The following is a 115,343-nucleotide window of genomic DNA, read 5'->3' on the forward strand; positions in this document are numbered from 1 at the left end:
GTGTGGGCCGTCAGAGGCTCGATTTCGCAATGACCTGCAGGCTCATGTGCTCCAGCAGTTTGTTCATGTGAATGAACTGCGCGAAGCGTTTGTCCTGAGTCTGGCCGTGGTAGAAGCGGTAGTAGATCTGCTGCACGATGCCGGCCAGGCGGAACAGGCCGTAGGTGTAGTAGAAATCGAAATTGTCGATGCGGATACCCGAGCGTTCGGCGTAGTAATCGACGAACTCGCGGCGGGTCAGCATGCCCGGGGCGTGGCTCGGCTGGCGGCGCATCAGTTGCACGGGCGCTGGGTCATCTGCCTGAATCCAATACGCGAGGGTATTGCCCAGGTCCATCAGCGGATCGCCGAGGGTAGTCAGTTCCCAGTCGAGCACGCCGATGATCTGCATCGGGTTGTCCGGGTCGAGGATCACGTTGTCGAAGCGATAGTCGTTGTGGACGATGCTCGACGTCGGGTGATCGGCCGGCATCTTCTCGTTGAGCCAGGCTTTGACCTTTTCCCAGTGCGGTGCGTCCGGTGTCAGGGCTTTTTCGTAGCGCTCGCTCCAGCCTTTGATCTGACGGGCGACATAGCCTTCAGGCTTGCCCAGGTCGCCGAGGCCGCAGGCGTTGTAGTCGACTCGGTGCAGTTCGACGAAACGGTCGATGAAGCTTTTGCACAGCGCTTCGGTTTTCGCTGCATCGAGGCCCAGTTCCGGCGGCAGATCGGAGCGCAGGATGATGCCTTTGACCCGTTCCATCACGTAGAACTCGGCACCGATCACCGATTCGTCGGTGCAGTGCACGTAGGCTTTCGGGCAGTAGGGGAAACCGTCGCGCAGTTGATTGAGGATGCGGAATTCGCGGCCCATGTCGTGGGCGGATTTGGCTTTGTGGCCGAACGGCGGCCGGCGCAGCACGAATTCCTGCTGCGGGTATTCCAGAAGGTAAGTCAGGTTCGACGCACCGCCGGGAAACTGGCTGATCTGCGGCGTGCCGGTCAGCCCCGGAATGTGCTTCTTCAAGTATGGATCGATCAGGCTGGCATCGAGTTCTTCGCCAGAGCGGATCCGGGTGGACTGGTCAGTAAGCGCCATGCTTATCCCTTCTGCTTATTTTGGTAGCAAGACATCATTGGCTAATCTAATGGCGCACTCGGACGGCCACAAGCGCGCAGCGGTCTTATAGCTTAGCGTGTTGCAGGATAATCAGCGTTTCGAATAGGTAAGGCAGCAGGGCGCTGCCGGCTCTTTTCAGTGCACGCGCTGGTTGTTGAGCCTTGGGGGCAGGGCGATCGGCGTTAGCACCGGTTGCCCGGAGAAAAACGCCACGAGGTTTTTGCCGACCAGTTCCACCGTGCCTTGGGTGGCTTCGGGTGACAGGCCGGCAACGTGTGGCGTGAGAATCACGTTGTTCAGGACTTTCAGCGCATCCGGCACCTGCGGTTCGTGATCGAACACATCCAGCGCAGCCCCGGCAATTCGCCGTTGCTCAAGTGCGCTGATCAGCTCGGCGGTGGCGATCACACTGGCCCGGGCGATATTGACGATGAAACCTTTTGGTCCCAGAGCATCGAGCACCGGGCGAGTCACCAGATGCTGGGTGCCTATTCCGCCCGGTGTGGCGACGATCAAAAAGTCCGAGGCGCGTGCCAGTTCGGTCGGCGTGGAACAGAACGCATAGGGGACATCACTGCGCAGCTGACGGTTGTGATAACTGATGTCCATATCGAAACCGAGGTGGGCACGCTTGGCAATCGCCATGCCCACCGCGCCCAGGCCAAGAATCCCCAGGCGTTTATTGGCCAGCGACGGGCGCATGATCTTCGGCCATTCACCCCGGCGCACCGCGGCGTCGCAGCGTGGAATATCGCGCACCAGTGCCAGCAGCATCGCCATCGCATGATCGGCCACCGACGAGGCGTTGACCCCGGCGCCGTTGGTCACGGTGATCCCGCGGTCGCTGGCAGCCTGCAGGTCGACGTGTTCGTAACCGGCGCCGATCACGGTGATGATTTTCAACGCTGGCAGGGCGTCGATTTCCTCAGCGCTCAGGCCCAGCGGACCTCGGGTCAGCACCGCGTCGATCCGTGCGCCGTGGGTGGCGATGGCTTGCGTGCGTTCGGCAGGGGTTGGTGCGAGGATCAGATGAAAGCCCTGATGCTCGAGAATCGGCAAATAGTCATTGATGGTTTCAACCAGTACCAGAACGGTGGCGGGCATTGCGCGGCTCCTGTGATCAGTGGCGGTGTGGTCGCGAAAGTCGTGTCAGAGTGCTGATTCCAGAGCGGTTTGGCAATGATGGCCGCAGCCCCGCTTCAGCCAGTGTAGGAGCTGAAACGGGGAGCGCGCGGGCGCTTCGTCAGAAGCTCACGTCGGCACTGTTGATCAGCCGTGCGAATGCCCCGCCGAGGGTGGCGTTGTGGTGCTCGATGATGGCTTGGGCGGGCAGTGCCGGTGTGTCCATGCAAGTGTGCGCGTCGGCCACCAGCAGCGGTTTGAACCCAAGATCGGCAGCGGCGCGGCAGGTGGTGTCGATGCAGAACTGCGTCTTCATGCCGACCAGGTACAGATCTTCGACGTTTCGACTTTTAAGCTGCTGCGCCAGATCGGTGTCATGGAAGGCGTTGGGCCGGGACTTGTCAAACACATGGTCGGACTCGGCATCCAGTTCGAGTTCTGGCAGCAATTGCCAGAAGGGGCTGCCGGCAGCAATCGGCGAGCCTGCCGGGCCGGTGTGGCGTACGGCGTAGATCGGCACGTGCTGCCGGCGTGCCTGACGGATCAGTTGCCGGATGTTGGCGAGCACACGTTCGCCGTCGTGGGGTTTTTCCGGTCCATGAAACAGACCGACCTGCATATCGATGATCAACAGTGCTGCGGACATGGTGTTTCTCCTTGAGGGCTGCAAGTGCCGCACGGACGGGAGAAACAACAAGGCCCCGTCCATTGCTGGCGGGGCCTTGGGTTCACTGCGCTGGATTCACCTCAGGCAGCAACACCACGACCCGCCGATGGCGGTCGTGGTGGTACGGGTGAGGTGCAGCGGGCGAGGGTTCATGCCGCCGATCATGCTGGCGGCGGCGAAGGGCTGTCAACTGGCGTATTGAGCGAGGGGTATGGGCGAAGACTCCGTGGGGCAGGGGACTCGTCTCACGCCAGATTATGTCGGGAAAATTGAAAGTAGGGAGTGATGATCTCGCCGTTGATTTTGTAAGAGGCTGCCTACTATTTGCGGGGAATTTGCCTACGAAATTGGCAGATGCTTCTGCTAGCGGAATGGTGATGAACGCGAAATCATGTGGGCACAAAGCAGCCCGGCCAGGGACTGCCAGCAGCCAAGGAAGGCGAATGCTCAAGAACAATCTTGAAAATCTGGAACTCGACAGGCTGGAGAATGAGTCAAGAAAGCTTGTTGCCGAAAGGAAAAAGCTATTGGCGGAGGAAAAAAAGTTTAATAGAGAGACAAATTTGTATCCACTTGCAGTAATAGCTGGGGTGGTGACAGCAATCACCGCAGTAGCAGGCGTTTTCTTCAAGTTTTGATTGTTCGCGTTCCGCAACTGTCAGATCCATGCCAAAAAAGGAAAATCCACATGAGTACCTATGACCGCAAAGCCAGAATGGAAGAACTGGAACGTGAGCACGAAGAGTGGGAGGAAAGAATGCGTATTAAAAACAAGGGCGATATGTACCCAATCTGGGGAATGCTAGCGTTCGGCCTGTTTTGCATGTCACTCGGATTCATGTTGGCTCGATCGATCTGATCAAGCCTTGTCGTTCGCATTGGCGCTGAAACTTGCCTGAAAACGACATCTGACGTACCTGGAGCCGACAGCCATTTTCCCGAAAACGACAACCCGCTGATCTGCTCCGCACAACCATTCCTCAGCTAAGTCTTTGCTTCTGCTCATTTATCGCGGAGAATCGCGCCCCTGTTTCGGCCGGAGCATGTCTGTCGGTTTTTTCCGACGCGTCCTGACCGAGTGGCAAGTGACCGGAATGCGGAGATCCGACCGGATGAATGATCAGGCCAATAGCGTCGACGCACGCTATGAAGCGGCAGCACCAGCTGAACTGTCGAGCTGGAATCGCCATGACACCACGTGGATGTTGGGACTGTTCGGGACGGCCATTGGCGCCGGCACCCTGTTTTTGCCGATCAACGCCGGTCTGGGTGGCTTCTGGCCGCTGGTGATCCTCGCGTTGCTGGCCTTCCCGATGACATTCTTCGCTCACCGAGGCCTGACCCGCTTCGTGCTCTCCGGTCGCGAAGGCGCCGACATCACTGACGTGGTGGAGCAGCATTTCGGCATCAAGGCCGGTGCGCTGATCACCCTGCTGTACTTCTTCGCCATCTTCCCGATCCTGCTGATCTACAGCGTCGGCCTGACCAACACGGTTGCCAGCTTCCTCGAACACCAACTGCACATCACGCCGCCACCGCGCGCGCTGCTGTCGTTCGTGCTGATCCTCGGCCTGCTGGCCGTGGTGCGTTGCGGCGAAACGGCGATCGTCAAGGCGATGAGCCTGATGGTTTATCCGTTCATCGTCGCGCTGCTGTTCCTTGCGGTGTACCTGATTCCGCACTGGAACGGCGGCATTCTCACCACCGCCTCGCAAGTGCCGGCGCCATCGGCGCTGTTGCATACGTTGTGGCTGGCGATTCCGGTAATGGTGTTCTCGTTCAACCACTCGCCGATCATCTCGGCGTTCGCGGTGGATCAGAAGCGTCGTTACGGTGCCAATGCGGAGCAGCGCAGCTCGCAGATCCTCTGCCGCGCCCACCTGCTGATGGTGGTGATGGTGCTGTTCTTCGTCTTCAGTTGCGTGCTGACCCTGTCGCCAGAGCAACTGGCGGAAGCCAAGGCGCAGAACCTGTCGATCCTGTCGTACCTGGCCAACCACTTCAGCAACCCGGCCATCGCCTTTGCGGCGCCGTTGATTGCCTTCGTGGCGATTTCCAAGTCGTTCCTCGGCCACTACATCGGTGCCAGCGAAGGCCTCAAGGGCCTGATCGTCAAGAGCGGCAAGCGTCCGGGCGCCAAGGCGCTGGATCGCATTGTCGCGGCGTTCATGCTGGTGGTGTGCTGGATCGTTGCGACCCTGAACCCGAGCATTCTCGGGATGATTGAGGCCGTCGGCGGTCCGGTGATCGCGGCGATCCTGTTCCTGATGCCGATGTACGCGATTCGTAAAGTACCGGCGATGGCGCGCTATCGCGGCCAGGCGTCGAACGTGTTCGTAACCGTGGTCGGTCTGGTGGCCATTTCGGCGGTGATTTATTCGCTGACGGCGTAAGCCAAAGCGCCAAAGACTCGGTGACAGTGGCCGCTGTGCGTAATGCGCACAGCGGCTTTTTTTCGTCTGGAGACAGTTGGATTGTCGAGCGCGCCCAACTGTTCTTCCAGCGAGGGCATAGGACGGGCAAACGGCTGATTCTGGCGCGGCTCAAGCATGATGCACTGGCGGTGCAGCAGGCCCTCAAGCCCGCGCCTACAGGTCTCCAGGCATAAAAAAACGCCGCGCATCTCACGATGGGCGGCGTTTTCTAGTGCTTTGTAACCTTAGGCTTGAACGACCGGAATCTTGGCGTTCGCAGCCGCTTCACGGAACTCGGCGATCTGGTCGAAGGACAGGTAGCGGTAAACATCGGCCGCCATGCTGTCGATCTTGCCAGCGTATTCCATGTACTCCTCGACGGTCGGCAGGCGACCTAGGATCGAAGCCACGGACGCCAGCTCGGCCGAGGCCAGGTAGACGTTCGCGCCGTCGCCCAGACGGTTCGGGAAGTTACGGGTCGACGTCGAGACCACGGTGCTGTTTGGCTCAACGCGTGCCTGGTTACCCATGCACAGCGAGCAGCCTGGCATTTCCATGCGTGCGCCGGCCTTGCCGTAGATGCCGTAGTAGCCTTCTTCGGTCAGTTGGTGAGCGTCCATCTTGGTCGGCGGCGACAGCCACAGACGGGTTGGCAGCTGACCCTTGACCTGATCCAGCAGCTTGCCGGCAGCGCGGAAGTGACCGATGTTGGTCATGCACGAACCGATGAACACTTCGTCGATCTTCTCGCCAGCAACGCTGGACAGCAGACGGGCGTCGTCCGGATCGTTCGGCGCGCACAGTACAGGCTCGCTGATGTCGGCCAGATCGATTTCGATGACTTCGGCGTATTCGGCGTCGGCATCGGCTTCCATCAGCTCAGGGTTGGCGATCCAGGCTTCCATCGCTTGAGCACGACGTTCCAGGGTACGCGCATCGCCGTAGCCTTCGCCGATCATCCAGCGCAGCAGGGTGATGTTGGACTGCAGGTACTCGGTGATCGACTCTTTCGACAGCTTGATGGTGCAACCGGCAGCCGAACGTTCGGCCGAGGCGTCGGACAGCTCGAACGCCTGCTCCAGGGTCAGACCTTCCAGGCCTTCGATCTCCAGGATGCGGCCGGAGAAGGCGTTTTTCTTGCCTTTCTTCTCGACGGTCAGCAGACCGTTCTGGATGGCGAAGTAAGGAATGGCATGAACCAGGTCACGCAGGGTGATGCCAGGTTTCATTTTGCCTTTGAAGCGCACCAGGATCGATTCCGGCATGTCCAGCGGCATGACGCCGGTGGCAGCGGCGAATGCGACCAGACCGGAACCGGCCGGGAACGAGATGCCCATCGGGAAACGGGTGTGCGAGTCACCACCGGTACCCACGGTGTCCGGCAACAGCATGCGGTTCAGCCACGAGTGGATGATGCCGTCGCCCGGACGCAGGGAAACGCCGCCGCGGGTCATGATGAAGTCAGGCAGGGTGTGGTGGGTGGTCACGTCGATCGGCTTCGGATACGCCGCGGTGTGGCAGAAGGACTGCATCACCAGGTCAGCGGAGAAGCCCAGGCACGCCAGGTCTTTCAGTTCGTCACGGGTCATCGGACCGGTGGTGTCCTGAGAACCTACGGTGGTCATCTTCGGTTCGCAGTAGGTGCCAGGACGAACGCCTTGGCCTTCTGCCAGACCGCACGCCTTGCCGACCATTTTCTGCGCCAGGGTGAAGCCCTTGGTGCTTTCAGCCGGTGCTTCCGGCTTCTTGAACAGGTCGAACGCAGGCAGACCCAGTTCGGCGCGCGCCTTCTCGGTCAGGCCACGGCCGATGATCAGCGGAATACGACCGCCGGCACGGACTTCGTCCAGCAGCACAGGGGTCTTCATTTCGAAGGTGGTGATGACTTCGTCGGTACCGTGCTTGCAGACTTTGCCAGCGTGCGGGTACAGGTCGATCACGTCGCCCATGTTCATGTTCGATACGTCGAACTCGATTGGCAGGGCGCCGGCATCTTCCATGGTGTTGTAGAAGATCGGAGCGATTTTGCTGCCGAAGCAGAAACCGCCAGCGCGCTTGTTCGGCACGTAAGGGATGTCGTCGCCGAAGAACCACAGCACCGAGTTGGTTGCCGATTTACGCGAGGAACCGGTACCGACCACGTCACCGACGTAGGCGATCGGGAAGCCTTGACCGCGCATTTCTTCGATCTGCTTCATCGGGCCGGTCTTGCCTTGCTCGTCCGGAACGATGCCGTCACGGGCCATCTTCAGCATGGCCAGGGCGTGCAGCGGGATATCAGGACGCGACCAGGCGTCTGGCGCAGGGGACAGGTCGTCGGTGTTGGTTTCGCCGGTGACCTTGAATACGCGCAGGCTGATCTTGTCGGCCAGGACAGGACGCTTCTTGAACCACTCGCCGTCAGCCCAGGATTGCAGCACGGCTTTGGCGTGAACGTTGCCGTTCTTGGCTTTTTCAGCCACGTCGTGGAAAGCATCGAACATCAGCAGGGTGTGCTTGAGTTCTTCGGCAGCCACTGGCGCCAGTTCGGCGTTGTCCAGCAGTTCAACCAGGGTCACGATGTTGTAGCCGCCCTGCATGGTGCCGAGCAGTTCTACAGCGCGTTTCTTGTCCAGCAGAGGGGAGGAGACTTCGCCTTTGGCCAGGGCCGACAGGAAACCGGCTTTGACGTAAGCGGCTTCGTCCACTCCTGGTGGTACGCGATTGGTGATCAGGTCAACGAGGAAAGCTTCTTCGCCAGCCGGAGGATTCTTCAGCAGCTCGACCAGGCCTGCAGTTTGTTCGGCGTTAAGCGGCTGGGGAACGATACCCAGGGCTGCACGCTCTTCGATATGTTTGCGGTAGGCTTCAAGCACAGTTATTACCCTCATCAGTGGTCCCAAATGGGTGTCCGGGACGCTCATCCCGAAATTGCCGTACTCATGCACCGCACGACGTTGTGAGTCGTTTGGCCAGAATTACCGGCAATTCCTTACAGAAGCTGCTTTCAAAGTTTTACGCCTGCAGAACGGGGAGCTGATGAGGGTTGGCGTTGGGCTTTTCCCCGCTGGAAAAACCCTTCGCCAACACCGCTCTGAAGGAACGACTGTGCTCGTGACGCTTTGAAAACAGCTTCTAACGGACATTGGCGCCTTAAAAGGCTGGCTGATTCTACGGCAAAAAAAATTTAAAGGTAAGTCGCGCTCTATTGGACTTTGGTGGCGTTGTGCACGGGCAGGGTAAACCGCGAGCCAGCGCTTGCCCCTGACGTTTGAGGGGTGATCAATGCCCGACAAAGGGCTAACATGCCGGCCTGTTCCGCGTTTCAGTGTTTTGCCAATTTATGCCCAATCAGACCATCAAGACCCCCTGCGTCGGCCTCTGCTCCACTGTTTACGGAGATCTGGTGTGCCGTGGCTGCAAGCGTTTCCACCATGAAGTGATCCACTGGAATGGTTACGGCGAGGAGGAAAAGCGTGCAGTGTGGTTGCGTCTGGAGCAATTGCTGTCACAAGTGATGGCGAGCAAAGTCGAGATCTTCGATCCGGCGCGCCTGCGCCAACAGCTGGAACAGCGCAAGATTCGCTTCGTGCCGCATCAGTCGGAATATTGCTGGGCCTATCAGCTGATTGCGCGCGGGGCGCGGGTGATCATTAATCTGGAAGCCTACGGAATGGTGTTGCTGCCGGAGTTCCGCGACTGGAACCTGCCGGAGTTGCGCGATGCCATTGATCGGGAATTCTTCCTGCTGTCGGAAGCGCATTATCAGCGCTATATCGCCCCGGGCTTCCTCAAGGACGCCTTTGGCGCCTGAAGATCAAAAGCTTCGCGAGCAAGCCCGCTCCCACAGGAGATTGCATTCCAAATGTGGGAGCGAGCCAGCTCGCGAAGGCGCCGGTTCAGGCACCGTAATCCTCAGTGCTTCACCGCCAACTCCACCAGATGATCTTCAATCTCCTCCGGCTTGAGCACCAGCACGTCGCTTTCCAGGGCATCCAGCACCACTTCGGCGGTATTGCCGATCAGTGCGCCTGACAACCCGGTGCGCGCCACAGTGCCGATCACCGTCACCGCCGCCTGCAGCTTGTGCGCCATGAATGGGATCAGCACGTCGGCCGGGCCTTCCTCGATGTGCAGATGCGCGTCATCGACATCGAATTCCGCCTGAAACGCCCGGCATTGCTCCCGATAACGTGCTTCGATGGTTTCGCTGAGCTGTAAGGTCGGATCGGCTGCCGAGAGCATCGGCGACGGATGCGCGCTGATCACATGCAGATGCGCCTTGGCCAGGCTGGCGATGTCGTACCCGTGATCGATGATTGTGGTGTGCAGATGCCGGTGTTCACCATCGGCATTGCCCACGTCGACAGCCGCGAGAATCACCCGGTCTTTCCACGGCGTGGCGGTTTTCACCAGCAACACCGGAGTCGGGCAGTGCCGCAGCAGTTTCCAGTCCGCCGGGGTCAGCAAAGCCTTTTTCAGCGCACTGTCGGGATAGTGCTGTTTGATCACCAGCCCGCAGCCTTCGGCCTGCTGCACATCGATGATGGTTTCGTGCAGGCTCTCGTTCCACGCCTGCTCGGTGGTCACGCTGTAGCCGTCGGCGATCAGCGCGGCTTTGAGCACGCCAAGCATGCCGGCGTGGTCGTGCTTCTTGTCGCACACCAGCAGGTGCAGATGGGCCTGGGTCACGCCGGCGATCAACTTGGCGCGCTTGAGCGCCAGGCTTTCCGAATGTTCGGGTTCGATGACCACCAGAATGCTGCGAATGGCTTGCATGAGCGGAGTCTCCAGCAAAGAAAAGGCACGGCGTTGCACAACTATAGTTGCTGCTCATCGGGACGCGACTTGATGCATATCAACGCCTGCGACTGGTGGTCTGCGGGCAGGCCGGTATAATCGGCGCCCTTCGCGCCAATACCTTTACCGTGAGCCCCATGATCCTTCCCGAAATCCACGAATTCCTTGGCTGCCGCACGCCCGACGCCTGGGTCCAGGCGGCACTGGCCGATCAGGAAACCCTGCTGATCGACCACAAGAACTGCGAGTTCAAGGCCGCCAGCACCGCGCTGAGCCTGATTGCCAAGTACCATTCCCACGTCGACCTGATCAACATGATGTCGCGCCTGGCCCGGGAAGAGCTGGTGCACCACGAACAAGTCATGCGCATCATGAAACGCCGCAAGATCGAGCTGCGCCAGCTGCATGCCGGGCGCTACGCCTCGGGTCTGCGCAAAGTGGTGCGCAGCCATGAGCCGGTGAAGCTGGTGGATACGCTGGTCGTAGGCGCATTTATCGAGGCGCGCAGTTGCGAGCGTTTCGAAGCGCTGGTGCCGCATCTGGACGAAGAACTCGGCAAGTTCTATTTCGGCCTGCTGAAAAGCGAGGCGCGGCACTTCCAGGGGTATCTGAAACTGGCTTACCAGTACGGCGACGCGAAGGACATCACTCAGGTGATCGACAAGGTGCGTGCTGCCGAGCAGGTGCTGATCGAGTCGCCGGATGAAGAGTTCCGCTTCCACAGTGGTGTGCCGGTCGCGGCCTGAAGATCAAAAGATCGCAGCCTTCGGCAGCTCCTACATTGGGAATGCGTTTCCCTGTAGGAGCTGCCGCAGGCTGCGATCTTTACTCTTGATTGTTAAAAACTCTTAAGAGTATGAAATATCACCGAAAACCGGCCCCTGTAGCCGGTTTTTGCTGCCCGAAACAACGCCTCGCCAGCGATTGCCGCCATACTGTCGCCCACTTCACATATGGGTTGGCAGACGGTCGTTATGGATAACCTGGGTTTTGGCAAAGTCCTGCTGGTCGAAGACGATGAGCGTCTGGCCACGTTGATTGCGCACTTTCTCGAACAGCATGGCTACGAGGTGCGCGCGGTGCATCGCGGTGATCTGGCAGTGGCCGCGTTTCTCGAGTTCCAGCCCAAAGTGGTGGTGCTCGATCTGATGTTGCCGGGGCAGAGCGGGCTGCACGTGTGTCGGGAAATTCGCAGCGTGTCGGACACGCCGATTGTCATCCTCACCGCCAAGGAAGACGACCTCGACCATATTCTCGGCCTGGAATCCGGCGCCGACGACTACGTGATCAAACCGATCAAACCGCCGGTATTGCTCGCTCGGCTACGCGCCTTGCAGCGGCGGCAAATGCCGGAAGCCGGCGTGGTCAGTGCGCTGGAGTTCGGGCGCTTGAGCATTGATCGCAGCTGTCGCGAAGTGCGTCTGGCCGGCGAGATCATCGAAATGACCACCATGGAATTCGAGCTGCTGTGGTTGCTGGCCAGCGCCGCGGGCAAGACCCTGTCGCGCGATGACATTCTCAACCGCATGCGCAGTATCGCCTTCGACGGGCTCAATCGCAGCGTCGACGTGTACATCAGCAAGTTGCGCAACAAACTCAAGGACAATCCCCGCGAACCGGTGTGTATCAAGACCGTGTGGGGCAAGGGGTATCTGTTCAATCCGTTCGCGTGGGAGCTGTAGATGCTGCGGTTATTCCTCGGGCTGTTTCTGGTGATGACGGTGGGCCTGGTCCTGGCCCTGCAAACCGTCGAACACACCTTCAACGCGTTGCTCGACAACCAGATGCAGGCCTACAACCGTGAGGCGGTGCGCGGGCAAGCGTGGTCACTGGTCGAGCACATGCGCGATCAACAAGGCGCGGCGCGCGAGCAGCAACTGGAGACGTTGCGCCCGCACTACGGTTTGTCGCTGAAACTGGTCGAGGCCGACCAACTGGGGCTCAGTCCTGAGGAAAAATCCGAATTGGCGCAGAACCTGTTGGTGATCCGCGACAACTACACCCAGTTCATCAGCAACATCGACGGTGGCTCGCAACTGCTCAGCATCAAGTTGCCGCCGGAGCCGAGCCTGATGCCGTTCTACATCGCAGTGGCTTACGCGATGCTCGCGGTGCTGATCGGCATTGTGCTGTTCTTCTGGGTGCGCCCGCACTGGCGCGATCTGGAAAAACTGCGCCTGGCCGCCGAGCGTTTTGGTGACAACGATTTGTCGGTGCGCATTCAACTGTCAAAACGCTCGAACATCCGCGATCTGGCGGAACACTTCAACCTGATGGCGGCGCGCATCGAGAGCCTGATCGCCAATCAGCGCGAACTGACCAATGCCGTGTCCCACGAGTTGCGCACGCCGATTGCGCGGCTGTCGTTCGAGCTCGATCAGCTCAAGCAACAGCCGGACGCCAGTCAGAACCGCGAACTGATCGCCGATATGTACGCCGACCTTGGCGAGTTGGAAGAAATGGTCTCCGAACTGCTGACCTACGCCAGCCTCGAACGCGGTGCGACGGTGATCAAGCGTGAAAACATTCAGGCCGCCAACTGGCTCGACAGCGTGGTCGGCAGCGTGGCGCTGGAGGCGGAAGCGGCGGGGGTGCAGTTGCTGATTGGTGACTGTCGGCTCGACACCGTGCGCATCGAGCCACGGTTCATGGCGCGCGCAGTGATCAATCTGCTGCGCAACGCCATTCGTTATGCCGAGCAGCGGGTCGAGGTGACGCTGGTGCGCAGCGGCGATTATTACGAAGTGCGGGTCAACGACGACGGCCCGGGTGTGCCGGTGGAAGGCCGGGAGAAAATTTTCGAACCGTTCTCGCGGCTGGATGCCAGTCGCGACCGTCGCACCGGTGGCTTCGGCCTGGGGCTGGCGTTGGTGCGGCGGGTGTCGCAGTCCCATGGCGGACAGGTCGAGGTCGGGGAGTCGATTTGGGGGGGGGCGTCGTTTCGCATGACCTGGGCGCATCTGGACTGATTTGTGTAGACAGGTTGGGCCCTATCGCGAGCAGGCTCACTCCTACATTTGGAATGCATTTCCTTGTAGGAGTGAGCCTGCTCGCGACAGGGCCATCAATCACAACACAACCCCCTGCTCATTTGACCAACCCCAACCGCTCATGCCACTGCGCAATCGATTCCTCGGGATACACCGCAAACTGCTTGTCCTTGGGCTTGGCATTCACCTCAACCCACGGCGCCTTCGACCCCAGCATCAAATGCGTATGCTCCGGCGGCACCGGCAGCGGCGTATCAATGGCCGAGGCGAACGGATGAATCAGCTCCGGCCACTCCGGGCTGAACAACCACAAGCCGCTGCCGCACTGTGAGCAGAAATGCCGCTCGGCGGTGCTGCGATGGGCACGTTTGTCACCTTCTTCCTTCATCCTGGCGTGGTAGATGCTGATGTGTTTACGCCCCTGAACCTTGAGGCTGGCCGCATCGCCACCGAGGTTGATCGCGTAACCGCCACCGCCTTGGGTCTTGCGGCAGATCGAGCAATAGCAGCGTTGATAAGGGTAGGGATGGGCGCTGGTCAGGCTGAAAGTGACGGCGCCGCAGTGGCAGGAGCCTTCGAGGTGCATGAGGGGCCTCCGGTTGGCTGAAGTGGTGCGGTTGAGCCTAGAAGATTTGTGGTGGTCATGTTGACGCCTTCGCGAGCAAGTCCGCTCCCACAGGGGGACGCATTTCAAAATGTGGGAGCGGGCTTGCTCGCGAAGAACGATAACGCGCTCTAGACCTTGGCAACGCGCCACAGGTACCAAGCTGCCACCGTCCGATACGGACTCCACGCCAGGCCAATCTCGATCATCTGCCTGCGCGTCGGCTGTACCTCCAGCCCCTTCAAGCGCCGATAGCCCTCGCGCACGCCAAAATCATCCGCCGGCAGAATATCCATGCGCTCGAGGCTGTAGATCAGCAGCATCTCCACGGTCCAGCGGCCAACCCCGCGCAGGCTGACCAGGCGTTCGATCAGCGCTTCATCGTCCATCGCCAGCGCGGTAGAGTAATCCGGCACCACGCCGTCCAGCGTTGCCCGGGCGATGCCCTGAATGGTCGCAATCTTGCCCGCCGAAAAACCGCAGCCGCGCAGTTGATCGAAGTCACTCGCGAGAATCTGTTCCGGCCGGGGAAACGTCTGCCCCGGAAACAGCGCCACCAGACGCCCGACAATTGCATCCCCGGCCTTGGCGTGCAGTTGCTGATAGGCAATCGCCCGCACCAGCGATTCGTAAGGGTCACGCGCCGGGTGCGGTTGATGCAGGCAGGGGCCGACGGCTGCAACGTGGCGCTGCCAGTCCTCGTCGAGCGTGGCCAGAAACTCGCTGGCCGCCTGATAACGATCCGGCATGCTATTTCAGCAGCCCGTTGACTTCGCCGTAGGTCAGCGCCTTCAGGTCGTGGGTGTCGAGCTTGCCGCTGGCGAGGAAGCTTTTCACCAGCGAGCCCATCGCGCCGTAGAGGAACTCGGCGATCCCGGACCCGGCGCTCAAGCGCCGCACGCCCAAAGCTTGCAGCTCGGTCGGCGAGGGCAGGCAGGCGAAGCCGAGCACGTTCACCGGCAGTGACGTGCCCTTGCAGATTGCCTCGATTTCATAAGCGGCGGTCACGCCAGCGGCAAACAAGCCATCGGCCCCCGCCACCTGATACAACGTCGAACGGCGCAGGGTTTCGGCGACGCGATCCTCGGCCGGTACCAGGCCCTTGAGGTAGACGTCAGTGCGTGCGTTGATGAACAGCTTCACACCACGCTTCTGAGCGATCTGCCGTGCTACTTCGATCTTGCGCGCCAACAGCTCCGGGGCGCCGCTGCCGTCCTCGATATTGATCCCGACCGCACCGGCGGCGAGCACCGCATCGACCACTTCGGCCACACGGCCAAGGTCATCGGAATAACCCGCCTCGATGTCCACGCTCAGCGGCACCTGGATCACCCGCGTGATGGATTCCACGGTTGAAATCAGCCGTTCGAGGGGCAGGGTGTTGCCGTCTGGATAGCCATGCGCCCAAGCGACTGCCGCGCTGCTGGTGGCGACCGCTTGCCCACCCGCGTGCTCGACCAGCCGCGCGCCGGTGGCGTCGGCGACGTTGGTCAGGATCAGCAGACCTTCCTGGTGTAACTGGTGAAACCGAGTGTCGAGCGCGTTCATCGAAATCCCTTCTTGTGAGTGCTGCAAAGCGTCAGAAAGCCAATGGTTGCGTGAGCTGCACCGCAGCGTTTTCCAGCCTCAGCAGAAACGCCTTGCGCGGCTGTCCACCACCATAGCCGGTCAACGAACCATCCGCACCGATCACCCGATGGCACGGAACCACGATCGACAGCCGATTGTGCCCATTGGCCAAGCCTACCGCGCGACTGGCGCCGGGTTTGCCCAGGCGTGTGGCGATGGCGCCGTAGGTGCTGGTCTGGCCATAGGGAATTTGCAGCAGTTGCTCCCAGACTTGCCGGTCGAACCCGCTGCCGGGCAGATGCAGCGGGACCCTGAATGCACTGCGCGTCCCGGCAAAATATTCGTTGAGTTGTTCTTCGATCTGCCGCAAATGCGCGTTGTGTCCCGGTGCGACCACGTAGCCATGACGGGTTTGCAGCTCTTCGACTTCGCGGGTCAGCGCCGGGCGATCGAGAAACTCCAGCAACACCAGTCCGCGACGTTCGGCCATGGCGATCATCGGCCCCAGCGGCGTGGTCAGGCGGGTGAACAGCAGCGGTTCACTGTTCGCCGCGCGGCCCGGGGTGATGTGGAACGACTTCTGGAATGCATCGCGAAAACCGCTGAGCGATTCGTAGCCGGAATCGAACGCCGCATGGTCAATCGAGGTGCCTTGGCGGATGCCGCCCAGCGCCATGCCGAGTCGACGGGTGCGCAGCCACGCATGGAAGGTCATGCCGAAATGCTGCTTGAACCAGCGCCGCAGCTTCAGCGGTTCGATGCCTTCGGCCAGCAACTGGGCGTCGCTCCAGCGCATTTCCGGGTCGGCATCGACGGCGGTCAGCAGGCGCTGCACCCAGTCGGGGGCGATGGCTGCGGCGTCCAGCGGTTTGCAGCGCAGGCAGGCGCGATAACCGGCGCTCAAGCACTCATCGGCGTGGGCGAAGAATTCGACATTTTCCGGTTTCGGCTTGCGCGCCGTGCAACTGGGGCGGCAGAAGATCCCGGTGGTTTTCACGGCCGTGAAGAACACCCCCTCGTAGGCGGTGTCGCGCTCGAGCATGGCGCGAACCATCTCGGCGTGGGGCGGCAGCAGTGCGGTTTGTATGTTCATGGGCAGAGCTTAAATCCAGGATTTCGATGGCTCCACCGAAAAATCGACAGTGAATTTTTTCGATTCTGCACCACAATCAGCGGATCGCCGATTCGCTGGAGCCAACCATGCCGCCGTTCATCATTCAACACATCGATCACATCGTTCTGCGTGTCGCCGATCTGCAACGCAGTATTGATTTCTACCGCCAGGTCTTCGGCGCCGAGGTGGTCAGGCACAACGAACCATTGGGTCTGGTGCACCTGCGCGCCGGCACCTCGATGATCGACCTCGTCGACTTGCAAGGCGAACTTGGCAAAAAGGGTGGCGGGGCGGCCGGTACCGAGCGGCGTAACGTCGATCACTTCTGCCTGCGCATCGAGCCGTTCGATGAACCGGCGCTGACCGAGCACTTGCAGGCGCACGGTCTGACCGTGGAAAAAGCCGCCCGACGCTTCGGCGCCGAGGGCTACGGCATGTCGTTGTATTGCTTCGACCCGGACGGCAATCAGGTCGAACTCAAAGGCCCGTCCGAGGCCTAGGCATCACGCGCGTTTCGCCAGCAACAACACCGAAGCCGCCGCCGACAACAGCCCTGCGCAGCATCGGTTGAAGAACCGTTTGCCGCGCGGCTCGGCGAACCAGCGGCGCATGTGCAGGCCCATCCAGGCATAGGCGCCGATGGCAATCCATTCCAGCAGCAGAAACAGCGCGCCGAGCACGGCGAATTGCGCCGGCACCGGGCGGCTCGGATCAACGAATTGCGGCAGAAACGCGGTGAACAGGAGGATTGCTTTCGGATTGCCCGCCGCCACCAGAAACTCCTGCCGCGCCAGCCGCCAGAACCCCACCGACGCTCCGGCCATCTGCTGCTCGGCCTCGGGATTGGCCCGCCACAGTTGCCAGGCCAGGTACAGCAGGTACGCCGCGCCGATGATCTTGATCGTATGGAACAGCCATTCCGAGTTCTGCAAAACCACCGACAATCCGGCACCCGCGAGGGCGATCATTGCGGCGAACGCGATAATCCGTCCGATGCCGGCGGCGCAGGCCCGACGATAGCCGTAGCGGGTGGCATTACTGACCGACAGCAGGTTGTTCGGGCCGGGGGCCATGTTCAGGGCGAAACAGGCCGGGAGAAACAGCGAGAGCGTGGCGAGATCCATGGGCTTGGGCTCCGGAAACGATGGTGCTTTTTTATCACAGGCTGCGGGCGCCTTGACCCGTACAGTCACGCAGTGCTGTCGCGGTACAGCATCAGCAGTCCGTCCATCGAGTCGAACTTTTCCGGTTGGCCGAAACTCTCAAAGGTCTGAAGGCGATGGTTTCGTCAGAAAAAACTGTGTGCCAAGTCAGAAAAAAGGCGTTTGCGTGTAATATCCGTCCCACGTTGCAAACACCCTGCCGGCCCCGAAGCGGCCCCACCAAGAGCGATCTACATGCAAGCAAAGGCCCGTGAAGTTTATGTGCCACCGGTGCTGCAAGATCTGCGAGCCGGCACTGCCGAACTGCACATCGCACTGGAAAAACGTCTTCCTTTTTTCTCCGATACCCTCGATTCCAAGGCTTTTTTGCGGCTGATGCAGGCCTACTACGGCTTTTATCGGCCGATGGAAAGCGCATTGCTCGACAGTGGCGTGATCCCGGTCGATTTCGATCTTGCGCCACGTCTCAAGGCGCCGACCCTGTTCAATGATCTGAGGGCCCAGGGCCTGTCGGTCGAGGCTATCGCCCGTTTGCCGCTGTGTCAGGCGCTGCCCGTGATCGACTCCAGCGCTGCCTGCCTGGGGGTGATGTACGTGCTGGAAGGGGCAACCCTCGGCGGGCAGATCCTGCGTCGCGAAATCGCCTCGCGGTTGAGCCTGAACGCCGATAACGGTGCGGCCTTCCTCGATATTTATGGCGCCGCCACCGGCCGCCGCTGGCGCGATTTCATTGAATACCTGGGCAGTCGATCGCTGGATGCGAGCGAACGTGAAGCCGTGGTTGCGGCGGCCCGAACCACATTCAGTTGTTTCGAGCGCTGGCTCGAGAGCCGGGAGGTACTGGCATGAACCCGCAAGACCAAGAAGCCTTTGAAGAACTGCTGGCCAACTGCGCCGACGAGCCGATCCGCTTTCCCGGCGCGATCCAGCCTCATGGCCTGTTGCTGACCCTGAGCGAGCCGGCGCTGGAAATCATTCAGATCAGCGCCAACGTCGAGACCCTGCTGGCACGCCCGGCGCAGGAACTGATCGGCCAGCCGCTGCACCAATTGCTGGGTGAGACGCATGCGGCGGCCGTGCGTGAGGCGTTGCAACAACCGGTATTTGCCGATGCCGGACCGCTGCACTTTCGCCTCAACGGCACCGCGTTCGAAGGGTTGCTGCACCGTCATCAAGGCGTGTTGATTCTGGAACTGGAAATCCACGTCGAAAATTTCCAGCCGCGTAACGTCGCCGGCAACCAGACCCATCTGGGGCGCATGCTTCAGCGACTGCAAGCGGCAACTTCGCTGCAGGCGCTGTACGACATCAGCGTCAAGGAAATCCAGGCGATGACCGGTTACGACCGGGTGCTGATCTACCGCTTCGAGGAGGAGGGCCACGGTCAGGTGATCGCCGAGGCGTCCGATCCGTCGATGGAAGTGTTCAACGGCCTGTTTTTCCCGGCCTCGGACATCCCCGAGCAGGCGCGCGAGCTGTACCGCACCAACTGGCTGCGAATCATCCCGAATGCCGATTACCAGCCGGTGCCGCTGGTGCCCAAGCTGCGCCCGGACACTCAGACCCCACTGGACCTGAGTTTCGCCACCCTGCGCAGCGTTTCGCCGATTCACTGCCAGTACATGAAGAACATGGGCGTGCTGTCGTCGATGAGCATTTCGCTGCTCAAGGGCGACAAACTCTGGGGCCTGATCAGCTGCGGCAACCGCCAGCCGTTGCATGTGCCGCATGAACTGCGCAGCGCCTGCCAGACCATCGGTCAGGTGCTGTCGCTGCAGATCAGCGCGATGGAGGCGCTGGAGATCAGCCGCCAGCGCGAAGAGAAAGTCGAGGCGCTGGCGCTGCTCAATCAGGCGATGATCGACTCCCCGCAAAATGTCTTCGATGGTCTGGCGCAGCAGCCGCAAGTGCTGATGGCGCTGGCCGGGGCCGGGGGCATTGCGATCATCGAAGACAAGCAGTTGCACCGTTATGGCAACTGCCCGGAGCCGGAAGACATTCGCGCCCTGCACAAGTGGTTGCAGGAAACCGGTGAGCCGGTGTTCGCCAGCCATCATCTGGCGAGCGTTTATCCGCCAGCCGCGCAGTTTCAGCAAGTGGCCAGCGGCGTGCTTGCCATGAGCCTGCCCAAACCGGTGGACAACGGGGTGATGTGGTTCCGTCCCGAGGTCAAGGAAAACATCAACTGGAGCGGCGACCCGCGCAAGCCGCTGGATCTGGAAAACTCCGACGCCGGCCTGCGTCTGCGCCCGCGTACTTCGTTCGAAATCTGGAAAGTCGAGATGGCCGGGATCTCCACCAAATGGAGTCACGGTGATCTGTTTGCGGCCAATGACTTGCGCCGTTCGGCACTGGAAAACGACCTGGCGCGTCAGGTACGCCGCGAGCAGGAGGCAGTGCGCGCCCGTGATGAATTGGTAGCGGTGGTTTCCCACGACCTGCGCAACCCGATGACGGTGATTTCCATGCTCTGCGGCATGATGCAGAAGACCTTCAGTTCCGACGGCCCGCACACCTCGCGGCGCATCTCCACGGCCATCGACACCATGCAGCAGGCAGCCGGGCGGATGAACACGCTGCTCGAAGACTTGCTCGACACCTCGAAGATCGACGCCGGGCGTTACACCATCGCCCCGCAGACCCTGGATGTCGGGCAGATGTTCGAGGAGACCCAGTCGCTGCTCGGGCCACTGGCGATGGACAAGGACATCAGCATCTCGTTCCAGGCCGATCCCGACCTGAAAATCCATGCCGACCCGGAGCGCCTGTTTCAGGTGCTGTCGAACCTGATCGGCAACGCGATCAAGTTCACCCCGCGCAAAGGCTCGGTGGGCGTGTTGGCGAAGTTTGACGGCAAGGAAATCGTGTTCACCGTGCGCGATACCGGCGAAGGCATTCCCAAGGAAAACCTGGCGCGGGTGTTTGACCGCTACTGGACGGTGAAGGAGGGCAACCCGACCGGAACCGGACTTGGCTTGTACATCACGCAGGGAATTGTTGAAGCCCACGGCGGGCGGATCGAGGCCAGCAGTGAGCCGGGTGAGGGCACTGAGTTTCGGTTTACCGTGCCGGCGATGCTCTCCGGGGAATGAAGAAATCCGTGCCACGTTAAACGGGGCACGGATTTTGGGTGGTTAGCCCAGATCGCTCAACGACATGAACACGTGTTTCGGCATCGGTACAAATCGATTGTTGCGCAGTTGGCTGATCGCATACACCGCGCTGGCGGTACGACCATTGCCGTCGCCGAAGCCTTGAAAACCGGCGATGGCCGCCAGCAAGTGTTTGTCGACATGCTCATGGGCGGCATCGAGCGTCTTCAGATGTTGTTCCAGCGAAGCATAACCGCTGATGCTGCCACCATATTTTGTTGGCTGTCCTACCTCGCGCACAGACTCCGCCAGTTTAGGCACCAGTCGAGCGTGGATCTCTTTGACCACGTTCGCATCGGTGAGCGATTTATTGTTGCTCGTATACTCGCGCAGGATCGCGACAATGTGCTCCAGTTCGTTGTCGGAGGACGAACCCTTGACCATCCAGGCTCCGGCTCTCTGTATATTGTCGGTGAAACCCTGCGGGTTGAACGCCGTTTCGGGCATCACGTCGCTGTAGGGTGGCTTGCCCAGATCCAGCTTCAAGACGCTTTGCTGATGATTCTTCAGATAGATGACTTTCCTGGATTCAAGCTCGGCCATTGATCCAAGTATTTCCGAATAGTCACCAGCTTTTGTCGTGAACTTTGTGCCGTTGAACCGGGGGCCTCTGCTTTTGGTGAAGCTGATCAGTACGTCGTTCGCCGCGGCATGACCTATTAACGATTCCAGTTGCTGGAATCCCTTTGAGGACTGAGTCGCTTCCCTCGTTGCAGCGTTGAACAGATGCTGCAGTTCTGTCGCATTGCCGCCCTTGGGGATGGAAACAACGTCCTGGCTCAGGCGTGTGACGAGCTGTTCGACTGTTTCGAGTGCATCATCCTTGAACAATGCCCGGGCATGCGCCAGCGTCGGCAACGTCATGCGAATCTCCGCTGCAACCCCGGTCTTGCTCAGGGCCTTGACCAGGTCGTACGAGCCGCTGCTGGTACTGCTCAGCGCTCGAAGTTGTCCGGCTCCGGCCCGGATGACGGTATGGCCGAAATGGCTGAGTTTCATCACGCCTTTGCCGACCAGTCTGGCACCACCGTAAACCAGCTTCGGAACGCCATCGAGCGGATTGAACACCGACAGCGCAACGCTTGCGCCGACCTTGCTCAGGCTTAACAGTCTTGTACTGCTGCCCAGCGCCTTGCTGAACGGCCCCAGCGCTCCGGCAAAGACGAAGAGGATCGCGGTAAGGTCCATCACACAGCTGAATATGGCACCGCTACGGAGATCCGGGTCACTGGAGGACAGGCCTCTGATGCACTGGCGGAACGGGATGACGATGTCGAGAATGGTTTCGGTGACGTTGTCCCAGTCATCATGTTTTTTCTCCAGGGCAGGTCTGTCGTAACTGATTGCATAAAACTGATCGTAATGGGTCGGGGGATTATGTTCGGCAATGATTTCGCCGATCTTGTTGAAACGTTCCGAGTTGAAACTGTGCATAGGGCTACGCGTAAGGGGTAGCGCGTCGTCAGGTTCATCGAATTCGGCAAAGCGTTCGAGAATGATGCCCGGCCTGTCTCGCAGCTCCTCGCTCAAGGGGGGCTGGCCTTCGAAGTAGGCGGTTTTCTTGATTCGCGCATGAAGATACGTCAGCGACTTGAAGTCTTTGTCGCCGTTCGGTCCCTCGGTAAACCATCCGATCTCATCGAGTGTCTGGCCGCGGATGTAGGCTTCAGCAAGAGCCGGATTATTGCGGCAAATGCCTTGCAGGGGGAATATTTCAAAACAGTAGAACTGCAATCCATACTTGCAAAACAGTATGTTGCCGAAGCGCGCTATTTTACGTGGATCAAACGGCACAAAGCTGCTGTTTATCGGGGTTTGTATGGAGAAGTCCCGAACGCTGAATATGGCCACCTTGCCAAATTCAAGTGCCATCCGTTCTTCCAGTGACAATCGTGAAAGTGTCAGGCGCACAGTGGTATTGATGGCCGTTTTGTATTGCTTGAAGTGTTCTTTTACTTTTGCCTTGTAAATGTCGTTGATTGGCTCGAGTGTCAGCAGATCCGGATACGCCTTGTAGATACTTGTGCCGGATTGCCTGTCATAGCCCTTTTTGAACAGCAAGTTGCGGGTCATATAAACATCAAGTACGGAATGATAATTGCGTTTGTATCCGTATTCGACCGGCAACGCTATTTGCATCATCGGGTCGCAACCAACGTCGTACAGCTCGGCCTTCGCCAGCTTGCGCCGGCTGACCGGTGGGGTGGCAATCGTTGTCAGTGCGGCGTTGATCGCCTCGATGTGGGCGTTGTATTGGGTGGCTGCTTGCTTGAACAGCTCCTGGGTTGGCAGGTCATTGGCATTCTCAGGTTCCAGGCCATTCAGCATCGACCAGTCCATGATGCCTTGCAGGTTCGCCCAGTCATGCAGGGTCTGCTGTTGCGCACTGGTGGGCAAGATCGCGCCCAATTCAAGCAGCTTGTCATAGGACATCTGACTGGACAGGCCAGGCGCGATGCTCTCGGCCAGACTTACCGATTTGCGCAAAATTACCCAGCCTGGCGTGCCGATCTGTAGCGTCGTGGGTGTCCTGACCAGGAATTCGGGCGCAAGTCCGGCGAGGATCAGTTCCAGCGTCATGGGAACTGCATATTCCTTGATACGTCGGCGTCCGAGTGCCTGTTCCAGTGCCAGGTTGACCTCATGGGAGGTAGCCTGCACGTAACCTGGGTTATAGATATTTTGCTCGATGAAATTCTGGTTCTTGTCATCGCGACCCAACGACAAATCCAGCATGACCGCTGCGACCAGCAGGCGACTGCGCTGCGCTGTGCTCAGCACAGTCGCATTGGCCATGGACGGTCCATTCAACGCTTCAAGGCAGGACTGGACGAAAGCTCTGGCTTCTTCGGTCTCGATCAGCAATGCCCAGGCGCGACGCGGGTATTCACGCAGGGCTGTCGGCGTCTCTTTCTTGAGCAGTGCGCCCGCCAGATAATTGATCAGCGGTTCCGCGCGCGGCTCGCCCTTGTCCATCAACTTATGGATGACCTGGTAGATAGCCGATTGCTGATCTTCGTCGATGCACAGCTCTGTTGCGCCGGTTTCGCTCGATATCCCCCAGTAGTTGCCATGCGTCGGTGGCAGCGGCAACGTCAGTTCGAGCCAGGCAATCAGGTTTTGCAACTGGTCTGCGGTCTCGGGCAGGTTCAGTTGCTGGAACTGCAGCCAGTTGAGCAAGGGCAGACGGTCGCTTGAAGACACGATGCCACCTGTCATGACTGCACTGCTGGCCAGCAGTTGCAGGTCGGCTTTCAACGAATCAATCTCGTGGACCTGCTGGGTGATATCAATGCGCTCGATAAACGTCCCGACAGTTGTTTCGATTTCATGGACTTGAAAGATTTCGCCCTTTTTATTGACCAGTGTCCAGTTGTCATCATTGATTTCCAACGTATCGACGATTGCAACGAATTGTGGCTGACGTACCAGTTGGCGCAGGACGATGTGTGCCGAAAAATGCGCTTGATTGAATAGACTTCCCTCAAGAGTCGATATGCACAGTTGTTTATTATTAACACGGTTGGTGAGGTAGGCATAGTTGTCGCTGGTCTTGGCCTTTTCCCACTTTTCGAGCATGGCTCTGATTGTCTGCGCAATAGCACGTCGCTCAAGTTCCTCACTTGATAGAGGTGCCGGGGTAAAAAGATTGGTTAAAGTCGTCATTGGGTGTCAGTCCATCCATGGCTATATAGGTGGGTCAATAAACGGGTATAGCGAAGTTTTGTTTTCGCATGGCGACTATATCGGCGCAGTCAGGGTTTGTTCTGCAGTATTGGTTTCAATGTATGTTTCCTGTCGGTCGATACGAGGGCAATTTTGTTCAATACAGGAGGCTATGCCTTAGTTAGCCTGAGTCTCTTTGTCCCCAATCTGCGGCAGGTGCTTAATGAGTCTGATTGTGTCGATGGCGACGTTTGCGCTGGTGGCGTCCATAACCCCTGGGCCGGTGAATATAGTGGCGCTGAGTTCCGGTGCGCAGTTCGGCTTTCGGGCCAGTCAGCGGCACGTGGCGGGAGCGACGCTGGGGTTTGTGTTGTTGCTGGTACTGATGGGCCTGGGCCTGCATGAAGTCCTGAAACTGTGGCCATTCCTGACCCGGGTCGTGCAATTGGCCGGGGTGGCGTTTCTGTTGTTCATGGCCTGGAAACTGGCTGCCGATGACGGCCAGTTGCACGCCGACGAGGCGGGGCGGGCGCCGTCGATGTTGTACGGCGCGGTGATGCAATGGCTCAACCCGAAAGCCTGGCTGGCGTGTGTGGCAGGGATGGGCGCGTTTGTCGCCGATGGCGAGGCGCGGCTGGTCTGGCAGTTCGCCGCGGTGTATCTGGTGATCTGTTATCTGTCGGTCGGTTGCTGGGTCTATGCCGGGACGTTTCTGCGTGGGTATCTGGGCAATCCGAAGGGGATGCGCTTGTTCAACCGGTTGATGGCCTTGTTGCTGGCGGCGAGCGCGGGTTATCTGCTGTTGCCGTGAGCCCGGCGCCAGGATCAGCCGCGATATTGGCCGGGTGTCGCCGCCAGATGCTGTTTGAACGCCCGTTGAAAATGCGCCTGATCGGCAAACCCTGCTTCCAGTGCGACATCGGCAATCAACTGGCCGCTACGCAGGCGTTCGCGGGCGAACTGGATGCGCTGATTGATCACAAACGCATGCGGCGTCATGCCGTAATGCTGCTTGAACGCTCGGATCAGATACGACGGTGACAACTGCGCCGCCGTGCAGATTTCCTCCAGGCTGAGCAGGTCAGTGCAGTGTTCGCGGATGAAGTCGGCGGCGCGTTCGAGTTTGCAATTCGGTTCGCGCAGCGCCGGTTCAACCGGGTTCAGGCGCCACTGCAGATCGCTGAAAAACTCTACCGCTGCGCTGTGTTTGCGCAGTATGTCCTGCTGCTCATCGACCAGTGTGGCGTAAAGCCCTTGCAGGTCACGAAACAGTCGCGGGTCATCCAGATGAGTAGTGGAAAACCGCCGAAACTCAAGCTCCGCACTGAACCCCAGTTGATGCTGCAGATCCGTCAGCCACGGCGTCTCCACATACAACATCAGGTACGACCACGGCTGATCATCGATCGGATTGCAGGCATGCACGTCTCCTGGATTCATCAGCACCACCGTTCCGTCGGCGACTTCGAACCGCGATTGCTCATGCACATAAATGCTGCGCCCCGCCGTGATCGCGCCGATCGAAAAATGCGCATGGGAATGGCGCGAGTAGCAGACCTCACGGCCATCGGCGATGGCCCGCGCTTCGATGAAGGGCAGGGCATCGTCGCGCCAGAAGCGTGGGGCTTTTTCAGGATTTTTGGCGGCAGCGTGTTTCATCGTTATGGTTCCCGGCAGGCCAGAACCGCAGTGTATTAGCTCTGGCCGGCAAAGGCCCGCTCCAGTTCGGCGATGTCGAGTTTTTTCATCTTGAGCATGGCCTGCATCGCCCGTTGCGACTTGCTGGTGTCGGGATCCAGCATCATGTGAATGAACGCCACCGGCACGATCTGCCACGACACCCCGAACTTGTCCTTGAGCCAGCCGCATTGCTGGGCCTCGACCGGGCCGCCGGCCGACAGGTTGCCCCAGAAGTGATCGACCTCTTCCTGATTCTGGCAATTGACCTGAAACGAAATGGCTTCACTGAACTTGAACATCGGCCCGCCGTTGAGGCCGGTGAAGGTCTGGCCGTCGAGTTCGAAACTGACAGTCATTACCGCGCCTTCCGGCTTGCCGTGAAATTCCTGGCCGACCTTGCTGTAGTGGGTCAGGCCGGTGATTTTCGAGTGATCGAAGATCGAGCAGTAGAACTTCGCCGCCGCTTCGGCCTGATCGTCGAACCACAGGCACGGCGTGAGTTTTTGAAAGCGTTGCATGGCAGTCATCCTCGGCAGGTTAGACACGCAGGATTTACAGCGTAGTCAGTCCTTGGTCGAAGGGCGGTGCCGTAGATCGACAAGTGCGTCGCTTGCTCACAAACCCTGTAGGAGTGAGCCTGCTCGCGATGGCGTAGGGTCAGGCAACGCCTATGCAAGCTGCGACGACGCCATCGCGAGCAGGCTCACTCCTACAAGGAGCGCCGCTCGGCAATCATCAACAGCGACTGTGGCACCGGGCTTTGCGGATGCTGCGGCTCCTGCAAGCCGAGAATGTGAAACCCGGCCATGTCCAGCGCGTTGCACCAGCTCGACAGCGTGCGGAAATACCACGGCATCGGCTGCCACTGGCCTTTGAACCCGGCAAAGGATTCTTCTCGCCAGCCGTCCTGATAATCGCCGGCCGCTACGGCCCACGGATGCAGGGTCTGAATGATCATGGCGCCGCCGGGAACCAGTAACTCATGCATTGCGGCGAGCAATGGAATGATGTCCTGATGCAGCAGCGAGAAGTTGGCGCAGATCAAATCGTAATCACGACCGATGTCGACTTCGGCCTCGACCAGCGTCTGGTAACTGGCGACATGCACATTGGCTGAACCGACCGCGCGTGCCGCCTCGATCAACGTCGCATCGCCATCGACGCCTGCTACATCGATACCGCGATCCGCCAGCGCCCGCAACAACCAGCCTTCGCCGCAACCCAGATCCAGCACGCGTCCCGGTTGGCGGCCCATGATCGCCAGCAGGATCGCCTGATCGGTGACCTGCTGACGGCTTTCGATGGCACCGCTGCGGATCACTTCGATCCAGGCATCAGCGTTGGCGTGCCAGCTCTGTAACAAGATGGATTCGGGGGAGGGCATGGCGCTGTCTCCGGCAAAGGCAGAATGTGGGCGTTGGCTTGTACGACTGCTATGGTCAAAGGCTGAACAGAGTCTGGCAGAGGATAGACACCATGAGCCCATTAACTGGCGGCTGCCTGTGCGGCGATGTGCGTTTCGAAGCATCAGGCGAACCTTACCGCGTCGGGATCTGCCACTGTCTCGATTGCCGCAAACACCACGGCGCGTTGTTTCATGCCTCGGCGATATTTCCCGAGAATGCGCTGACCGTCAGTGGCAAGACCGGCGAGTATCAAGGGCGGGTGTTCTGTCCGCGCTGTGGGTCGCCGGTACTGGCACGTTCGGGGGATGAAATTGAAGTCAATGTCGGCTCGCTGGACGCGCCGAACCAGTTCAAGCCGACTTATGAGCTGTGGACTATCCGTCGCGAAGCCTGGTTACCGGCGCTGCCATTGGCCCACCACTACGAACGTGATCGCGAAGGCACGGGGCGCACCGAGGAATAGCAAAAAGTCCGGGCAATACCGAGTCCCCTGGTGGGAGCGGGCTTGCTCGCGAAAGCGGTGGTTCAGCCAACTCGATATCGACAGGCCGATTGCCTTCGCGAGCAAGCCCGCTCCCACAGGATTTGTGTTGGATGGATAGAAGTGTGCACGCCACCGACTATGGTGGGAGCGGGCTTGCTCGCGAAAGCGGTGGTTCAGCCAACCCGATGTCGACAGACCGATTGCCTTCGCGAGCAAGCCCGCTCCCATAGGATTTGTGTTGGATAGATAGAAGTGTGTACACCACCGACCTTGGTGGGAGTTGGCTTGCTCGCGAAAGCGGTGGTTCAGCCAACCCGATATCGACAGACCGATTGCCTTCGCGAGCAAGCCCGCTCCCACAGGATTTGTGTTGGATGGATAGAAGTGTGCACGCCACCGACTATGGTGGGAGCGGGCTTGCTCGCGAAAGCGGTGGTTCAGCCAACTCCATATCGACAGGCCGATTGCCTTCGCGAGCAAGCCCGCTCCCACAGGATTTGTGTTGGATAGATAGAAGTGTGTACACCACCGACCTTGGTGGGAGCGGGCTTGCTCGCGAAAGCGGTTGTTCAGTCAACCTGATATCGACAGACAGAAAGCCTTCGCGAGCATGCCCGTTCCTACAGGGGAGTCAGCTGACTTCGGTTATCTCAACCGCGAATAAACGCCAGCAGATCCGCATTGATCGTCTCCGCCTCAGTCGTCGGCATCCCGTGCGGAAACCCCGGATACGACTTCAACGTGCCATTTGGCAGCAGTTTCGCCGACAAAGGCCCAGAGTTTGCGTACGGCACGATCTGATCATCCTCGCCGTGCATCACCAGCACCGGCACGGTGACCTTCTTCAGGTCTTCAGTGAAATCGGTCTGCGAGAACGCGACGATCCCGTCGTAATGCGCCTTGGCCCCGCCGATCATGCCCTGACGCCACCAGTTGCTGATGATCCCTTCCGAAGGCGTGGCCCCCGGGCGGTTGTAACCGTAGAACGGGCCAGTGGGAATGTCGCGGTAGAACTGCGCACGATTGGCCGCCAGTTGCGCCTGAAAATCGTCGAACACCGATTTCGGCAAACCACCCGGATTGCTCTCGGTCTTGACCATCAACGGTGGCACCGCGCTGATCAACACGCCTTTGGCGACGTTGTCCTGACCATGCCGGGCGATGTAGTGGATGACCTCGCCGCCGCCGGTGGAGTGGCCGACATGCACCACGTTCTTCAACCCCAGGTGCTGAACTACCGCCAGCACATCGTCGGCGTAATGGTCCATGTCGTGGCCGTCCCAGACCTGGCTCGACCGTCCGTGCCCGCGACGGTCATGGGCAATCACCCGAAAGCCCTGGGCCAGAAAGAACAGCATCTGCGCATCCCAGTCATCCGAGCTGAGCGGCCAGCCGTGGTGGAAGTGGATCACCGGGGCGTCCTTCGGCCCCCAGTCCTTGTAGAAAATATCGACGCCGTCTTTGGTGGTGACAAATCCCATGTTCGCGACTCCTGACCAAGGTGATGGGTTACCGCGCTCGTCGCAGAACGGTCGTGAGGGTTCGGATGAGCGCCGTTATCAGCCAGAGGATTAAAGTCGACATTTTGGCGTTGAGGCATGACCGGTGGTCGCCACGTCTGGCTTCACGCGCAAATTAGGCTTTGCTGAAAGGGATAAGCCAAGGCGCGCACAGGCTTTGCTGGCCGTAGCGACGCCCCTTCAGAACACCGTGAGTCTGAGGACAATCCCCGATGCTGACCTTGAATATCAATGGCAAGGATCAGGAACTCGATGTGCCGGCCGACATGCCGTTGCTCTGGGTCCTGCGAGATGTGGCGCACCTGACTGGTACCAAATTCGGCTGTGGCATGGCCCAGTGTGGCGCCTGCACCGTACACGTCGATGGCGCGCCGCTGCGTGCTTGTATCACGCCCGCCACCGCCGTGGCCCACGGCCAGAAAATCCTCACCATAGAAGGACTGTCCACCGACGGCTCGCACCCGGTGCAGCAGGCCTGGGCCGAACTCGACGTGGTGCAGTGTGGTTACTGCCAGTCCGGGCAGATCATGTCTGCCGCCGCGCTGCTGGCGAAAATCCCCAAGCCCACCGACAGCGATATCGATCAGGCGCTCTCCGGCAATATTTGCCGCTGCGGCACCTATCCGCGAATCCGCGCGGCGGTCAAGCGCGCGTCCGAAATCGGCTGATGCATGTTGGGAGAAGGCTGATGAACAGTCCTGTATCGCGTCGCGGATTTCTCAAGGGCAGTGCCGTGTTGGGTGGCGGTCTGGTGGTGGCATTTGCCGTCCCCGCTGCCCATCGTTTTGCTCTGGCAGCGGAGAATGAAGGCAAGGTCTTCGCGCCGAATGCATTTTTGCGCATTGGTGCCGACAACAGCGTGACGGTGTTGCTCGGGCACTCGGAAATGGGCCAGGGCATCTGGACCGGTCTGACCATGCTGATCGCCGAAGAGCTGGACGCCGACTGGTCGAAGATCCGCGTCGAACACTCGCCGGCCTCGGCCGCCAACTACGGCATGCCCGCATTCGGCGGGATGCAGATTACCGGCGGCTCGACCTCGACCTGGATGGAATTCGACCGTTACCGGCTCGCCGGGGCCACGGCGCGGCAGATGCTGGTGGAAGCGGCGGCCAAGCGCTTTAACGTCGCTGCGTCGACGATTCGCACCGAGTCGGGCGTAGTGATCGCCGGCGATAAACGCGCGACGTACGGCGAACTGGCGGACGCCGCCGGGCAACTGCCAGTGCCGGATCCGAAGTCGATCACCTTCAAGGAGGCCAAGGACTGGAAGGTCATCGGCAAACCAACCAAACGCCTCGATACCCCGGAGAAAATCACCGGCCGCGCCAGGTTCGGCATGGACGTGCAGTTCGAGGGCTTGATGACCGCGATGGTTGCCCGTGCACCGGTGTTCGGCGCCACGGTCAAATCCTTCGAGGGCGCCGAGGCACTGGCGGTGCCCGGTGTGCACAAAGTGGTACAGGTGCCGACCGGTGTGGCGGTGATTGCCGACCATTACTGGGCGGCGAAACTTGGTCGCGATGCGCTGAAGGTCGATTGGGATCTCGGGCCGCACGCTGACCTGAGCAGCCAGGGCCTGCTCGACAGTTTCCGCAAACTGGCGGCGGCACCGGGCACTTCCGCCAGCCAGGCTGGGGATGCGCAGGGCAACTTCGACAAGGCGGCGAAGAAAATCGATGTCGAATACAGCGTGCCGTATCTGGCGCACGCACCGATGGAACCGCTGAACTGTACGGTGAAGATCAGCGCGCAAAAGTGCGAGATCTGGACCGGCACGCAATTCCAGACCCTGGACCAGATGGTCGCCGGCAAGATCACCGGGCTCAAACCGGAGCAGGTGGAGATTCACACCGAGTTTCTCGGTGGCGGTTTCGGGCGCCGGGCCAATCCGACCTCGGACTTCGTCGCCGAAGCGGTGCAAGTGGCGAAAGCCGCCGGGATGCCGGTGAAAACCGTGTGGTCGCGCGAGGATGACATTCGCGGCGGTTATTACCGCTCGATGTTCCTGCATCAGGCGCGCATCGGCCTCGACGGGCAGGGCATGCCGCTGAGCTGGCAGCATGTGCTGGTCGGCCAGTCGATCATGGCCGGCACCATGCTCGAACAGACCATGGTCAAGAACGGCATCGATTCGACTTCGGTCGAAGGCGTGGCCGACAGCCCGTATATCAAGGGCCTGGCCCATCAGCAGGTCGAGCTGCATTCGCCGCAGACCGGGATCAATGTGCTGTGGCTGCGTTCGGTGGGGCACAGCCACACCGCGTTCGTCATGGAGTCGCTGATCGATGAGATGGCCACGGCTGCGGGCAAGGACCCGGTCGAATATCGACGCACCTTGCTCAAGGACCATGCGCGGCATCTCGGCGTGCTGAATCTGGCGGTGGAGAAGGCCAACTGGAAAGCGCCATTGCCGGACGGACATGCGTTGGGTGTGGCGGTGCACGAGTCGTTCGGCAGTTATGTGGCGCAGGTGGCCGAGGTCTCTCAGGACAATCTGGCGATCCGCGTGCACCGCGTGGTGTGTGCGGTGGACTGCGGGATCGCGGTCAACCCGCAGAGCATCGCGGCGCAGATGGAATCGTGCATCACTTTTGGCCTGGGCATGGCGCTGCACAGCAAGCTGACGGTCAAGGACGGCGCGGTGGTGCAGTCCAATTATCACGATTACCAGGTGCTGCGGCTCAACGAGATGCCGCTGGTCGAAGTGCATATCGTGCCCAGCAGCGACAAGCCCGGCGGCATCGGCGAGGCCGGGGTTCCGCCCACCGCGCCGGCGGTGGCCAACGCGGTGTATGCGCTGACCGGGCAACGCTTGCGTGAACTGCCGCTGCAACTGTCGGGGGTGTGAGATGAAACGACATCTGCTGTTGGGCACGATGATGTTGCTGGGGCTGGGCGGCTACGCCTCGGACCTGTTTGCCGATGATCAGGAGGCGCTCAAGGCGTTCGGCACGGTGCAGAAAGTGTTCCAGAGCCCGCGCTGCCAGAACTGCCACATTCCCGGTGATTCGCCGCTGCAATTCGATGCCGGCATTCCACACGCGATGAATGTGGTGCGGGGCATGGACGGCAAGGGCGCTGCCGGTTTGCCTTGCGCCACCTGCCATGGCGAGAGCAATCCGCCTGAAAGTTATGGCGCGCATGCACCTCCGGGAGCGCCGCACTGGAGCTTGCCGCCGGCGGCGCACAAGATGGCCTGGATCGGCCTGCCACCGGACAAGTTGTGCGCGATGATCAAGGACCGTTCGAGCAACGGCGACCGTGATTTTGCCGCACTGATCAAACATGTCAGCGACGACAAACTGGTGTTGTGGGGCTGGAATCCCGGGGCAGGGCGCGCACCGGTGCCGGTGCCGCATGACATTTTTGTGGCCCAGTTCAAGCTTTGGGCCGATGCCGGTGGGCCGTGCCCGGTAGCCGGGAGTTGACGATGTGACCCTGCGCAAAATCAGGCTACTCTACGGCCACTGACCTCGATGGAGTGCGTGATGCTGGCCCCGAGTAAACCCGCCAATGAAGCTGTGCGAATCCAGGCGTTGCACGCACTGAACGTCCTGGATTCTGCGCCCGAAGAACGCTTCGACCGATTAACCCGTCTGGCCAAACGCCTGTTCAACGTGCCGATTGCGCTGGTCACCCTGGTGGACAAGGATCGGCAATGGTTCAAGTCGTGCGTCGGCCTCGACGTCAACGAAACCCCGCGTGATGTGTCGTTCTGTGGGCACGCGATTCTTCAGGACGAATTGCTGCTGGTGCCCGATGCCAAGCAGGACAAACGCTTTCATGACAATCCGCTGGTCACCGGTGAGCCAAAGATTCGTTTCTACGCGGGCTACCCGCTGACCGTGCCCAACGGCAACAAAATGGGCACGTTGTGTCTGATCGACACCAAGCCGCGCGAACTCGACGACGAGGAGCGTGCCCTGTTGCGCGATCTGGCCGGTATGGCCGAGCAGGAGTTGATGGCGGTGCAGATGGCGAACATGGACGAGCTGACGCTGCTGTCCAACCGCCGTGGCTTCAAGGCCCTCGCTCAGCATGCGCTGGATGCCTGCAAGCACCGGGACAAACCGGCGACACTGCTGTTTTTCGACCTCAATGACTTCAAACACATCAATGATCACTACGGCCATGCCGAAGGCGACAGTGCGCTGAAGACCTTCGCCGATGTGCTGCGCATTGCCTTTCGCGAGAGCGACGTGATCGGGCGCCTGGGTGGCGATGAGTTCGTGGCGCTGCTGACCGGCTCCTGTCACGTCGAAACCACGGCGATCATGGCCCGGCTCAAGGAGATCCTCGACGAGCGCAACGCCACGTTGCAGCGCGGTTATGACATCCGCTTCAGCGTCGGCCAGATTGCCTACGATCCGCAGCGCCACGACAGCGTCGATCGGCTGCTGGCGGATGCCGACGAGGCGATGTATGCGCACAAGCAGGCATTGAAGCGGCGCTGATTCGGGCCTCATCGCTGGCAAGCCAGCTCCCACAGATTTAGCGGCTGCCCACGAAATCCAGGCACATCGCAGAACCTTGTAGGAGTGAGCCTGCTCGCGAAAGCGTCCGGTCAGGCTATATCCATGTTGAATGTGCCGGCCTCTTCGTGAGCAAGCCCACTCCCACAGATTTAGCGGCTGCCCACAAAATCCAGGTACACCGCAGAACCCTGTGGGAGCGGGCTTGCTCGCGAAAGCGTCCGCTCAGGCGATATCCATGTCGAATGTGCCGGCCTCTTCGTGAGCAAGCTCACTCCCACAGGTTTATCGGCTGCTCACAAAATCCAGGTACACCGCAGAACCCTGTGGGAGCGGGCTTGCTCGCGAAAGCGTCCGGTCAGGCGATATCCATGTTGAATGTGCCAGCCTCTTCGTGAGCAAGCCCACTCCCACAGGTTTATCGGCTGCCCACAAAATCCAGATACACCGCAAAACAGTGTGGAAGCGAGCTTGCTCGCGAAAGCGTATGCTCAGGCAATATCCATGTTGAATGTGCCGGCCTCTTCGTGAGCAAGCCCACTCCCACAGGTTTGTCGGCTGCCCACAAAATTCAGGCATATCGTAAAAACATTGTGGGAGCGGGCTTGCTCGCGAAAACGTCCGGTCAGGCGATATCCATGTCGAATGTGCCGGCCTCTTCGTGAGCAAGCCCACTCCCACAGGTTTATCGGGTGCTCACAAAATCCAGGTACACCGCAGAACCCTGTGGGAGCGGGCTTGCTCGCGAAAGCGTCCGCTCAGGCGATATCCATGTCGAATGTGCCGGCCTCTTCGTGAGCAAGCCCACTCCCACAGGTTTGTCGGCTGCCCACAAAATTCAGGCATATCGTAAAAACATTGTGGGAGCGGGCTTGCTCGCGAAAGCGTCCGGTCAGGCTATATCCATGTCGAATGTGCCAGCCTCTTCGTGAGCAAGCTCACTCCCACAGGTTTATCCGCTGTTCACGAAATTCAGGCTCACTCCTACAGGGGGATTTGGGTTGTTGAAGACATTGCAGGCACAAAAAAACCCGCCGATTGGCGGGTTTTTTATCGGCTATCGAAGATTACTCTTCGATGTTGCCCATGGCGGTGGTGTTGAAGCCGCCGTCCACGTACATGATTTCACCGCTGATGCCCGACGCCAGGTCGGAGCACAGGAAGGCGCCGGCGTTGCCGACTTCTTCGATGGTGACGTTGCGGCGCAGTGGGGTTTGCGCTTCGTTGGCGGCCAGCATCTTGCGGAAGTTCTTGATGCCGGAGGCTGCCAGGGTACGGATCGGACCAGCCGATACGCAGTTGACGCGGGTGCCGTCCGGGCCCAGGGAGCCGGCCAGGTAACGTACGCCAGCTTCCAGCGAAGCTTTGGCCATGCCCATCACGTTGTAGTTCGGCATGGTGCGCTCGGCGCCCAGGTACGACAGAGTCAGCAGGCTGCCGTTGCGGCCTTTCATCATTTCGCGGCCAGCCTTGGCCAGGGCCACGAAGCTGTAGGCGCTGATGTCGTGAGCGATGCGGAAACCTTCACGGGTGGTGGCTTCGGTGAAGTCGCCGTCCAGTTGGTCGCCCGGGGCGAAGCCGACGGAGTGCACGATGCAGTCCAGGCCGTCCCACTTCTTGCTCAGTTCTTCGAAGACCTTGGCGATTTCTTCATCGCTGGCCACGTCGCACGGGAAGCACAGCTCAGGGCTCGAACCCCAGCCTTGAGCGAATTCCTCAACACGACCTTTCAGTTTGTCGTTCTGATAAGTGAAGGCAAGCTCAGCGCCCTCGCGATGCATGGCGGCAGCGATGCCGGATGCGATGGACAGCTTGCTGGCGACACCGACGATCAGTACGCGCTTACCGGCGAGAAAACCCATGTGTTGCTCCTCTTTCAGGTTATTGCGCAGTGGCTGGTGCCAAAAAAGCGGCTTCCAGCAACTGCTGTGTATACGGATGTTTGGGGGCGGCAAAAATATCTTGCGCAGCTCCCTGTTCGACCACTTGGCCATGCTTGACCACCATCAGCTGGTGGCTCAGCGCTTTGACGACAGCCAGGTCATGGCTGATGAACAAATACGTCAGGTTGTACTTGGCTTGCAGTGAACGCAACAGCTCCACCACTTGCCGCTGCACCGTGCGGTCGAGCGCGGAAGTCGGCTCGTCCAGCAGGATCAGCGCCGGTTTCAGCACCAAAGCCCGGGCAATGGCGATACGTTGCCGTTGCCCACCGGAAAATTCGTGGGGGTAGCGGTGCCGGGTTTCCGGGTCCAGACCTACCTCCTTCAATGCCGCAATAATCGCCGCTTCCTGCTCGGCCGCGGTGCCCATCTTGTGAATCCGCAGGCCTTCGCCAACGATGTCGCTCACGCACATCCGCGGGCTCAGGCTGCCGAAAGGGTCCTGAAACACCACCTGCATCTCCCGACGCAACGGGCGAATCTCGTTCTGCGTCAGGCAGTCTAGCTGCTTGCCCTCAAAGCGAATGGCGCCTTTGCTGCCGATCAGCCGCAAAATCGCCAGACCCAGCGTGGATTTGCCGGAACCGCTTTCCCCCACGATCCCCAGGGTCTGACCCTGAGGCAGGCTGAAATTGATGCCGTCCACTGCCTTGACGTAATCCACCGTGCGCTTGAGCAGGCCTTTCTTGATCGGGAACCAGACTTTTAGGTTCTCGACTTCGAGCAACGGCGCCCCGATTTTATTGGTCGCCGGGCCCCCGCTGGGCTCCGCACCGAGCAATTCCCGAGTGTACGGATGCTGCGGCGAACGGAACAGCTCTGCGCACGATGCCTGTTCGACGATGCAACCGCGCTGCATGACACATACGCGATGCGCAATTCTTCGCACCAGGTTCAAATCGTGACTGATCAGTAGCAGCGACATGCCCAATCGAGCCTGAAGTTCCTTGAGCAAATCGAGGATTTTCAGCTGAACGGTCACGTCCAGTGCGGTGGTCGGCTCGTCGGCGATCAGCAACTCCGGCTCGTTGGCCAACGCCATGGCGATCATCACGCGCTGGCGCTGGCCGCCGGACAATTCGTGGGGCAAGGCCTTGAGGCGCTTGTGCGGCTCGGGGATGCCGACCATCTCCAGCAGCTCCAGGGTGCGTCTGGTCGCGACTTTGCCGCTCAGGCCCTTGTGGATGCCGAGGATCTCGTTGATCTGTTTTTCAATCGAGTGCAGCGGGTTGAGCGAGGTCATCGGCTCCTGAAAGATCATCGCGATGCGGTTGCCACGGATGTGGCGGATGGTCTTTTCGCTCAGGTCCAGCAGATTCTGCCCGGCATAGTTGATGCTGCCGGCCGGATGGCGGGCCAGCGGGTAGGGCAGCAGGCGCAGGATCGAGTGCGCGGTCACCGATTTGCCCGAGCCGGATTCGCCAACCAGCGCCAGGGTTTCGCCGCGTTTGATGTCGAAGCTCACGCCTTCGACCACCCGGTGCCGCCGCTCGTTGAGGCCGAACTCGACGGCGAGGTCGCGCACTTCGATCAGATTGTCCTGATTCATTTCACTTCCTCGGGTCGAAGGCATCGCGAGCGGACTCGCCGATAAACACCAGCAAACTCAACATCAACGCCAGCACGGCAAACGCGCTCATGCCCAGCCACGGTGCCTGCAGGTTGGATTTGCCCTGAGCGACCAGCTCACCCAGCGACGGGCTGCCTGCGGGCAGGCCGAAGCCGAGGAAATCCAGCGCAGTCAGGGTACCGATGGCGCCGGTGAGGATGAACGGCATGAAGGTCATGGTCGAGACCATCGCGTTGGGCAGGATGTGGCGGAACATGATTGCGCCGTTCTGCATGCCCAGCGCCCGCGCGGCGCGCACGTATTCGAGGTTACGGCCACGCAGGAATTCGGCGCGCACCACGTCGACCAGGCTCATCCACGAAAACAGCAGCATGATCCCCAGCAGCCACCAGAAATTCGGCTGGACGAAACTGGCAAGAATGATCAGCAGGTACAGCACCGGTAGCCCCGACCAGATCTCCAGAAAACGCTGCCCGGCCAGATCGACCCAGCCGCCATAGAAGCCCTGCAGCGCGCCGGCAATCACGCCGATGATCGAACTCAACACGGTCAGGGTCAGGGCAAACAGCACCGAAATGCGGAAGCCGTAGATCACCCGTGCCAGCACATCGCGGCCCTGATCGTCGGTGCCCAGCAGGTTGTCCGCCGAAGGCGGGGCCGGGGCCGGGACTTTCAGGTCGTAGTTGATGCTCTGGTAGCTGTAGGGAATCGGCGCCCACAACACCCACGCATCCTTGGCCTTGAGCAGTTCGCGGATGTACGGGCTCTTGTAGTTGGCTTCCAGCGGGAATTCGCCGCCGAAGGTGGTTTCCGGGTAGCGCTTGATCGCCGGGAAATACCAGTTGTTGTCGTAATGCACCACCAATGGCTTGTCGTTGGCGATCAGCTCGGCACCGAGGCTCAGGCCGAACAGGATCAGAAACAGCCACAGCGACCACCAGCCACGCTTGTTGGCCTTGAACAGTTCGAACCGGCGGCGGTTGAGAGGGGACAGATTCATCTCAATGCTCCCGGCTGGCGAAGTCGATGCGCGGATCGACCAGGGTGTAAGTGAGGTCGCCGATCAGTTTCACCACCAGACCGAGCAGGGTGAAGATGAACAGAGTGCCGAACACCACCGGGTAATCGCGATTGATCGCCGCTTCGAAACTCATCAGGCCCAGACCGTCGAGGGAGAAAATCACTTCCACCAGCAACGAGCCGGTGAAGAAAATGCCGATGAACGCCGACGGGAACCCGGCAATCACCAGCAGCATGGCGTTGCGGAACACGTGGCCGTAGAGCACGCGGTTGCGCGTCAGGCCCTTGGCCTTGGCGGTGACCACGTACTGCTTGTTGATCTCGTCGAGGAAGCTGTTTTTGGTCAGCAGGGTCATGGTCGCGAAGTTGCCGATCACCAGCGCGGTCACCGGCAGCGCCAGGTGCCAGAAGTAGTCGAGAATTTTGCCGCCCAGGCTCAATTCATCAAAGTTGTTCGAGGTCAGGCCGCGCAGCGGGAACCAGTCCAGATAACTGCCGCCGGCAAACACCACGATCAGCAGAATCGCAAAGAGGAACGCCGGAATCGCGTAGCCGATGATGATCGCGGAGCTGGTCCAGACGTCGAAGTGGCTGCCGTGCCGTGTGGCCTTGGCGATCCCCAGCGGGATCGACACCAGGTACATGATCAGCGTGCTCCACAGCCCGAGCGAGATCGACACCGGCATCTTTTCCTTGATCAGGTCGATGACCTTGGCATCGCGGAAGAAGCTGTCGCCGAAATCCAGCTGCGCGTAGTTCTTGACCATGATCCACAGGCGTTCCGGGGCCGATTTGTCGAACCCGTACATGTGCTCGATTTCCTTGATCAGCGCCGGGTCCAGGCCTTGCGCGCCACGATACGCGGAGCCGGCCACCGAGACCTCGGCACCGCCACCGGCGATGCGGCTGGTGGCGCCTTCGAAGCCTTCGAGCTTGGCGATCATCTGTTCCACCGGACCGCCGGGCGCGGCCTGGATGATCACGAAGTTGATCAGCAGAATGCCGAACAGGGTCGGGATGATCAGCAGCAGTCGCCGAAAGATATACGCCAGCATCTGATTACTCCGTGCCCACAGGGTCGGCTTGCAGTTTGGTTTCGACTTCTATGGCGGGTTTCGCGTCAGGCTTGACCCACCAGGTGTTAATCCCGATGTCGTATTTGGGCGAGACTTTCGGGTGACCGATGTGGTTCCAGTAAGCCACGCGCCAGGTCTTGATATGCCAGTTGGGAACCACGTAGTAACCCCATTGCAGCACTCGATCCAGCGCCCGGGCATGCGCCACCAGGCTGCTGCGTGAATCGGCGTTGATCAGGTTCTCTACCAGTTGATCAACGATCGGATCCTTCAGGCCCATGGTGTTGCGGCTGCTCGGTTTGTCGGCGGCGGCGCTCATCCAGAATTCGCGCTGCTCGTTGCCCGGCGAGTTGGATTGCGGGAAGCTGCCGACCATCATGTCGAAGTCCCGCGAGCGCACGCGGTTGATGTACTGCGAAACGTCGACGCGGCGGATCACCAGGTCGATGCCGAGGTCAGCCAGATTGCGTTTGAACGGCAGCAGCACGCGTTCGAATTCGGTCTGTGCCAGGAGGAACTCGATGACCACCGGTTTGCCGTTGGCGTCGACCATTTTGTCGTCGACGATCTTCCAGCCAGCCTCCTGCAACAGTTGATAGGCCTCGCGCTGCTGGGCGCGGATCATGCCGCTGGCGTCGGTCTTCGGGTTCTCGAAGGCCTCGCTGAACACCTGCGCCGGCAGTTTGCTGCGAAACGGTTCGAGGATCGCCCGTTGCTCGGCGTCGGGCAGGCCGGTGGCGGCCATTTCCGAGTTCTCGAAATAGCTGCGGGTGCGGAAGTAGGCACCGTTGAACAGCTGTTTGTTGGTCCACTCGAAATCAAACAGCAGGCCGAGCGCCTGACGCACCCGCACATCCTGAAACACCGGGCGGCGCAGGTTGAAAACGAAGCCCTGCATGCCGGTCGGGTTGCTGTTGGCGATCTGTTCCTTGATCAGCCGGCCTTCGGTCACGGCCGGGATGTTGTAAGCGTTGGCCCAGTTCTTCGCGGTCATTTCCAGCCAGTAATCGAACTGGCCGGCCTTCAGCGCTTCGACGGCGACGGTGTTGTCGCGGTAGTAATCGGTGGTCATCACATCGAAGTTGTAGAACCCGCGATTGACCGGCAGATCCTTGCCCCAGTAATCCTTGACCCGCTCATAGCGCACCGAGCGCCCGGCCTTCACTTCGGCGACCTTATAAGGGCCGCTGCCCAGCGGAATTTCCAGATTGCCCTTGGTGAAATCGCGATTGGCCCACCAGTGTTTCGGCAGCACCGGGAGCTGACCGAGGATCAGCGGCAACTCGCGATTGTTGGTGTGCTTGAACTTGAACAGCACCTTGAGCGGGTCTTCGGCGATGACTTCGGCAACATCGCTGTAGTAACCGCGAAACAGCGGCGAGCCGTCCTTGGTCAGGGTCTGGAAGCTGAACACCACGTCTTCGGCGCGCACCGGATGGCCATCGTGAAAACGCGCTTCCGGGCGCAGGTAGAAACGCACCCAGCTGTTGTCCGGGGCCTTCTCGATCTTGGCGGCGATCAGGCCGTACTCGGTGAACGGCTCGTCGAGGCTGTGCTTGGTCAGGGTGTCGTAGATCTGCCCAACGTCATCGGCCGGCACGCCTTTGCTGATGAACGGGTTGAGGCTGTCGAAGCCGCCGAATCCAGCCTGGCGGAAGATCCCGCCCTTGGGCGCGTCGGGGTTCACGTAATCGAACTGCTTGAAGTCCGCCGGGTATTTCGGCGGCTCGTTGTACAGGGTCACGGCATGTTGCGGGGCGGCAATCGCCAGCCCGGCGAACAGCAGACCGCTGGCCTGCACGAGCAGGGCGCGGATGGGCATCATTTATTGTTCTCCGAAGATTTCAGCCACCACGCGCTCAGGCCCAGGGTGTAGGGCGGTGTGGTGACGAAAGCCAACCGGTTGCGGTAGGCCAGTCGGTGATAATTGAGGTACCAGTTGGGAATGCTGTAGTGCTGCCAGAGCAGCACGCGGTCGAGCGCCTTGCCGGCGGCGACCTGTTCGTCGCGGGTTTGCGCGGCGAGCAATTGTTCGAGCAGGTGATCGACCACCGGGTTGGCGATGCCGGCGTAATTCTTGCTGCCCTTGACCCCGACCTGACTGGAATGGAAGTACTGCCATTGCTCCAGGCCCGGGCTGAGGGTCTGGTTGAGTGTCATCAGGATCATGTCGAAATCGAACTGGTCCAGGCGCTGTTTGTACTGGGCGCGATCCACCGTGCGCAGGCGCGCGTCGATGCCGATGCTGTTGAGGTTCTCGATGTACGGCTGGAGGATCCGCTCCAGGTTCGGATTGACCAGCAGCAGTTCGAAACCCAGCGGCTGACCCTTGGCGTTTTGCAGGCGCTGGCCGTTGAGCTTCCAGCCGGCCTCGGCGAGCAGGGCCAGGGCCTTGCGCATGGTTTCCCGGGGGATGCCGCGGCCGTCGGTCTGCGGCAGGCTGAACGGTTCGGTAAACAGCTTCGCGGGTAACTGATCTTTATACGGCTTGAGCATCAGCCATTCATGCCCGACCGGCAGGCCGCTGGCGCTGAATTCGCTGTTGGGGTAGTAGCTGGTGGTGCGTTTGTAGGCATTGCTGAACAGCGCGCGGTTGGTCCACTCGAAGTCGAACATCAAGCCCAGCGCTTCGCGCACCTTGACGTCGCTGAAGGTCGCGCGCCGGGTGTTCATGAACAGGCCCTGGCTCTGGGTCGGGATCTGGTGCGGGATCTGCGCCTTGATCACCTCGCCACGGCGCACCGCCGGGAAGTTGTAGCCGTTGGCCCAGTTCTTTGCCTGATGCTCGATGTAAATGTCGAATTCGCCGGCCTTGAAGGCTTCGAACGCCACGTCGCTGTCGCGGTAGAACTCGACTTCCATGCGATCGAAGTTGTACTTGCCGCGATTGACCGGCAGATCCTTGCCCCAGTAATCCTTGACCCGCTCGAAAATCAGCTGCCGCCCCGGCGTCACTGAGGTGATGCGGTACGGGCCGCTGCCCAGCGGTGGCTCGAAGGTGGTGGCCTTGAAGTCGCGATCCTTCCAGTAATGCTGCGGCAGCACCGGCAATTCACCGAGGCGCAGAATCAACAGCGGATTGCCCGAGCGCTTCATTACGAAACGGATGCGCTGCGGGTTGAGGATGTCGACCCGCGACACTTCTTGCAGGGCGGTGCGGTACAGCGGGTGGCCGTCCTTGAGCAGCAAGCGATAGGAGAACGCCACGTCGTAGGCGGTGATCTGAGTGCCGTCGTGGAAACGCGCTTCCGGGCGCAGATTGAACACCACCCAGCTGCGATCTTCGCTGTATTCCACCGATTGCGCGATCAGGCCATAACTGGACGCCGGTTCGTCACCGGATGGCGAATACTGACCGGTGCCGACCATCAGTGGCTCGTTCAGCTCGTTGATGCCGTACTGCAGGAAATTCGGTGTCGTGACCGGGCTGGAGCCCTTGAAGGTGTACGGGTTGACCGTATCGAAGGTGCCGAACGCCATCACCCGCAACGTACCGCCCTTGGGCGCTTGCGGGTTGACCCAGTCGAAGTGGGTAAATCTGGCCGGGTACTTGAGCGTGCCGAACTGCGCATAACCGTGACTTTCGGTAATCGTCGCGCTTGCGGGTGAGCTCAAGGCCAGGCTGATCAGGAGCAGGAGGAGGGGACGCTTCAAGTCAGATCCGATCCAGGCGGCTTGGGCTTTGTGGGCCGTACAGTAACAGCTTGTCTGGACAGGAAAAAGACAGAGGTTAATGTGGGGTTAATCGGCAAGGCCAAGAGCCCCTCACCCTAACCCTCTCCCGGAGGGAGAGGGGACTGACCGAGGTGTTTATGAGAAGTACGCCGACCTGAAATATCGAGTTGAACTCAGGTTTGAAAAAGCCCCCAATCTGCTCCCTTTCCCCGTCGCCCCCTTGGGGGAGAGGGTTGGGGTGAGGGGGAGAAAATTTGAGGGCATCAACAAAATCAAGCCAGGCGCCAGGCGAAAAAAAGCCCCTGAAAATTCAGGGGCTCTTCTGTCAGTGTGGCTGGTAAACCGTGAGCATCTGCCCAGGCTTGAGGGCCTTGCCGGCACCCGGGTTCCAGCGCTTGAGATGCTGCATCTCGACGTTGAAACGCTTGGCCACCACATACAATGTGTCGCCACGCTTGACCTTGTACTGGGTCTGCTGCTGGCTGTCGGCCTTGCCTTTGGTCTTGCTGTTGGCGGCAATCACCGTGTTGACCCGGCCACTGCTGCGCGCCGGGGCGCGCTTGGTGGTGTCCTGCATCACCAGAGTCTGGCCGACCTTGAGGTTCTTGCCGGTCAGCTTGTTCCAGCGCTGCAGATCCTTGACTTCGACCTTGTTGGCCTTGGCGATGGAACCGAGATTGTCGCCGCGTTTGACCCGGTAAGCGCGCTTGAGCTTCGCCACTTCAGTCGGGTCGGCACCGTCGAATACCGGCTTCAGCGAACGCGGGCTGATCAGCTCTTCAGGCCGCATGGTCTGCAGGCTGGCGGTCAGCAATTGCGCCTTGGACGTCGGCACCAGCAGATGCTGGGGGCCGTCGATGGTGGTGCGCTGCTTGAAGGCCGGGTTGAGCTGGAACAGCTCGTCTTCGTCGATGTTGGCCACCGCCGCAACCTTGGACAGGTCCATGCGCTGGTTGATTTCGACGACCTGGAAATACGGTTCGTTGGCGATCGGGTTGAGGTTCACCCCGTAGGCCTCCGGGGCCAGCACCACTTGCGACAAGGCCAGCAGTTTCGGCACGTAAGCCTGGGTTTCCGCCGGCAACGACGACAGGTTCCAGTAGTCGGTCGGCAGGCCCAGCTTCTCGTTCCGCTCGATGGCGCGGCTGACCGTGCCTTCACCGGCGTTGTAGGCCGCCAGGGCCAGCAGCCAGTCACCGTTGAACATGTCGTGCAGACGAGTCAGGTAGTCCATCGCGGCGGTGGTCGAGGCGGTAATGTCGCGACGGCCATCATAAAAGCGGGTCTGGCGCAGGTTGTAGTAACGACCGGTGGAAGGAATGAATTGCCACAGGCCCGAAGCGTCGGCCCGGGAATAGGCCATCGGGTTGTAGGCGCTCTCGATGACTGGCAGCAGGGCCAGCTCCAGCGGCATGTTGCGCTCTTCGAGACGCTCGACGATGTAATGAATGTAGAGACTGCCGCGTTCGCCGGCGTTCTCCAGAAATGACGGGTTACTGGCGAACCACAGGCGCTGCTGCTCGATGCGCGGGTTGACGCCCAGGCTGTCCTGTAGCTGAAAACCACCGCGCATGCGCTCCCAGATGTCCTGAGGCACTTGCGGGCTGGGCTTTTCAGTCAGCCAGATCGGCTTCTGCTTGGCTCGCGCAGCAATGTTCGGCGTATGGGTCGCTTCAGGCTGCGGAGCATGGCTGGAGCAGCCCGCCAGCGTGGCGGACACAGCCACCGCGATGGCTTGAGCCAGGCGGGTCAATGCGTCTGAATTGACGGACTTACGTATGGATGACGACATTGGCTGGAAGTAAGTTCCGGGCAAAAATGTCGGGCGATTCTAGAAAGCGCACCCCCTGCGGTCAACCATTCAGAATTTTTGTACCAGGTGACAAGTCACTTAGAACGTATCTTTCCATGCCCGCAGAGCCGCAAAAACCTCACTCGGCGCCCGGTTTTGAGCGCCTGCCCGTTCGTCCACTTTTTGTGTAACTAATGTTTCAGCGGTGCGCAAAAACGGATTGGTGAGCTTTTCCAGGGCCAGGGTCGAGGGCAGGGTCATCACGCCTTTTTCCCGTTGCCCGGTAACTTTTTCCAGACGGGCGGCAATGTCCGGGTTGCTCGGTTCGACCGCCGCAGCAAACTTCAGATTGCTCAGGGTGTATTCATGGGTGCAATACACCAGCGTATCCTCGGGCAAGGCAGCGAGACGGCCGAGCGAGTGGTGCATCTGCTCCGGCGTGCCTTCGAACAGGCGTCCGCAACCGGCGGCGAACAGGGTGTCGCCGCAAAACAGCAGGCCGTGGTGGTAATAGGCGATGTGGCCGAGGGTGTGACCGGGCACCGCATAGACATCGAAGTCCCAGCCGAGCACGCTGACCGTGTCGTTGTCCTTGAGCGCCACGTCGCGCCCCGGGATGTTTTCGCTGGCCGGGCCGTAGACTTTGGCGCCGGTTGCCGCTTTCAGACGTTCGACGCCGCCGACATGGTCATGGTGGTGATGGGTGATCAGAATGTCGCTCAGCACCCAGCCCTCGTGTGCCGCCAGCCAGGCCTGGACCGGCGCGGCATCGCCCGGGTCGACCACAGCGCAACGCTGGGTGCGGTGATCCTGTAACAACCAGATGTAGTTGTCGGTGAACGCGGGCAGGGCACTGATCTGTATCATCGTCGGAATTCGCCAAGCGGAAAACATTGGCGCATCTTAGAGCTTCTAGCGGCGTTGGAGAATGACATGACCGATAAAGCGTTCGCTCAGGCCGATCCCGACTGGCTGGCGTTGATCGGCGCGGCCCGTGAGTGGCTGGCCGGCCCGCTCGGGCAATTTCTGCTGGATGAAGAACGGCGCATGCTCGAAGACGAGTTGGGGCGGTTCTTCGGCGGCTATCTGGTGCATTACGGGCCGTCGGCCCAGACCCCGCCGTCGGCGCCGCAGGTACAGCGCAACGTGCGGCTCGGCGCGCCGTTGCCGGGTGTCGAGATCGTCTGCGAGGAACAGGCCTGGCCGTTGAGCGAGCACGCCGCCGACGTGGTGGTGTTGCAGCACGGTCTGGATTTCTGTCTGTCGCCCCACGGTTTGCTGCGTGAAGCGGCGAGCAGCGTGCGCCCCGGCGGGCATCTGCTGATCATCGGCATCAACCCCTGGAGCACCTGGGGCTTGCGCCACGTTTTCGCTCATGACGCGTTGCGCCAGGCACGCTGCATCTCGCCGTCGCGGGTCGCCGACTGGCTCAATCTGCTGGGGTTTGCGCTGGAGAAACGCCGCTTCGGGTGCTATCGTCCGCCGCTCGCGTCGCCCAAGTGGCAGGCCCGACTGGCCGGCTGGGAACGCAAGGCCGGCGACTGGCAACTGTCGGGCGGTGGCTTCTATTTACTGGTCGCGCGCAAGATCGTGGTTGGCCTGCGTCCGGTGCGTCAGGAACGCCGCGAGCCGATGGGCAAGCTGATTCCGCTGCCGATGGCCAAGGTCAACCGCCGTCGTATCGAACCGTAAACCTTCTTTTTATAGTGGCCGGACTTGCTCCGGCCGCGGCCATCGTCGATCCGCGATTGACGGGGCCAGGCATTTTTCTGGATAGAGTGGAATGAGCGAAAGCGTCGATAGCGTAGAACTGTTCACCGACGGCGCCTGCAAGGGCAACCCCGGCCCGGGCGGCTGGGGCGCCTTGCTGGTGTGCAAGGGCGTCGAAAAGGAACTGTGGGGCGGCGAAGCCAATACCACCAACAACCGCATGGAACTGCTCGGCGCCATCCGTGGCCTCGAAGCCTTGAAGCGGCCCTGCGAAGTGCTGCTGGTGACCGACTCGCAATACGTGATGAAGGGCATCAACGAGTGGATGGCCAACTGGAAAAAACGCGGCTGGAAGACGGCGGCGAAAGAACCGGTGAAAAACGCTGACCTGTGGAAAGAACTGGATGAGCAGGTCAATCGCCACAAGGTCACCTGGAAGTGGGTGCGCGGGCACATTGGTCATCACGGTAACGAACGGGCTGACCAATTGGCCAACCGTGGGGTGGATGAGGTTCGCGGGTACAAGCAGAGCTGAGTCCCGCCGTTGCACCGAGTCGTGGCCTTCGCGAGCAAGCCCGCTCCCACACTGGATCTCCTGTGTACATCAGCACTGTGCCCACCGCAGATCAATTGTGGGAGCGGGCTTGCTCGCGAATGGAGCGACTCGGTCTACCTGAAACACCCCCACCGAGCGTGTTAACATCGCCGCTTTTGCACGATTGACCCCGTTGAGAATTGAACACTGATGGCCACCAGATCCGTTGTACTCGATACCGAAACCACCGGCATGCCGGTGACCGATGGTCACCGGATCATTGAAATCGGCTGTGTCGAACTGATCGGTCGGCGCCTGACAGGCCGGCACTTTCACGTCTACCTGCAACCGGATCGCGAGAGTGACGAAGGCGCGATCGGCGTTCACGGCATCACCAACGAATTCCTCGTCGGCAAACCGCGTTTCGCCGAAGTCGCCGACGAGTTCTTCGAGTTCATCAACGGCGCGCAGCTGATCATCCATAACGCGGCGTTCGACGTTGGCTTCATCAACAACGAATTCGCCTTGATGGGTCAGCACGATCGCGCTGACATCACCCAACATTGCACCATTCTCGACACCCTGATGATGGCCCGGGAACGTCACCCGGGGCAGCGCAACAGCCTCGACGCCTTGTGCAAACGTTATGGCGTCGACAACTCCGGCCGTGAACTGCACGGCGCCTTGCTCGACTCGGAGATTCTCGCCGACGTCTACCTGACCATGACCGGTGGCCAGACCAGTCTGTCGCTGGCCGGCAACGCTTCCGACGGCAATGGCACGGGCGAGGGCGCGGACAACTCCGCCACCGAAATCCGTCGTCTGCCGGCGAGTCGTCAGCCTGCGCGGATCATTCGGGCGACGGAAGAGGAACTGGCGGCGCATATGGCGCGGCTGGAGATCATTGCCAAGTCGGCGGGCGGGCCGGCGTTGTGGACGCAGATTGCCGAGGCTGATGCTCAAGCTTGATCCCCTCTGTGGCGAGGGAGCTTGCTCCCGCTTGGCTGCGAAGCAGTCATAAAACCTGAATGCACATTGATGCTGAACGAATACCGGGGGCCGCTTCGCGCCCCAGCGGGAGCAAGCTCCCTCGCCACAAAAGCCGAGTCAGGCTGAATGAAGCCAACTGGCCACCCTCGCCACTTTCGCTGCAACCCTCTACCCTGAGTGCATTGGCAGACTTTGATCCGCCGCCTCGGGACACTGAGCCTCATGTACAAAGATTTGAAGTTTCCGGTGTTGATCGTCCACCGCGACATCAAGGCCGACACGGTCGCCGGTGACCGTATCCGTGGCATTGCCCGGGAGTTGGAGCAGGAAGGTTTCAATATCGTTTCGGCCATCGACTACAACGAAGGGCGGTTGGTGGCTTCCACCCATCATGGTCTGGCGTGCATGCTGATCGCGGCCGAAGACGCCAGCACCAATTCGCACCTGCTGCAGAACATGGCCGAACTGATCGGTCTGGCGCGGGTGCGCGCGCCGGATCTGCCGATCTTCGCCCTGGGCGAACAGGTCACCCTGGAAAACGCCCCCGCCGATGCCATGGCCGAGCTCAATCAACTGCGCGGCATTCTCTACCTGTTCGAAGACACCGTGCCGTTTCTCGCCCGGCAAGTGGCGCGGGCGGCACGCAAATATCTGGACGGTCTGCTGCCGCCGTTTTTCAAGGCGCTGGTGCAGCACACCGCCGATTCCAACTATTCCTGGCACACCCCCGGGCATGGCGGAGGCGTGGCTTATCACAAGAGTCCGGTGGGGCAGGCGTTTCACCAGTTCTTTGGCGAAAACACCCTGCGTTCGGATTTGTCGGTATCGGTGCCGGAACTCGGTTCGCTGCTCGATCACACCGGCCCGCTGGCTGAGGCCGAAGAACGCGCGGCGCGCAACTTCGGTGCCGATCACACGTTTTTCGTGATCAATGGCACCTCGACTGCCAACAAGATCGTCTGGCACTCGATGGTCGGCCGTGATGATCTGGTGCTGGTTGATCGCAACTGCCACAAGTCGGTGTTGCACGCGATCATCATGACCGGCGCGATCCCGCTGTACCTGTGCCCGGAACGCAATGAACTGGGGATTATCGGCCCGATTCCGTTGAGCGAATTCAGTCGCGAATCGATTCAGGCGAAGATCGACGCCAGCCCGCTGACCAAGGGCCGTGCGCCGAAAGTCAAACTGGCGGTGGTGACCAATTCGACCTACGACGGCCTCTGCTACAACGCCGAGCTGATCAAGCAGAGCCTGGGTAATAGCGTCGAAGTGCTGCATTTCGACGAGGCGTGGTACGCCTACGCAGCGTTTCACGAGTTCTTCGCCGGGCGCTATGGCATGGCCACCTCGCGCACAGCAGACAGCCCGCTGGTGTTCACCACTCATTCCACGCACAAGCTGCTCGCCGCGTTCAGCCAGGCCTCGATGATTCATGTGCAGGACGGCGGTGCGCGGCAGCTGGACCGTGACCGTTTCAACGAAGCGTTCATGATGCACATCTCGACTTCGCCGCAGTACAGCATCATCGCTTCGCTGGATGTAGCCTCGGCCATGATGGAAGGCCCGGCCGGGCGTTCGCTGTTGCAGGAAACCTTCGATGAGGCGCTGAGTTTTCGCCGGGCGCTGGCCAATCTGCGCCAGCACATTGCGGCGGATGACTGGTGGTTCTCGATCTGGCAGCCGCCCGGCGTCGAAGGCATCGACCGGGTGCAGACCGAAGACTGGCTGCTGCAACCGGACGCCGACTGGCATGGTTTCGGTGAAGTCAGCGACGACTATGTGCTGCTCGACCCGATCAAAGTGACCCTGGTCATGCCCGGATTGAATGCCGGTGGCGCGCTGAGCGAGAAGGGCATCCCGGCGGCGGTGGTCAGCAAGTTCCTCTGGGAGCGCGGGCTGGTGGTGGAGAAGACCGGGCTGTATTCGTTCCTGGTGCTGTTCTCGATGGGCATCACCAAAGGGAAGTGGAGCACGCTGCTCACCGAATTGCTGGAATTCAAGCGCAGTTACGATGCCAACGTCAGTCTCGCGACCTGCCTGCCGTGCGTGGCGCAGCAAGACACCGCGCGCTATCGCGGCATGGGCTTGCGCGATTTGTGCGATCAACTGCACGCATGCTACCGCAGCAACGCCACGGCCAAACACCTGAAGCGCATGTACACGGTGCTGCCGGAAATCGCCATGAAGCCGGCCCACGCCTATGATCATCTGGTGCGCGGCGAGGTGGAGGCGGTGCCGATCGATGAGCTGGAAGGGCGGATTGCGGCGGTGATGCTGGTGCCGTATCCACCGGGAATTCCATTGATCATGCCCGGCGAGCGCTTTACCGAGGCAACCCGCTCGATCATCGACTACCTGAAGTTTGCCCGTACGTTCGATAGCAGCTTCCCCGGTTTTGTCGCTGATGTGCATGGACTGCAACATGAAGATGAAGGCAATGGACGGCAGTACACCGTCGATTGCGTCAAGGAATGAGGACTTTTCCGAGTATGCAACCGGTCATGAATCCGAAATACCCAGGGTTGTCGGTGCGCGTCGCCGACGATGGTTTTGCGGCGTACATCTGGGGCAGCGACTTCAGTTTCGAGGTGGCCGCGTACGGTGCGGCCGTCATTGGTCAACCGGTCGAGCGCTGGGCGGTGACGCCGATCGTGCCGTATCGCAAGTGCTACGGCATCGATCCTGAAGAGTTCAGCAGCTATCGCGATGCCGCCGACAGCGCGATTTTCATGGCGTATCTGGATGACGAGCCGGTCGGCCATCTGGTGATCAGTACCAACTGGAACGGCTTTGCTCACATTGATGAGCTGGCGGTGCACGCACCGGCGCGCCGGCATGGTGTGGCCAAGGCGCTGCTGGATGTCGCGCAGTTCTGGAGTCGCAAGAAAAAACTGCCGGGGATCATGCTCGAAACCCAGAACAACAACCTCGGCGCCTGCCGTTTGTATGAGCGTTGTGGCTACGAGATTGGCGGTATCGACCATTTGCGTTATCGCGGGATTGATCCGAACACTGCGGAAATTGCGCTGTTCTGGTACCGGCTGTTCGATAACCCGCTGGAAAACCCGCTCAGCTCGCCAGCATCGCCTCGGCTTGTTCCGTGACGATCGTCAGCAGGGTCTGAATCGCGGCCGGCATGGCGCTGTGTCGGTAGGTCAGCGCATACAGGCTGATCGGCACCGCCGGTGACAACGGGCAGACATCCAGCCCGCTCGTCCGCGCGCCGAGAGCGGTGAACGGGTCGACGATGGCCAGGCCTTCGCCGGCCTCGACCATGCTGCGCATCATCTGATGGGTTTGTACTCGGGTCTGGATGCTCGGTGCCGGGCGCAGGGCCTGGAGTTTGTTCTCCAGCGCCGGGCTCAACGGGTCGTGGCCTTCGAGGCCGACCATCGCCTGGCCAGCGAGATCCTGCAGGGAAATGTATTTTTGCTTCGGCTGCAGCCAGCCGTGGGGCGCAAGCAGTTGAAGCTTGCCGTGGGCCAGCGGTTGCGCGTGGATGTCGGGGTGTTCCGGATCGTGCAGGCTCAGGCCCAGATCGCTTTCGCGCAGCAGCAGGCTGCGGACGATGTCGCAGGTCGGAGAGCTGAGCAAGCGGCAGGGCGCATCGGGCAAGCGTCGGCGCAGCAGCGCGATACTTTGCGGCAACAGCTGTTGCGCCAGCGGCGGGGTGCCGATGATGCGCAGGGGCGGGGCGAGGTATTGCTTGAGGCTGCTGGCCAGACGCTGCACCGGCTCCAGCGCCTGATAGACGTGAGCGATTTCCACCTGCAACGCCCGCGCTTCAGGCGTCGATTGCAGCCGACCGCGTACGCTGGCGAACAGCATGAACCCCAACGCGCTCTCGGCTTCGCGCAAACGCTCTTCGACCTCGGTCACCGGGAGCTGCAGCCATTCGGCGGCGGTGCCCAGGTGACCGGTCTGCAAGAGCGCCTGAATCACTTCGATATGACGTAAACGCATGCGTGAAGTCCATGTTCAGCAGGTGGGGTCAGTGGCTGAATCCTACCCCAAGTCTGCGCACATGACTTCTGCTCATAACGGCCAGTTATGAAGCGATGGTTGTCTCAGGCTCGCGGGTCAGGGTGATACCTGACTGAACCAGGAGAAACTCGGTGTCGCTGACTTTGTTGACGCGATCGCCAATGGCCAGTTTGTAAATCGGCTCCGAGCCAGTGGAACCGTCTGCCGACGGGGTGGATTCCTGGAACTCATGCACGGAATAAACGCGGCCTTCCGCATCTCTTGCATGGAACTGACCGACGAGTACTGCTGCCATCTGCTTAGAACCTCTGGAGATAAAACGCTTGATTTGCGGCTTGGTAGACCGTCATCAAGCCCTGTAAGTTTTCCTACAGGAAAAAAATAATCAGCGCGAAGGAATTTCCCTTGCTCGCTGGTGAAACTGTCATCGAATCATCTATAACTACTGGCTCTTCCCACGGACAGTCGAGAGTCTTCCAATGAGCAATGTCTACAACGTCGCTGTAGTCGTCGGCAGCCTGCGCAAAGCATCGATCAACCGCAAAGTCGCGCTGGCGCTGGCCGAGCTGGCACCGGCGAACCTCAAACTGAAGATTGTCGAGATTGGCGACCTGCCACTCTATAACGAGGACATCGACGGCGATTCACCGCCGGCAGCCTACAGCACTTTCCGCCAGGAAGTCGGTTCTTCCGACGCGGTGCTGTTCGTCACCCCGGAATATAACCGCTCGGTGCCGGCGCCTTTGAAGAATGCGATTGACGTGGGTTCACGGCCGTATGGCAAAGCCGTCTGGAGCGGCAAACCGGGTGCGGTGATCAGCGTGTCGCCGGGGGCGATTGGCGGTTTTGGCGCCAACCAGCATTTGCGCCAGTCCTTCGTGTTTCTCGATGTGCCGTGCATGCAGCAGCCGGAAGCGTATCTGGGGGGCGCGGGTTCGGCGTTTGACGAGGCGGGCAAGTTGAACGAGTCGGTCAAACCGTTCCTGCAGAATTTCATCAATGCGTACGGGAAATTTGTGGAACAACACAAAAAATAATCTGGTCAGAGCTGCGATAAAACAGAGATCCTGTGGGAGCGGGCTTGCTCGCGAAAGCGGTGTGTCAGACACAAAGTTGTCATCTGACACACCGCTTTCGCGAGCAAGCCCGCTCCCACGTTTGGATCTCCACTCATTGAATAATTGAAGGCTGTCGCGAATGCTCGCTGCGTCACTGATCTTCCTGCTGACCATCACCCTTGTCATCTGGCAACCCAAAGGCCTCGGGGTCGGCTGGAGCGCGACGCTCGGCGCGGTGCTGGCGCTGATCTTCGGCGTTGTGAACCTGAGCGATATTCCGCTGGTGTGGCAGATCATCTGGAATGCCACCGGCACCTTCGTCGCACTGATCATCATCAGTCTGTTGCTCGACGAAGCCGGGTTCTTCGCCTGGGCCGCGCTGCATGTGGCGCGCTGGGGGCGGGGCAGTGGGCGCAAGCTGTTTGCCTTCATGGTGCTGCTTGGCGCGCTGGTGTCGGCGCTGTTCGCCAATGACGGCGCGGCGCTGATTCTCACGCCAATCGTGATTTCGATGCTGCTGGCGCTGCGCTTTTCCCCGGCGGCGACCTTGGCGTTCGTCATGGGTGCCGGTTTTATTGCCGATACCGCGAGCCTGCCGCTGGTGGTGTCGAACCTGGTCAACATCGTCTCGGCGGACTTCTTCCACATCGGCTTCAACCGCTACGCGGCGGTGATGGTGCCGGTCAACTTCGTCAGCGTGGCCGCGACGCTCGGCGTGCTGATGTGGTTTTTCCGCCGCGACATTCCCAAGGCTTACGACCCCGAACAGCTCGAACAGCCGCACACGGCGATCCACGACAAGGCCACGTTCTATGCCGGTTGGGTGGTGCTGGTGATTTTGTTGATCGGCTGCTTCTTCCTCGAACAGATGGGCATCCCGATCAGCGCGATCTCGGCGGTCTGCGCGGCGCTGCTGCTGGGGATCGCCGCCCGAGGCCACAAGATTTCCACGCGCAAGGTGCTGAAAGAAGCGCCGTGGCAGATCGTGATTTTCTCGCTGGGCATGTATCTGGTGGTGTATGGCCTGCGCAATGCCGGGCTGACCGAGTATCTCGCTGGCTGGCTGGATGTGTTCGCCGGGTACGGCGTATGGGGCGCGGCGCTGGGTACCGGGGTGCTGACCGCGCTGTTGTCATCGATCATGAACAACTTGCCGACGGTGCTGATCGGCTTGTTGTCGATCGATGCCAGTCAGGCCAGCGGTGTGGTCAAGGAAGCGATGATCTACGCCAACGTGATCGGCAGCGACCTGGGGCCGAAAATCACCCCGATCGGCAGTCTGGCGACGTTGCTCTGGCTGCATGTGCTGGCGCGCAAGAATATCCGGATTGGCTGGGGCTATTACTTCAAGGTCGGGATTGTGCTGACGGTGCCGGTGTTGTTGATTACTTTGGCGGCTTTGGCGTTGCGGTTATCCATCTAGACCGTGTTGACCCCTTCGCGAGCAAGCCCGCTCCCACAGGGGGATCGCATTCCAATGTCTACATTTGGAATGCAGCTCAAAATGTGGGAGCGGGCTTGCTCGCGAAAGGGCCGGTCCAGGCACTGCAGAAACTCAGGCCTGCCCCGGCACATTCGGCCAAAGATCCGCCACCAGAAACAACCGCTCCGCCTCTTCCCATTCGCCCCGGGCATTCTCGGTCAGGCGCACCATCAATTGCGCCGGGGCCATCGGTTCCAGAGCGTCCAGCCACATCTGCAGGTGTTCAGCGCTCCAGGTCTGATCCGCGGGGTAGTGCGCCGGCGCCAGCCAGGCATGCCGGGGCAGGGGTTGCCAGCGGCCCGCCGGGCGCTGGGCGACAAATGCCGACCAGTCCTTCTGATGCAGCCAGCTGCCACGCAGGTGCTGCGGATGCGCGCCTTTCGGCGGTTCGGCCTGACCGGGCCACGGGTACAGCAGATATCCGCCCAGCCACAGCTGCGCACTGAACACCTCGATATCCAGCTTCGCCAGTACCTCACGGCTTTCCGGGCGCGCCGAGATCGGCAGTTGGTGTTCGGCCAGATGCGCCAGTTTGCGGTCCAGTCGATCATGACAACCCGGCCCCAGCCATTGCGCCGGGTCGTGGCCGTCGCCCTCCTGCGGGCCGAGATAGAGCTTGATCGCCAGTTCCAGGTGATGCACGCCGTCGCGGTCGCGCAGCAGCATGTCCAGTTCACCGAGGGTGTGGCCTTCGCGGCGGATCGGCAGGTTGGCGGCAATCAGCTCGATGCCCGGCGCATGCTGCACGGCAAACTGCCACAACCGTTCGTAATACAGGCCCAGCCGCCGCGTGCGCGCCTGCGACAGCCAATGCAACAAGCCATAACTGTCGCGATCGAGTTGCCGCAGCCAGTGCTCCAGGCGCTGCGGATCACTGACCCAGTCGCTGCCGGCCAGCGGATGGCGCTGCGGCCACGGCGTTGCGGCCAGCATCGGCGGGGCGAGAATCACCCACGCCAGGTCACGCACTTCCGGATGGCGTAATTGGTGTGGCAACTGGAGCAGGTCGGGAAACAGGATCATCTTGCGAGCATAGCCTTAAACACGCGCGCACCCTTGAGGCTGAAAGGATTTTGTCTATGGCGGGCTTTCGCCCATAATCGTGTTTTTCGCGTTTTCGATTGTCCGCAGAGGTCCCATGGAGCAATTTCGTAATATCGGCATCATCGGTCGCCTGGGCAGTTCCCAGGTGCTGGATACCGTCCGCCGACTGAAACGCTTTCTGCTCGATCGTCACCTGCACGTGATCCTCGAAGACACCATCGCCGAAGTCCTGCCGGGCCACGGCCTGCAAACCTCGTCACGCAAGATGCTCGGCGAAGTCTGCGACATGGTCATCGTCGTCGGCGGTGACGGCAGCCTGCTCGGCGCCGCGCGGGCGCTGGCCAAGCACAATATTCCGGTGCTGGGGATCAACCGTGGCAGCCTCGGTTTCCTCACCGACATTCGTCCCGATGAGCTGGAAGTCGAAGTGGCCAAGGTGCTCGACGGCCACTATCTGGTGGAAAATCGCTTCCTGCTGCAAGCCGAAGTTCGCCGCCATGCCGAGGCCATCGGCCAGGGCGATGCGTTGAACGACGTGGTGCTGCACCCGGGCAAATCGACGCGGATGATCGAGTTCGAGCTGTACATCGACGGCCAGTTCGTCTGCAGCCAGAAGGCCGACGGCCTGATCGTCGCCACGCCGACCGGTTCCACTGCGTACGCGCTGTCCGCCGGTGGCCCGATCATGCATCCCAAGCTCGACGCCATTGTGATCGTGCCGATGTACCCCCATATGTTGTCGAGCCGGCCAATTGTGGTCGATGGCAACAGTGAGCTGAAAATCGTCGTGTCGAAAAACATGCAGATTTACCCGCAGGTCTCTTGCGACGGGCAGAACCACTTCACCTGCGCGCCGGGCGACACCATCACCGTCAGCAAGAAAGCCCAGAAGCTGCGGCTGATTCACCCGCTCGACCACAACTACTACGAAGTCTGCCGGACCAAGCTCGGCTGGGGCAGCAAGTTGGGTGGTGGAGGCGACTGATGCTCGATCCCGCGCGCAGTTATGACTTGATTGGTGACGTGCACGGATGCGCCCTGACCCTCGAACACTTGCTTGACCGACTCGGTTATCACAAGCAGGGCGGGGTCTGGCGGCATCCATCGCGCATGGCCGTGTTCGTCGGCGACATCATCGACCGTGGCCCGCGAATCCGAGAGGCGCTGCACATCGTCCACGACATGGCCGAAGCCGGGCAGGCGTTGTGCATCATGGGCAACCACGAATTCAACGCACTGGGCTGGAGCACGCCGGCGCTGCCCGGCAGCGGCAAGCAGTTCGTCCGTGAGCACACGCCGCGCCACGCGCGCCTGCTGCAGGAAACCCTGACCCAGTTCGAAGACCATCCGGGCGACTGGCATGATTTCCTCAACTGGTTCTACGAGCTGCCGCTGGTGGTTGATGCCGGGCGCTTCCGTGTGGTGCACGCCTGTTGGGATGCCAGCCTGATTGAACCGTTGCGCGGGCTGTTTCCCGATGCGCGTATCGACGAGCACTTTCTCCAGGCCTCGGCCGTGCCCGGCAGCTTCGCCTGCACCGTGTTCGACCGCTTGCTGCGCGGCACCGACATGCGCCTGCCGGATGGTCTGACCATGACCAGCGGCGACGGTCTGGTGCGTTCGTTCTTCCGCACCAAATTCTGGGAAGACGACCCGAAAACCTACGGCGACATCGTCTTCCAGCCGGATGCACTGCCGGAGCCGGTGGCGCAGAAGCCGCTGACCTCCAGCGAAAAAAACAATCTGCTGCGCTACGGCATTGACGAGCCCTTGCTGTTCGTCGGCCACTACTGGCGCAGCGGCAAACCGGCGCCGATCCGCCCGAACCTCGCGTGTCTCGATTACAGCGCGGTGCTCTACGGCAAACTGGTGGCCTATCGTCTGGATCAGGAAACACGCCTCGATCCGCATAAATTTGTCTGGGTCGATGTCGAGCGGCCGGAGGTGCTGCAATGAGTGCGGTAGCGGTATTGCGTCTGCCGTTGGCAGTGGATCTGAGCGGTTTCGTCCAACTGCTGCAACGGATGCAGGTGCCGCATCGGGTCAGTGAAGAGGCGGGCGAGCAGGTGTTGTGGGCGCCAGCGGAAATCAGCGAGGACGTGCGTACGCTGTACGAGCGCTTCCCGGCGGGTGACCCCGATCAGCAACTGGACCTCCCGGCGGCGCCGGCCTTCAAGCGCCCGAGCTTCGCCGAACAACTCAAACACGCCAAGGCCACCGGGTTGATCCTGCTGCTGAGCCTGCTGGTCGGCGGCCTGACCTATCTGGGCGACAACCTCGAAACTGTCCGTTGGCTGACCTTCCTCGACTTCCGCGTGGTCGGCGAGTACATCCAGTTCACGCCGCTGGTCGACAGTCTGGCGGCGGGGCAATGGTGGCGCCTGTTCACGCCGATGCTGCTGCACTTCGGCATCCTGCACCTGGCCATGAACGGCATGTGGTACTGGGAGCTGGGGCGGCGCATCGAGTCACGTCAGGGCAGCATCAACCTGCTCGGGCTGACCCTGCTGTTCAGCCTGGTGTCGAACTACGCGCAGTTCGCCTGGAGCGGCCCGAGCCTGTTCGGCGGCCTGTCCGGCGTGCTCTACGGCTTGCTCGGCCACTGCTGGATTTTCCAGTTGCTGGCGCCAAACCCGGCGTATCGCCTGCCGCGCGGCGTGCTGGTGATGATGCTGGTGTGGCTGGTGATTTGCATGTCCGGACTGGTCTCGATGATCGGTTTCGGCCAGATCGCCAACGCCGCGCACGTCAGCGGGTTACTCATCGGATGCTTCACCGGTTTGTTGGGCGGTTTGTATAACCGCCGTAAACTGGCCGCCTGAAATTTTAAGTGAATAAAGAGCACGGAGACCCTGATGTCCTCTTTTAACGACATGATCAAAAACATCACCCCGGACATTTACGAGAGCCTGAAACTGGCTGTGGAAATCGGCAAGTGGTCCGACGGCGGCAAACTCACCGCCGAACAGCGCGAGCTGTCGCTGCAGGCGATGATCGCCTGGGAAATCCAGAACCTGCCTGAAGACCAGCGCACCGGTTACATGGGCCCGCAGGAATGTGCGTCGAAGTCGATCGAAGTGCCGAACATCCTGTTCAAATCGGATGCCATCCATTGATCGAGATTGGCCGCGGTGCAATCAGCAAAATGTCGGCGCGCCTGGACGGGCCGAATGTGCAATACGCGTTTCGTCTGGATGACGTCGAGGTGCCGGTCAACCCCATGATCGGCACCACGGTGCGTCTGGAGTACCTGGGGGCGATTCATTGCACCCATTGCGGGCGCAAGACCAAAACCAGTTTCAGCCAGGGTTACTGCTACCCGTGCATGACCAAACTGGCGCAGTGCGATCTTTGCATCATGAGTCCGGAGCGCTGCCACTTCGAGGCCGGCACCTGCCGCGACCCGGTATGGGGCCAGCAGTTCTGCATGACCGATCACGTGGTGTATCTGGCCAACTCGTCGGGGATCAAGGTCGGTATCACCCGCGCCACGCAATTGCCGACCCGCTGGCTCGATCAGGGCGCAAGTCAGGCGCTGCCGATCATGCGCGTATCGACGCGCCAGCAGTCGGGCTTCGTCGAAGACCTGTTCCGCAGCCAGGTGGCCGACAAGACCAACTGGCGCGCGTTGCTCAAGGGCGATGCGGCGGCGGTGGATCTGGCCCAGGTGCGCGACCAGTTGTTCGAAAGCTGCGCTGAGGGCTTGCAAGGCCTGCAACAGCGATTCGGCCTACAAGCAATTCAGACGATTGCCGATGTAGAACCGCTCGAAATCCGCTATCCGGTCGAGCAATACCCGGCCAAAATCGTCAGCTTCAACCTGGACAAGAACCCGATTGCCGAAGGCACGCTGCTGGGGATCAAGGGTCAGTACCTGATTTTCGACACCGGCGTGATCAACATTCGTAAATACACGGCCTATCAGCTCGCCGTGCATCAATAAGGATTCCAGCATGCGCACCGAACAACCGAAGATGATTTACCTGAAGGACTATCAGGCGCCCGAGTACCTGATCGACGAGACGCACCTGACCTTCGAGCTGTTCGAGGACCACAGCCTGGTCCACGCGCAACTGGTGATGCGCCGCAACCCGGAGCGTGGCCCGGGCCTGCCGCCACTGGTACTCGACGGCCAGCAGCTGGAGTTGCTGTCGGTGACCCTGGCCGACCAGGAACTGAGCGCCAGTGATTACCAACTGAGCGAAAACACCCTGACCCTGCAGCCGGCCAGCGCCAGTTTCACGGTCGACACCAGTGTCAGGATTCACCCGGAAACCAACACTGCGCTGGAAGGCCTGTACAAGTCCGGCACGATGTTCTGCACCCAGTGCGAGGCCGAAGGCTTCCGCAAGATCACCTATTACCTCGACCGCCCGGACGTGATGAGCAAGTTCACTACCACGGTGGTTGCCGAGCAGCACAGCTATCCGGTGCTGCTGTCCAACGGCAACCCGATTGCCTCCGGCCCGGGTGAAGACGGCCGGCACTGGGCGACCTGGGAAGACCCGTTCATGAAACCGGCGTACCTTTTCGCGCTGGTGGCCGGTGATTTGTGGTGTGTCGAAGACACCTTCACCACCATGACCAATCGTAATGTCGCGCTGCGCATCTACGTCGAGCCGGAAAACATCGACAAGTGCCAGCACGCGATGAACAGCCTGAAGAAGTCGATGCGCTGGGACGAAGAGGTCTACGGTCGCGAGTACGATCTGGACATCTTCATGATCGTCGCCGTCAACGACTTCAACATGGGGGCGATGGAGAACAAGGGCCTCAACATCTTCAACTCCAGCGCCGTGCTGGCCCGCGCCGAAACCGCCACCGACGCCGCGCACCAGCGGGTCGAGGCGATCGTCGCCCACGAATACTTCCACAACTGGTCGGGCAACCGCGTGACCTGCCGCGACTGGTTCCAGCTGTCGCTCAAGGAAGGCTTCACCGTGTTCCGCGACGCCGGTTTCTCCTCGGACATGAACTCGGCCACGGTCAAGCGCATTCAGGACGTGGCGTACCTGCGTACCCACCAGTTCGCCGAAGATGCAGGCCCGATGGCCCATGCGGTGCGCCCGGACAGCTTCATCGAGATCTCCAACTTCTACACCCTGACCGTGTACGAAAAAGGCTCGGAAGTGGTCGGCATGATCCACACCCTGCTGGGCGCCGAAGGTTTCCGCAAGGGCAGTGACCTGTACTTCGAACGCCACGATGGTCAGGCCGTGACCTGCGACGATTTCGTCAAGGCCATGGAAGACGCCAACGGTGTCGACCTGACCCAGTTCAAGCGCTGGTACAGCCAGGCCGGCACGCCGCGTCTGGCGGTCAGCGAGTCCTACGATGCCGCGGCGAAAACCTACAGCCTGACCTTCCGCCAGAGCTGCCCGGAAACTCCGGACAAAGTGGAAAAACTGCCGTTCGTGATCCCGGTCGAACTCGGTCTGCTCGACAGCAAAGGCAACGAGATTGCCCTGCGTCTGGCCGGTGAAGCGTCGGCGCAAGGCACAACCCGCGTGATCTCGGTGACCGAGGCTGAGCAGACCTTTACCTTCGTCGACATCGCTGAACAGCCGCTGCCATCGTTGCTGCGTGGTTTCTCGGCACCGGTGAAACTGAGCTTCCCGTACAACCGCGACCAGTTGATGTTCCTGATGCAGCACGACAGCGACGGCTTCAACCGCTGGGACGCCGGTCAGCAACTGTCGGTGCAGGTCCTGCAAGAACTGATCGCGCAGCAGCAGAAGGGCGAGAGCCTGATGCTTGATCCGCGTCTGATCTCGGCGCTGAAAACCGTGCTGTCCGACGATTCGCTGGATCAGGCCATGGTCGCCGAAATGCTTTCGCTGCCGAGCGAAGCGTATCTGACCGAAATCAGCGAAGTGGCGGATGTCGAGGCGATCCACAACGCCCGCGAATTCGCTCGCAAGCAACTGACGGACAACCTGTTCGAAGCGCTGTGGCTGCGTTATCAGGCCAACCGTGATCTGTCGAAGCAGACGCCATACGTGGCCGAGGCTGAGCACTTTGCCCGTCGCGCGCTGCAGAACATTGCGCTGTCGTACCTGATGCTCAGCGGCAAGCCGGAAGTGCTGGCCGCTACGCAGGAACAGTTCGAAAACAGCGACAACATGACCGAGCGCCTGACCGCGTTGGCGGTGCTGGTCAACTCGCCGTTCGAAGAACAAAAGGCCAAAGCGCTGGCGACTTTCGCCGAGCACTTCAAGGACAATCCGCTGGTCATGGATCAGTGGTTCAGCGTGCAGGCCGGCAGCACTTTGCCGGGCGGTCTGGCGCGGGTGAAGGCGTTGATGCAGCACCCGGCGTTCAATATCAAGAACCCGAACAAGGTGCGTGCGCTGGTCGGTGCGTTTGCCGGGCAGAACCTGATCAATTTCCACGCCGCCGACGGTTCGGGCTACCGCTTCCTCGCGGATCTGGTGATCGAGCTGAACGGCTTCAACCCGCAGATCGCTTCGCGGCAACTGGCGCCGCTGACCCGCTGGCGTAAATACGACAGCGCCCGTCAGGCGTTGATGAAAGGGGAGCTTGAGCGGATTCTGGCTTCCGGTCAGCTGTCCAGCGATGTGTACGAAGTGGTCAGCAAAAGCCTGGCGTAACGCGCAACGAAATGTGGGAGCGGGCTTGCTCGCGAAAGCGGTGTGTCAGACACGGAGATGTCGACTGGTATACCGCATTCGCGAGCAAGCCCGCTCCCACAGGTTTTTGCGTTTTCTGTTATTTCAGGTCAAACCGATCCAGCTCCATCACTTTGGCCCACGCCGCCACGAAGTCTTTGACGAACTGATCTTTCGCATCAGCACTCGCATACACCTCGGCCAGCGCGCGCAGTATCGCGTTGGAACCGAATACCAGATCAACCCGCGTCGCCGTCCACTTCACGCTACCGGTCTTGCGGTCGCGTCCTTCGAACTCGTCCGCCGCTGCTGACGTCGGTTTCCACTCCACGCCCATGTCCAGCAGGTTGGTGAAGAAGTCGTTGCTCAGCGTTTCAGTGCGCGAGGTGAACACGCCATGTCGGCTTTCCCCGACGTTGGCCCCCAATACCCGCAGACCACCGACCAGCACGGTCATTTCCGGAGCGGAGAGGGTGAGCAATTGTGCCTTGTCGATCAGCAGTGATTCGGCGGAGACCGTGTATTTGCCCTTGCTGTAGTTACGGAAACCATCGGCAATCGGTTCGAGGAAACCAAACGACTCGACGTCGGTTTGCTCCTGAGTCGCGTCGGTTCGACCTGGATTGAACGGCACCGACACCGAGTGCCCGGCGTTTTTCGCCGCTTGCTCGACCCCGGCGTTACCCGCCAGCACGATCAGATCCGCCAGCGAGACTTTCTTGCCGGATGATCCGGCGTTGAACTCGTTCTGAATGCCCTCAAGGGTCTTCAGCACCTTGTCCAGTTGCTCCGGCTGGTTGGCCTGCCAGAATTTCTGCGGGGCCAGACGCAGACGTCCGCCGTTGGCGCCGCCACGTTTGTCGGAACCACGGAAGGTCGACGCGGCAGCCCAGGCGGTGGAAACCAGTTGTGACACCGACAGGCCGGAAGCCAGCACTTTGCTTTTCAGCGCCGCCACATCGTTGCTGTCGATCAGTGGGTGAGTGGCCTCAGGAATCGGGTCTTGCCACAGCAGTTCTTCGTTGGGCAGTTCCGGGCCGAGGTAGCGCGACAGCGGGCCCATGTCGCGGTGGATCAGCTTGTACCAGGCGCGGGCAAAGGCGTCTGCCAGTTGATCCGGGTTGGCCAGGAAGCGGCGGGCGATAGGCTCGTAGATCGGGTCGAAGCGTAGCGCCAGGTCGGAGGTGAGCATGGTCGGCGAGAGTTTTTTACTTGGATCGTGCGCATGGGGAACGGTGCCAGCCCCCGCGCCGTTCTTCGGTTTCCACTGGTGCGCACCGGCCGGGCTTTTGAACAGTTCCCACTCGAAGCCGAACAGGTTTTCCAGGTAGTTGTTGCTCCATTGGGTCGGGGTGGTGGTCCAGGTGACTTCGAGGCCACTGGTGATGGTGTCGGCGCCTTTGCCGGTGCCGAATGCGTTGCGCCAGCCGAGGCCTTGTTCTTCCAGGCCAGCCGCTTCCGGCTCAGGCCCGACATTGTCCGCCGGGCCGGCGCCGTGGGTCTTGCCGAAGGCGTGACCGCCAGCGATCAGGGCCACGGTTTCTTCGTCGTTCATGGCCATGCGGCCGAAGGTTTCGCGGATATCGCGGCCCGAAGCTACTGGGTCCGGATTGCCCTCTGGGCCTTCCGGGTTCACATAAATCAGGCCCATTTGCACCGCGGCGAGCGGATTTTCCAGATTACGTTCGCCCTGATCGGTGCGGCTTTGCTCTTTGCCGTGCAAGTCCGGTTCGGCCACCAGCGTACCGTCACCGGGCTCCTGCATGGCCGATTTGTCTTTGCCGTAGCGACTGTCGCCGCCGAGCCATTCGCGTTCCGAACCCCAGTAGACGTCTTCGTCCGGCTCCCAGACATCGGGACGTCCACCGGAGAAGCCGAAGGTCTTGAAGCCCATCGACTCCAGCGCGACGTTGCCGGTGAGCACGATCAGGTCGGCCCAGGAAATATTGCGGCCGTATTTCTGTTTGATCGGCCACAGCAGTCGCCGCGCTTTGTCGAGGCTGACGTTGTCCGGCCAGCTGTTGAGCGGAGCGAAACGCTGTTGCCCGGAACCGGCGCCACCACGGCCATCGGCGGTGCGATAGGTGCCGGCGCTGTGCCAGGCCATGCGGATGAACAGCGGGCCGTAGTGGCCGAAGTCGGCCGGCCACCAGTCCTGGGAGTCGGTCATCAGCGCACGCAGGTCTTGTTTCAGGGCCTGGAAGTCCAGGCTCTGGAAGGCTTTGGCGTAGTCGAAGTCCTTGCCCAGCGGATCGGACTTGGGCGAGTGCTGGCTGAGGATCTTCAGGTTCAGTTGATTCGGCCACCAGTCACGGTTCGTCGTACCACCACCGGCGGCGTGGTTGAACGGGCATTTCGATTCGTTTGCCATGTTCGGATCCTTATCAGGTCTTGTGCGGCCGGCTCGTGCCGACTTCGGACTAGTAAGGCTAGACCCGACTTGGGCAACCAGCTAATAGGCCGACTATTGGAGGCTGATAGGCAAATTCTTGAACTAATGATGCTATGGAATGAGTTGAAGGTTTTTTAGCTCGAAATCGACTAAATGACTGTCATTTCTGACAGTGCGCGGAGGAATTAATAAAAATATATTGGCTGCATGTTAAGGGCCTGATGAATCACAAACCTTTGTTGGCAATCGAGTCGGGAGTGTATTTGCATGAAAAATTCAATTAAACCAGAAGAGCAAATTCTTAAGCTGATTCATGAAGGTCGCGGTAAATATAAAGGCACGTTTAAAGCTAACGTTGATAACGTAGAGTTCATGTTCGCGGATACGAACGTGGTGTTTCACAGGGCAGGAGAGGAATATTACATTGTTGGGGCTGATAGAGATAATAAAAACTCCGTAGCCTTCTGTGTTCCATGGGCTATAAAAGAAGGCCCTCACGAGGTGAAGTGGTACAAAGGTGGTCTGGTTTGGAGCGTTAGTAAGGGCGGCGATTTTCACGAGATTCAACAAGGGGTGGCAACTGTGACGTTCTTACAAAGCGGCGAATATAAATACGGTGTTAAAGGTGAAATCGATTTTAGTTTGCCTCGAGTAGGGAAAATAACAGGTAAATTTGAAATTACGCTTCGTGAGTAAACGTAAAGGGACGGATCCAACCAATCCGTCCCTTCCCTGATTTCAACTCGATTGCACAGTCTCATCATCCGGCAATGCATCCAGCGGATCTTCCTGCCCCGGCAATTCAGTAATCACACTGAAATCCGTGACCTCGACCGCGCCCAATCCATAACCCAGCAAATGAAACGAGAAAGCCTTGCGCTGCTGCGGGTTGTCGAAGCTGAAATCCATCTGCAGCGGCTGATCCGCCGTGGCGACCATCTCGGTCGGCAGGCCCAGTTGCACGTCCTGTTCGAACTCCTTGGCCTTGAGCTGAATGTACGCCGCCTGCTGCGGATCCACCGAGCGCACGGTCAGGCGCACGCGGGTGTGCGAGCCCTTGGGCATTTCCAGGTATTGCGCACCGATCAGGTTATCGGCCCAGTCATCCTTGATCTGTGCCTGTAGCGGGATGACGTTGTTGCTGCCGAACTGGTAACGCTGATTGAGCGGGGTGCGCAGCAGCGACAGGTCCAGCGCCATGGCCCGCGCGGCAATCTGCCGGGCCTGCTGGCTGCTTTCATTGCCCTTGAAGGTGGCGCGGTCGGCAATGAAACCGGGGCTTTCGTAGTAACGGCAACGGCGCGGCATGTCGCACTCGGAGAAGATCCCCTGGCCATTGTGGTAGCGCAGTTTGCCGTTGGTGTAGGACATGATTTCACGCCCGCCGTCATAGTCGCGGAACAGCGAACGGCCGCTCAGCGCCGACGGCACCGGCAGATCGAAATAATCAAGGATCGATGCGCTCAGATCGACGTGACCGTAGACCCCGGCATTCAGTCGCGGCAGTTGCTCGTGTTCCGGGGCCAGGGTCAGGTTGAAGCCCCAGGACGATGCCAGACGCACGCCATCGATGCCGTGGGATTCGTCCGAAGTAATCACCACCAGCGTGTCTTTGAGCACGCCCTGGCGTTCGAGGCCGCTGAGGAACTGCTCCAGCGCATCGTCCAGATAACCGACGGCCGCCTGTTTCGGCGTCTCGTAGCGCGCCAGATAGTCTTCCGGTGCGGAGTAGGGCTGGTGCGTGCCGACAGTCAGCAGGGTGAGCATCCACGGTTGCTTCTGCTTCTTCAGTTGGCCGACGTAATTCAGCGCGCCTTCGAAGAACGCCTTGTCATCCTTGCCCCACGGGAACTCCAGATAGTTGGCGTTGCTGAACCATTCCAGACCATGGGTTGCATCGAAGCCGATGTGCGGCATGATCTTGTCTTTGGCCATGAAGCGCAGACCGGCGCCTTGCAGGTAATGAGTGCTGAAGCCGTTCTGCCGCAGCTGCGCCGGCAGGCAGGCCTGATTGCGCTCCTGCTGGGTGAGCATTTCCACGCCTTTGGGCGTGCCGTTGTTGAGCTTGTCGTAATCGCCACAGAGCATGGCGTACAGGCCGCGAATGGTCTGGTGCGTATGCAGCACGTAATCCGGGGTGTTCATGCCGCGCTCGGCCCAGCGGCTGAGATTGGGCATCAGGTCTTCCTGATAGCGGCTGCCGATGGCCTCGCGATTGGCGCGGATGTACGCGCCGGGAATGCCTTCCAGGGCGATGATCAGCACATTGCGCGCCTGTCCGGGTGCGGCCAGTAGCTTGTGGCCATTGAGATCCAGATCGGTCAGCCCGGCCATCTGTGGCGCGGGCTCTTCGACGTCACCGTCCAGCCATTCCTCGGCCTGCAACTGCAGATCGGCCACTTGAGCGGCGAGCAACTGATGCGGCAGATTGTACAGGCGCCACGGGTCTTCATCGTTCGGCCAAAGGTTTTGCACGCCCCAGTGCGCGGCGAACAGCAGCACCGGTGCGGCCCACATGGCGCGGGGCAGGGCAGCAGGGGATTGCGTGCGATTGGCGAAGCGCGTCAGCAACCAGAGCAGCAGCGCCAGCAACAGGGTGGCGCCCAACGCCGGGTGGGCGATACCGCCACCGGTGGAGTTCTCCACGAATTGCGGATCAATCAGGTAATGCAGGTCGGATGGGTTCGGCAACCGGCCGACAGCGCTGACCAGCTCGGCCGTCGCCACCGCCAGCAACCCCCAGAACAGCAGCAACGGCAACGCCAGCCACCACGCACGGCGATGCAGCAACAGCACCAGCAAACTACCAATCGCCAGGTCGGACAAATAGCCCAGCGACGACGACCAGCCCAATGCCGCGCGCAGGCACACCGGTACGATCAGCACCAGCAGAATCAGGGAAAACAGGCGGGCATGCGGCTGCCGCAACCAACGCAAAAGAACGCTCACAAACAAAGACCTTCCAGCCATCAAACCGTCATAAAAGTGTGCGCGATGATACCAAGGGTGGGCTGTCTGATCGCCCTTTTAAACTCCCGGCTGATCCGCTCTCGCAAGCGCGGCGCAGGGCTTGAGGCCGCGACTGGCGTTGGTGTCAGCCCGCTAGCGGCTGACGTCCAGCTTGTAACCGGTGGCAGATTTATTGTTTCAGGCTGTTTAAACCGGCGCACGATGGCAAACGCGGGCGTGCTATCGATATTCGATAACGGTATTTAATTTCTGTTTTTTATAGCGATAGAGTTCGGCCTTTCAGCCAATCCACCCTGCTGCGAGGTTGCCATGGCCACACTGTTCAAACGTTCTGCGCTGACTCTGTTGGCCGCATCTCTGACAGGCAGTCTGCTGCTCAGCGGCGGCGCCCAGGCCGAAGGCAAGATCAGCATTGCCCAGCAATTCGGCATCGGTTATCTGATTCTCGATGTGATCCGTGATCAGCAGTTGATCGAAAAACACGGCAAGGCGCAGGGACTGGAGATCAAGGTCGACTGGAACAGCATCTCCGGCGCCACCGCCATGAACGAAGCACTGCTGACCGGCGCACTGGACGTGGTCTCCGCCGGGGTGCCGCCGATGCTCACCGTGTGGGATCGCACCCGTGGCAAACAGAACGTCAAGGCCATTGCCTCGCTCGGCTCGATGCCCAATTACCTGCTGACCAACAACCCCAACATCAAGACCCTGAAGGATTTCAGCGACAAGGATCGCATCGCCGTACCCGCAGCGGGCGTGGGTTTCCAGTCGCGGACCCTGCAGATCGAAACGGCCAAGGAATTCGGCAATGATCAATACAAGAAGTTTGACGACATCTCGGTCAGCCTGCCGCACCCGGATGCCACGGCGGCGCTGATTGCCGGCGGTTCGGAAATCAACTCGCACTTCTCCAGCCCGCCGTTTCAGTATCAGGCGCTGCAAAATCCCAACGTGCACAAGGTGCTCAGTTCTTACGACGTGCTCGGCGGCCAGGCCACGTTCAACGTGCTCTACACCACGGAAAAATTCCACGACGAAAATCCCAGGACCTACAAGGCGTTCTACGACGCGTTGGCCGAAGCGGAAAAAATCATCAAGGCCGACAAACCCGCCGCCGCCCAGGCGTACATCCGCGTCGAACAGTCCAAGCTGCCGCTGGCGCTGGTCGAGCAAATCGTCAGCGATCCGGAAATCGACTTCACAGTGGTGCCGCAGCGCACGTTTATCTATGCCGAGAAATTGCAGGAACTGGGCGTGCTGAAGAACAAGGCCGGCAGCTGGAAGGATTACTTTTTTGAAGAGGCGCATGGTGGCGCGGGGAGCTGATAACGGCTCGCCAAATAGCGCAAACTCAAGGGGCGGCGTAATGACGGTTCGTTAGTATCGAGCCTATTGGCCCGCAAGCGCGGCTGACATGCGCGAAAAAAAGGGGCGACCTGATCATCAATCAGGCCGCCCCTTTTTATTGCCGCCAAGTCAGATCAATGCATCTTGCTGTGATCGTGGCCTTCCATGTGCGTCAGCGCACGGACTTCGGCTTTGACTTCGACGGTTTCTTTCTCGCCCTTGGCGTTTTCCACGGTCAAGGTCAGCGGCACGCTTTCGCCTTCCTTAAGCTGGCCGGTCAGGCCCATCAGCATTACGTGGTAGCCGTTCGGGTCGAAGGTGACGGCTTTGCCGGCCGGCAGGTCGACCGACTTGACCGGGCCCATGCTCATCACGTCGTTCTTCATGCTCATTTCGTGGATCTGCACATCTTTGGCCACCGGCGAGGCAACGCTCAGCAGTTTGCTGTCGCTGTCAGCAGTGACGGTCATGAACGCGCCGCTGGCCGATTGGGTCGGCACGGTCGCACGCACCCAGGCGTCGTCCACTTTGGTCTGAGCCGAGGCTTGAAACGCCAGGCCCAGCAGCGACAGAGCGCAAACGGCGCGTTTGATGTTGTTCAAAACGGGGTGCATCAGCAGACCTCCATAACGGTGAGCAAATCTTCCGTGCACTCTTGTGCCGAAAGCGATACAGACAGACCCATGCGCAGCTGGCCGCGCGAGTCATAGACGTAACTGGTGGACGTGTGGGAAATCGTATAGGTGTCGCCGGCCGGCACCTTCTCGAAGAACACGTCGAATTCCTTGGCGGTGGCCTGGGTTTCTTCCAGCGTGCCGTACAGCGCGACGAAGCTCGGATCGAAAGCTTTGACGTAGGCGTCGAGGATCTGCGGCGTGTCGCGTTCCGGGTCGAGGGTGATGAAGATCACCTGCAGACGGTCGCCGTCCTTGCCCATCAGCTTCTTGATTTGCGCAGCGCGGGCGAGGGTGGTCGGGCACACCGCCGGGCATTGGGTGAAGCCGAAGAAGATCATCGGCATCATCCCGCGAAAGCTCGACAGCGTCATGGTTTCGCCGTCGGTGTTCTTCAGCTTGAAGGTGCGCCCGAGGATCTTGTCACTCAGGTCCTTGCCGTACTTGTACGACAGTTGGCCACGGGTGTCGCAGCCGGCGAGCAGGCCCAGGCCCAGCACGCCCATTCCCGCAAGCACCTTGCGGCGAGTCAACAAAGCCGTCATCTAATACCGCCTTTTGCAGCCCGTCAGTCGGCAGGACTGGCGGGGGGTTAACCGTAAAAGCGGCGCATGATACCAAACTGACGGCAGACGCCGGCCACGGATCGCCGCGCGGCGTCGGATCGGGCGACAAAAGGTGTAAGAAAAAGTGACGAGGGGCTACTGAACCCGGGCCTCATCGGCCCGCCAGCCGCCGCCCAGCGCGGCGTACAGGTTGACCTCGGCGACCAGTTGCGCGAGACGATCAGTGATCAGCCCCTGCTGTGAACTGAACAGCGAACGCTGTGCATCGAGAAACACCAGGCTGCTGTCGACACCGTTCTGATACCGGTGCTGCGCCAGGTTGTAGTAGTCCTGGGTCGCCTGTACCAGATCGCGTTGCGCCTGCAATTGCTGCTGATAAGTGCTGCGCGCTGCCAGGCCGTCGGCGACTTCCTGAAACGCGGTTTGAATCGATTTCTCGTATTCGGCGACCGCGACGTCTTTCTGCAATTTCGAATAATCCAGGCTCGCGCGCAGGCTGCCGGCGTTGAAAATCGGCAGGTTGATTTGCGGCTGGAACGTCCACGCGCCCGAGCCGCCGCTGAACAGTCCGGACAGATCGCGGCTGGAGGTGCCGGCGCTGGTGGTCAGGCTGACACTGGGGAAAAACGCCGCGCGCGCTGCACCGATATTGGCATTGGCCGCTTTCAGTTTGTACTCGGCCTGCAGAATGTCCGGCCGCCGTTGCAGCAGATCCGACGGCAACCCGGCCGGCAATTGCTGGACCAGATCGCTGGCCAGTGGTTGCGCCGGCAGTTGCTCCGGGACTGGTGCGCCGATCAGCAGCGTCAGGCTGTTCAGATCCTGCGCCACCTGGCGTTTGTATCGCGCCAGATTGGCCCGCGAACTGTCCACGCTGGTTTGCGCCTGCGCCTGCTCCAGCGCTGAAGACTTACCGGCGTCGCGGTTGCGCGTGGTCAGGCGCAGGCTTTGCTCATCGGCGGCCAGGGTCTGGCGCGTCAGTTCGAGCAACTCCTGATCGGCGCGCCAGGTCAGGTAGGCGTTGGCGACGTTGGCCACCAGACTGAGCTCGGCACTGCGCCGCGCCTGTTCGGTCGCCAGCCAGGTTTGCAGCGCCTGCTCGCTGAGGCTGCGCACTCGGCCGAAAAAATCCAGTTCATAGGCGCTGACGCCCAGATTCACCGCATAGGTCGAATTGATCAGCGCCTTGCTGCGAGTCACGCTGGGCGGCATGCGCTGGCGCGACCCGCTGGCATTGGCCGACACCGCCGGCAGCAGATCGGCGCGCTGGATCCGGTATTGCGCCTGAAACGCCTCGACGTTCAGCGCTGCCACTCGCAGGTCGCGATTGTTCACCAGCGCACTTTCGATCAACTGTTGCAAGGCCGGATCGTTGAACAGCGTGCGCCAGTCTTCAGTGCGCGCTGCGGCGGGTGTCGGTGTCGGACCAACCGCGCCTTGCGGGTACTGCGCAGCGCTCGGTGAAGCAGGGCGCTGGTAGTCGGGAATCAACGAACAACCGGTCAACAGCACGGCAAGGGACAACAGGGAAATGCGCAGCATCGAACGCTCTCATGCAGAAAAAACACGTGCCGGGGACTGCGTCCCCACACCACCATCGAACACCGTTGAACCACGGCCGCGCGGTTACGCCCCGGCCATCCAGCGCGCCAGACCATGCCGTCCGCTGACCCCCAGTTTGGCGGTCGCACGCTTGAGGTAGGTCTCGACCGAACTGCTCTTGACCCGCAGCTTCTCGGCGAGTTGCGGCACGGTGCCGCCGGTCAACAAACCGAGGCAGACTTCTTTCTCCCGCGCCGACAGCACAATGCCGCCCAGCGCCAGACGCTCGTCGAACACCTGCTGCAACGGCGCCTGTTCCAGGTCGGCCAACGGCAGACGCGGTTGTTTGGCGATGATCTGCCGGCTGAGTTGCGCGTGGCGCTCGATCAGCGGCAGCAGGGTGTCGGACAGGCTTTTGAGAAACGACAGCTCCGGCAGGGAAAACACCCGGTGCGTGTGCGGTCGATAGAACGAGATGACACAACGCCGGTTGGAAGTGCGCGACACCAGATTGCACTGGTGCACGCTGTGCTGCGGATGGCGGGGCTGCAGCGAGGCTTTGAGTTGAATCAGCAGGGAGTCATTCATCTCGATCATCTTCTGCAACAGCGGATGATCGTCCGGGCGCGGCAACGAGTCCGGCGGCGGGAAGGTCTGCGGCAGGCCCGCGCTGCCCAGCGCCTTGATCTCGACCACGCTGGCCTGGCGCTCGTCCAGCGTCCATTCGCTGAGATCGACGCGATTGACCGGCACCAGAGTGTCGACCAACTGAAACAGGTTGCTGGCGAAATGATCGTCGCCGGTGCTGGCAATCAGTTCACCCAGTTGCCAGTAGAAATGCGGGTTTTCCATGTTGCGAATGCTGCCGGTCAGATTCATATCCTTGTCATCCCTGGTTCCGAGTCATCACCGAGTCGTCCGCTGTTTATGCAAAAGCCGCCCACGCAATCGTCTCTCCTTGAAACTGATCTGGGGCGGGATTTAAGCCTATGGATTTGTCCTACGTCTGTAGGGGAAAACAGGGACACAAAGTGCCATCATTTCTGAAAGTTGGCGCCGGGCTTCTGACGCCGTTTGGTACAGATGTCGCGCATTGCGTGACTGTTTGGTCACGGCAAGACCCTGAAAACCGGGGCTATTGCGTTTTTGTGAGGTCATCACGCAGGTCGATGGCAGCGCTGGTGTGTGGCATTTTTCCTACAAAGTTTTCAGTCTTTCCTCTCCGAACTTTTAGATGGTTCCCGCCCAATCAGGGTCAACAAGCGCTGACAGGCGTGCACCGGGGGCGGGGTTGTCCGGGTTTTACGTGTCATGTCGGCATCGGGGCCGATGCTTGAATAGGCGCAAAATCACCTGAGAAGGATCTTATGCCGCCTATTTCTGCCCCTGCGGTGGCCACGCCGTCCGCATCGCTCCAGACGTATCCGCTGACCGCTGCGCAGCTGGATATCTGGCTGGATCAGCTGAGTCGCGGTGATTCGCCGCTGTACAACATCGGCGGCTACCTGGACCTCAGCGGCCCGCTGGATCCGGCACGGATGCAGGCTGCGCTGCAAGCGCTGGTGGCCCGGCATGACGCGCTGCGCACGGTTCTGCTGCCAGGCGCCGGGGCTGATGGCTTGCCGTTGCAGCAGTTCGCCCGGTCAGTAGCGGTGCCGATGCCGATCAACGATGTGTCGACGCACAGCGACCCGGAATCGGCGGCGCGGGCATTGGTGCAGGCACGCATCGATCAACCCTTCGTGCTGGACGGCGGCTGCCTGTTCCGCTTTCTGTTGATCCGCCTTGATGAGCAGCGACATTGGTTGTCCGTGCAGGCTCACCACTTGATCGTCGATGGCTGGGGCTTCGGCGAGATGTTCAAGTCGCTGGACGAGATCTACAACGCGCTGGCGAGCGGCCAACCGGCACCGGTCGCGGCGCCGTCGTACATCGACTTCATCGAGGACAATGCGCGCTATCACGCGTCGCCGCGTTATGCGCAGGATCGCGCCTACTGGCTGGACAAGTACCAACACTTGCCCGAGCCGCTGTTACTTCCACGGTATCAGCAGAGCCTGGTCGGCCAAACCGTGCAGACGCAGGTCTACGCGCAGCCTTTGCCGGCGCTGCTGCACGAGCGCATGCAGCAGGTGGCCCGGGCGTTCGGCGCCTCGGCATTCCATGTGCTGCTGGCGGCGCTGCATGTCTACTTCAGCCGCACTGAGCAACGGGACGAATGGGTGGTTGGATTGCCGATTCTCAACCGCTCCGGCGCGCGCTTCAAATCCACCCTCGGGCTGTTCGCCCAGGTCAGTGCGGTGCGCATGGGCTTCGGTCGCCAATGCACGTTCGCCGAACTGATCACGGCGATTCGTGATGAGTTGCGCCAGGACTTTCGCCATCAGCGCTACCCGGTGAGTGAGATGAATCGTGCCTTGGGTTTGCTGCGCGAGGAGCGCTCGCAGCTGTTCGAGGTCACGGTGTCCTACGAGCAGGGCACTCACGATTATCGCTACGGCGAGGCGTCGGGACGGATCATCAAGGCTTCGAACGTCGAAGAGGCCACACCGCTGGCGGTGCATTTGCTGAGCAATCTGGCCAATGACGACGCGCGACTGTACCTGATCTACAGCGAGGCGTATTTCAATGCCGATGAAGTCAAGGCATTGACCGAGCGCTGGTTGCTGATTCTGGAGCAGGGGCTGGAAGCGGTGAATCTGGCGGTGGCGGATTTCGACCTGAGCACGCCGGAAGAAACCGCGCTGCTGCAGCAGTGGAATGCCACGCGGGTGGACTACCCGGCTCCGACGACCATTCAGCAGCGTATCGAAGCGCAGGCGACGCTACGGCCGCAGGCGCTGGCGGCGGTGGATCAAGGGCAAGGCCTGACCTATGCCGAACTCAATCAACGCGCCAATGCGCTCGCTCATCATCTGCTCGATCTCGGGGTGCGCGCGGATGACCGGGTGGCGATCGTCGCCCGACGCGGCCTCGACACACTGGTCGGGCTGTTGGCGATCCTCAAGGCCGGGGCCGCTTATGTGCCGCTGGATCCGGCGCATCCGGCCGAGCGCCTGAGCTATCTGCTGGAGGACAGCGCGCCAATCGCGGTGCTGACCCAGCGTGCGCTGCGCGGGCATTTGCCGGCGCTGGCGGTGCCGGTGATCGAGCTGGATCAGCCGAGCTGGCCCGCCGCCCATGTCGGCGCGCCGAAGGTGTCGGGGCTGACCCCGGCCAACCTCGCTTATGTGATTTACACCTCCGGTTCGACCGGCCTGCCCAAGGGGGTGATGGTCGAGCACCGCACCTTGTGCAATCTGGTCGATTGGCACGCTGATGTCTTCGACCTGCATGCCGGCAGCCAAACCTCAAGCCTGGCCGGTTTCGGTTTCGATGCGATGGCCTGGGAAGTCTGGCCGGCGCTGTGCGTGGGCGCGACCCTGCACCTGGCGCCGGTCAGCGAGGGCAGCGAAGACATCGATGCGCTGCTCGACTGGTGGCATACGCAGCCGCTGGACGTGAGCTTTTTGCCGACGCCGATCGCCGAATACGCGTTCAGCCGCCAGCTCGATCACCCGACATTGCGCACGCTGCTGATCGGTGGCGATCGCCTGCGCCAGTTCCCGCGTCAGCCATCGTTCGAAGTGATCAACAACTACGGGCCGACCGAAGCCACGGTGGTGGCGACCTCGGGGCGCATCAGCGCCGGGCAGGCGCTGCACATCGGCAAACCGGTGAGCAACGCCACGGTGTATCTGCTCGACGAGCAGCAGCAACCGGTGCCGCTTGGCGTGACGGGCGAGTTGTACGCCGGCGGGGCCGGGGTAGCCCGTGGTTACCTGAACCGCGCCGACCTGAGCGCCGAACGCTTCCTGCGCGACCCGTTCAGCGCTGAGCCGGGCGCGCGCATGTATCGCACCGGCGACCTTGCACGCTGGCGCGCCGACGGCAATCTGGAGTATCTGGGGCGCAACGACGATCAGGTGAAAATCCGTGGCATCCGGATTGAGCCGGGCGAGATCGAGAGCGCACTCGCCAGCCATTCGGCGGTGCGCGAAGCGGTGGTGCTGGTGCGCGACGGGCAATTGCTGGCGTGGTTCACCGAGCAGGCGCCGCTGGACATCAATGAGCTGCACGCGCAGCTGAAAACTCGCCTGAGCAGTGCCATGCTGCCGAGCGCCTACGTGCGTCTTCCGGCGCTGCCGCTGACCGCCAACGGCAAGGTCGATCGCAAGGCACTGCCGGCGCCCGGGCCGGAAGATTTGATCCGCCGCGAATACGAGGCGCCGCAGGGTGAGGTCGAAATTGCCCTGGCGCAGATCTGGGCCGAAGTCCTGCAAGTCGAACGGGTCGGGCGTCATGACCATTTCTTCGAACTCGGCGGGCATTCGTTGCTGGCGGTGATCTTGATCGAACGCATGCGTCAGCTCGATCTGAGCAGCGACGTGCGCGTGCTGTTCAGTCAGCCGACTCTGGCGGCGCTGGCGGCTTCCGTCGGCAGCGGTCGGGAAATCGAAGTGCCGGCCAACCGCATCGCCGCCGATTGCACCTGCATCACGCCAGAGATGTTGCCGCTGGTACAACTGCAGCAGGCGGACATCGAGCGAATCGTCGCCACGGTGCCGGGCGGGGCGGCCAACGTGCAGGACATCTATCCGTTGGCACCCCTGCAGGAAGGCATTCTCTACCACCACATCACCGCTGAGCAGGGCGATCCGTATCTGCTGCAATCGCAACTGGCGTTCGACAGTCTTGAACGCGTCGAGGCTTTCGCTGCGGCACTGCGCGAGGTCATGGCGCGCCACGACATTCTGCGCACGTCGGTGCTCTGGGAGGGCCTGAGCACCCCGGTGCAGGTGGTGTGGCGCGAGGCGATTCTGCCGGTGCAGGAGGTCGAACTGGACCCGGCTAACGGCCCGATCATCGACCAGTTGCACGCGCACTTCAACGCCCGGCGTTATCGCCTCGACGTCAGCCAGGCGCCGCTGATGCGCCTGGTGTATGCCCGTGATCCGGCGCTGGATCGGGTGGTTGGGATTTTGCTGTTCCATCATCTGGCCATGGATCACATCGCTCTGGAAGTGATGCGCGGCGAGATGCAGGCCAGCCTGTCCGGGCAAGCTGTTGAACTGGCGCCGCCGGTGCCGTATCGCAATTATGTGGCGCAGACGCGGCTGGGCGTCAGCGAGCAGGAACACGAGGCGTTTTTCCGCGCGCAACTGGCGGACATTGACGAGCCGACCCTGCCATTCGGGCTGCAGGAAGTGCAGGGCGACGGGCGCGGCATCGACGAAGCGCAGCAGGCGCTGCCGGCTGACGTCTATCAGCGCCTGCGCACCCAGGCACGACAGGCCGGGGTCAGTGTGGCGAGCCTGATTCATCTGGCGTGGGCGCGGGTGCTGGCAGCGACTTCGGGCCAGCAGCGCGTAGTGTTCGGCACTGTGCTGATGGGGCGTATGCAAGGCGGCGAGGGCGCCGACCGGGCCTTGGGCGTGTTCATCAACAGCTTGCCGTTGCGCATCGATGTCGACGCCGGGGTGCTCGACGCGGTGCGCGCCACCCATGCGCGGCTGACCGCGCTGCTCGGGCATGAGCACGCGTCGCTGGCATTGGCTCAGCGCTGCAGCGGCGTCGCCTCGCCGTCACCGTTATTCAGCGCACTGCTCAACTACCGCCACAGCGATGAGTCCGAACTGCTGGAGCCGTCCAGCCAAGCCTGGCAGGGCATCGAGACCCTGGCCAACGAGGAACGCACCAACTATCCGCTGACCATGAGCGTGGATGATTTTGGCAACGGCTTGCGCCTCACCGGCCGGACCGTGGTGCAGATCGGCGCGCAACGGATTTGCGGTTACATGCAAGCGGCGTTGAGCGGCCTGGTGCAGGCGTTGGAGCAGACCCCGCAACAGCCGTTGCACCGTTTGCCGATCCTGCAAGACGAGGAGTTGCAACGCTTGCTGATCACGTTCAACGCCACCGACGTCGATTGTCCGCTGGAGCAGCCGTTGCACAGGTTGTTCGAAGCACAGGTGCGGCGTAAACCGGACGCCATCGCGCTGCAATCCGAGCAGGGAAACCTGACTTACCTTGAGCTCAATCAGCGCGCCAATCGCCTGGCCCATCATCTGCGTGAACTCGGCGTGCAGCCGGACTCGCGGGTGGCGATCTGCGTCGAGCGCGGGCTGGATCTGATCGTTGGTTTGCTCGGCATCCTCAAGGCTGGCGGCGCCTATGTGCCGCTGGATCCGGACTATCCGCTGGAGCGCCTGAACTACATGTTGCAGGACAGCGCGCCGGTCGCACTGCTGGTGCATGGCGCCACGCGGCAATTGCTGGGCGAGCCGGGTGTGACGCTGATCGATCTGGATCACGGCAGTTGGGAGCAGCAGCCGTCAGGCAATCCGCAGGTGCCTGGCCTTAATGCTTCGAACCTCGCTTACATGATCTACACCTCGGGCTCCACCGGGCTGCCCAAAGGCGTGATGATCGAGCATCGCAGCGCCTGCAACATGGTGCATTGGGGTTCGCAGCTCAGTCAGCCGACCGAACACGGTGCGTTGCTGCAAAAAGCGCCGTTCAGCTTCGACAGTTCGGTGTGGGAGATCTTCTGGCCGCTGTGCTCCGGGATGCGTCTGGTACTGGCACGACCGGACGGCAATCGCGATTCGGCGTATGTGGTGCAGACCATTCGCGAGCATCAGGTCACCGTAGTCAAGTTTGTCCCGGCGCTGTTGCAGCAGTTCATCGAGCAGGACGGTGTCGAGCAGTGCACCAGCCTGACCGATGTGCTCAACGGCGGTGGTGAACTCAGCGCAGCGCTGGCCCGCCAAGTGCGTGATCGCCTGCCGTGGGTGCGTTTGCACAATGTTTACGGCCCGACTGAAACCACGGTGGACAGCACCGGCTGGACGCTGGAACCGCACATGCCGGTGCCGGACAACGTGGTGCCAATCGGTACAGCCTTGAGCAATACACGGCTTTACGTGCTTGATGCGTATGGTCAACCGGTGCCGCAAGGCGTCAGCGGTGAGTTGCACATCGGCGGCGTCGGCGTGGCGCGTGGTTATCACGGACTGCCGGAGATGCAGGCCGAGCGCTTCATCGACAGCCCGTTTGTTGCGGGTGATCGCCTGTACCGCACCGGGGATCTGGCGCGCTACAACAACCACGGGGAACTTGAATTCCTCGGCCGCAACGACTTCCAGATCAAGCTGCGGGGCTTGCGTCTGGAGCCGGGAGAAATCGAGGCGCGGTTGATCGAACATCCGGCGATTCGCCAAGCGGTGGTGATGGTGCGCGATGAGCGTCTGGTGGCCTGGTACAGCTTGCGCGCCGGCATCGACGCGCCATCGCTGGAAACCTTGCGCAGCCATGTGCTGGAGCGTCTGCCGGAGTACATGGTGCCGGGCGCGTTCGTATTGCTCGACGCGTTGCCGCTGACACCGAACGACAAGATCGACCGCAAGGCCCTGCCGGAACCGGGGGCAGATGCAGTCATCAATCGCCCATACGTGGCGCCCGAGGGTGAAGTCGAAACCGCGCTGGCGCAGATATGGGGCGAGGTGCTCGGCGTCGAACAGGTCGGTCGTCACGACAACTTCTTCGAACTCGGTGGGCACTCGCTGCTGGCAGTGAGTCTCGTAGCACGGATGCGTCAGAGCGGCCTGCACACCGACGCCCGGGCGCTGTTCAGTCAGCCGACGCTGGCGGCGCTGGCGCTCAGCACCACACCCGAGGCGCAGCAAGTGTTCATCCCGCAAACCACCATCCCGAGCCTCAATCGCAAACGCCGGATCTGACCCGTAACTCATTGTGCAAACCAAACCCTGTGGGAGCGGGCTTGCTCGCGAATGCGGTGGGTCAGTCGATGTTGATGGCGACTGTTACACCGCATTCGCGAGCAAGCCCGCTCCCACAGGGGTATTGCGGCGGCCGAGCCGGCGGCTTGTCCCCGCTTCCCATGTCAGCCCCCCAGGCCCCGATGTTTTAGTTTTTCCAGGCTGCGCACAGAAGGCACGGACTCGCGGCTGCGCGCTCCTTTTTCTCGTATTTACAGCAGGTTATCCCATGCATTTCAGCGAACTGATGGCTGTTCTTTCCACCCATGCGATCCGCCTTCAACAGGAAGATGAAGACCTGGTCATTCTGGGCAGCGACGACGCGCTGGACGATGCGTTGTGGGACAGCCTCAGCCAACACAAGGCGCAGCTGCTGGAGCTGGTCGCCCGGCACGGTGGCGACTGGCTGAGCCCGGCGTTTCGCATCACCCCGGACATGCTGCCGCTGGTGACCCTGGATCAGCCGACCATTGACCGCCTGGTTGCCAATGTGCCTGGCGGCGCCGCCAACCTGCAGGACATTTACCCGCTGGCGCCGCTGCAGGAAGGCATGCTCTATCTGCACCTGTCGGCGCCCGCCGGTGACCCCTACGTGTCGCAAGCGCGATTCGCCTTCGACAGCCTCGAACGTCTGGAGGCTTTCGCCGAGGCGCTGCAATGGATGATCGAACGCCACGACATTCTGCGCACCTCGTTCGTCTGGGAACGCCTGGCCGAACCCCTGCAAGTGGTGCAGCGGCAGGCTCGTCTGCACTGCGAAGAAATCGCCCTCGCGCCGGGCGCGGATGCACTGACGCAGCTGCTGGAGCGCCACGACCCTCGGTTCTTCCGCCTCGACATCCAGCAGGCGCCGCTGCTGCGTCTGGTGTACGCCATGGACCCGGCCAACGGTCGCGTGGTCGCGCTGTTGCTGTTTCATCACCTGATCATGGATCACGTCGCCCTCGACGTGGTGCGCCGCGAAACCCGCGCGCATCTGCTCGGCCAGACCGCGCAGGTCGGGCCGCCGGTGCCGTATCGCGATCACCTGGCCAAGGCCCGTCTGCGTCTGGACGAGCAGGTTCACGAAGGGTTTTTCCGCGAGATGCTCGCCGACATCGACGAGCCGACCTTGCCCTGTGGTCTGCAGGATGTGCAGGGCGACGGCCAGGACATCGAAGAAGCTGTGCTGATGCTCGACACCGATTTCAGCCGGCAACTGCGCGGCCAGGCGCGTCAGCTCGGGGTCAGTGTCGCAAGCCTGATGCACCTGGCACTGGCGCGGGTGCTCGGTCAGTTGTCCGGGCGCACGGCGGTGGTGTTCGGCACCGTGCTGCTGGGGCGGATGGAGGCGGGTGAGGGCGGCGAACGGGCGCTGGGGATGTTTATCAACACCTTGCCGCTGCGGGTGGATGTCGGGCAGGACGGCGTGCGCGCCGGGGTGCTGGCCACCCATCGACGCCTGACCGCGTTGCTCGGCCATGAACAGACCTCACTGGCACTGGCTCAGCGTTGCAGTGCGGTGGCAGTGCCGACGCCGTTGTTCAGCGCGATCCTCAACTATCGCCACAGCAGCAGTGAAGAGATCGCCGAGGTCAGCGAACTGGCCCCCGGTGTGCAAGTGCTGGGCGCCCGCGAGCGCACCAATTACCCGCTGACGATCAACATCGACGACCTCGGCGAAGACTTGCGCATTACCGCGCTGGCCGATGCGGCGCTGGGCGCCGAACGCATCGCCGCTTATCTGCACACCGCGTTGCACAGCCTGCTGCAGGCCTTGCAATCGACCCCGGATGCGCCGCTGCAACGCCTGAATATTCTGCCGGCGACCGAGCGCGATTATCTGCTGCACGGGGTCAACTCGCCGTTGCCACAGTTCCCGGAAACCCCGTTGATTCACCAGCAGTTCGAGGCCCACGCGGCGGCGCGCCCCGAGGCCACAGCGCTGCTGTTCGAGGAGCAGACGTTGAGCTACGGCGAACTCAATCGCCGCGCTAATCAACTTGCGCATCACCTGATGGCGCGGGGGATTCGCCCGGATCAGCGCGTGGCGATTTGTGTCGAGCGTGGCCCGCAGATGATCATCGGCTTGCTCGGTGTGCTCAAGGCTGGCGCCGGTTATGTGCCGATCGACCCGGCGTATCCACTGGAGCGCATCGCCTACACCTTGCAGGACAGCGCCCCGGTGGCGGTGCTGACCCAGGCCGATACGCTGGACCGGGTTGGCGCGCTCAACGTGTCGATCATCGATCTGGACAGCGTGCAGTTGCAGGCTGAACTCAGCAGCAATCCGCAGATTCCCGAGCTGACCCCAAATCATCTCGCCTACGTGATCTACACCTCCGGTTCCACCGGGTTGCCCAAAGGCGTGATGGTCGAACACCGCAACGTGGTGCGACTGTTTTCGGCGACCCACGACTGGTTCAACTTCAACCCACAGGACGTGTGGGCGCTGTTCCATTCCTTCGCCTTCGACTTCTCGGTCTGGGAGATCTGGGGCGCGCTGGCGTTTGGCGGCCAGTTGTTGCTGGTGCCGCAGGCGGTCAGCCGCTCGCCGGACGACTGCTACGCGCTGCTGTGCCGCACTGGCGTGACCGTGCTCAATCAGACCCCGAGCGCCTTCCGCCAGTTGATCGCGGCGCAGGGCCGCAGCCCGTTGCAGCACTCGTTGCGCGAAGTGATCTTCGGCGGCGAAGCACTGGAACCGGGCCTGCTCAAACCGTGGTACGCGCGGGTCGGCAATGCCGGTACACGATTGGTGAACATGTACGGCATCACCGAAACCACGGTGCACGTAACCTATCGGCCACTGGAGGCAGCGGACTCGCTACTGGTCGGGCGCAGCCCGATTGGCGTGGGCATTCCCGACCTGCAACTGTACGTACTCGACGCGCAGCGCGAACCGGTGCCGGTCGGCGTGATCGGCGAGTTGTACGTCGGTGGCGCCGGGGTTGCCCGGGGTTACCTCAACCGCGAGGCGTTGACCGCCGAGCGCTTTATCGCCGACCCGTTCAGCGGCCGTGCCGAGGCGCGTCTGTACAAGACCGGTGATTTGGCGCGCTGGACCGCCGATGGCAGCCTCGAATACCTCGGGCGCAACGACGATCAAGTGAAGATCCGTGGTTTCCGCATCGAACTCGGTGAAATCGAAGCTCGCCTGGCAGCCTGCGCCGGGGTGCGCGAAGCGGTGGTGATCGCTCGCGAAGACAGCCCCGGTGACAAGCGTCTGGTGGCCTACTGGCTGGCCGCCGCAGGCACTGAGCCGAGCGCCGCGCAACTGCGCGACGAGTTACTGCTGTCGCTGGCCGACTACATGGTGCCGAGCGCGTTTGTGCGCCTCGACGCGTTGCCGCTGACCACCAACGGCAAACTTGATCGCAAAGCCTTGCCACAACCGGACAGCGATGCGTTCGCCCGTCGCGGTTTCGAAGTGCCGCTGGGGCCGGTGGAAACCCTGATTGCCGGAATCTGGCAGAGCCTGCTCGGTGTCGAGCAGGTCGGGCGGCACGACAATTTCTTCGAACTTGGCGGCCATTCGCTGCTGGCGGTGAAACTGATCGAACGCATGCGCCAGCACGACTTGCAGTGCGACGTGCGCGTGCTGTTCGGCCAGCCGAGCGTCGCGGCACTGGCGGCGACCCTGAGCCACAGTCACGCCCTGCGGGTGCCGGACAATCTGATTCCTGCCGATTGCACGCGGATCACCCCGGACATGCTGCCGCTGGCCACGCTGGATCAGGCCGCCATCGACTGCGTGGTCGCCAGCGTGCCCGGCGGCGTTGCCAATGTGCAGGACATCTATGGTCTGGCACCGTTGCAGGCGGGGATTCTCTACCATCATCTGGCGACCAGCGCCGGTGACCCCTACGTGCTGCAGGCGCAATTCGCCTTCGCCGGTCTGGCGCAGATCAAGGCCTTCGTTCGGGCGTTGAACGCGGTGATCACACGCCACGACATTCTGCGCACCAGCGTGATCTGGGAAGGGCTTGAGGAGCCGGTGCAAGTGGTCTGGCGCGAGGCGCCGCTGGCGCTGGAACGAGTCGATGCCGACCTGCTTGAGGGTGATGTGCTGGAACAGATGCAGGCGCGGTTCGATCCACGGCACTACCGCCTCGACCTGCGCCGGGCGCCGCTGATGCGTCTGGCCTACACCGAAGACCGAGCACAGCAGCGCTGGGTCGGCATCCTGTTGCTGCACCACATCGTGCTCGACCACACCGCACTGGAAGTGCTGCTCGCGGAAATGAACGACAGCCTGTACCCGAGCGGTGCGGATCTGCCGGCGCCGGTGCAGTACCGCAACTACGTGGCGCAGGCGCAACAGCACGCCGATACCCAGGCGCATGAAGCGTTCTTCCGCGACATGCTCGGCGACATCGACGAGCCGACCGTGGCCTTCGGTGTGCAGGACGTACATGGCGACGGCAGCAGCATCGTCGACAACGAGCAGGCGCTGGACGCTGGCGTGGCCGAGCGGTTGCGCGAGCAGGCGCGCCGCCTCGGCATCAGCGCGGCCAGCCTGGTGCACCAGGCCTGGGGCCAGGTGCTGGCGCAGGTTTCGGGGCGCGAAGAGGTGGTATTCGGCACCGTGCTGCTCGGGCGCATGCAGGGCGGCGAGGGCGCCGATCGCGCACTCGGCATGTTCATCAACACCTTGCCGTTGCGGGTCAGTGTTGGCGCGACTGCGGTGGAGCAAGGCGTGCGCGCTACTCATGAGCGTCTGGCGCAACTGCTGGCGCATGAGCAGGCCTCGCTGTCGCTGGCCCAGCGTTGCAGCGGTGTGGCTGCGTCGCTGCCGCTGTTCAGCAGCTTGCTCAACTATCGCCACAGTGCGGCGGAACCGGCAGGCGTGGCTTGGGACGGGATCGAGATTCTCAGCTCGCGCGAGCGCAGCAACTATCCGCTGGTGGTCAGCGTCGACGACCTCGGCACCGGTTTCCGCCTGAGCGTGCAAGCGGTGCCGCAAGTGGATGGCGCGCGGGTCTGCGACTACCTGCAAACCGCGTTGCACAATCTGCTGACGGCGCTGGAGCACACGCCGGCCGCGCCGCTGCGGCAGATCTCGGTGCTGTCGCCGAGCGAACGCCAGCGGGTCCTGGTCGGCTTTAACATCACCGGTCGCGACTACCCGCCGGCGCAAACCGTGCAGCGTTTGTTCGAGGCTCAGGCGGCCGCGCACCCCGAGGCTTTGGCGGCGGTGCAAGGTACCCGGCAGTTGAGCTATGGCGAGCTCAATCAGCGGGCCAATCGCCTGGCGCATCACCTGATCGGCCTTGGCGTGCAGCCCGATGACCGGGTCGCCCTGTGCGCCCGGCGCAGCCCGGACATGCTGGTCGCGCTGCTGGCGATCCTCAAGGCCGGCGCCGGTTATGTGCCGGTTGATCCGGCGTATCCGCCGGAACGCATCGCCTATCTGTTGCAGGACTGCGCCCCGGTGGCGGTCGTGGCGCAAGCATCGACCCGCGATCTGCTCGGTGGCGTGCCGGTCATCGATCTGGACAACGACCTCTGGCAGCACCTGTCGGATGCCAATCCGCAGGTGCCGGCATTAACCCCGAACCATCTGGCTTACGTGATCTACACCTCCGGCTCCACTGGCCAACCGAAAGGGGTGATGGTCGAACATGCCACCCTGGAAAACCTCGTGCACTGGCACGCTGAAGCCTTCGACTTGCAGGCCGGCAGCCAGACCGCGAGCGTCGCCGGCTTCGGTTTCGATGCGATGGCCTGGGAAGTCTGGCCGGCGCTGTGTGTCGGCGCAACCTTGCACCTGCCGCCGCCGTCGATCCGCAACGAGCACCTCGACGAGCTGCTCGACTGGTGGTGCGCGCAGCCGTTGCAGGTCAGCTTCTTGCCGACGCCGGTGGCCGAATACGCGTTCAGCCGGCAATTGCAGCACCCGACCTTGCGTACGCTGCTGATCGGTGGCGACCGCCTGCGTCAGTTCAGTCGTGCGCAAACCTTCGACGTGATCAACAACTATGGCCCGACCGAAGCCACGGTGGTCGCTACCTCGGGGCGGGTAGAGCTTGACCAGCCGTTGCATATCGGCCGCCCGATTGCCAACGCCAAAATCTATGTGCTGGACGCCGAGCAGCGTCCGGTGCCGGTGGGCGTGGCGGGCGAGTTGTATGTCGGCGGGGCAGGCGTGGCGCGCGGCTATTTGAATCGCCCCGAGCTGAGCGCTGCGCAGTTCCTGTTCGATCCGTTCAGCGACGAGCCGCAGGCGCGCATGTACCGCACCGGCGATCAGGCGCGTTGGCTGGCCGACGGCAACATCGAGTACCTGGGGCGCAACGACGATCAGGTCAAATTGCGTGGCGTGCGTATCGAACTCGGTGAAATCGAAGCCGCGCTCGGCAGCCACGCTGCGCTGCAGGAAGCGGTGGTGCTGGTCCGCGACGGGCGGCTGATTGCGTGGTTCACCGAGCGCACGGCGGTCGATATTCAACTGTTGCACACGCATTTGCAGGCTCGCTTGCCGGATGCGCTGTTGCCGTCGGCATACGTGCGGCTGGACGCATTGCCGTTGACCGCCAACGGCAAGATTGACCGCAAGGCCTTGCCGGAACCGGAGCATGGCGCGTGGCTCAGCCGCGAATATGAAGCGCCACAAGGTGCCGTGGAAAACGCGCTGGCGCAGATCTGGATCGACGTGCTGAAAGTCGAGCGAGTCGGGCGTCACGACAACTTCTTCGAACTGGGCGGGCATTCGCTGTTGGCGGTGAGCCTGATCGAACGCATGCGCCAGATCGACCTCGCGGCTGACGTGCGCGTGCTGTTCAATCAGCCGACCCTGGCTGCACTGGCCGCCGCTGTGGGCAGCGGTCGCGAAATCGAGGTGCCGGCCAACCGCATTCCGTCGGGCTGCACCCGCATCACCCCGGACATGCTCAGCCTGACCGAACTCGATCAAGCGAGCATCGAGCGCATCGTCGCCACGGTTCCGGGCGGGGCTGCCAACGTGCAGGACATCTATCCGCTGGCACCGCTGCAGGAAGGCATTCTTTACCACCACTTGAGCGCCGAACAGGGCGATCCGTACCTGCTGCAATCGCGGCTGATCTTCGACAGCGTCGAGCGCCTGCGCACCTTCAGCCAAGCCTTGCAGCAGGTCATCGCGCGCCACGACATTCTGCGCACCAGTGTGGTCTGGGAAGGGCTGACGAGTCCGCAGCAAGTGGTCTGGCGTCAGGCGCCGCTGGTGGTGCAAGCGGTGCCGCTGGATCCGGCGCAGGGCGACGTCCTCGAACAGTTGCACGCGCGCTTCGATGCCCGGCACAACCGCCTCGACCTGAGCCAGGCGCCGCTGATGCGCATCGTCTACGCCGAAGACTCGGCGCAGCAACGGGTGGTGGCGATCATCCTGTTCCAGCACTTGATTCTCGACCACACCGCCATGGAGGTGGTCGGCCAAGAAATGCGTGCTTTCATGTTCGATCAGGCCGACAGCCTCGGCACGCCGATGCCGTATCGCAACTACGTGGCACAGGCGCGTCTGGGTGCCAGCGAACAGGAGCACGAAACGTTCTTCCGCGACATGCTCGGCGATATCGACGAACCGACCCTGCCGTTCGGTCTGCACGACGTGCAAGGCGATGGCGGCGACATCGAGGAGGCGCAGCAAGCCGTCGATGCCGGGTTGACCCTGCGCCTGCGGGAACAGGCGCGGCAGTTGGGTGTCAGCCCGGCGAGCCTGATGCACCTGGCGTGGGCGCAGGTGGTGGGGGTGCTTGCCAACCGCCGCGACGTGGTCTTCGGCACGGTGCTGTTGGGGCGTTTGCAGGGCGGTGAGGGCGCGGATCGCACCCTCGGCGTGTTTATCAACACCTTGCCGCTGCGGGTGGATATCAGCGAAGGCGTGCGCGCTGCGGTCAAGACAACCCACGCTCGGCTGACCGCGCTGCTCGCCCATGAACATGCGCCATTGGCGCTGGCCCAGCGTTGCAGCTCGGTGTCCGGGGCGCCGCTGTTCAGCGCCTTGCTCAACTACCGGCATACCGCTGCCGAAGCGCAGCCGCGTGACGGTCAGGGCATCTGGGAAGGCGTGCAATTGCTTGGCGGCGAAGAGCGCAGTAACTATCCGCTGACCCTCAGCGTCGACGATCTCGGCGAAGACTTTTCCCTGTCCGTGCTGGCACTGGCGCAGATCGGCGCGCAACGGATCTGCGGCTACATGCACACCGCGCTGGAGCATCTGGTGCACGCACTGGAGCAGACGCCACAGCGTGCGCTCAACCGTTTGTCGATTCTTGCGGTCGAGGAATACGAGCGCTTGCTGGTCGGTTTCAACCCGACGGCGGCGGCATACCCGCGCGGCGCAACGATTCAGGCGCTGGTGCAAGCGCAGGCCGAGCAGCAGCCACAGGCGCTGGCGGTGGTGCAGGGCACGCAGCAACTGACCTACGCGCAGCTCAATCAGCAGGCCAATCGCCTGGCGCATCACTTGCTCGGTCTCGGCGTGCAGCCGGACGACCGGATCGCCGTGTGCCTGCAGCGCAGCCCGCAGATGCTGGTGGCGCTGCTGGCGATTCTCAAGGCCGGCGCCGGTTATGTGCCGGTCGATCCGGCGTACCCGGCGGAGCGCATCGCCTACCTGTTGCAGGACAGCGATCCGGTGGCGGTGCTGGCGCAGGGCGCGACCCGCGAGTTGCTGGGCCGTGTGCCGGTGATTGATCTGGACAATGTCACTTGGCAGCACCTGTCCGATTGCAATCCGCAACTGCCGACGCTGACCCCGGCGCATCTGGCCTACGTGATTTACACCTCGGGCTCGACCGGCCAGCCGAAAGGCGTGATGGTCGAACACGCGACCCTGGAAAACCTTGTGCACTGGCACTGCGAGGCATTCGACCTGCGCGCCGGCAGTCACACCGCCAGCGTCGCCGGTTGCGGTTTCGACGCGATGGCCTGGGAAGTCTGGCCGGCGCTGTGTGTCGGCGCGACCCTGCACCTGCCGCCGCCGTCGATCAGCAACGAACACCTCGATGAACTGCTCGACTGGTGGCGCGCGCAACCGTTGCAGGTAAGTTTCCTGCCGACGCCGATTGCCGAATACGCCTTCAGTCGTGAGCTGGGTCACCCGACCTTGCGCACGCTGTTGATCGGTGGCGACAAGTTGCGGCAGTTCCCGCGTGAGCAGACCTTTGCCGTCATCAACAACTACGGCCCGACCGAAGCCACGGTGGTCGCGACCTCCGGGCAAATCCATGCCGGACAGCTGCTGCATATCGGCCGGCCCATCAGCAACGCCCGGGTTTACCTGCTCGACGAACAACAACGTCCGGTGCCGGTTGGCGTGGCGGGCGAGTTGTACGTCGGTGGCGCAGGTGTGGCCCGTGGTTATCTGAACCGCCCCGAGCTGACCGCCGAACATTTCCTCGAAGACCCGTTCAGTGACGAACCGCAGGCGCGCATGTACCGCACCGGCGACCTCGCACGTTGGCTGGCCGACGGCAATATCGAGTACCTGGGGCGCAACGACGATCAGGTCAAATTGCGCGGCGTGCGGGTGGAACTGGGTGAAATCGAAGCCGCGCTGTCCAGCCATCCGGCGGTGCAGGACGCGGTGGTGCTGGTGCGCGAGGCGCGGTTGATCGCCTGGTTCACTGCCCGCGCAGCGGTCGATATCGAAGAGCTGCGTGCGCATCTGCAAGCGCGTCTGCCACAGGCACTGGTGCCGGCAGCTTACGTTCGGCTTGAGGCGCTGCCACTGACCGCCAACGGCAAACTCGACCGCAAGGCCTTGCCCGAACCGGATCAGGACGCCTGGCTCAGCCGCGAATACGCAGCCCCGCAAGGGCCGGTGGAAACCGCGCTGGCGCAGGTCTGGGCCGAGGTGTTGCAGGTCGAACAGGTCGGGCGACACGACAACTTCTTTGAACTGGGCGGGCATTCGTTGCTGGCGGTGACGCTGATCGAGCGCATGCGTCAGCTCGGCCTGAGCACCGACGTGCGCGTGCTGTTCAGCCAGCCAACCCTCGCCGCGCTAGCCGCCGCCGTCGGCAGTGGTCGCGAAGTCGCGGTGCCGGTCAACCTGATTCCGCTTGGTTGCACGCATATCACGTCGGACATGCTGACGCTGGTGCAACTGGATCAGCAGAGCCTCGAGCGAATCGTTGCCACGGTGCCGGGCGGTGCCGCCAACGTGCAGGACATCTATCCGCTGACGCCGTTGCAGGAAGGCATTCTTTATCACCACTTGAGCGCCGCGCACGGCGATCCATACCTGCTGCAATCGCGCCTGGCATTCGACAGCCTTGAACGCTTGCAGGCCTTTGCCGCCGCGCTGCGTCAGGTCATGACTCGCCATGACATCCTGCGCACCGGAGTGGTCTGGGAAGGGCTGGCGACGCCGGTGCAAGTGGTCTGGCGTGAAGCCGAGCTGCCGCTGCAGGAGGTTGCATTCGATCCGGCGGGCGGTGATGTTCTGGCGCAGTTGTATGAGCGTTTCGACGCGCGGCATTACCGCATCGACCTCAGTCAGGCGCCGTTGATTCGCCTGGTCTATGCACAAGACCCGGCCAATGATCGAGTGGTCGCCATGCTGCTGTTCCATCACATCGCCATGGATCACACGGCGCTGGAAGTGGTGCAGCAGGAACTGCAGGCGCTGCTCTTCGGTCACGGCGAAGCGCTGATACCCGCCGTGCCGTATCGCAATTACGTGGCGCAGACCCGACTGGGCGTCAGCGAGCAGGAGCATGAAGCGTTCTTCCGCGCGATGCTTGGCGAGATTGACGAGCCAACGCTGCCGTTCGGTCTGCTGGATGTGCACGGTGACGGCCATGACATCGAAGAAGTCCGTCAGGGCCTGCCCGAAGCCTTGGCGCGGCGCTTGCGCAATCAGGCGCGGCAGATGGGCGTGAGCGTCGCGAGCCTGTTCCATCTGGCGTTTGCTCAGGTATTGGCGGCGACTTCCGGACATGAGCGCGTGGTGTTCGGCACCGTGCTGTTGGGGCGGATGCAGGGCGGTACCGGCGCTGATCGCGGTCTGGGGATGTTCATCAATACGCTGCCGCTGCGGGTGGATCTGGGTGATGTTTCGGTGCGTGCCGGGGTGCGCGCCACCCATGCGCAACTGACCGCATTGCTTGGCCATGAACATGCGTCACTGGCATTGGCCCAGCGTTGCAGCGGGGTGGCGGCGCCGTCGCCACTGTTCAGCGCCATGCTCAACTACCGGCACAGCGTCAGCGCAGAACAGTTGCAAGCCAATCGCCTGACCTGGCAGGGCATCGAAAATCTTTCCAGCGAAGAGCGCACCAACTACCCGCTGAGCTTCAACGTCGACGACCTGGGTCAGGGCTTTGACCTCACGGCCATGACCCCTTCGCAGATTGGCGCGGCGCGGGTGTGTGGCTACATGCAGCAGGCGTTGGCGGGGCTGGTCGAAGCGCTGGAGCAGACACCGCAGCAGGCCTTGAATCGCCTGCCGGTACTAGCGGATGCCGAGCGCCAGCAGTTGCTGTTCGGCCTGAATGCCACCGAGGTCGATTACAACCTTGAGCAGACCATTCACGGCTTGTTCGAAGCGCAAGTGGCGCGCACGCCTTGGGCACCAGCGGTGGCCGCTGATGAACAGCCACTGACTTATGCCGAACTCAACGCCCGAGCCAATCAACTGGCGCGGCACCTGCGCGAATTGGGCGTAGGGCCGGACTCACGGGTGGCGATCTGCGTCGAGCGCGGTCTGGACATGGTGATCGGGCTGCTGGCGATCCTCAAGGCCGGTGGCGGTTATGTGCCGCTGGATCCGGCGTATCCGCTGGAGCGTCTGGCTTACATGCTCGAGGACAGTGCCCCGTTGGCGGTGTTGGTGCAGGGAACCACGCGCTCGTTGCTCGGTGACGTTGGCGTGCCGGTGATCGACCTGGATCAGCCGCATTGGCAAGCGCTGCCGACAGACAATCTTGCGATAGCCGAACTGGCCCCGCAGCACACCGCGTACGTGATCTACACCTCCGGTTCCACCGGCCAGCCGAAAGGCGTGATCAACGAACACAGCGGGGTGGTCAACCGTCTGCTGTGGATGCAGGACGCCTATCAACTCACCGCCAGCGACACGGTGTTGCAGAAGACCCCGTTCAGTTTTGACGTCTCGGTCTGGGAGTTCTTCTGGCCGTTGATGACTGGCGCACGTCTGGTCATGGCCCGGCCCGAGGGACACAAGGATCCGCTGTACCTCAGCGAAATCATCGAGCGCGAACACATCACCACGCTGCACTTCGTGCCGTCGATGCTCGACGTCTTTCTCGCCCACGCCGACACCGCACGTTGCAGCAGTCTGCGGCAAGTCATGTGCAGCGGCGAAGCGTTGCCGGGCAGTGTGGTGCGGCGCTTCAAGCAGCAACTGCCTGGCAGTCAATTGCACAACCTCTACGGCCCGACCGAAGCGGCAGTGGACGTGACCGCGTGGAATTGCGCCGGGCCGCTGGAAAGCACCCCGGACAACACGCCGATCGGCAAACCGATCGCCAACACCCGCATGTACATCCTCGATGCCCAGCAACAACCGGTGCCGCACGGCGTGGTCGGCGAGCTGTACATCGGTGGCGTGCAGGTAGCACGTGGGTATCTGAATCGCCCGGAACTGAGCGCCGAACGCTTCCTCAATGATCCGTTCCAGAGCAATGGGCGCATGTACCGCACCGGCGACGTCGCCCGCTATCTGCCGGACGGCAATATCGAATATCTCGGCCGTAACGACGACCAGGTGAAGATTCGTGGCCTGCGCATCGAACTCGGTGAAATCCAGGCACGCCTGACCCAGATCGATGGCGTGCAGGAAACCGCCGTACTGGCCCGCGAAGATGCATCCGGCGATAAGCGTCTGGTGGCGTACTACACCGGGGCGCGCCTGGAAATCGACGTGCTGCGCAGCCATTTGCTGGAGCACCTGCCGGACTACATGGTGCCTGCGCTGTTCGTGCATCTCGATGCACTGCCGCTGAGCCCCAACGGCAAACTCGACCGCAAGGCGCTGCCGGCGCCGGATCAGGGCGCATTGCCGGTGCGCGAATACGAAGCCCCGGTGGGCGACGTCGAAATCACCCTCGCACGGCTCTGGGCCGAGTTGCTCAACGTCGAGCGGGTAGGGCGCCACGATCATTTCTTTGAACTGGGTGGTCACTCGCTGCTGGCGGTCAGTCTGATCGGCCGGCTGCGTCAGGAAGGCATGGAAGCCGATGTCAGGTCGCTGTTCGAACATCCGACCCTGGCCGGCTACGCCGCAATTACCGAACGAATGGAGATCGTCCTGTGAACGTGATCGAACTGTTGGCCACATTGAAGGCTAAAGATATTCAGCTGGCGGTCGCGGACGACCAATTGCGGGTCAACGGCAACAAGCAGGCGTTGAGCGACCCGGCGTTGCTGGCGCTGTTGCGCGAGCACAAACCGGCGCTGATCGAATTGATCAAGGCCGGGCAGTACTCGGCCAGCAAGCACGGCCAGGTCGAGGTGCCGGCCAACGGCATCGTCCCGGGCACCACGCACATCACCCCGGCGATGCTGACGCTGGTCGAGCTCGACCAGGCGACCATCGACCACCTCGTCGCACAAGTCCCCGGCGGCGCAGCCAACGTGCAGGACATCTACCCGCTGGCGCCGCTGCAGGAAGGCATCCTGTATCACCACGCCAGTGGCGGTGACGGTGATCCGTATGTCATGCAATCGCATTTCGCCTTCGCCAGCCGTGAGCGTTTTCAAGCGTTTGCTCAAGCGCTGCAAGCGGTGATCAATCGCCATGACATTCTGCGCACCGCTGTGCATTGGGCAGGGCTGGACGCGCCGGTGCAGGTGGTCTGGCGCCGGGCCGAACTGCCGGTGGAAGAGGTGACGTTGCCTGATGCAAATGGCGACGTGCTGGCGTATCTGCACGAGCGCTTCGATGCCCGGCATTTCCGCCTCGACGTTACCCAGGCGCCGCTGATGCGTCTGGCCCACGCCTGGGATGAGGCCGGGCAACGGGTGATCGCCACGCTGCTGTTCCATCACATGGCCCTCGACCACTCGGCCCTCGACGTGGTGCGCCACGAAATGCGCGCCTGCCTCACCGGGCAGCGTGAACGGCTCGGGCGCCCGGTGCCGTTTCGCAACTACGTGGCGCAGGCACGTCTGGGCGTCAGCGAGGCCGAGCACGAGGCGTTTTTCCGCGAGATGCTCAGCGACATCGACGAACCGACACTGCCCTACGGCCTGCAGGATGTGCAAGGTGACGGCAGCGAAATCGTCGAACTCAGTGTGCCGGTCGCGGCGCTGTTGGGCCAGCGTCTGCGGGCGCAGGCGCGGAAGCTCGGCGTCAGTGTCGCCAGCCTGTTCCATCTCGGCTGGGCGCAGGTGCTGGCCGCGCTGACCGGCAAGCAGCAGGTGGTGTTCGGCACGGTGCTGATGGGTCGCATGCAGGGCGCCGAAGCGATTGACCGGGCGCTGGGGATTTTCATCAACACCTTGCCGTTGCGGGTGAACATCGACGGCCAGGATGTGCGCGCGGCGGTCAACGCCACCCACGCCCGGTTGACCACGCTGATGCGGCACGAACACGCACCGCTGGCCCTGGCTCAGCGCTGCAGTCACGTGGTGGCGCCGACGCCGCTGTTCAGCACGCTGCTCAATTATCGCCACAGCCACAACGTCGCTACCGCCAGTGCCGAAACCCTCGCGGCGTGGGACGGTATCTCCACGTTGCACTCTGAAGAGCGCAGCAACTATCCGCTGACCCTGAGTGTCGATGACCTCGGTGACGCCTTCAGTCTGACCTTGCTGGCGAGCACCCAGACCGATCCGCAGCGTATCTGCGATTACCTGCACTGCGCGCTGGAAAACCTCGTGCTTGCGCTGGAGCAGGCGCCGCAGACACCGGTCAACCAACTGCCGATCCTGCCGGCGGCAGAGCTTGAACAGGTGCTGCTCGACTTCAATGCCACTCAAGTGGATTTCCCGACGGCACAGACTATCCAGCAGCGTTTCGAGGCGCAGGTGGCCGCACGGCCGGACGCGCTGGCGGCAGTGTTTGCCCATGCGCATTTGACCTACGCCGAACTCAATCAGCAAGCCAACGCCTTGGCGCAGCATCTGATCGGCTTGGGCGTGAAGCCTGACGACCGAGTCGCCATCGTCGCCCGTCGCGGGCTGGACACCCTGGTCGGGCTACTGGCGATCCTCAAGGCCGGCGCCGGTTACGTGCCGATTGACCCGGCACACCCTGCGGAACGCTTGAACTACCTGCTCGACGACAGCGCGCCAGTGGCGGTGCTGACCCAAAACAATCTGCGCGAGCGCTTGCCGACGCTGACCGTGCCGGTACTCGAACTCGACCGCTGCAACTGGCCGCAGGGCGTGGCCCATAATCCGCGCGTTCCCGGCCTGAGTACCGAAAACCTGGCCTACGTGATCTACACCTCCGGCTCCACCGGCCTGCCCAAGGGCGTGATGGTCGAGCATCAGACCTTGAGCAATCTGGTCGACTGGCACTGCAGCGCGTTCGACCTTTGTGCCGGGCGCCACACCTCAAGCCTCGCCGGGTTCGGTTTCGACGCGATGGCCTGGGAAGTCTGGCCGGCGCTGTGCGCGGGCGCGACCCTGCATCTGGCGCCGACCCAAGAGGGCGGCGAAGACATTGATGCCTTGCTGGCGTGGTGGTGCGCGCAGCCGCTGGACGTGAGCTTCCTGCCGACGCCAGTGGCCGAATACGCCTTCAGCCAGAACCTCGAACACCCGACCCTGCGCACGCTGCTGATCGGCGGCGACCGCTTGCGGCAGTTCAATCGCAATCAGCATTTCGACTTGATCAACAACTACGGCCCGACCGAGGCCACAGTGGTCGCGACCTCAGGTCTGGTGCAACGCGGCGACGCGCTGCACATCGGCAAACCGCTGAGCAATGCCACGGTGTACCTGCTCGACGAACAACAGCGCCCGGTGCCGATCGGGGTGGCCGGCGAGCTGTACGTCGGCGGTGCCGGGGTTGCCCGTGGCTACCTGAATCGCCCGGACATGACCGCCGAGCGTTTCCTGCGTGACCCGTTCAGTCGCGCACCGAACGCGCGGATGTACCGCACCGGCGACCTTGCACGCTGGCGTGAAGACGGCAACATCGAGTACCTGGGGCGCAACGACGATCAGGTGAAGATCCGTGGCGTGCGCATCGAGCTGGGCGAGATCGAAACCTGCCTCAACCAGTTGCCGGGGATTCAGGAAGCGGTGCTGCTGGCCCGCGAAGATCAACCCGGCCAGCCGCGACTGGTGGCCTACTTCACCGAGCAGGCGCAGGTCGAAGCGCTGCCGCTGGGCGAGTTGCGCGCGCAATTGCTCAGCCGGTTGCCGGAATACATGGTGCCGACCGCGTTCGTCAAACTCGCCGCGTTGCCGCTGACCGCCAATGGCAAGGTCGACCGCAAGGCCTTGCCGGCGCCGGATCTGGCAGCGCTGTTCACCCGCGAGTACGCGGCGCCCGAAGGCGAGGTGGAAACCGCGCTGGCGCAGATCTGGGCCGACGTGCTGCAAGTCGAGCGGGTCGGGCGGCAGGATCACTTTTTCGAACTCGGCGGGCATTCGTTGCTGGCGATGCGCATGGTCTCGCAAGTGCGCCAGCGTCTGGGTGTCGAGCTGGCGCTGAGCGATCTGTTTGCCAACGCCGAACTGGCGGCGGTCGCGTCAGTGCTGAGCGAGGCCGGACGCTGTGCGCAACCACAGATCGTGCCGGTCCCGCGTGACGGCGCGTTGCCGCTGTCGTTCGCCCAGCAACGCTTGTGGTTCCTCGCGCAAATGGAAGGCGCCAACACCGCCTACAACATTCCCGTGGCCCTGCGGCTGCGTGGCCGTCTCGACGACGCGGCGCTGCAACGCGCACTGGCGCGGATCGTCGCGCGCCACGAAACCCTGCGCAGCCGCTTCGCCCAATTCAACGACGAAGCGCAGGTGCTGATTGCCCCGGTGGACACTGGTCTGCTGCTGCGGGTCGAAGACCTGCGCCAGCACCCGCAACCCGAGGAAACCCTGCAGGCGCTGATTCAGGGCGAAGCCTCGGGGCCGTTCGACTTGCAGGACGATCCGTTGATTCGCGGGCGACTGGTACGCCTGGCGGATGATCACCATGTGCTGTTGCTGACCCTGCACCACATCATCTCTGACGGTTGGTCGATGGGGGTTTTGACCCGCGAACTGATGGCGCTGTATCAGGCGTTCAGTCACGGCCAGCCTGATCCATTGCCGCCCCTGGCGCTGCAATACACCGACTACGCGGTGTGGCAACGACGCTGGCTCAGCGGCGAGGTGCTGCAACGCCAGAGCGAATATTGGCAACGGACCCTCGCTGGCGCCCCGGCGCTGTTGATGCTGCCGACCGATCGGCCGCGCCCGGCGCAGCAGGACTATGCCGGCAGCAGCGTCGCCGTCGTGCTCGACGAACGCTTGAGCGCCGGGCTCAAAGCCTTGGGCCAGCGCCACGGCGTGACCCTGTACATGACGTTGATGAGTGCCTGGGCGATGCTGCTCAGCCGCTTGTCCGGGCAAGCTGAAGTGGTGATCGGTTCGCCGGTGGCCAACCGCACCCGCGCCGAAATCGAAGGCCTGATCGGCATGTTCGTCAACACCCTGGCGCTGCGCATCGACACCTCGGGCGAGCTGAGCGTCGAAGCGCTGTTGGCGCGGGTCAAGGCGCAAACCCTGCAAGCGCAGGCGCATCAGGATCTGCCGTTCGAGCAAGTGGTGGAAATCACCCGGCCCGTGCGCAGCCTGGCGCACAGCCCGTTGTTCCAGACCTTGCTCAGTTGGGATGGCCTCGAAAGCCCGGCGCTGGCCCTCGGCGAACTGACGCTGGAAGGCGTGGCCGAGCCGAGCCACTTCGCCAAGTTCGACCTGTCGCTGAGCCTCAGTGAGTCCAACGGCATCATTCGCGGATCGCTGGAATACGCCACAGCCTTGTTTGACCAGAGCACGGTCGAGCGCTTCGTCGGTTACTTCCAGCGCCTGTTGCAGGCGATGGTCGCCAACGATCAGGCGCTGCTGGAACAGGCGCCGCTGCTGGCGCCGGAAGAACAGCAGCGCTTGCTGGTCGAGTTCAATGCCACGGCGGTCGGTTACAACCTTGAGCAGACCATTCACGGCTTGTTCGAGGCGCAAGTGGTGCGCTCGCCGCAGGCACCAGCGGTGGTCGCTGATGAGCAGCAACTGACTTATGCAGAACTCAATGCCCGAGCCAATCAACTGGCGCGGCATCTGCGCGAGTTGGGCGTAGGCCCGGATGCGCGGGTGGCGCTCTGCGTCGAGCGCGGTCTGGACATGGTGATCGGGCTGCTGGCGATCCTCAAGGCTGGCGGCGGTTATGTGCCGCTGGATCCGGCGTATCCGCTGGAACGTCTGGCCTACATGCTGGAGGACAGCGCGCCGCTGGCGGTGCTGGTGCAGGGGGCGACGCGTTCGTTGCTCGGCGAAGTCGCCGTGCCAATGATTGATCTGGATCAGCCGCACTGGCAATCGCTGCCTACGGACAATTTGTCGTTCGCTGAACTGAATCCGCAGCACAGCGCTTACGTGATCTACACCTCCGGTTCCACCGGCCAACCGAAAGGCGTGATCAACGAACACAGCGGGGTGGTCAACCGTCTGCTGTGGATGCAGGACGCTTATCAACTGACTTCTGCCGACACGGTGTTGCAGAAAACCCCGTTCAGCTTCGACGTCTCGGTCTGGGAGTTCTTCTGGCCGCTGATGACCGGCGCGCGCCTGGTCATGGCCCGGCCCGAGGGGCACAAGGATCCGCAGTACCTCAGTGAAGTGATCGAGCGGGAACAGATCACCACGCTGCACTTCGTACCGTCGATGCTTGACGTCTTTCTCGCCCACGCCGACACCGCACGTTGCAGCAGTCTGCGGCAAGTCATGTGCAGCGGCGAAGCGTTGCCGGGCAGCGTGGTGCGGCGCTTCAAACAGCAACTGCCGGGCAGTCAATTGCACAACCTCTACGGCCCGACCGAAGCGGCGGTGGACGTGACCGCGTGGAACTGCGCCGGGCCGCTGGAACAAACGCCAGACAACACGCCGATCGGCAAACCGATCGCCAACACCCGCATGTACATCCTCGATGCCCAGCAGCAACCGGTGCCGCACGGCGTGGTCGGCGAGCTGTACATCGGTGGCGTGCAGGTGGCGCGCGGTTATCTGAACCGCCCGGAATTGAACGCCGAACGCTTCCTCAATGATCCGTTCCAGAGCAATGGGCGGATGTACCGCACCGGCGACGTCGCCCGTTATCTGCCGGACGGCAATATCGAATACCTGGGCCGCAACGACGATCAGGTGAAGATCCGTGGCCTGCGCATTGAGCTTGGCGAGATTCAAGCACGCCTGACCCAGATCGATGGCGTGCAGGAAGGCGCCATACTCGCCCGCGAAGACGTTCCGGGCGACAAGCGTTTGGTCGCGTACTACACCGGCGCACCGCTGGAAATCGAAACGCTGCGCCGCCATCTACTGGAAAACCTGCCGGACTACATGGTGCCCGCGCTATTCGTGCATCTCGCTGCACTGCCGCTGAGCCCCAACGGCAAACTCGACCGCAAGGCGCTGCCGGCCCCCGATCTGGCGGCGCAGACCGCCCGTGAATATGAAGCGCCGATCGGCGAAGTGGAAATCGCGCTCGCGCAGCTCTGGGCTGAATTGCTCAAGGTTGAGCGGGTAGGGCGCCACGATCATTTCTTCGAACTCGGTGGCCATTCGCTGCTGGCGGTGAATCTGGTGGCGCGGATGCGTCGTGCCGGACTGAGCGCCGACATTCGTGTGTTGTTCAACCAGCCGACCCTCGCCGCGCTGGCCGCTGCCGTGGGCGGTGAACCGGAGGCCGAAGTCGCGGCCAACCTGATCACTGCGGACTGCACGCGCATCACCCCCGAGCTGCTGCCACTGGTGACGCTCGACCAGCCAAGCATCGACCGCATCGTCGCCAGCATCCCCGGCGGCGTGGCCAACGTGCAGGAGATTTATCCGCTGGCGCCGTTGCAGACCGGCATCCTGTTCCACCATTTGTCCGCCGCACAGGGCGATCCGTACGTGTTGCAGGCGCAGTTCGCGTTTGCCGATGAACAACGCCTGAACACCTTCACTCAAGCCTTGCAGAACGTAATCCAGCGTCACGACATCCTGCGCACTTCGCTGTTCTGGGACGGGCTGCAAGACCCCGTGCAAGTGGTCTGGCGTGAGGCGCCGCTGGCGTGCGAAGCGCTGGAGCTGAATGGCGCGGACGGCGATGTACTGGAGCAATTGCGCCGGCGTTTCGACGCCACGCAGTACCGCATGGCCGTCAATCAGGCGCCACTGATGCGCGTGGTGCACGCCTGGGACGCAGACAATCAGCGGGTGGTGGCGTTGTTGCTGTTCCATCACCTGGTGATGGACCACGTTGCGCTGGAAGTGCTGCAACATGAAATGCAGGCGTTCCTGAGCGGTCAGCCGCAACGTCTGGCCGAGCCGGTGCCGTATCGCAATTACGTGGCGCACACCCTGTCGGGGATGAGCGACCAGCAGCACGAAGCGTTCTTCGGCGAGATGCTCGGCGACGTCGACGAACCCACCTTGCCTTATGGGCAGAGCCCGGCGCAGGAAGGGCTGGCCACGCAGGCACAGCTGAGCCTCGACACCGCGCTGAGCCGCGACCTGCGCAGTCAGGCGCGGCGTCTGGGTGTCAGCGCGGCGAGCCTGATGCACCTGGCGTGGGCGCAGGTGCTGGGGCAGTTGTCCGGTCGCGATGACGTGGTGTTCGGCACGGTATTGCTTGGTCGTTTGCAGGGTGGCGAAGGCGCGGAACGGGCGCTCGGGGTGTTCATCAACACCTTGCCATTGCGCATCGATCTGCGTGCGCACAGCGTCAAGGGCGCGGCCCTGGCGACGCATCAACGGCTGAGCCAGTTGCTGCAACACGAACACGCGCAACTGGCGCGCATCCAGCATTGCAGCGCGATGGCGCCGACCACGCCATTGTTCAGCACGTTGTTCAATTATCGCCACGGGGCCACGGCGGGTGGCGGTTCTGCCGAGGCCCAAACGGCCTGGCAGGGCATGCAATTGCTTGAGACCGAAGAACACAGCAACTATCGCCTGACCCTCAGTGTCGACGATCTCGGTGAAGGCTTCAGCCTGACCGCACTGACCGGTGCCGGTATCGATGCACGGCGCACCTGCGACTATCTGCAATGCGCCTTGCACAGGCTGGTGGATGCGCTGGAGCACGCGCCGCATCAAGGTTTCGAGCACCTGTCGATCCTGCCGGACGCGGAGCGCGAGCAGTTGTTGCACCGCTTCAACACGACCCGCGCCGATTACCCGCAGGGGTTGACGATTGCCCAGCGTTTCGAGCAGCAAGCGCTTGAGCGACCGCAGGCGCTGGCGGCGGTGTTTGCCGATGCTTCGCTGAGCTATGCCGAGTTGAACCGGCAGGCCAACAGTCTGGCGCATCATCTGATTGCATCGGGTGTACAGCCTGACGATCGCGTGGCCATCGTCGCCCGACGCGGCCTTGATACGCTGGTCGGGCTGGTGGCGATTCTCAAGGCCGGCGCCGGTTATGTGCCGGTGGATCCGGCGCACCCGGCGGAGCGCCTGAGCTATCTGCTGCAAGACAGTGCGCCCGTCGCGGTGCTGAGCCAAAGCGATCTGCGTGAGCGCCTGCCGGCATTGTCGGTGCCGCTGATCGACCTTGATCTGCACCAGTGGCCAAACGAGCCAATCGACAACCCGTCGCTGCCGGCCCTGACCCCGCAGCACCTGGCTTACGTGATCTATACCTCCGGCTCCACCGGTCTGCCGAAAGGCGTGATGGTCGAGCACCAGACGCTGAGCAACCTCGTGGACTGGCACTGCGCGGCCTTCGATCTGCACGCCGGCAGCCATACCTCAAGCCTGGCCGGGTTCGGTTTCGACGCCATGGCCTGGGAGGTCTGGCCGGCGCTGTGCGTGGGTGCGACCGTGCATCTGGCGCCAAACCATGAAGGCAACGAAGACATCGACGCGTTGCTCGCCTGGTGGCGGGCGCAGCCGCTGGACGTGAGCTTCCTGCCGACCCCGGTGGCCGAATACGCCTTCAGTCAGGAACCGGCGCATCCGACCCTGAAAACCCTGTTGATCGGTGGCGATCGTCTGCGCCAGTTCAACCGCAACCAGCCGTTCCGGGTGATCAACAACTATGGCCCGACCGAGGCTACGGTGGTCGCCACCTCCGGTTTGATTGCGGCGGGCGAGGTGCTGCATATCGGTAAACCGGTGAGCAATGCCACGGTGTATCTGCTCGACGCACGGCAACGCCCGGTACCGCTGGGGGTGATCGGAGAGTTGTATGTCGGTGGTGCCGGCGTGGCCCGTGGTTACCTGAACCGTCCGCAGATGACCGCCGAACGCTTCCTGCGCGATCCGTTCAGCAGCGTGCCGAATGCTCGTATGTACCGCACCGGTGACCTTGCGCGCTGGCGTGAGGACGGCACGCTTGAATACCTCGGGCGCAACGACGATCAGGTGAAAATCCGCGGCGTGCGTATCGAGTTGGGCGAGATCGAAACCCGGCTCAATCAGCTCCCCGGTGTTCAGGATGCGGTGTTGCTGGCCCGTGAGGACGAACCCGGTCAGCCACGGTTGGTGGCGTATTACATCGAGCAGGGCGCATCGTTGAGCGTCGCTGATCTGCGCGCGCACCTGCTCACGCAATTGCCTGAGTACATGGTGCCGGCGGCGTTTGTCCGGCTCGACGCGTTACCCCTGACCGCCAATGGCAAGGTTGATCGTAAGGCATTGCCGAAACCTGACCTGACTGCGCTATTCACCCGCGAATACATCGAGCCGCAAGGTGAGTTGGAAACCGCGCTGGCGCAGATCTGGGCCGAGGTGCTGCAGGTCGAACGGGTCGGCCGGCATGATCACTTTTTCGAACTCGGCGGCCACTCGCTGCTGGCCATGCGCATGGTCGCGCAGGTGCGTCAGCAACTGGGGCTGGAGCTGGTGCTGGCTGATCTGTTCGCCAACCCTGAACTGGCGGCGGTCGCCGAATGCCTTTGCGTAGCGCAGGTCAGTAGCCAACCGCAGATCGTAGCGGTGCCGCGTGACGGCACGCTGTCCTTCGCCCAGCAACGCCTGTGGTTCCTCGCGCAAATGGACGGCGGCAATTCGGCGTACAACATTCCGCTTGGCTTGCGCCTGCGCGGGCAACTCGATGTCGAAGCCTTGCAGCGCGCGCTGACGCAGATCGTTGCGCGGCACGCAACCCTGCGCAGCCGTTTCGTCAGCATCGACGATCAGGCGCAGGTGACGATTGCACCGGTCGATAGCGGCCTGCTGTTGCAGGTGGAGGACCTGCGCCAGGATTCACAGGCCGAAGCTACGGTGCAGGCACTGCTCGCGCAGGAAGCCGCGACTGCCTTCGATCTGCAACACGATCCACTGATTCGCGGACGCCTGCTGCGTCTGGCTGACGAGCATCATGTGCTGTTGCTGACCGTGCATCACATCGTCGCCGACGGCTGGTCGATGGGCGTGCTGACCCGCGAACTGATGGCGCTGTATCAGGCTTTCAGTCACGGGCAACCGAATCCGTTGCCACCACTGGCGCTGCAATACGGCGACTACGCCGTGTGGCAGCGGCGCTGGCTCAGCGGTGAAGTGCTGCAGCGGCAGAGCGATTACTGGCAGCAGACCCTCGACGGCGCGCCGGCGTTGCTGACCCTGCCCACCGACCGTCCGCGTCCGGCACAGCAAGATTTCGCCGGCAGCAGCGTCGAAGTGCGGCTCGACGAGCGTCTGAGCGCCGGGCTCAAAGCCTTGAGTCAGCGTCACGGCGTGACCCTGTTCATGACCCTGATGAGTGCCTGGTCGCTGTTGCTGAGTCGTCTGTCCGGGCAGTCCGACGTGGTGATCGGCTCGCCGGTGGCCAACCGCACCCGGGCCGAGATCGAAGGCCTGATCGGCATGTTCGTCAACACCCTCGCCCTGCGCATCGACACCTCAGGCGAACCGAGCGTGGCCACGCTGCTGGCGCGGGTCAAGGCGCGCACGCTGGAGGCACAGGCGCATCAGGATCTGCCGTTCGAGCAGGTGGTGGAAATCACCCGGCCGGCGCGCAGTCTGGCGCACAGCCCGTTGTTCCAGAGCACGCTGAGCTGGGACAGCAGCGTCGGCCCGCACCTGGCGCTGGGCGATCTGCGTCTCGAAGGTGTGGCCGCGCCGGGCCAGGTGGCCAAGTTCGACCTGACCCTGACCCTGGGTGAGGTCAACGGGGTGATTCGCGGATCGCTGGAGTACGCCACGGCGTTGTTCGATCAAGCGACCGTCGAGCGTTATGTCGGCTACCTGCAGCGCCTGCTGGCGGCGATGGTCAGCGATGAGCAGACGGTGTTGGAGCGGGTGGCGTTACTCACCGAGCCAGAGCGTCAGCGCTTGCTCTACGAGTTCAACGCCACGGCGCGCGAATACCCGCAGGCGCTGACCGTGCACGGGATTTTCCAGCAGCAGGCAGCGGCGCATCCCAAAGCGGTGGCGGCGGTGCATGGCGAGCATTCGCTGAGCTACTTTGAACTGAACGCCCAGGCCAACCGTCTGGCGCATCACTTGCTCAGCCAAGGCGTGCAGCCGGGCGACCACGTGGCGATCCTGTTGCCGCGTTCGCTGGAATTGCTGGTGGCGCAACTGGCGATTGCCAAGTGCGCGGCGGCCTATGTGCCGCTGGATATCAATGCGCCGAGCGAGCGGCAGGCGTTCATGGTCGAGGACTGTCACGCGGCGGCGTTGCTGACCCTCAGCAGTGAAGTCATTGACTACGCCGCGCCACGCATCGACCTCGACCGCTTGATCCTCAGCGGCCAACCGACGCACAACCCGAACCTGGCGCAGTCCTCGGAGTCGCTGGCGTACATCATGTACACCTCCGGCTCCACCGGCACCCCGAAAGGCGTGATGGTGCCGCACCGCGCCATCGGCCGCCTGGTGCTGAACAACGGTTACGCCGATTTCAATGCGCAGGACCGCGTGGTCTTCGCCTCCAACCCGGCGTTCGATGCGAGCACCATGGACATCTGGGGGCCGCTGCTCAATGGCGGGCGCGTGCTGGTGATGGATCACCAGACCCTGCTCGATCCGAGTGCGTTCGGCCATGAGTTGAGCGTCTCCGGGGCGACCGTGCTGTTCGTCACCACTGCGCTGTTCAACCAGTACGTGCAACTGATTCCGCAGGCGCTCAAAGGACTGCGCATTCTGTTGTGTGGCGGTGAGCGTGGCGATCCGGCGGCGTTCCGTCGACTGCTGGCCGAGGCGCCGGCTCTGCGTATCGTGCATTGCTACGGCCCAACCGAAACCACCACTTACGCAACGACGTTTGAAGTGCGTGAAGTGGCAGAAAACGCCGAGAGCGTGCCGATTGGCGCGCCGATCTCCAACACCCAGGTGTATGTGCTCGACGCGCATCAGCAACCGGTGCCGATGGGCGTGACCGGCGAGTTGTACATCGGCGGGCAGGGCGTGGCGCTGGGTTATCTGAACCGCGCCGATCTGACCGCCGAGAAGTTTCTGTGTGATCCGTTCAGCGAGCAGCCGGGCGCGCTGCTGTATCGCACCGGCGACCTCGCACGCTGGCTGGCACCGGGGCAGCTCGATTGCATCGGGCGCAATGACGATCAGGTGAAGATTCGCGGTTTCCGTATCGAACTGGGCGAAATCGAAAACCGCCTGCTCAACTGCCCGGGGATCAAGGAAGCCGTGGTGCTGGCGCGCCGCGATGGTCAGGACATCACCCGTCTGGTGGCCTACTACACCGCCCACGCCGGGCGCCTGGACAGCGCCGACCTGCACGCGCACTTGCTGGCACGACTGCCGGAATACATGGTGCCGAGCGCTTGGGTGCAATTGGATGTACTGCCGTTGAACAACAACGGCAAAGTCGACCGCAAGGCGCTGCCGGCGCCGACCCAGGCAGCGATGCTCAGCCGGCTGTATGTCGCGCCGATCTCGGCGCTGGAGGAACATCTGGCGCGGATCTGGGCCGGTTTGCTGCAGCTCGAACAGGTAGGTCGTCACGACAACTTCTTCGAACTGGGCGGGCACTCTTTGCTGGCGATGCGCATGCTGTCGCAGGTGCGCCAGCAGTTGGGCGTCGAGCTGACGCTCGCCGAGCTGTTCGCCAACCCCGAGCTGGCCGCTGTCGCCGAGGTGCTGAGCCGGGCAGGGCGCAGCACCTTGCCGGAGATTTTGCCGGCGCCCCGTGATCAGGCATTGCCGCTGTCCTTCGCCCAGCAACGTCTGTGGTTCCTGGCGCAGATGGACGGCGGCCACAGCGCCTACAACATCCCGGTCGGTCTGCGCCTGCGCGGTCGGCTGGATGAAGACGCGCTGCAACGGGCACTGGCACGCATCGTCGCGCGTCACGAAACCCTGCGCAGCCGCTTCAGCCAGATAGACGATCAGCCGCAGGTGCTTATTCTGCCGGCCGAGAGCGGCCTGCTGCTGACGGTAGAAGACCTGCGTCAGCACCCGCAGGCTGACAATGCCTTGCGCGGTCTGATCGAGGAGCAGGCCTGTGCCTCGTTCAATCTGCAGCACGATGCGCTGCTGCGCGGACGTCTGGTGCGTCTGGCTGATGATCATCATGTGCTGTTGCTGACGCTGCACCACATCATCGCCGATGGCTGGTCGATGGGCGTGCTGACCCGCGAGCTGGCGGCGTTGTATCAGGCCTTCAGCCGTGGCGAAGACGATCCGCTGCCGCCGCTGGCGCTGCAATACACCGACTACGCGGTGTGGCAACGGCGCTGGCTCAGTGGCGAGGTGCTGCAGCGTCAGAGTGATTACTGGCAGCAGACGCTGGCCGGCGCGCCGGCCTTGCTGACCCTGCCCACCGATCGTCCGCGGCCACCACAGCAGGACTATTCCGGCAGCCGCGTCGACATTCTGCTCGATAAACATTTGAGCGCCGGTTTGAAAGCCTTGTGTCAGCGTCGCGCGGTGACGCCGTACATGGTGATCATGAGCGCCTGGGCGATGTTGCTCAGTCGTTTGTCCGGGCAGAACGACGTGGTGATCGGCTCGCCGGTGGCCAACCGCACCCGGGCCGAGATCGAAGGCCTGATCGGCATGTTCGTCAACACCCTGGCGCTGCGCATCGACACCTCGGGCGAACCGAGCGGCGAGGCGCTGCTGGCGCGGGTCAAGGCGCAAACCCTGGACGCTCAGGCGCATCAGGATCTGCCGTTCGAGCAAGTGGTGGACATCAGCAAACCCGTCCGCAGCCTGTCGCACAGCGCGTTGTTCCAGACCATGCTCAGTTGGGATAACAACGACGACCCGAGCCTGACCCTCGGCGACCTGACCCTGGAAGGGGTGGCCGGCGACAGCCACTTTGTGAAATTCGACCTGTCGCTGAGTCTTGGCGATTCGCACGACGGGATTCGCGGTTCGTTGCGCTACGCCACGGCGTTGTTCGATGAGTCGACGGTGCAGCGTTTCGTCGGCTACTTCCAGCGGCTGCTGGCGGCGCTGGTTAACGATGATCAGGCCGTGCTTGCGCGAGTGCCGTTGCTGGCACCGCAGGAGCAGCAGCGCTTGCTGATTGATTTCAATGCCAGCGCCGTCGATTGTCCGCTGGAGCAGCCACTGCACGGCTTGTTCGAAGCACAAGTGCGGCGCAAACCGGAGGCTGTCGCGCTGCAATCCGCGCAAGGAAACCTGACCTACCGCGAGCTCAATCAGCGCGCCAATCGTCTGGCTCAGCACCTGCGCGCGCAAGGTGTGCAGCCGGATGCGCGGGTGGCGATCTGCGTCGAGCGTGGGCTGGATCTGATCGTTGGTCTGCTCGGCATCCTCAAGGCTGGTGGTGCCTATGTGCCGCTGGACCCGGGGTATCCGGCGGAGCGTCTGGCCTACATGCTCAAGGACAGCGCGCCGACCGCGGTGCTGGTGCAGACCGCTACTCGCGGGTTGTTCGATGACGCGGTCGCCACGGTGATCGACCTTGACCGCTGTACCTGGCAGCACCTGCCGGATCACGATTTGCCAGTGCCGGGCCTCAGTGCTTCGAATCTTGCGTACATGATCTACACCTCGGGTTCTACCGGGTTGCCGAAAGGCGTGATGATCGAGCATCGCAGCGCCTGCAACATGGTGCATTGGGGTTCGCAGATTTCGCCGCCGACCGAGCACGGCGCGCTGCTGCAAAAAGCGCCGTTCAGCTTCGACAGTTCGGTGTGGGAGATCTTCTGGCCGCTGTGCTCCGGGATGCGTCTGGTGCTGGCACGACCGGATGGCAACCGCGATTCGGCGTATGTGGTGCAGACCATTCGCGAGCAGCAAGTCACGGTGGTCAAGTTCGTTCCGGCGCTGTTGCAGCAGTTCATCGAACAGGACGGTGTCGAGCAATGCACCAGCCTGACCGATGTGCTCAACGGTGGCGGCGAACTCAGCGCGGCGCTGGCCCGCCAAGTGCGTAATCGCCTGCCGTGGGTGCGTTTGCACAACGTTTATGGCCCGACTGAAACCACGGTGGACAGCACGGGCTGGACGCTGGACCCGGAAATGCCGGTGCCGGAAAACGTGGTGCCAATCGGTACAGCCTTGAGCAATACACGCCTGTACGTGCTCGACGCGTACGGGCAACCGGTGCCGCAAGGCGTCAGCGGTGAGTTGCACATCGGCGGCGTCGGCGTGGCACGTGGTTATCACGGTTTGCCGGAGATGCAGGCCGAGCGCTTCATCGACAGCCCGTTTGTGGCGGGGGATCGCCTGTATCGCACGGGAGATCTGGCGCGCTACAACAACCACGGCGAGCTGGAATTCCTCGGCCGCAATGACTTCCAGATCAAGCTGCGGGGCTTGCGCCTGGAGCCGGGGGAAATCGAGGCGCGGTTGATCGAGCATCCGGCGATTCGCCAAGCGGTGGTGATGGTGCGCGATGAGCGTCTGGTGGCCTGGTACACCATGCGCTCGGGCGTAGAAGCACCCAGTCTGGAGGCCTTGCGCGCGCATGTGCTGGAGCGCCTGCCGGAGTACATGGTGCCAGGCGCGTTTGTGCTGCTCGACGCTTTGCCGCTGACGCCAAACGACAAGATCGACCGCAAAGCCCTGCCGGAGCCGGGAGCCGACGCAGTCATCAATCGCCCATACGTGGCGCCACAGGGTGAAGTCGAAACCGCGCTGGCGCAGATATGGGGCGAGGTGCTCGGCGTCGAACAGGTCGGTCGTCACGACAACTTCTTCGAGTTGGGTGGGCACTCGTTGCTGGCGGTGCGGCTGGTCAATCTGCTGCAACGGGCCGGGCTGCCACTGTCGCTGGCCGAGCTGTTCCAGCATCCGAGCATCGAGTCTGCCGCCGCGCTGCTCAGTCAGGGCGAGGCGCTCAGTCAGCCTGACGGGCTGGTCGTGGTGCGTGCCGGGACGCACGGTACGCCGCTGTTCCTGCTGCATGAATTCAGCGGCAGGGACGTGTACTTCCCGACGCTGGCCCAGCACATCGGTGGTGAGTTCCCGATTTACGGCCTGCCTGGCGTGACGCTCGGTCAGCCGCAATTGCGCACGCTTGAGTGCATGGCGCAGCGCATGGTCGGGATCATCCGCGCGGTACAGCCTCACGGGCCGTATCGGCTGGCGGGCTGGTCGTTCGGCGGGGTGCTGGCGCATGAGGTCGCGCAGCAATTGCTCGGTCTCGATGAACCGGTGGAATTTATCGGCATGCTCGACAGCTACGCGCCAAATCCGCTCGCCCAGGACAAAACGATGTGGAGCGGCGAGGGCCTCGACAAGCGTCAGTTGCTCGGCCATTGCCGTGGGCGTTCGCTGATGCTTGGTGCTGGAAGCGAGATGGCGCTGGCGGCGGTACAAGCGCTGGAAGCGCAAGTTGAACAACTGGATTTCCCCGAGCTGTTCAAGCGCTGTCAGGCGCAGCAGCTGACCGATCCGGAACTGGCCACAGTCAGCGCGGCGGACGCCTGGCATTACTTTGATCGCGAAGCGGCGCATCGTCTGGCGCTGGCGCATTACCGGGTCAGCCCGGCCAGCCAGCCGATCCATCTGTTCCGTGCCCAGGAGCTGATGGACGGCCAGTCATTGCCGAGCCCGACGCGCGGCTGGGAAGAGCGCTTCGACATTGGCTTGTTGCGTTGCATCGACATCCCCGGCGATCACCGGACCATGATGAAGCACCCGCACATTCAGGCACTCGGCCAGGCCGTTACCCAGGCGCTGGAAACCCTGGTGACGCCGGAACCGACGCTGTATCAACCGCTGCTGACGATTCAGACCGGGCAGCCGGGGCATGCGCCGATTTTCTGCGTGCCGGGGGCGGGTGACAGTGTCACCGGGTTCATTCACCTGACCGAGGCGATAGGCCCGGAATGGCCGATCATCGGTCTGCAACCGCGCGGGCTGGACGGCGTCAGTGTGCCGCACAGTGCGGTCGAAGCCGCTGCGGCGTTCTACCTGAAAGCCATCGAGCAGATCCACCCGCAGGGGCCGCTGCACCTGATCGGTCATTCGTTCGGCGGCTGGGTCGCGCATGCCATGGCCGCGCAGTTGCAGGCGGCCGGGCGCGAGGTGGCTTCGCTGACCTTGATCGACAGCGAGGCACCGGGCGGTGACGGCACGGCGGGCAAGCCGTACACGGCCACTGCCGCGCTGCAACGGCTGATTGACACCCTGCAGTTGTCCTGTGGCAAATCGCTGGGCATCGATCCTGCAACCTTCGCCAACGCCGACGACACCACGCAATTGCGTCTGCTGCACGCAGGCATGGTGCGCGCCGGGGTGTTGTCGGAGCGCGCGGCGCCGGACGCGATGCATGGCCCGGTACGCACCTTCGCCAGCGCCTTGCGCACGGTCTATCAACCGCGACTGGCCTATACCGGGCCGGTGCGGCTGGTGCTGGTCGATGACCCGACGCTGGACGAGTGGGGCAATCAGCGCGAACAGGCGGCGGTGCTTGCAGGCTGGCAGCGGCAGGTCAGCGATCTGGCGGTGTGGTACGGGCCGGGCAACCACTTCACGATTCTCAAGGCGCCCAACGTCTTCAGTTTCGCCGCGTGGTGGCATGACGGCCTGGCGCTGACGGTCGGCGAAGTGCTGTCCTGAGTGTGGTTGTTCTATCAAGACCCGGCCGCTGGCCGGGTTCATCCCTGAACGGACTTGTGGTTATTTATGGAAAAGTCGAAGTTGCGCAAAGTCGGTATGGGGTTGGCGTTGGCGGCGGTGGCCGGGTTGGTGCTGTACACGGTGCAGGCACCCGCCGAAGCGCCGAAATACCAGACCGCCCCGGTCGAACGCTCGGATATCGAAAACACCGTGCTCGCCACCGGTTTGCTGGAAGGCGTCAAGCAGGTGGACGTCGGTGCCCAGGTGTCGGGGCAGTTGAAGTCGCTCAAGGTCAAGGTTGGCGACAAGGTGAAGAAGGGCCAGTGGCTGGCCGAGATCGATCCGCTGGTGCTGCAGAACACCCTGCGTCAGGCGCAGGTCGATGAGGAAAACCTGCAGGCGCAAAAGCGCGCCACGCAGGCCCAGCTCAAACAGACTAAAGCGATCTACGAGCGCTATCAGAACCTGCAGGAAGACGCGTCGATCTCGCGTCAGGATTTCGAGACCGCGCAATCGGACTACGAGGTGCAGCAGGCCAATCTGCTGTCGCTGGACGCGCAGATCAAAAGTGCGCACATCCAGATCGACACCGCCAAGGTCAACCTCGCGTATACGCGGATCGTCGCGCCGATCGATGGCGACGTGGTCGGCATCGTCACCCAGGAAGGCCAGACCGTGATCGCCAACCAGTTGGCGCCGATCCTGCTGAAACTGGCGGATCTGGACACCATGACCATCAAGGCCCAGGTGTCGGAAGCCGACGTGATTCATATCGCGCCGGGGCAGCAGGTGTATTTCACTATTCTCGGCGAGGACAAACGCTATTACGGCAAGCTGCGCGGCACTGAGCCGGCGCCGCAGAACTTCCTCGAAACGCCGCCGGCCGGTACGCCGAAACAAAACACCGCAGTGTTTTACAACGCGCTGTTCGAGGTGCCCAATCCCGACCACCGCTTGCGCATCTCGATGACCGCGCAGGTGCGTATCGTCCTCGATACCGCGCAATCGGTGCTGACCGTGCCGGTGGCCGCGCTCGGCCCACGCAACGCCGATGGCAGCTTTCCGGTGCGGGTGCTGGACGCCAAGGGCCAGGCGCAGTCGCGCAACGTGCAGACCGGGATCAACAACAACGTCAAAGTGCAGATCAATCAGGGCCTCAGCGAAGGCGAGCGGGTGGTGATCGGTGATCCGTTGCCCGCCGTGGCGGGGGCTTGAGCATGACGCAAGCGTTGCTGCAACTGACTGGCATCACCCGCAGTTTCACTGCCGGCGACCGCGAATTTCTCGCGCTGAAGGACATCAACCTGACGATCAACGCCGGAGAAATGGTGGCGATCATCGGCGCCTCCGGTTCCGGCAAATCAACCCTGATGAACATCCTCGGCTGCCTCGATTACGCCACCGCCGGCAGCTACAAGATCAATGGCCAGGAGACCCGCGACCTCGACGATCAGGCGCTGGCCGAGCTGCGTCGCGATTACTTCGGTTTCATCTTCCAGCGCTATCACTTGCTGCCGCACCTGAGCGCGATGCACAACGTCGAGATGCCGGCGATTTACGCCGGGATCCCGGCGCCGCAACGCCATGCCCGCGCCCGTGAGCTGCTGGCACGGCTGGGCCTTGATGGGCACCTGACCCACCGGCCGAGTCAGCTCTCCGGTGGTCAGCAACAACGGGTGAGTATCGCCCGGGCCTTGATGAACGGCGGCGAGGTGATCCTCGCCGACGAACCCACCGGCGCCCTCGACACCGCCAGCGGCAAGGAAGTGATGCGCATCCTGCTGGAGCTGCACGCGGCCGGGCACACGGTGATTCTGGTGACCCACGACCCGAAAGTCGCGGCCAATGCCGAACGCATCATCGAAGTCAGCGACGGTGAAATCCTCAGCGACCGGCGCAATCAGCGCGACAGCGGGCAACTGTCGGGCGAGGAGGAGGTGCCGCCCAAACCACCGGCGACACGCCGTTTGGTCGCCAGCTTCGGGCTGTTCAAGGAGGCCTTCAACATGGCCTGGGTGGCGCTGATTTCGCACCGCATGCGCACCTTGCTGACCATGCTCGGGATTGTCATCGGCATCACCTCGGTGGTGTCGATTTCGGCGATCGGCGAGGGCGCCAAACGCTACGTGCTCAAGGACATTTCGGCGATCGGCAGCAACACCATCGACATCTATTCCGGCACCAGTTTCGGCGACAAACGCGCGGCCTCGATCGAAACGCTGGTGCCAGCCGACGTCACCGCGCTGAATCAGCTGTACTACGTCGACAGCGCCACCCCGGTGGTCGGTCGCAGCATGCTCTTGCGCTATCGCAACATCGACCTCGACGCGCAGATCAATGGTGTCAGCGACCAGTATTTTCAGGTGCGCGGGATCAAACTGGAGGCGGGCATCACCTTCAGTGAGAGCGACGCGCGGCGCCAGGCGCAGGTGGTGGTGATCGACTACAACACCCGGCATCGGTTATTCGGCGAGGGCGTCGATCCGCTGGGGCAGGTGATCCTGATCGGCAACCTGCCGTGCACGGTGATCGGCGTGGCGGCCGAGAACAAAAATCTGTTTGCCTCCGGCAAGACTCTCAACGTCTGGGTGCCCTACGAAACCGCCGCCGGCCGTATCCTGGGCCAACGCTTCCTCGACAGCATCAGCGTGCGGATGAAGGACGGGCAGTCGAGCAAAGTGGTGGAAGAGCACGTCAACCAGTTGATGCTGCAACGCCACGGCATCAAGGATTTCTACACCAACAACCTCGACAGTGTGATGCAGACCGTGCAGAAAACCAGCCGCTCGCTGGCCTTGCTGCTGTCGCTGATCGCGGTGATTTCGCTGGTGGTCGGCGGCATCGGGGTGATGAACATCATGCTGGTGTCGGTCACCGAGCGTACGCGCGAGATCGGCATTCGCATGGCGGTCGGCGCGCGCCAGTCGGACATTCGTCAGCAGTTTCTGGTGGAGGCGGTGATGGTCTGCCTGCTCGGCGGGGCGATCGGCATTTCCCTGTCGTACGCCATCGGCCACCTGTTTTCGCTGTTCATCAAGGAATGGGAAATGGTGTTCTCCATGGCCTCGGTGCTGACGGCGGTGATCTGCTCGACGCTGATCGGCATCGTCTTCGGCTTCGTCCCCGCGCGCAATGCATCGCGCCTGGACCCGATCGAGGCGCTGGCGCGGGACTGATTGCCGAAGCTGATTGGCCGGGCTCGTGCCTGAAGCGCACAAATCGAAAGGGACGGGTCATCAACCCGTCCCTGTTTTTCGTCCTCATTCCAACTGTGGGAGCGAACCTGCTCGCGAAAGCGGCCTCACAGCCGACCAATCCCCACCTGAATGCACTCATTCCAACTGTGGGAGCTGGCTCGCCAGCGAGGACGGCCCACAAGCCGACCAACCTCCCACCTGAATGCACGCATTCCAACTGTGGGAGCGGGCTTGCTCGCGAAAGCGACCTCACAATCGACCATTCCCCAACTGAATACACTCGGTCAAATGGTGGGAGTTGGCTTGCCAGCGATGGCGGCCTGCCAGCCGACCAACCTCCCACCTGAATGCACTCATTCCAACTGTGGGAGCGAGCCTGAACTGGTCAAGTAATCTTGGACACTGATTAAGGTTTCACGCCGCCAACTTCTCCTTGGCGACTGGTGACCGATAGTCGTTGTAGCTATGTGGCCTGGTGATGTTGTAGCGCGATATATAGCGCTGCACATCCGCTCGGGCCTCGTGTTCCGATCCGTAGCCTGCTTCTGGCACCCACTCTGATTTCAAACTTCCAAAGAAACGCTCCATCGCAGCGTTGTCCCAGCATTCGCCTTTACGGCTCATGCTCTGCCGGAGCCCATGTTCCAGCAGTTCATTTCTGAATTTATGGCTGGTGTACTGGCAACCTTGGTCGGAGTGAAACAGTACGTCTTTTGGGCGACCGCGTAGTTCAATCGCCATCCGCAGGGCTTCGCAGGTCAGCGTGGCATCGGAGATCATCGAAAACGACCAGCCCACGATCCGGCGAGCGAACAAGTCCAGAACCGCCGCGAAATACAGCCAGCGCTTGCCGACTTTGATGTACGTCACGTCCCCACACCACACCTGATTGACCGCCGTAACATCAAACTTGCGTTTGAGCACATGCGGTGCCACCAACGCTTCCACGCCGGGTGACTTGTACTTATGGCGCCGGCGTTGACGGCTGACAATGCCTGCTTCTCGCATCAAGCTGCGAGCCATGAAACGCCCGACATCATGCCCGCCGGCTTGCAGCTGTTTAGCCAAGGTACGAGCGCCCGCAGACTCTCTCGACGCCTTGTGGTGCTTGACCAGCATGGCCTTGAGCTGCTCTCGCTTAGGGCTCACTTTGCCTTGGCGCTGACGCCATGCGTAAAAGCTACTGCGGTTTATCCCGAACACACGACAGCAATCGTTAACGCCGTACTGCTCGCCCAGCTCACAGATCAACGAGAGTGATCTTTGGCGTCCAAAAGCAGGAGAGCACTGGCCTTTTTTAGGATTTCGATATCCCGATCTTTTTGCCTGAGCAAGGCTTTAAGTTCCTGAATCTCTC

Annotated in this window: 70 protein-coding genes (1 of these 70 cut by a window edge); 36 read left to right on the forward strand and 34 right to left on the reverse strand. The window is 61.9% G+C overall.

Features of this window, described 5'->3' with window-relative positions; all coding sequences use genetic code 11:
• Positions 1 to 10: 10 nt before the first annotated feature.
• The 3 genes from AC1RBR_RS11310 to AC1RBR_RS11320 all read right to left on the reverse strand — a co-directional run bounded on the left by AC1RBR_RS11310 (position 11) and on the right by AC1RBR_RS11320 (position 2,867).
• Entirely contained in the window at positions 11 to 1,078 is a 1,068-nt protein-coding gene (locus AC1RBR_RS11310; RefSeq protein WP_115987425.1) for a phosphotransferase family protein, read from the reverse strand.
• Between the two features lie 156 nt (positions 1,079 to 1,234).
• Complete coding sequence (locus AC1RBR_RS11315) at positions 1,235 to 2,203, reverse strand: 2-hydroxyacid dehydrogenase (RefSeq protein ID WP_095139654.1); 969 nt, start codon at positions 2,201 to 2,203, stop codon at positions 1,235 to 1,237.
• Positions 2,204 to 2,342: 139 nt separating this feature from the next.
• On the reverse strand, positions 2,343 to 2,867 hold the full coding sequence (locus AC1RBR_RS11320; protein ID WP_492564384.1) for a cysteine hydrolase family protein: 525 nt from the start codon (positions 2,865 to 2,867) through the stop codon (positions 2,343 to 2,345).
• 464 nt (positions 2,868 to 3,331) lie between these two features.
• Here AC1RBR_RS11320 and AC1RBR_RS11325 point away from each other — a divergent pair, with 464 nt between their 5' ends.
• The 3 genes from AC1RBR_RS11325 to AC1RBR_RS11335 all read left to right on the forward strand — a co-directional run bounded on the left by AC1RBR_RS11325 (position 3,332) and on the right by AC1RBR_RS11335 (position 5,281).
• Positions 3,332 to 3,526, forward strand: coding sequence for a hypothetical protein (locus tag AC1RBR_RS11325; RefSeq protein ID WP_492564386.1), 195 nt, complete (start codon positions 3,332 to 3,334; stop codon positions 3,524 to 3,526).
• Between the two features lie 50 nt (positions 3,527 to 3,576).
• The gene (locus AC1RBR_RS11330; protein ID WP_166497649.1) at positions 3,577 to 3,747 is read left to right on the forward strand and encodes a hypothetical protein; all 171 of its coding nucleotides are present in this window, start codon (positions 3,577 to 3,579) and stop codon (positions 3,745 to 3,747) included.
• A gap of 253 nt (positions 3,748 to 4,000) precedes the next feature.
• Positions 4,001 to 5,281: an HAAAP family serine/threonine permease gene (locus AC1RBR_RS11335; protein ID WP_115987431.1), complete on the forward strand. Its 1,281-nt coding sequence runs from the start codon at positions 4,001 to 4,003 to the stop codon at positions 5,279 to 5,281.
• A 266-nt stretch (positions 5,282 to 5,547) separates the two neighbouring features.
• Here AC1RBR_RS11335 and acnB read toward each other — a convergent pair whose 3' ends face one another.
• Positions 5,548 to 8,157, reverse strand: coding sequence for a bifunctional aconitate hydratase 2/2-methylisocitrate dehydratase (gene acnB, locus AC1RBR_RS11340; RefSeq protein ID WP_492567227.1), 2,610 nt, complete (start codon positions 8,155 to 8,157; stop codon positions 5,548 to 5,550).
• 467 nt (positions 8,158 to 8,624) lie between these two features.
• Here acnB and AC1RBR_RS11345 point away from each other — a divergent pair, with 467 nt between their 5' ends.
• Entirely contained in the window at positions 8,625 to 9,095 is a 471-nt protein-coding gene (locus AC1RBR_RS11345) for a DUF1289 domain-containing protein (RefSeq protein WP_007965774.1), read from the forward strand.
• A gap of 101 nt (positions 9,096 to 9,196) precedes the next feature.
• On the opposite strand, the gene AC1RBR_RS11350 is transcribed toward AC1RBR_RS11345, so the two are convergent.
• Positions 9,197 to 10,060 carry a universal stress protein gene (locus tag AC1RBR_RS11350; RefSeq protein ID WP_492564388.1) on the reverse strand — a complete coding sequence of 288 codons (864 nt, stop codon included), beginning with the start codon at positions 10,058 to 10,060 and terminating at the stop codon, positions 9,197 to 9,199.
• A gap of 158 nt (positions 10,061 to 10,218) precedes the next feature.
• Between AC1RBR_RS11350 and AC1RBR_RS11355 the strand changes: the two genes are divergently transcribed.
• The 3 genes from AC1RBR_RS11355 to AC1RBR_RS11365 all read left to right on the forward strand — a co-directional run bounded on the left by AC1RBR_RS11355 (position 10,219) and on the right by AC1RBR_RS11365 (position 13,050).
• A complete protein-coding gene (locus AC1RBR_RS11355) occupies positions 10,219 to 10,827 on the forward strand; it encodes a MiaE family protein (protein WP_492564390.1) in 609 nt (202 codons plus the stop codon).
• A 228-nt stretch (positions 10,828 to 11,055) separates the two neighbouring features.
• Complete coding sequence (locus AC1RBR_RS11360; RefSeq protein WP_492564392.1) at positions 11,056 to 11,763, forward strand: response regulator; 708 nt, start codon at positions 11,056 to 11,058, stop codon at positions 11,761 to 11,763.
• The gene (locus AC1RBR_RS11365; RefSeq protein ID WP_492564394.1) at positions 11,764 to 13,050 is read left to right on the forward strand and encodes an ATP-binding protein; all 1,287 of its coding nucleotides are present in this window, start codon (positions 11,764 to 11,766) and stop codon (positions 13,048 to 13,050) included.
• A gap of 118 nt (positions 13,051 to 13,168) precedes the next feature.
• Here the strand turns inward: AC1RBR_RS11365 and AC1RBR_RS11370 are convergent, their stop codons facing one another.
• The 4 genes from AC1RBR_RS11370 to AC1RBR_RS11385 form a co-directional block, all read right to left on the reverse strand.
• On the reverse strand, positions 13,169 to 13,657 hold the full coding sequence (locus tag AC1RBR_RS11370) for a GFA family protein (protein ID WP_456019324.1): 489 nt from the start codon (positions 13,655 to 13,657) through the stop codon (positions 13,169 to 13,171).
• Positions 13,658 to 13,806: 149 nt separating this feature from the next.
• Positions 13,807 to 14,424 carry a DNA-3-methyladenine glycosylase family protein gene (locus AC1RBR_RS11375; RefSeq protein ID WP_492564396.1) on the reverse strand — a complete coding sequence of 206 codons (618 nt, stop codon included), beginning with the start codon at positions 14,422 to 14,424 and terminating at the stop codon, positions 13,807 to 13,809.
• Between the two features lies 1 nt (position 14,425).
• The gene (locus AC1RBR_RS11380) at positions 14,426 to 15,223 is read right to left on the reverse strand and encodes an isocitrate lyase/PEP mutase family protein (protein ID WP_492564398.1); all 798 of its coding nucleotides are present in this window, start codon (positions 15,221 to 15,223) and stop codon (positions 14,426 to 14,428) included.
• Between the two features lie 31 nt (positions 15,224 to 15,254).
• Positions 15,255 to 16,337, reverse strand: coding sequence for a bifunctional transcriptional activator/DNA repair enzyme AdaA (locus AC1RBR_RS11385; protein ID WP_492564399.1), 1,083 nt, complete (start codon positions 16,335 to 16,337; stop codon positions 15,255 to 15,257).
• Positions 16,338 to 16,444: 107 nt separating this feature from the next.
• On the opposite strand from AC1RBR_RS11385, the gene AC1RBR_RS11390 reads away from it, so the two are divergent.
• A complete protein-coding gene (locus tag AC1RBR_RS11390) occupies positions 16,445 to 16,858 on the forward strand; it encodes a VOC family protein (protein ID WP_492564401.1) in 414 nt (137 codons plus the stop codon).
• Between the two features lie 3 nt (positions 16,859 to 16,861).
• Here AC1RBR_RS11390 and AC1RBR_RS11395 read toward each other — a convergent pair whose 3' ends face one another.
• Positions 16,862 to 17,482, reverse strand: coding sequence for a LysE family translocator (locus AC1RBR_RS11395; RefSeq protein ID WP_492564403.1), 621 nt, complete (start codon positions 17,480 to 17,482; stop codon positions 16,862 to 16,864).
• Positions 17,483 to 17,755: 273 nt separating this feature from the next.
• Between AC1RBR_RS11395 and AC1RBR_RS11400 the strand changes: the two genes are divergently transcribed.
• Together AC1RBR_RS11400 and AC1RBR_RS11405 are read left to right on the forward strand one after the other, a co-directional pair.
• Positions 17,756 to 18,370, forward strand: a complete 615-nt coding sequence (locus tag AC1RBR_RS11400; RefSeq protein WP_492564404.1) for a biliverdin-producing heme oxygenase — start codon at positions 17,756 to 17,758, stop codon at positions 18,368 to 18,370.
• A complete protein-coding gene (locus AC1RBR_RS11405) occupies positions 18,367 to 20,613 on the forward strand; it encodes an ATP-binding protein (RefSeq protein WP_492564406.1) in 2,247 nt (748 codons plus the stop codon). Before AC1RBR_RS11400 ends, AC1RBR_RS11405 begins: the two co-directional genes overlap by 4 nt.
• 42 nt (positions 20,614 to 20,655) lie before the next feature.
• Here the strand turns inward: AC1RBR_RS11405 and AC1RBR_RS11410 are convergent, their stop codons facing one another.
• A complete protein-coding gene (locus AC1RBR_RS11410) occupies positions 20,656 to 24,339 on the reverse strand; it encodes a hypothetical protein (protein WP_492564407.1) in 3,684 nt (1,227 codons plus the stop codon).
• Between the two features lie 223 nt (positions 24,340 to 24,562).
• On the opposite strand from AC1RBR_RS11410, the gene AC1RBR_RS11415 reads away from it, so the two are divergent.
• Entirely contained in the window at positions 24,563 to 25,150 is a 588-nt protein-coding gene (locus AC1RBR_RS11415; protein WP_492564408.1) for a LysE family translocator, read from the forward strand.
• Between the two features lie 14 nt (positions 25,151 to 25,164).
• Here AC1RBR_RS11415 and AC1RBR_RS11420 read toward each other — a convergent pair whose 3' ends face one another.
• From AC1RBR_RS11420 to AC1RBR_RS11430, 3 genes are all read right to left on the reverse strand, one after another.
• The gene (locus AC1RBR_RS11420) at positions 25,165 to 25,998 is read right to left on the reverse strand and encodes a helix-turn-helix transcriptional regulator (RefSeq protein WP_492564410.1); all 834 of its coding nucleotides are present in this window, start codon (positions 25,996 to 25,998) and stop codon (positions 25,165 to 25,167) included.
• 35 nt (positions 25,999 to 26,033) lie between these two features.
• Entirely contained in the window at positions 26,034 to 26,537 is a 504-nt protein-coding gene (locus tag AC1RBR_RS11425) for a VOC family protein (protein WP_492564411.1), read from the reverse strand.
• 191 nt (positions 26,538 to 26,728) lie between these two features.
• Entirely contained in the window at positions 26,729 to 27,403 is a 675-nt protein-coding gene (locus AC1RBR_RS11430) for a class I SAM-dependent methyltransferase (RefSeq protein ID WP_492564413.1), read from the reverse strand.
• Between the two features lie 92 nt (positions 27,404 to 27,495).
• Between AC1RBR_RS11430 and AC1RBR_RS11435 the strand changes: the two genes are divergently transcribed.
• Positions 27,496 to 27,888: a GFA family protein gene (locus AC1RBR_RS11435; protein WP_492564415.1), complete on the forward strand. Its 393-nt coding sequence runs from the start codon at positions 27,496 to 27,498 to the stop codon at positions 27,886 to 27,888.
• 671 nt (positions 27,889 to 28,559) lie between these two features.
• Here AC1RBR_RS11435 and AC1RBR_RS11440 read toward each other — a convergent pair.
• The gene (locus AC1RBR_RS11440) at positions 28,560 to 29,390 is read right to left on the reverse strand and encodes an alpha/beta fold hydrolase (RefSeq protein ID WP_492564417.1); all 831 of its coding nucleotides are present in this window, start codon (positions 29,388 to 29,390) and stop codon (positions 28,560 to 28,562) included.
• A 251-nt stretch (positions 29,391 to 29,641) separates the two neighbouring features.
• Here AC1RBR_RS11440 and AC1RBR_RS11445 point away from each other — a divergent pair, with 251 nt between their 5' ends.
• Genes AC1RBR_RS11445 through AC1RBR_RS11460 form a run of 4 tightly spaced genes read left to right on the forward strand, consistent with a single transcriptional unit; the run spans position 29,642 to position 33,886 of the window.
• Positions 29,642 to 30,097: a (2Fe-2S)-binding protein gene (locus AC1RBR_RS11445; protein ID WP_003224136.1), complete on the forward strand. Its 456-nt coding sequence runs from the start codon at positions 29,642 to 29,644 to the stop codon at positions 30,095 to 30,097.
• Between the two features lie 20 nt (positions 30,098 to 30,117).
• On the forward strand, positions 30,118 to 32,280 hold the full coding sequence (locus AC1RBR_RS11450; protein WP_492564418.1) for a xanthine dehydrogenase family protein molybdopterin-binding subunit: 2,163 nt from the start codon (positions 30,118 to 30,120) through the stop codon (positions 32,278 to 32,280).
• 1 nt (position 32,281) lies between these two features.
• Positions 32,282 to 32,860, forward strand: a complete 579-nt coding sequence (locus AC1RBR_RS11455) for a hypothetical protein (protein ID WP_095139631.1) — start codon at positions 32,282 to 32,284, stop codon at positions 32,858 to 32,860.
• Positions 32,861 to 32,920: 60 nt separating this feature from the next.
• Complete coding sequence (locus AC1RBR_RS11460; RefSeq protein WP_095139630.1) at positions 32,921 to 33,886, forward strand: sensor domain-containing diguanylate cyclase; 966 nt, start codon at positions 32,921 to 32,923, stop codon at positions 33,884 to 33,886.
• A 1,085-nt stretch (positions 33,887 to 34,971) separates the two neighbouring features.
• On the opposite strand, the gene fabI is transcribed toward AC1RBR_RS11460, so the two are convergent.
• The 8 genes from fabI to gloB all read right to left on the reverse strand — a co-directional run bounded on the left by fabI (position 34,972) and on the right by gloB (position 45,847).
• Complete coding sequence (gene fabI, locus AC1RBR_RS11465) at positions 34,972 to 35,766, reverse strand: enoyl-ACP reductase FabI (RefSeq protein ID WP_003202751.1); 795 nt, start codon at positions 35,764 to 35,766, stop codon at positions 34,972 to 34,974.
• 19 nt (positions 35,767 to 35,785) lie between these two features.
• Positions 35,786 to 37,396, reverse strand: a complete 1,611-nt coding sequence (locus tag AC1RBR_RS11470) for an ABC transporter ATP-binding protein (protein WP_166497918.1) — start codon at positions 37,394 to 37,396, stop codon at positions 35,786 to 35,788.
• A 1-nt stretch (position 37,397) separates the two neighbouring features.
• Positions 37,398 to 38,417, reverse strand: coding sequence for an ABC transporter permease (locus AC1RBR_RS11475; RefSeq protein ID WP_064587187.1), 1,020 nt, complete (start codon positions 38,415 to 38,417; stop codon positions 37,398 to 37,400).
• Position 38,418: 1 nt separating this feature from the next.
• A complete protein-coding gene (locus AC1RBR_RS11480) occupies positions 38,419 to 39,492 on the reverse strand; it encodes a microcin C ABC transporter permease YejB (RefSeq protein WP_095139628.1) in 1,074 nt (357 codons plus the stop codon).
• A 4-nt stretch (positions 39,493 to 39,496) separates the two neighbouring features.
• Positions 39,497 to 41,338, reverse strand: coding sequence for an extracellular solute-binding protein (locus AC1RBR_RS11485; protein WP_166497917.1), 1,842 nt, complete (start codon positions 41,336 to 41,338; stop codon positions 39,497 to 39,499).
• Positions 41,335 to 43,167, reverse strand: coding sequence for an extracellular solute-binding protein (locus tag AC1RBR_RS11490; protein ID WP_443535697.1), 1,833 nt, complete (start codon positions 43,165 to 43,167; stop codon positions 41,335 to 41,337). The genes AC1RBR_RS11485 and AC1RBR_RS11490 overlap by 4 nt, the downstream gene beginning before the upstream one ends.
• A 346-nt stretch (positions 43,168 to 43,513) precedes the next feature.
• Positions 43,514 to 44,980, reverse strand: coding sequence for a LysM peptidoglycan-binding domain-containing protein (locus tag AC1RBR_RS11495; RefSeq protein ID WP_492564424.1), 1,467 nt, complete (start codon positions 44,978 to 44,980; stop codon positions 43,514 to 43,516).
• Between the two features lie 99 nt (positions 44,981 to 45,079).
• The gene (gene gloB / locus AC1RBR_RS11500) at positions 45,080 to 45,847 is read right to left on the reverse strand and encodes a hydroxyacylglutathione hydrolase (protein WP_492564426.1); all 768 of its coding nucleotides are present in this window, start codon (positions 45,845 to 45,847) and stop codon (positions 45,080 to 45,082) included.
• Between the two features lie 66 nt (positions 45,848 to 45,913).
• Between gloB and AC1RBR_RS11505 the strand changes: the two genes are divergently transcribed.
• The 5 genes from AC1RBR_RS11505 (at position 45,914) to AC1RBR_RS11525 (ending at position 51,322) form a co-directional block, all read left to right on the forward strand.
• Complete coding sequence (locus tag AC1RBR_RS11505) at positions 45,914 to 46,672, forward strand: methyltransferase domain-containing protein (RefSeq protein WP_003224159.1); 759 nt, start codon at positions 45,914 to 45,916, stop codon at positions 46,670 to 46,672.
• A gap of 91 nt (positions 46,673 to 46,763) precedes the next feature.
• On the forward strand, positions 46,764 to 47,225 hold the full coding sequence (gene rnhA, locus AC1RBR_RS11510) for a ribonuclease HI (RefSeq protein ID WP_003224162.1): 462 nt from the start codon (positions 46,764 to 46,766) through the stop codon (positions 47,223 to 47,225).
• 210 nt (positions 47,226 to 47,435) lie between these two features.
• Positions 47,436 to 48,194 (forward strand): DNA polymerase III subunit epsilon, encoded by a 759-nt coding sequence (gene dnaQ, locus AC1RBR_RS11515; RefSeq protein ID WP_027613146.1) that lies wholly within the window; start codon positions 47,436 to 47,438, stop codon positions 48,192 to 48,194.
• Between the two features lie 243 nt (positions 48,195 to 48,437).
• Complete coding sequence (locus AC1RBR_RS11520) at positions 48,438 to 50,693, forward strand: Orn/Lys/Arg family decarboxylase (protein WP_492564432.1); 2,256 nt, start codon at positions 48,438 to 48,440, stop codon at positions 50,691 to 50,693.
• A 14-nt stretch (positions 50,694 to 50,707) separates the two neighbouring features.
• The gene (locus tag AC1RBR_RS11525; protein WP_041067268.1) at positions 50,708 to 51,322 is read left to right on the forward strand and encodes a GNAT family N-acetyltransferase; all 615 of its coding nucleotides are present in this window, start codon (positions 50,708 to 50,710) and stop codon (positions 51,320 to 51,322) included.
• Here the strand turns inward: AC1RBR_RS11525 and AC1RBR_RS11530 are convergent.
• Together AC1RBR_RS11530 and AC1RBR_RS11535 are read right to left on the reverse strand one after the other, a co-directional pair.
• Positions 51,288 to 52,181: a LysR substrate-binding domain-containing protein gene (locus AC1RBR_RS11530; RefSeq protein ID WP_492564435.1), complete on the reverse strand. Its 894-nt coding sequence runs from the start codon at positions 52,179 to 52,181 to the stop codon at positions 51,288 to 51,290. The two genes, AC1RBR_RS11525 and AC1RBR_RS11530, sit on opposite strands and share 35 nt — an antisense overlap.
• A gap of 85 nt (positions 52,182 to 52,266) precedes the next feature.
• Positions 52,267 to 52,497 carry a hypothetical protein gene (locus tag AC1RBR_RS11535; protein WP_095139622.1) on the reverse strand — a complete coding sequence of 77 codons (231 nt, stop codon included), beginning with the start codon at positions 52,495 to 52,497 and terminating at the stop codon, positions 52,267 to 52,269.
• Between the two features lie 184 nt (positions 52,498 to 52,681).
• Between AC1RBR_RS11535 and AC1RBR_RS11540 the strand changes: the two genes are divergently transcribed.
• Both AC1RBR_RS11540 and AC1RBR_RS11545 read left to right on the forward strand, forming a co-directional pair.
• Positions 52,682 to 53,239: an NADPH-dependent FMN reductase gene (locus AC1RBR_RS11540; RefSeq protein ID WP_095139621.1), complete on the forward strand. Its 558-nt coding sequence runs from the start codon at positions 52,682 to 52,684 to the stop codon at positions 53,237 to 53,239.
• Between the two features lie 160 nt (positions 53,240 to 53,399).
• The gene (locus tag AC1RBR_RS11545; protein ID WP_492564437.1) at positions 53,400 to 54,683 is read left to right on the forward strand and encodes an arsenic transporter; all 1,284 of its coding nucleotides are present in this window, start codon (positions 53,400 to 53,402) and stop codon (positions 54,681 to 54,683) included.
• A 132-nt stretch (positions 54,684 to 54,815) separates the two neighbouring features.
• Here AC1RBR_RS11545 and AC1RBR_RS11550 read toward each other — a convergent pair whose 3' ends face one another.
• Complete coding sequence (locus AC1RBR_RS11550; RefSeq protein ID WP_492564438.1) at positions 54,816 to 55,766, reverse strand: DUF1853 family protein; 951 nt, start codon at positions 55,764 to 55,766, stop codon at positions 54,816 to 54,818.
• 115 nt (positions 55,767 to 55,881) lie between these two features.
• On the opposite strand from AC1RBR_RS11550, the gene AC1RBR_RS11555 reads away from it, so the two are divergent.
• Genes AC1RBR_RS11555 through pepN form a run of 6 tightly spaced genes read left to right on the forward strand, consistent with a single transcriptional unit; the run spans position 55,882 to position 62,398 of the window.
• Positions 55,882 to 56,772, forward strand: coding sequence for an NAD(+) kinase (locus AC1RBR_RS11555; protein WP_003224174.1), 891 nt, complete (start codon positions 55,882 to 55,884; stop codon positions 56,770 to 56,772).
• On the forward strand, positions 56,772 to 57,743 hold the full coding sequence (locus AC1RBR_RS11560) for a metallophosphoesterase (protein ID WP_492564440.1): 972 nt from the start codon (positions 56,772 to 56,774) through the stop codon (positions 57,741 to 57,743). Before AC1RBR_RS11555 ends, AC1RBR_RS11560 begins: the two co-directional genes overlap by 1 nt.
• The gene (locus tag AC1RBR_RS11565) at positions 57,740 to 58,609 is read left to right on the forward strand and encodes a rhomboid family intramembrane serine protease (protein ID WP_492564442.1); all 870 of its coding nucleotides are present in this window, start codon (positions 57,740 to 57,742) and stop codon (positions 58,607 to 58,609) included. Before AC1RBR_RS11560 ends, AC1RBR_RS11565 begins: the two co-directional genes overlap by 4 nt.
• A gap of 33 nt (positions 58,610 to 58,642) precedes the next feature.
• Positions 58,643 to 58,903 (forward strand): YeaC family protein, encoded by a 261-nt coding sequence (locus AC1RBR_RS11570; RefSeq protein WP_003224178.1) that lies wholly within the window; start codon positions 58,643 to 58,645, stop codon positions 58,901 to 58,903.
• The gene (locus AC1RBR_RS11575; protein ID WP_204896185.1) at positions 58,900 to 59,730 is read left to right on the forward strand and encodes a DUF2797 domain-containing protein; all 831 of its coding nucleotides are present in this window, start codon (positions 58,900 to 58,902) and stop codon (positions 59,728 to 59,730) included. The genes AC1RBR_RS11570 and AC1RBR_RS11575 overlap by 4 nt, the downstream gene beginning before the upstream one ends.
• Before the next feature lie 10 nt (positions 59,731 to 59,740).
• On the forward strand, positions 59,741 to 62,398 hold the full coding sequence (pepN, locus tag AC1RBR_RS11580; RefSeq protein ID WP_492564444.1) for an aminopeptidase N: 2,658 nt from the start codon (positions 59,741 to 59,743) through the stop codon (positions 62,396 to 62,398).
• 118 nt (positions 62,399 to 62,516) lie between these two features.
• Here pepN and katG read toward each other — a convergent pair whose 3' ends face one another.
• On the reverse strand, positions 62,517 to 64,787 hold the full coding sequence (katG, locus tag AC1RBR_RS11585) for a catalase/peroxidase HPI (RefSeq protein WP_492564446.1): 2,271 nt from the start codon (positions 64,785 to 64,787) through the stop codon (positions 62,517 to 62,519).
• Positions 64,788 to 65,075: 288 nt separating this feature from the next.
• On the opposite strand from katG, the gene AC1RBR_RS11590 reads away from it, so the two are divergent.
• The gene (locus tag AC1RBR_RS11590) at positions 65,076 to 65,504 is read left to right on the forward strand and encodes a hypothetical protein (protein ID WP_492564447.1); all 429 of its coding nucleotides are present in this window, start codon (positions 65,076 to 65,078) and stop codon (positions 65,502 to 65,504) included.
• A 42-nt stretch (positions 65,505 to 65,546) separates the two neighbouring features.
• On the opposite strand, the gene AC1RBR_RS11595 is transcribed toward AC1RBR_RS11590, so the two are convergent.
• Positions 65,547 to 67,778, reverse strand: coding sequence for an LTA synthase family protein (locus AC1RBR_RS11595; protein WP_492564449.1), 2,232 nt, complete (start codon positions 67,776 to 67,778; stop codon positions 65,547 to 65,549).
• A 309-nt stretch (positions 67,779 to 68,087) separates the two neighbouring features.
• Between AC1RBR_RS11595 and AC1RBR_RS11600 the strand changes: the two genes are divergently transcribed.
• Complete coding sequence (locus AC1RBR_RS11600) at positions 68,088 to 69,104, forward strand: ABC transporter substrate-binding protein (protein WP_492564451.1); 1,017 nt, start codon at positions 68,088 to 68,090, stop codon at positions 69,102 to 69,104.
• Between the two features lie 155 nt (positions 69,105 to 69,259).
• Here the strand turns inward: AC1RBR_RS11600 and AC1RBR_RS11605 are convergent, their stop codons facing one another.
• The 4 genes from AC1RBR_RS11605 to AC1RBR_RS11620 all read right to left on the reverse strand — a co-directional run bounded on the left by AC1RBR_RS11605 (position 69,260) and on the right by AC1RBR_RS11620 (position 72,786).
• The gene (locus AC1RBR_RS11605) at positions 69,260 to 69,739 is read right to left on the reverse strand and encodes a copper chaperone PCu(A)C (protein WP_460357680.1); all 480 of its coding nucleotides are present in this window, start codon (positions 69,737 to 69,739) and stop codon (positions 69,260 to 69,262) included.
• Complete coding sequence (locus AC1RBR_RS11610) at positions 69,739 to 70,344, reverse strand: SCO family protein (protein ID WP_047599796.1); 606 nt, start codon at positions 70,342 to 70,344, stop codon at positions 69,739 to 69,741. Before AC1RBR_RS11610 ends, AC1RBR_RS11605 begins: the two co-directional genes overlap by 1 nt.
• Before the next feature lie 156 nt (positions 70,345 to 70,500).
• Complete coding sequence (locus AC1RBR_RS11615) at positions 70,501 to 71,907, reverse strand: efflux transporter outer membrane subunit (protein ID WP_492564452.1); 1,407 nt, start codon at positions 71,905 to 71,907, stop codon at positions 70,501 to 70,503.
• Between the two features lie 84 nt (positions 71,908 to 71,991).
• Positions 71,992 to 72,786 (reverse strand): helix-turn-helix transcriptional regulator, encoded by a 795-nt coding sequence (locus AC1RBR_RS11620; RefSeq protein ID WP_095139606.1) that lies wholly within the window; start codon positions 72,784 to 72,786, stop codon positions 71,992 to 71,994.
• Positions 72,787 to 73,274: 488 nt separating this feature from the next.
• On the opposite strand from AC1RBR_RS11620, the gene AC1RBR_RS11625 reads away from it, so the two are divergent.
• The 5 genes from AC1RBR_RS11625 (at position 73,275) to AC1RBR_RS11645 (ending at position 113,965) form a co-directional block, all read left to right on the forward strand.
• Positions 73,275 to 79,688 carry an amino acid adenylation domain-containing protein gene (locus AC1RBR_RS11625; protein WP_492564454.1) on the forward strand — a complete coding sequence of 2,138 codons (6,414 nt, stop codon included), beginning with the start codon at positions 73,275 to 73,277 and terminating at the stop codon, positions 79,686 to 79,688.
• Between the two features lie 268 nt (positions 79,689 to 79,956).
• Complete coding sequence (locus tag AC1RBR_RS11630) at positions 79,957 to 92,970, forward strand: amino acid adenylation domain-containing protein (RefSeq protein ID WP_492564456.1); 13,014 nt, start codon at positions 79,957 to 79,959, stop codon at positions 92,968 to 92,970.
• Positions 92,967 to 110,789 carry a non-ribosomal peptide synthase/polyketide synthase gene (locus tag AC1RBR_RS11635; protein WP_492564458.1) on the forward strand — a complete coding sequence of 5,941 codons (17,823 nt, stop codon included), beginning with the start codon at positions 92,967 to 92,969 and terminating at the stop codon, positions 110,787 to 110,789. The genes AC1RBR_RS11630 and AC1RBR_RS11635 overlap by 4 nt, the downstream gene beginning before the upstream one ends.
• A 66-nt stretch (positions 110,790 to 110,855) precedes the next feature.
• Entirely contained in the window at positions 110,856 to 112,004 is a 1,149-nt protein-coding gene (gene macA / locus AC1RBR_RS11640; protein WP_098968301.1) for a macrolide transporter subunit MacA, read from the forward strand.
• A gap of 2 nt (positions 112,005 to 112,006) precedes the next feature.
• Entirely contained in the window at positions 112,007 to 113,965 is a 1,959-nt protein-coding gene (locus AC1RBR_RS11645) for a MacB family efflux pump subunit (RefSeq protein ID WP_492564459.1), read from the forward strand.
• 435 nt (positions 113,966 to 114,400) lie between these two features.
• On the opposite strand, the gene AC1RBR_RS11650 is transcribed toward AC1RBR_RS11645, so the two are convergent.
• Positions 114,401 to 115,237 carry an IS3 family transposase gene (locus AC1RBR_RS11650; protein WP_492563137.1) on the reverse strand — a complete coding sequence of 279 codons (837 nt, stop codon included), beginning with the start codon at positions 115,235 to 115,237 and terminating at the stop codon, positions 114,401 to 114,403.
• Positions 115,234 to 115,343: the end of a transposase gene (locus AC1RBR_RS11655; protein ID WP_225595758.1), read on the reverse strand. 193 nt of this gene lie beyond the right edge of the window; only the last 110 of its 303 coding nucleotides appear in the window; its start codon lies off the right edge, out of view; its stop codon occupies positions 115,234 to 115,236. Before AC1RBR_RS11655 ends, AC1RBR_RS11650 begins: the two co-directional genes overlap by 4 nt.

The sequence above is a fragment of the Pseudomonas sp. GW823-FHT01D03 genome, assembly GCF_058798255.1.

What these genes read in the sequence shown, in the direction of transcription:
- AC1RBR_RS11560 (WP_492564440.1), top strand. Translation starts at nt 56,772, where the DNA reads ATGCTCGATCCCGCGCGCAGTTATGACTTGATTGGTGACGTGCACGGA.
- katG (WP_492564446.1), bottom strand. Translation starts at nt 64,787, where the DNA reads ATGGCAAACGAATCGAAATGCCCGTTCAACCACGCCGCCGGTGGTGGT.
- AC1RBR_RS11430 (WP_492564413.1), bottom strand. Translation starts at nt 27,403, where the DNA reads ATGCCCTCCCCCGAATCCATCTTGTTACAGAGCTGGCACGCCAACGCT.
- AC1RBR_RS11435 (WP_492564415.1), top strand. Translation starts at nt 27,496, where the DNA reads ATGAGCCCATTAACTGGCGGCTGCCTGTGCGGCGATGTGCGTTTCGAA.
- AC1RBR_RS11440 (WP_492564417.1), bottom strand. Translation starts at nt 29,390, where the DNA reads ATGGGATTTGTCACCACCAAAGACGGCGTCGATATTTTCTACAAGGAC.
- AC1RBR_RS11540 (WP_095139621.1), top strand. Translation starts at nt 52,682, where the DNA reads ATGAGCAATGTCTACAACGTCGCTGTAGTCGTCGGCAGCCTGCGCAAA.
- AC1RBR_RS11485 (WP_166497917.1), bottom strand. Translation starts at nt 41,338, where the DNA reads ATGATGCCCATCCGCGCCCTGCTCGTGCAGGCCAGCGGTCTGCTGTTC.
- AC1RBR_RS11380 (WP_492564398.1), bottom strand. Translation starts at nt 15,223, where the DNA reads ATGAACGCGCTCGACACTCGGTTTCACCAGTTACACCAGGAAGGTCTG.
- AC1RBR_RS11645 (WP_492564459.1), top strand. Translation starts at nt 112,007, where the DNA reads ATGACGCAAGCGTTGCTGCAACTGACTGGCATCACCCGCAGTTTCACT.
- AC1RBR_RS11470 (WP_166497918.1), bottom strand. Translation starts at nt 37,396, where the DNA reads ATGAATCAGGACAATCTGATCGAAGTGCGCGACCTCGCCGTCGAGTTC.
- AC1RBR_RS11450 (WP_492564418.1), top strand. Translation starts at nt 30,118, where the DNA reads ATGAACAGTCCTGTATCGCGTCGCGGATTTCTCAAGGGCAGTGCCGTG.
- AC1RBR_RS11565 (WP_492564442.1), top strand. Translation starts at nt 57,740, where the DNA reads ATGAGTGCGGTAGCGGTATTGCGTCTGCCGTTGGCAGTGGATCTGAGC.
- AC1RBR_RS11405 (WP_492564406.1), top strand. Translation starts at nt 18,367, where the DNA reads ATGAACCCGCAAGACCAAGAAGCCTTTGAAGAACTGCTGGCCAACTGC.
- AC1RBR_RS11590 (WP_492564447.1), top strand. Translation starts at nt 65,076, where the DNA reads ATGAAAAATTCAATTAAACCAGAAGAGCAAATTCTTAAGCTGATTCAT.
- AC1RBR_RS11320 (WP_492564384.1), bottom strand. Translation starts at nt 2,867, where the DNA reads ATGTCCGCAGCACTGTTGATCATCGATATGCAGGTCGGTCTGTTTCAT.
- AC1RBR_RS11595 (WP_492564449.1), bottom strand. Translation starts at nt 67,778, where the DNA reads ATGGCTGGAAGGTCTTTGTTTGTGAGCGTTCTTTTGCGTTGGTTGCGG.
- AC1RBR_RS11600 (WP_492564451.1), top strand. Translation starts at nt 68,088, where the DNA reads ATGGCCACACTGTTCAAACGTTCTGCGCTGACTCTGTTGGCCGCATCT.
- AC1RBR_RS11390 (WP_492564401.1), top strand. Translation starts at nt 16,445, where the DNA reads ATGCCGCCGTTCATCATTCAACACATCGATCACATCGTTCTGCGTGTC.
- gloB (WP_492564426.1), bottom strand. Translation starts at nt 45,847, where the DNA reads ATGATACAGATCAGTGCCCTGCCCGCGTTCACCGACAACTACATCTGG.
- AC1RBR_RS11365 (WP_492564394.1), top strand. Translation starts at nt 11,764, where the DNA reads ATGCTGCGGTTATTCCTCGGGCTGTTTCTGGTGATGACGGTGGGCCTG.
- AC1RBR_RS11370 (WP_456019324.1), bottom strand. Translation starts at nt 13,657, where the DNA reads ATGCACCTCGAAGGCTCCTGCCACTGCGGCGCCGTCACTTTCAGCCTG.
- AC1RBR_RS11460 (WP_095139630.1), top strand. Translation starts at nt 32,921, where the DNA reads ATGCTGGCCCCGAGTAAACCCGCCAATGAAGCTGTGCGAATCCAGGCG.
- AC1RBR_RS11605 (WP_460357680.1), bottom strand. Translation starts at nt 69,739, where the DNA reads ATGCACCCCGTTTTGAACAACATCAAACGCGCCGTTTGCGCTCTGTCG.
- AC1RBR_RS11610 (WP_047599796.1), bottom strand. Translation starts at nt 70,344, where the DNA reads ATGACGGCTTTGTTGACTCGCCGCAAGGTGCTTGCGGGAATGGGCGTG.
- AC1RBR_RS11445 (WP_003224136.1), top strand. Translation starts at nt 29,642, where the DNA reads ATGCTGACCTTGAATATCAATGGCAAGGATCAGGAACTCGATGTGCCG.
- AC1RBR_RS11525 (WP_041067268.1), top strand. Translation starts at nt 50,708, where the DNA reads ATGCAACCGGTCATGAATCCGAAATACCCAGGGTTGTCGGTGCGCGTC.
- AC1RBR_RS11400 (WP_492564404.1), top strand. Translation starts at nt 17,756, where the DNA reads ATGCAAGCAAAGGCCCGTGAAGTTTATGTGCCACCGGTGCTGCAAGAT.
- AC1RBR_RS11550 (WP_492564438.1), bottom strand. Translation starts at nt 55,766, where the DNA reads ATGATCCTGTTTCCCGACCTGCTCCAGTTGCCACACCAATTACGCCAT.
- AC1RBR_RS11310 (WP_115987425.1), bottom strand. Translation starts at nt 1,078, where the DNA reads ATGGCGCTTACTGACCAGTCCACCCGGATCCGCTCTGGCGAAGAACTC.
- rnhA (WP_003224162.1), top strand. Translation starts at nt 46,764, where the DNA reads ATGAGCGAAAGCGTCGATAGCGTAGAACTGTTCACCGACGGCGCCTGC.
- AC1RBR_RS11360 (WP_492564392.1), top strand. Translation starts at nt 11,056, where the DNA reads ATGGATAACCTGGGTTTTGGCAAAGTCCTGCTGGTCGAAGACGATGAG.
- AC1RBR_RS11345 (WP_007965774.1), top strand. Translation starts at nt 8,625, where the DNA reads ATGCCCAATCAGACCATCAAGACCCCCTGCGTCGGCCTCTGCTCCACT.
- AC1RBR_RS11420 (WP_492564410.1), bottom strand. Translation starts at nt 25,998, where the DNA reads ATGAAACACGCTGCCGCCAAAAATCCTGAAAAAGCCCCACGCTTCTGG.
- macA (WP_098968301.1), top strand. Translation starts at nt 110,856, where the DNA reads ATGGAAAAGTCGAAGTTGCGCAAAGTCGGTATGGGGTTGGCGTTGGCG.
- AC1RBR_RS11535 (WP_095139622.1), bottom strand. Translation starts at nt 52,497, where the DNA reads ATGGCAGCAGTACTCGTCGGTCAGTTCCATGCAAGAGATGCGGAAGGC.
- AC1RBR_RS11350 (WP_492564388.1), bottom strand. Translation starts at nt 10,060, where the DNA reads ATGCAAGCCATTCGCAGCATTCTGGTGGTCATCGAACCCGAACATTCG.
- fabI (WP_003202751.1), bottom strand. Translation starts at nt 35,766, where the DNA reads ATGGGTTTTCTCGCCGGTAAGCGCGTACTGATCGTCGGTGTCGCCAGC.
- AC1RBR_RS11355 (WP_492564390.1), top strand. Translation starts at nt 10,219, where the DNA reads ATGATCCTTCCCGAAATCCACGAATTCCTTGGCTGCCGCACGCCCGAC.
- AC1RBR_RS11415 (WP_492564408.1), top strand. Translation starts at nt 24,563, where the DNA reads ATGAGTCTGATTGTGTCGATGGCGACGTTTGCGCTGGTGGCGTCCATA.
- AC1RBR_RS11630 (WP_492564456.1), top strand. Translation starts at nt 79,957, where the DNA reads ATGCATTTCAGCGAACTGATGGCTGTTCTTTCCACCCATGCGATCCGC.
- AC1RBR_RS11615 (WP_492564452.1), bottom strand. Translation starts at nt 71,907, where the DNA reads ATGCTGCGCATTTCCCTGTTGTCCCTTGCCGTGCTGTTGACCGGTTGT.
- AC1RBR_RS11570 (WP_003224178.1), top strand. Translation starts at nt 58,643, where the DNA reads ATGTCCTCTTTTAACGACATGATCAAAAACATCACCCCGGACATTTAC.
- AC1RBR_RS11505 (WP_003224159.1), top strand. Translation starts at nt 45,914, where the DNA reads ATGACCGATAAAGCGTTCGCTCAGGCCGATCCCGACTGGCTGGCGTTG.
- AC1RBR_RS11335 (WP_115987431.1), top strand. Translation starts at nt 4,001, where the DNA reads ATGAATGATCAGGCCAATAGCGTCGACGCACGCTATGAAGCGGCAGCA.
- dnaQ (WP_027613146.1), top strand. Translation starts at nt 47,436, where the DNA reads ATGGCCACCAGATCCGTTGTACTCGATACCGAAACCACCGGCATGCCG.
- AC1RBR_RS11480 (WP_095139628.1), bottom strand. Translation starts at nt 39,492, where the DNA reads ATGCTGGCGTATATCTTTCGGCGACTGCTGCTGATCATCCCGACCCTG.
- AC1RBR_RS11555 (WP_003224174.1), top strand. Translation starts at nt 55,882, where the DNA reads ATGGAGCAATTTCGTAATATCGGCATCATCGGTCGCCTGGGCAGTTCC.
- AC1RBR_RS11620 (WP_095139606.1), bottom strand. Translation starts at nt 72,786, where the DNA reads ATGAATCTGACCGGCAGCATTCGCAACATGGAAAACCCGCATTTCTAC.
- AC1RBR_RS11425 (WP_492564411.1), bottom strand. Translation starts at nt 26,537, where the DNA reads ATGCAACGCTTTCAAAAACTCACGCCGTGCCTGTGGTTCGACGATCAG.
- AC1RBR_RS11385 (WP_492564399.1), bottom strand. Translation starts at nt 16,337, where the DNA reads ATGAACATACAAACCGCACTGCTGCCGCCCCACGCCGAGATGGTTCGC.
- pepN (WP_492564444.1), top strand. Translation starts at nt 59,741, where the DNA reads ATGCGCACCGAACAACCGAAGATGATTTACCTGAAGGACTATCAGGCG.
- AC1RBR_RS11395 (WP_492564403.1), bottom strand. Translation starts at nt 17,482, where the DNA reads ATGGATCTCGCCACGCTCTCGCTGTTTCTCCCGGCCTGTTTCGCCCTG.
- AC1RBR_RS11325 (WP_492564386.1), top strand. Translation starts at nt 3,332, where the DNA reads ATGCTCAAGAACAATCTTGAAAATCTGGAACTCGACAGGCTGGAGAAT.
- AC1RBR_RS11495 (WP_492564424.1), bottom strand. Translation starts at nt 44,980, where the DNA reads ATGTCGTCATCCATACGTAAGTCCGTCAATTCAGACGCATTGACCCGC.
- AC1RBR_RS11330 (WP_166497649.1), top strand. Translation starts at nt 3,577, where the DNA reads ATGAGTACCTATGACCGCAAAGCCAGAATGGAAGAACTGGAACGTGAG.
- AC1RBR_RS11315 (WP_095139654.1), bottom strand. Translation starts at nt 2,203, where the DNA reads ATGCCCGCCACCGTTCTGGTACTGGTTGAAACCATCAATGACTATTTG.
- AC1RBR_RS11530 (WP_492564435.1), bottom strand. Translation starts at nt 52,181, where the DNA reads ATGCGTTTACGTCATATCGAAGTGATTCAGGCGCTCTTGCAGACCGGT.
- AC1RBR_RS11625 (WP_492564454.1), top strand. Translation starts at nt 73,275, where the DNA reads ATGCCGCCTATTTCTGCCCCTGCGGTGGCCACGCCGTCCGCATCGCTC.
- AC1RBR_RS11375 (WP_492564396.1), bottom strand. Translation starts at nt 14,424, where the DNA reads ATGCCGGATCGTTATCAGGCGGCCAGCGAGTTTCTGGCCACGCTCGAC.
- AC1RBR_RS11410 (WP_492564407.1), bottom strand. Translation starts at nt 24,339, where the DNA reads ATGACGACTTTAACCAATCTTTTTACCCCGGCACCTCTATCAAGTGAG.
- AC1RBR_RS11455 (WP_095139631.1), top strand. Translation starts at nt 32,282, where the DNA reads ATGAAACGACATCTGCTGTTGGGCACGATGATGTTGCTGGGGCTGGGC.
- AC1RBR_RS11475 (WP_064587187.1), bottom strand. Translation starts at nt 38,417, where the DNA reads ATGAATCTGTCCCCTCTCAACCGCCGCCGGTTCGAACTGTTCAAGGCC.
- AC1RBR_RS11545 (WP_492564437.1), top strand. Translation starts at nt 53,400, where the DNA reads ATGCTCGCTGCGTCACTGATCTTCCTGCTGACCATCACCCTTGTCATC.
- AC1RBR_RS11520 (WP_492564432.1), top strand. Translation starts at nt 48,438, where the DNA reads ATGTACAAAGATTTGAAGTTTCCGGTGTTGATCGTCCACCGCGACATC.